Genomic DNA, 113,101 nt, shown 5'->3' with positions numbered 1-113,101 from the left:
GTGGCGTGACCAGCACCCAGGCACGATGCCCCACAGGCGCTCCGCTTATTGTGAAGCAGACTCAGGGCAGCCAGGGTGGTGCACGATCCGTGCCGATCAGCTCTTCATAGGTCTGGCGCGGCCGCGTCACCGCGAATTTGTCGCCCTTCACCAGCACTTCGGCGACCAGCGGGCGCTGGTTGTAGGTCGACGACATGCTGGCACCATAGGCGCCGGCCGTCATGAAGGCGATGAGGTCGCCCGGCTTCAGCGCCGACAGTTCGCGTCCAGTGGTGAAGGTGTCGCCTGATTCGCAGATCGGCCCGACGACGTCATAGGCGATCGTCTTGGCCCCCTCCGCCGGCTCCGCCACCGGCCAGATCTCGTGATAGGCCTCGTACATGGCGGGCCGCATCAGGTCGTTCATCGCCGCATCGACGACCAGGAATTCCTTGGTCGGGCGCGGATTGAGGTGGAGCACCTTCGTCAGAAGGATGCCGGCATTGCCGACGATCAGGCGTCCCGGCTCGAAGCCGAGCTCGGCGTCGAGCCCTTGCATCAGCTTGGCGACCATTCCGGCATAGGCTTCGATCAGCCCCGGGCCATGGTCGAAATCCTTCGGAACCTCGTAGGGGATGCCGAGCCCGCCACCGAGGTCGAGCCGGTCGACGCGGTGCCCTTCGGCCCGCAGCGCCAGCACGAGATCGCGCATCTTGGTGTAGGCCGCTTCGAAAGCATCGACCTCGCGGATCTGGCTGCCGATATGCACGGCAAGGCCCATGATCCTGACACCCGCCATGTTGGCGGCGCGGGCATAGAGCCGATGCACCTCCTCGAAGGAGACGCCGAACTTGTTGGCCGAGGAACCGGTGGTGATCTTGGCGTGGCCGCCGGCACCGATGTCTGGATTGACCCGGAACACCGCCTCCTGGCGCTTGCCCAGCCGCTGCGCCACCTTCGACAACAGGTCGAGTTCGCCTTCGGTCTCGATATTGACCTGGTAGATGCCGGCCTCGACAGCGAAGGCGAGCTCGCTCTCAGCTTTGCCGACACCGGAAAAGACGATCTTGCTGGCCGGAAAGCCGGCGGCGAGCGCCTTGCGGATTTCGCCCTCGGACACCGTATCGGCGCCGGCGCCGAGCGCAGCGAGCGTCTTCAGCACGCCGAGATTGCTGTTCGCCTTCATGGCATAGAAGACATGCGCCGATTTGCCCGGCGCGGTCGACGCCATCGCCGCCTCGTAGAGGCGGTAATGCCGCTCGATCGTCGCCGAGGAATAGACATAGACCGGCGTTCCAACCTTATCCGCGATCTCGCGCAGGTCGACATCCTCGGCGAAGAGCGCGCCGTCGCGATAGGCGAAGTGATGCATCGAAAACTCAGAGCAACGGGTCGAGCACGAAAGGCTTCTCGGGGACCTCGATCGGCCGGTTGCGCTTCGGCGGCTTGCCGAGCGGCGAAGCATCCGTCGCGTTGAAGCTGTTCTCGACCGCGCCTGTCTGCTGATCCGGCAGGTCGATCGCATTCTTGGCGTTAGGAGGCGGTTCGAGCGGGCCGCGGCGGCCGCAGGCGGTAAGCGCGAGACCGAGGAAGCCGGCCAGCAACACGGCGCGACCGATAGTCAGACGGGAATGCGGCACGAACGGGTATCCTCGGGCGAAGCGTCGGAGGGACTGTAGCGAATGGCGGGCAAGCTTGCGAGCCTTTGCGCCGGGATCATGACTGCGGCTTCGCGTCCTTGGCGAGCTGCTTCAGCCAGCGCTTGGCCTGCCGCTTCACATTGGCGGGCGCGGTGCCGCCATAGCTGGTGCGGCTCTTCACCGAACGCTCGACGCCGAGCACGGCGAAGATCTCGTCGCTGATCTTGGGCTCGACCTCCTGCATCTCGGCGAGCGAGAGCTTCTCCAGGCCGACGCCCTTGCTCGATGCGAGGCCGACGAGCCGGCCGGTGACGTGATGGGCGTCGCGGAACGGCATCTTCAGCACCCGCACCAGCCAGTCCGCGAGGTCGGTCGCGGTGGCGTAGCCGAGGCCGGCCGCCTTCTTCATCGTCTTCAGGTCGGGCTGCATGTCGCGGACCATGCCGGCGCTGGCGGCGAGGCAAAGCGACAGGGTCTGCACGGCGTCGAAGGTGCCTTCCTTGTCCTCCTGCATGTCCTTCGAATAGGTCAGCGGCAGGCCCTTCATCATTGTCAGCAGGCCCTGCAGCGCCCCGAAGACGCGCCCCGCCTTGCCGCGCACCAGTTCGGCCGCGTCGGGATTGCGCTTCTGCGGCATGATCGAAGAGCCGGTCGAGAACTTGTCGGAGAGCTTGACGAAACCGAACTGCGGCGTCGCCCACAGCACGATCTCCTCGGCCAGGCGCGAAAGGTGCATGGCGCAGATCGAGGCGGCCGAGAGCGTCTCCAGCACGAAATCGCGATCCGAGACCGAATCGAGCGAGTTTGCCGTCGGCCGGGCGAAGCCGAGTGCCTTGGCCGTCATGTGCCGGTCGATCGGGAAGGAGGTGCCGGCGAGCGCGGCGGCGCCGAGCGGGGATTCGTTCATGCGCTCGCGGGCGTCACGAAGACGGCCGCGGTCGCGCGCCAGCATCTCGACATAAGCGAGCAGATGGTGGCCGAAGGTGACCGGCTGCGCCGACTGCAGATGGGTGAAGCCCGGCATCACCGCCCCGGCATAGGTATCCGCCTTCTCGGCGAGCGCGAGCTGCAGGTCGGCGACCTGCTCGTCGAGCTGGTCGAGCGCGTCGCGCACCCACAGGCGCATGTCGGTCGCGACCTGGTCGTTACGCGAGCGGGCAGTATGCAGGCGCCCTGCGGCGAGCCCGATCCGGTCCTTGAGATTGCTCTCGATGTTCATGTGGATGTCTTCGAGCGCGCGCGAGAACGTGAAGCGCCCGGCCTCGATCTCGGCCTCGATGCCCTTGAGTCCGGCGGAGATCACGTCCACGTCCTCACGGGTCAGGATGCCGGTCTCGGCAAGCATGGCGGCATGGGCCAGCGAGCCGCGGATGTCCTGGCGCCACAGGCGCTGGTCGAAATCGATGGAGGCGTTGATCTCCTCCATGATGGCGTCGGGACCTGTGGCGAAACGCCCACCCCACATGCGGTTGCTCACGGCGGTCTTTCCTGCTCTTCAAGGACGCACGATGACGTCTCGGTCGAAAATGGCGGTGGCCTGTGGGGCCCTGGCGCTGCTGGTGCTCGGCGGCGCAGCGGCCTTCTACTCCGTGCGGGGCGTGGCCGGCAATTCCACTTGCAGCGCCGCCTCGGCGAAGGCTGAAACGCTGCGCCCCCTTGCCAAAGGCGATGTCGCGGGCGTCGAGGTCGCCAAGCAGCCGGCGCTCCTGCCCGATCTTGCGTTCAACGGCCCCGACGGCAAGCCGACGACGCTCTCGGCCTTCCGGGGCAAGACCGTCCTGGTCAACCTCTGGGCGACCTGGTGCCTGCCCTGCCTGACCGAGATGCCGGCGCTAGATGCGCTGCAGGGCGCGCTCGGCAGCTCGGATTTCGAGGTCCTGGCGATCAACATCGACACGCGCCACCCCGACAAGCCGAAGAAGTGGCTCGCCGACAAGGCCATCACCCGCCTCGGCTATTATGCCGACCCGCAGGCCAAGGTGTTCCAGGACATCCGAGCCGTGAAGAAGGTCGAGGGCATGCCGATCAGCCTGCTGGTCGACCCGGCCGGCTGCGAGCTCGCCCTGCTGCAAGGGCCGGCCGAATGGGCCGGCGCCGACGCCAAGGCCTTGATCGGGGCAGCGCTCGGCCGCTGACGCCTCAGTACGCCACGACTGTCCAGGTGATCGCGCCCTTCTTGAAGTATCCACCGACGTCGTAGGTGAGGGTTCCCGTCCCCTCACCCGCGCCTGCCTTGCTGGGTGCGCCGCCGAACTTGCCCTCGGAATTGCGCGTCACCTTGGTCAGCGTGATCAGGACCTGAAAATACTCCTCCTCGCCGGCCTTGTGCGAGGCGCGCGCCATTTTCGAGCCGACCAGCATGGTCGCCGGAGCCTCCGACGTCCACTCCCAGTACAGATGTTCCTTGGCATCGCTGGTGAACTTGATCCTGCCCTCGTCGGTGCTGTCCTCGAAATGGACCCAGCGGCCTGACGCCGACTTGCCGGAGACCTCGTTCTTGTCGGTTAGCCTGAGGATTGCGTAGACGGATTTCTCTCCGCTGCCCTGTTCGATCATGATCTTATGTGTCCGCAGCATCGCATGTTCTCCGGTGAGAAGGGGAAGGCGACGACCTAGGCAGAGCGTGACGCCGCTAAGCGTGCGGATTGCAAGGCAGGACACAGGCTTGCGGCATCCCGAGAGGATTGGACCGCTCTGATGCCGTTTCGCGGCGCGATGGGGCCCCGCATTCGGACGCGCCGCTACGATTGCGCCGCAAACTTGCGCAAGGGAACGACGGCCGCCCTGCGCGGTTCGTCCGGGCACGGCATCACGGCAATAGGCCCCCGACAGCGAATGGAGCGACAATCATGCGTTTTTCCGGACTTTCCCGCGCGGGCACGGCCCGGGCCCTTCTCCGGCTGGCGGCGGGCGCCCTTCTGCTCGCCGGGTTGGCCGGGCACGCACGGGCCCAGGATAGGACCGCGATCTCGGGTACGACGGTCTCGCTGGCGCCTCTGAAGGGCTTCGCGCCCTCGACCAAATTTGCCGGCCTGGAGAACGCCGAGGCGAAAGCCTCCGTGCTCGTCGTCGAGATGCCGCCCGAGGCGCATGCGCAACTGTCGGCACTGTTCAACAATCTCCAGACCGCCAAGACCAACTTCGCCAAGCAGAACATCGTGATCGACGAAGCCGAGGACATCGATACGGCCGGCGGCAAGGGCCGCATCCTGACCGGCCAGCAGAATGTCGCCGGTACGACCTTCGACAAATGGGTCGTGCTGCTCAAGGGCGCCAAGACCGTGATGATCACCGTGCAGGCGCCGGAAGATTCCGATCTCGATGGCGACGACGTGGTCACCATGCTGAAGAGCGTCTCGCTCGGCGCCGAGCCGACGCTCGACCAGAAGCTTGCGGCCCTGCCCTTCCGTGTTCGCGCCACCGAGCCTTTCCGCGTCGTCGACACCTTCGGCGGCCTTGGCGTGCTGATGACCTCAGGCCCGCTGAACGTCGACCCCAAGGGCAGCCAGCCCATGCTGATCGTCAGCTATCAGACCGGCGGTCAGGTCGCGGCCGGCCAACTCGCCGCTGTCGCCGAGAAGCTGCTGCAGACGACGCGCGGCTTCGAGAAGGCCGAGATTGCCAAGCGTGAGACCGTCGCCTTCGCCGGCAGCAAGGATGGCGTGCTGCTTTCGGGCAAGACCGCTGAGGGCGCCACCGGCAAGCGCTTTGCCCAGTATATCGGCCTCGGCCCGGATGGCCGCTTCGTGCGCCTGATCGTCAGCGCCGATGAGGCGACCTATCCCTCGTTGGAGCCGGCGATCAAGGCGATCGCCGACAGCATCGCCTTCGCCCAGTGATCGACCGATGCCACTGCCCGGCGTCACGGATCTGCAACATTTGCCATGGCCGTCCGGCTGCTCCATACGCTGCCGGCCATGAGCTACACCATCGGCCTCGCCACCACCTTCCACGACCCGGCTATCGCCATCATCGATCCCGGCGGCGAGGTCCTCTTCGCCGAGGCCACCGAGCGCTATCTGCAATACAAGCGCGCCCCGAACTGCGAGCCGGACACGGCTGCGCGGATGGAAAGTCTGCTCAAGCGCTACATCCCGAAGGGTGCGCAGATCAGGCTCGCGACCAGCTGGGGCGAGGAGTTCACCGGCTTCCTCGACCAGATGAGCCGCGCCGGCTCCTTCAGCCTCGACTCGCTGCTGAAGCTCTCCCCCGCCTTCAATCGTTCGCTCGTGCCCGAGCGCAGCGAACGCGCCCTGATCGCCAACCTGCACCACCAGCAGCAGCGCGCCGGCCTCGGCACCCTGCTCGGCCTCGACCGCGCCTTCGGCGAGGCGAAGGTCAGCGGGATCAAGCGCTACGGCCACCATCTCAGCCATGCGGCTTACGCCTGTTGGTCGTCGCCCTTCCGCGATGCCGCCTGCCTCGTCGTCGACGGCATGGGCGAGACGGGCGCCTCCGCGATCTTCGCGCTCAGGGATGGCCGCCTCACCGAGCTGAAGCGCCATCGCGGTCGCGAATCGATCGGCTTCTATTTCGGCTTCGTCACCGATCTCGCCGGCTTCGACCAAGCCAAGGGCGAGGAATGGAAGATCATGGGCCTCGCGCCCTATGGCAAAAGCGATCCTGAGTTGCTCGCGCTGCTGCGCAAGCTCTATCGCGTGGAGGGCACCAAGCTCAGCTTCGCCGACGCCGCGACGGTCCAGAACGTCGCCGACGAAATCCTGGCTCGCCGCCCGGCCGACGCGCTCGACAAGGGCTGGGCCGATCTCTCGCGCTGCGGCCAGGACGTCTTCGCAGAGATGATGGAGGCGCTGCTCGCCGAGACGGCGGCGCTCTGCCCGTCGGAAAATCTCGTGCTCGCCGGCGGCTGCGCGCTCAACTCCTCCTTCAACGGCAAGATCGTCGGCCGCCACGGCTTCAAGCAGGTTCATGTCCCCTCCGCCCCCGCCGATGACGGCAACGCGATCGGCGCCGCCTGGCTCGCCCATGCCGAGGCCAATCCGGACTGGCAGGCGCCCAAAGGGCCGATGAGCCCTTATCTCGGCTCAAGCCTCTCGACCGAGCCGTTCGAACGCATGGCGGCCTGGGAGCCGCGCCTGAAGAAGCTCTCGCCCGACGAAATCATCACCGCGACGGCCAAGCTCCTGGCCGAAGGCAAGCTGATCGGCTGGGCCCAGGGACGGGCCGAGTTCGGGCCGCGCGCCCTCGGCAACCGCTCTATCCTGGCTGACCCCCGCCCTGCCGACGCCAAGGACATCCTCAACGCCAAGGTGAAGTACCGCGAGGCCTTCCGGCCGTTCGCGCCCTCGATCCTGGCCGAGCACGGCCCCGACTGGTTCGAGAACTACCAGGATGCACCCTATATGGAGCGCACCCTGACCTGGAAGGAGGCGGTGCGTGACCGCGTCCCTGCGGTCGTCCACGAGGATGCGACCGGGCGCCTGCAGAGCGTCACGGCGCAGCGCAACGCCCGCTATCACGCGCTGATCTCGGCCTTCCACGCGCTCACCGGCGTGCCGGTAATCTTGAACACCTCCTTCAACATCATGGGCAAGCCAATCCTGCACACGAGCGAGGATGCGATCCTGATGTTCTATACATCAGGGCTCGATGCGCTGGTGGTCGAGGACTGGCTGCTGGTGAAGTGAGCGCCCGCTTCGGCGGCAGACGTATCCGGACATGAAAAAGGCGGCGCTCGCGCGCCGCCTTTTGATTCCACGAAGGGGAAGAGGCTCAGCTCGCCTGCTTGACGGCGATGCCCTTCTCTTCGAGCAGCGCCTGCAACTCGCCGGCCTGGAACATCTCGCGGGTGATGTCGCAGCCGCCGACGAACTCGCCCTTGACGTAGAGCTGCGGGATCGTCGGCCAGTTCGAATAGGCCTTGATGCCCTCGCGGATCTCCTGATCCTCGAGCACGTTGACGCCCTTGAACGGCACGCCGACGTAAGAGAGGATCTGCACGACCTGGCCGGAGAAGCCGCACATCGGGAATTGCGGCGTGCCCTTCATGAAGAGCACCACGTCGCTGGACTTCACTTCGGCATCGATACGGGCGTTCACGTCGCTCATGGCCTTATCTCCAAATGCGGGTTCAAGGCCCGCCGGATGAACTCGTTCTAATCTTGGGGAACCGTCGTCGTCAGCGCAAGGGCATGCAGCACGCCGCCCATGTTTCCTTGCAGGGCGGCATAGACCATCTGGTGCTGCTGCACGCGCGATTTGCCCTTGAAGGCGGCCGAAACCACTGTCGCGGCATAATGGTCGCCATCGCCGGCGAGATCCTTGATCTCGACGACGGCGTCGGGGAACGCCGCCTTGATCATGCGTTCGATCTCGCTCGCTTCCATCGCCATGACTGGTCTCCTCAGGCGGCCTTGCCGGCCATGTAGTCCGGCAGCCAGCTCTCATGGATCTTGCTGAGGGCTGCGACCGAAACGGCAACCTCACCCGGCAGGGCAAGCTCGCTGCCGCCGGTCTTGCCGATGATCTGAGCCGGCACGCCGGCAGTCTTCGCCTCCGCGACGACAGCCTCAGCGGCGTCAGCTGGCAGCGACAGCAGGTAGCGGCCCTGATCCTCGCCGAACAGCACCGCATGAGCCGGACCGGCCGGCAGAGCCTCGACCTTGGCGCCGATGCCCTTCGCCATCGCCATCTCGGCGAGCGCGACGGCAAGACCGCCATCCGAAAGATCATGGCAGGCGCTGAGACGGCCGGCGATGATCAACGAGCGCACGAACTCGCCATTGCGGCGCTCGACAGCTAGATCGACCGGTGGCGGCGCGCCCTCCTCACGACCACAGACCGTCGCGAGATAGGCGCTCTGGCCGAGCCAGCCCTTGGTTTCGCCGATCAGGACGATCGCCTCGCCCTCGGCCTTGAAACCGATGGTGGCATGCTTCGTCACATCGGCGAGCACGCCGACGCCGCCGATGGTTGGGGTCGGCAGGATCGAGACGCCGTTGGTCTCGTTGTAGAGCGAGACGTTGCCGGAGACGACCGGGAAGTCGAGCGCCCTGCAGGCCTCGCCGATGCCGCGGATGCAGCCGACGAGCTGGCCCATCACCTCGGGCCGCTCCGGATTGCCGAAATTGAGGTTGTCGGTGATGGCGAGCGGCAGGGCCCCGACCGCGGTCAGGTTGCGCCATGCTTCGGCCACCGCCTGCTTGCCGCCCTCGAACGGATCGGCCTCGCAATAGCGCGGCGTCACGTCGGCGGTCATGGCGAGGCCCTTCGGCCCGTCCTCGATCCGCACGATGCCGGCATCGCCCCCCGGCGTCACCGCCGAGTTGCCAAGGATCAGCGTATCGTACTGCTCGTAGATCCAGCGCTTCGACGAGAGGTCGGGCGAGCCGACCAGCGCCAGCAGAGCCTCGGCGTTCGACATCGGCGGCGTCACGCTCGACGCCTCGATCACCGGCCGCTTCGGCGTCTCGACCCAGGGCCGATCGTATTCGGGAGCCTCGTCGCCGAGCTCCTTGATCGGCAGGTCGGCCATGGTCTCGCCGTCATGCTTGACGACGAAGCGTAAGCTGTCTGTGGTCTTGCCGACGACGGCGAAGTCGAGGCCCCATTTGCGGAAGATCGCCTCGGCCGGCTCCTCATGGCCCGGCTTGATCACCATGAGCATGCGCTCCTGGCTTTCCGAGAGCATCATCTCATAGGCGCTCATGCCGTCCTCGCGGCAGGGCACCGCGTTGAGATCGAGCTCGACCCCGAGATCCCCCTTGGCGCCCATCTCGACCGCCGAGCAGGTCAGGCCGGCCGCGCCCATGTCCTGGATCGCATCGACATGGCCGGCGGCCATGATCTCGAGGCAGGCTTCGAGCAGCAGCTTCTCGGCAAAGGGGTCGCCGACCTGCACGGTCGGGCGCTTCTCCTCGGCGCCCTCGCCGAAGGCGGCAGAGGCCATGGTCGCGCCATGGATGCCGTCGCGGCCGGTCTTCGAGCCGAGATAGACGATCGCCTTACCGACGCCCGAGGCCTTGGCGTAGAAGATCTCGTCGGAGCGCGCGAGGCCGACGGCCATAGCGTTGACGAGGTTGTTGCCGTCATAGCGCCGGTGGAAGCCGGTGGCGCCACCGACATTGGGCACGCCGAAAGAATTGCCGTAGCCGCCAATGCCCGCAACGACGCCGGAGACGAGGTGCCGGGTCTTCGGGTGGCTCGGATCGCCGAAGCGCAGCGCGTCGAGCACCGCGATCGGGCGCGCGCCCATGGTGAAGACGTCGCGCAGGATGCCGCCGACGCCGGTGGTCGCGCCCTGATAGGGCTCGATGAAGGAAGGGTGGTTGTGGCTCTCCATCTTGAAGACGATCGCGAGCCCGTCGCCGATATCGATCACGCCGGCATTCTCGCCCGGGCCCTGGATCACCCAGGGCGCCTTGGTCGGCAGCGTCTTCAGATGGATCTTCGACGACTTGTAGGAGCAGTGCTCGTTCCACATCGCCGAGACGATGCCGAGCTCGGTGATCGACGGCTCGCGCCCGATCAGATGCAGGAAGCGCTGGTACTCGTCCGGCTTGAGGCCATGTTCGGCGACCAGCTGCGGGGTGATCTTGATGTCGTTGGGAATCACGCGGCCTGTTCCTGACGGAGGGGGCGAGCCGAAGGCTCGATCTCAAGCGGGGGCAATAGCCTGAAAACGGCGGTGGAGACAATCGCTCGGAGCGCCTACCCTACCCCGATCTCCGCCATGGCCGCACGCAGCTTGGCCGGGATCGGCACCGGCGTCTGCGGACCGCGCTCGACATAGACATGGGTGAAGAGGCCTTGCGCCGCCGTGAGCTGCCCGCCCTGCCGGAAGATGCCGATGCGATAAGTCACCGAAGAGCGGCCGAGCTTCTCGACCGCGAGGGCGCCCTCGACCACCTCCGGAAAGGCGACGCTCTCGAAATAGTCGCAGCGCGTGCCGACCACGAGGCCGACGATCCTGCTATCCTTGACGTCGAGAAAGCCCTGCCCGATCAGCCAGGCGTTCACCACCGTGTCGAACCAGTTGTAATATATCACGTTGTTGACGTGGCCGAAGACGTCGTTGTCGGCCCAGCGCGTCGGAATCGTGCGGAACAGGCGAAAATCGGCACGCCCGAGCCTGACCGGCTTCTCGCTCATCGCTCTTCCCCGCCCGCCTTGTCGCCCGTGCCGATCTCTGGAACGCCTAGCGCGTCCGCCAGCCGCGCCTTGGCCGAGCCGGGCCGAAGCGGCTTCTGCTGGCTCTCATGCGGCGCCCAGCCGGAGAGCCAGACGATCTCGAAGGTCGCGCGCAGGCGCCCGTCCGGATCGGAAAAGCGCTCGGCATAGAGCTCAGCCGCCCGTAGCAGCACCGCACGCCGCAGCGGCTTGCGGCTGCGTTCGGTCAGCGCATTGGACCAGCCCATGGCGCGCAGATCGCGCAACAGGCCGAACATGTCGCCATAGCGGACGGTGACGCTCTCGCTGTCGATCACCGGGAGCGCGAAGCCGGCGCGCTGGAGCAGCGAGCCGAGATCGCGCAGATCGGCGAAAGGGGCGACGCGCGGGCTGGCACCACCAGTCAATTCGACCTCCGCCGCGAGCAGCGACTGGCGCAGTTCGGTCAAGGTCTGGCCGGCGAGCAGGCAAGCGATGAAGAGCCCGTCCGGCCTCAGCGCCCGTTTGATCTGAATGAGGGCGCCCGGCAGGTCGTTGACCGCATGCAGCGCCAGCAGCGAGACCGCGAGATCAAGCGATTCCGCGGCGAAGGGCAGTGCTTCGAGATCGCCGACGACAGTGGCGCCAGCTTCCGCGGCCTCTGTCATGCGCAGCAAGCCGCCAGCCCGCGGCTGCAGCGCCGATCCTGCCAGCGGCAGCGGCGTGCCGAGATCGGCAGCCCGCTCGAAGCGTCGCAGCACGGCGGACAGCCGCTCGTCGAGATCGCCGACGCAGCGCGCCAGCAGGAAATCGGGATAGCCGGCGGCGAGCGCAGCCGACAGGCGGCGGCGATAGAGCGCGCGGTCGAAGACGACTGAGCTCACCGCGCGCCCCGCTTCACTCCATCCCCTCCAGCTCGATGATCAGCCCTTCGATCATCCTGAGCCCGATCTGCCAGAAAGCCGGATCACGCGCATCGAGGCCGAACGGCTTCAGCAGTTCGGAATGATGCTTGGTGCCGCCGGCCGAGAGCAGCGCGAAATAGCGTTCCTGAAAGCCAGAGGCCGAGTTCTGGTAGACGCCGTAGAGCGAGTTCACCAGGCAATCGCCGAAGGCATAGGCGTAGACGTAGAACGGCGAGTGGATGAAGTGCGGGATATAGGCCCAGAACGTCTCGTAGCCCGGCCCGAGCCGGATCGCGGGCCCGAGGCTCTCCGACTGCACGCTGAGCCAGAGATCGCAAAGATTCTCGGCCGTCAGCTCGCCCTGCCGGCGCGCCTCGTGAACCTTGCGCTCGAACGAGTAGAACGCAATCTGGCGCACGACGGTGTTGATCATGTCTTCGACCTTGGCCGCCAGCATCGCCTTGCGCTGCTTCTGGTCGCGCGTCTCGTCGAGCAGCTTGCGGAAGGTCAGCATCTCCCCGAAGACGCTCGCCGTCTCGGCCAGCGTCAGCGGCGTCGGCGCCATCAGTGCCCCGTTCGGCCCGGCCAGCACCTGGTGCACGCCATGGCCGAGCTCGTGCGCCAGCGTCATCACGTCGCGCGGCTTGCCCTGGTAGTTGAGCAGCACATAGGGGTGGGCCGAAGGGACGGTCGGGTGCGCGAAGGCGCCCGGCGCCTTGCCCGGCCGCGCCGGTGCGTCGATCCAGTGCTCGTCGAAGAAGCGCTGCGCGATCCCCGCCATATCGGCTGAGAAATTGCCGTAGGCCGAGAGCACCGTGTCGCGCGCTTCGGTCCACGGGATGGTCCGCTGCTCGACCTTGGGCAGCGGCGCGTTGCGGTCCCAATAGTCGAGCGTGTCCTGACCGAACCAGCGGGCCTTTAGCTTGTAGTAGCGGTGCGACAGGCGCGGATAGGCCTCGCGCACGGCGGCGACCAGCGCATCGACGACCTCGCGCTCGACGCGGTTGGCCAGATGGCGGGAATCGGCGACGTCCTCGAACTTGCGCCAGCGGTCGGAGATCTCCTTGTCCTTGGCGAGCGTGTTGGTGATCAGGCCGAAGGTACGCAAATGCTGGCGGAAGACGGTGCCGAGCACCTCCGCGGCTTCCTTGCGCACGGAACCGTCGGCGTCCTGCAGCCGGTTCAGCGTCAGTTCGAGCGTGAGGTCGTCGCCGCCGACCTTGAAGCGCAGCGAGGCGATGGTCTCGTCGAAGAGCCGGTTCCAGGCGCCATGGCCGGTCACCGACTTCTCGTGGAAGAGCTCCTCGATCCGATCCTCGAGCTGGTGCGGCTTGTCCTTGGCGAGATCGTCGAGCCAGGGCTTCCAGTGGCTGAGCGGCGCCTGCGCCGCCGCCTTGGCCAGCAGTGCCTCGTCGATTCGGTTGAGCTCGAGCCCGAAGAACAGCAGCTCGGTCGAGATCGCGGTGACCTTGTCCTGCGTGTCGCCATAGAACTTGGCGCGCTGCGGATCGGTGGTTTCGCCGGAATAGACCAGTCCGGCATAGGACATGATCTTGCCGACCAGATCCTCCAGCCCCTCATAGGCCCTGACCGCCTCGGCCAGCGCGGCGCTGGCGTCCTCGCGGGCAGCGAGCGCCGCGAGCTTGCCGCGATAGAGTTCCGCGAAACGCCGCGCCTCGGCAGCCGCGCGCTCGACATCGGCCGCGAAGGCGGGCGAATCCATCGCCGGGTAAAGATGCGTCAGATCCCATTCCGGCAGGGCGCCGAGCGCCTCGGCCGCGCCTCCGGCATGGGCAGCGCGTGCGATCGCGGGACGGTCGAAGGAGCGGGTCATGAGCAATCTGCCTCGGCCTGTCGGAGAGGATTTACGGCCCCCTCATATGCGCGGCCAGCGGCTCGCGATCAACGGTCGCGCTGTCACAGCAGCTCGATTTCCCGCTGGCGTCGCCGGCTTAAGCGGCGCTTAACCGTTCTCCCCGACAGTGACCCGAAACGGAACAGCCGCTTCCGGCTGATTGCCTGGCCTATCGAGGTTTCATGTCCGCAACCATCCTGGTCGTCGACGACGATCCCGTCCAGCGCCGGCTCCTCGACGCGATGCTGAAGCGCTTCGGTTACGAGGTCGCACTGGCGGAGGGCGGCGAGCAGGCTCTGGCGGTTCTCGTCGACGAATCGCGCCGTATCGACTGCCTGATCCTCGACCTCGTCATGCCCGGCCTCGACGGCATGGGCGTGCTCGCGGCGCTGCGCGAGCGCGGCAGCGAGGTTCCGGTGATCGTGCAGACCGCCAACGGCTCGATCGAGACCGTCGTCTCGGCGATGCGCGCCGGCGCCGTCGATTTCGTGGTCAAGCCGGCCGGCGCCGAGCGCCTGCAGGTCTCGCTCAAGAACGCGCTGAAGCTCGGCGCTCTCGAGCACGAAATCCGCTACATGAAGCGGCGAGCCTCCGGCCAGCTCGGCTTTCGCGATCTCGCCAGCAAGAGCCAGGACATGGGCCGCGTCGTCCAGCTCGCCGAACGCGCCGCCCGCTCCAACATCCCGATCCTGATCGAGGGCGAGTCCGGCGTCGGCAAGGAGGTGCTGGCCCGCGCCATCCAGGGCTCCAGCGACCGCCGCGGCAAGCCCTTCGTCACCGTCAATTGCGGCGCGATCCCGCACAATCTCGTCGAATCCATCCTGTTCGGCCATGAGAAGGGCGCCTTCACCGGCGCGACCGAGCGTCATATCGGCAAGTTCGTCGAGGCCAATGGCGGCACGCTCTTCCTCGACGAGGTCGGCGAACTGCCGCTCGATGCGCAGGTCAAGCTGCTGCGCGCCATCCAGGAGAGCGAGGTCGATCCGGTCGGCGGCAAGAAGTCGGTGCGCGTCGACATCCGCGTCATCTCGGCGACCAACAAGAGCCTGCTCGAGCAGGTCAAGCGCGGCGAGTTCCGCGAGGACCTGTATTACCGCCTCAATGTCTTCCCGATCACCTTGCCCCCCTTACGCCGGCGCCGGGAGGACGTCGCCGACCTCGCCCGCGGCTTCCTCGCCCGCTTCGCCGCCGAAGAGGGCCGCAAGCTGCGGGGTATCAGCGCCGAGGCGCTCTCGCTGCTCGCCGACTATGACTGGCCCGGCAATGTCCGCCAGCTCGAGAACGCGATGTTCCGAGCCGTCGTGCTCTCCGATGGCGACGAGCTGACCATCGCCGAGTTCCCGCAGATCGCCGCGCAGATGGATGGCTTCGACGTGCGCATTCCGCCGGCGCCGGCCTCCATTGCCAGCGAGCCGCGTGGCGAGGCGCCGCCGCGCGTCATTCAGGTGCCCGTCCGCGATCCCAACGCGCTCGACCTCGTCGCCGGCTCAGACATGCGCACGCTCGACGAGCTGGAGCGCGAGATCATCAAGTTCGCGCTCGCCCATTATCGCGGGCACATGTCCGAGATCTCGCGCAAGCTCGGTATCGGCCGCTCGACGCTTTACCGCAAGCTCAAGGACTATGGGCTGATCGAAGGCGAGGACGCCGCCGACGGCGCCGACGCCGCCTGATTCGCCCGAATCGAAACGCGTTCTGCAGCCCACAGGGGACGGGTTGCAGAGGGCGAATATCGGCCGCTGTTGCAGGGCGGCATCTTGTCGAAACAGGCCGAGTCACGCAGTTATCGGCGTGGATCGGCCAGGGACCGGGGAAGTTTATCGATGCGCCTTCGCCGCCTGGCGGAAACCGTCTCAGCCGCCGCTCTCGGCCTTTCGTTCGCGCTCGCTGCCGCAACAGCGCAGGAGGCAAGCGGGATCGGTCAGCCACTGCCTGAACAGCCCGCTCTGGTCATTCTCAGGACCGACGCCGAGCCGCGACAGCTCGACATCCCCACCCCGGCGGAGGTGACGCTCGACCTGCGCCCGTCCGCCGGCCTGCAGTCGGCCGAAGCGGCAGAGACCAGGGAGATCGTCACCGGCGCGCTCTCGACCAGGCCCGACCACAGCCCGGCCGAGCTTGAGCTCGATCTGCCGGAGCCGGAGATGCCGCCGGTCGATCCGGCTTTGGTGAAGCCGGCTGAACCCGCGCCGCAGCCGCAACTGGCAAAGCCCGCACAGATCGACCTGCCGCCTCTTCCCGACGTCGCGGTCACGATGCCGCCGGGTCTCGAACTCTCCGGCCGGATCGCGGCCCAGGCCGAGATCGCAGCCGCCCTGCCCCGCCTCTCCGCTCGCGAGCGGGCCGACATCGTTGCCGCTTATGCCGCCAACGAGAACCGCCCGTTCTGGATCGACGGCAAGGATTTCGGTGCCTCCGGCAAGCAGATCGTCGCGCGGCTCGGCCGCGCCGGCGATGACGGCCTGCGCGCCGGCGACTACCTGCTGCCGGTCTTCGAGGGCAGCGACAAGGATAGCCTCGCCGCGGCCGATATCCGGCTCTCGGCGCTCGCCGTGCTCTATGCCCGCGACGCCCGCGGCGGCCGTCTCGACCCGCGCCGTCTGTCGAAGCTGATCACGCCGAAGCTCGAATTGCCGTCAGCGACCGAGGTCCTGTCCGAGCTCGCCGGTGCGGCCGATGCCGGCGCGGTTCTCGCCGCCTATAATCCCCAGCATGCCGGCTATCAGCACCTGAAGGCCAAGCTCGCCGAGCTGCGCGCTCATAAGCCCGAGACGCCGGTCGCCCGCATCCCGGCCGGCCCTGCGCTCAGGGTCGGCATGCGTGACGAGCGCGTTCCGTTGGTCCGCGCCCGGCTCGGCCTCGGTAGCAGCGAGGAGCCGGTCTACGATCGCTCGACCGCGCTGGCTCTGGCCGACTTCCAGAAGCAGGCGGGGCTGCGCGCCGACGGCGTGCTCAGCGACCAGACCGTCGCCGCCCTCGCAATGCCGCGCTCGACCCGGTTGGAGAGCGACATCATCGCCCAGATGGAGCGGTGGCGCTGGCTGCCGAGCGATGTCGGCGAGAACCGCATCGTCGTGAACATCCCCGAATACCGGATGCGCGTGATGCACGGCGACAGGCTCGCCTATGAGTCGCGCGTGATCGTCGGCAAGCCGGAATCGGCGACGCCGGTGTTCTCGCACCGGATGGAGCACGTCGTCGTCAACCCGTCCTGGTACGTGCCGCCCTCGATCCTGAAGAAGGAGTTCCTGCCCGGGCTCGCCAACGATCCGAACTATGCCGCCAGGCGCGGCTATGTCGTGACGCGGGGCAAGAACGGCAGCATCTCGGTGCGCCAGCCACCGGGCGAGCGCAACGCGCTCGGCTGGATCAAGTTCATGTTCCCGAACGACCATGCCGTCTACCTGCACGACACGCCCAATCGCGGCCTGTTCAGCGCCGGCAAGCGCGCCTTCAGCCATGGCTGCGTGCGCGTCGAGAACCCGTTCGCCCTCGCCGACCAGGTGCTCGGGCCGGAATGGACGAGCGAGCGGCTGAAGCGGCTGATCGGCTCGGGCGAGCGCACCATCAAGCTGCCGCAGCCGCTGCCGATCCATCTCGTCTATGAGACGATCGTCGTGGACGCAGCCGGTGCCATCACCACCTTCGACGATATCTACGGCTTCCACAGGCTGGTCAGGAACGCCCTCGAGCAACGTTCCTGACGGTTGCAGCCTGGAAAAAGTCCCATTCGGCACGGTTTCGCCATGATCTGCCGGTAGCGAGCAATCTTGCTTGCCGGATTCCGGCGGGGAGTTGTCTCGCCGGTAACCTCCCGTTAAGCCTTCTCGGCAACTGTTCCTTCACGTTTATCGCTCCGGTTCGCCGGGTGCTTCGAGACGGGTCTGGCAGAGTGAGCAGGTCGAAAGCCGAGATCGCAGCACGGCTCCCGCAGTTTTTGCGGTTGAGCGCCCGCGCCGGCTTTCTGCTCGCTACGAGCGCAAGCTTCCTGGTGCTTGGCGTGCGCGGCACGCAGAACGCCGTCGCCAACGGCGACACCCGCACGATCACGATCAAGCACATGCACACCAAGGAGGAGACGACCGTCACCTTCAAGCGTGACGGCCGCTACGACTCAGCGGGGTTGGAGAAGCTCAACTGGGCGCTGCGCGACTGGCGCATCGACGAGCCGATCCGCATGGACCCGCGCCTGTTCGACATCGCCTGGGAGGTCCATCGCAAGGTCGGCTCCGACCAGCCCTTCCACGTCGTCTCCGCCTATCGCTCGCCCGGCACCAACTCGATGCTGCGCCGGCGCTCGCGCGGCGTCGCCAAGCACAGCCAGCATATGCTCGGCAAGGCGATGGACTTCTACCTGCCCGACACCCCGACAGCCCGCATGCGCGAGGTCGCGATGCGGATGCAGCGCGGCGGCGTCGGCTTCTATCCCGGCGCGCATACTCCTTTCGTCCATCTCGACGCCGGCTCGGTCCGCTCCTGGCCGCGCATGACCCGCGACCAGCTCGTACGCCTCTTCCCCGATGAACAGACCGTGCATCTGCCTGCCGACGGCAAGCCGCTCGCGGGCTACGAGGTCGCTAAAGCTGCGATCCTCTCCAGCGGCGGCTCGGTGATGGGCTATGGCGCCGGGGACTACGACGAGGGCGCGATCATGGCGTCCGGCGGCGGCGGCAAGAGCTTCTGGGCTGCGCTGTTCGGCGGCGACGACGAGGAGGCCGACGCCCGCCCGACCCGTGGCCGTGCGGCCGCAGCCCGTCGCGCGCCGACGCCGCAGCCGACCGTCATGGCTTATGCCGGCGACAGCAACAGCGGTGATGGCGGCCGCTTCGCCGTGTTCAATGCGCAGCCGGCCCAGCCCGAGCCGAGCGGCCGTTCCGTGCTGCGCGAGCGGTCGAATCGCGCAACGACCACCACCGCGCCGCCGCCGGAGGAGACGCAGGTCGCCGCCCTGGCTCCTGCCCAGGTTGCGCCGCCCGAGCCGCCGAAGCCGAGCCCGATCGCGACCGCACTTCCTGTGGCGCGCCCGAGTGGCCTGACGCCGCCCGTGCCGAATCCACCGGCCGGCTCGCCGCAGCTCGCCGCCCTGGCGGCGGAGGCCACGGCCCTGCCGCTGCCCGCCTCCGAGCAGAAGCTCATCCTCGCCTCGCTGCCGCCGCGTAGGCCGACCGACCTGCCCGGCCCGTCGCTGGAGACCATCCTGACCGGCAAGGCCGTCTCGGCCCCGCTGCCGCCGTCGCGCCCGGTCGCGCTGGCAAGCCTGTCGACCGAGGGGCTGCGTCTGAGCGACGACGCCGAGGACACCGTTTCCGCCATTCCCGCCGGCGCCAAGCTGGTCGCGATCAATCATCCGATGCCGCCGATCCGGCCGCGCCCGCCGGGCGCCGCGCCGGAGCAGGCCGGCACGACGCAGGTCGCTGCGCGGCCGCGCAGCACTCCGATCGCTGCGGAATACAACGCCGACCGGGCCGGCCTCGACTCGCTTTTCGCCGCTGTCTCGGCGCCGGAGGCCCCTCCGCCACGGCGCGCCACCGTCGCGACCGCCAAGGCGAAGGCTGGCGCGGAGGCTCAGGCCAAGGGCTGGGTCGCCGGCGCGAGCCCCGCCGCCTCGCTCGGCTTCTCTGCCGCCGAGCCCAGCGATGTCGGCACCAGCGGCTTCAGCGGCCCGGCGGTCAAGGCGCTGCCGACGACCTTCGTCCAGAACTGAGCGAGCCCCAAGACTATTCCTTGTCGATCGGCCAGGCCTTGAACACCGGAAGCGCCTCGCAGGCCGCTGCTTGGCGCGCCAGCGCCGGCCAGCGCTTTTCTTCGACGAATTCCGGGAAAACAAAACGGCAGAACCCCCAGGCGATCGCGGCAGCGATATCGCCCGGCCGCAGCTCAGGGCCGGCGCCGATCTCGCCACGCTCCGCCGCCTGGTCGAGCAGGTCGAGCGCGGTGTGGAGCTGCGCCAGAATGCGCTCCTGCCAGTTGTCGTAGCGCTTCTCCTCCGGCCGCTTGCGCTCGTATTCGACCGAGACCGCCTTGTCCGCCGCGACGATGCCGATGCCGGTCAGGCTCAGATCCCTGACCCGCGCAGCCTTGTCCATCGGCCGCAGGGAACGGCCAGCGACGTCCTCGAAATGCTGGATGATCAGCAGGGATTCGCTGAGCACCGTGCCGTCATCGGCGACCAGCGTCGGCGCCTTGATCAGCGGGTTGATCTTGCGGAACTCCGGCATGTGCCGGAACACCGAGACCGAGCGATGCTCGAATTCGAGGCCGAGCAAGGTCCCGGTGATGGCGGCGCGCCGCACATAGGGGCTATCGAGCATTCCAACCAGCAGCATCGCGATCTCCCGTTGTCGTGGTCGGAACACTGGCCGCTTGCGCACGCCTTGCCACGCGAATTCGGGTGAAGCGCAACTTCACGCCATTTGATGCTCGTCGGCGGGGTAGTCCTCGGGCGCCAGTTCGCCGGCCGCGATCTTCGCCTGAACGGCCGCCTGGCAGGGATCCCAGGCCGGCGTGTTGCCGAAGCGCTCGAGCATGAGATCGATCAGCACCCGCACCTTGCCGGGCACGTAAGGCCCCGGCGGACGCACGACATGCAGTGCGCTCTCCCGCATCGGATAGCGCCAGAGGATGTGCTCGACGGTCCCGGCGCGAATCGCATCGCTGGCAATGAAGGTCGGCAACACGACGATGCCGAGCCCCGCCTCGGCCCAGCGCAGCAGCGTATCGCCATTGTCCGAGCGCAACCGCCCCGATGGGCGCACGGAAACCCAGCGCCGGCCCATGCGGAAGCCCCAGTCGACCACGCTGTTGCCCGAATAGACCAGGCATTCGTGCCGGGCGAGGTCGAGCGGCGTCTCCGGCCGGCCGTAGCGGGCGAAATAGTCCGGGCTGCCCAGCACCGCCGCCTTTACCGGTGCGATGCGCCGCGCCACCAGGCTGGAATCCTTGAGCGAGCCGATCCGGATCGCGGCATCGAAGCGCTCGCCGATCAGATCGACCTGGCGATCGCTGGCTTCGACATCGAGTTCCAGCCGGGGGTGGCGCTCCGCCAGCTCCGCCAGTACCGGCGCCAGATGGCGGTAGCCGAAGGAGAGCGGCATCGACAGCCTCAGGCGTCCGGCGACACCCTCGGATTGCTGCGCCATCGCTTCGCGCGCCTCGGCGAGCTCCGACAGGATGCGCTCGCCGCGCGCCTTGAACTCCAGTCCCGCTTCGGTGGCGGCGACGCCGCGGGTCGTGCGGCTGAGCAACCGCGTGCCGAGATCGGCCTCCAGCCGGGCGATGCGGCGGCTGACGATCGATTTCGCCAGGCCGAGGCTATGCGCGGCCCGGCCGAAGCCGCCGGCGTCGACCACGGCGACGAAGCTCCTGATATCGTCGATCTCGGACATGAAGCGTTCCTGGATGAGCAACAGATTGGTGCCCAATATGGGCATTCTGGTGCGCCAGGTGAACCGCTACCTCTTCTTCATCAAATCCCGCTTTCGCAGGAAGGCCGCCTAGAGGCGCGCTCCGAGACAAACAGCCCCGTTTCATCGGCCTGCCAGCGTTACAGATGAGGAAGCCATGCTCGACAAGCTCAAGAAGCGCCGTACGCAATATGCCCTCGGCAAAAATCTGCCGATCTCCGAAACGCAGGTCGATGCCCTGATCCGGGAAGCGATCCGCCTCTCGCCCTCCAGCTTCAATTCGCAGAGCTCGCGCGCCGTCATCCTGTTCGGCCGGGAGAGCGACAAGTTCTGGAGCATCGCCAAGGAGGCGCTTCAGGCGATCGTGCCGGCTGCCGACTTCGCCGGGACAGCCAAGAAGCTCGAAGGCTTCGCCAGCGGCGCGGGTACCGTGCTGTTCTTCGAGGACCAGGAGCCGGTCAAGGCTCTCCAGGCCAATTTCCCGCTCTATGCGCACAATTTCCCGATCTGGTCGGAGCATTCGACCGGCATGGCGCAGCTGGCGGTGTGGACTGCGCTTGCCGATGCCGGCATCGGTGCCAGCCTCCAGCACTATCATCCCCTGGTCGATGCCGAGGTCGCCAAGACCTGGAACATTCCTGCGTCCTGGAAGCTCACCGCGCAGATGCCGTTCGGCTCCAACGAGGCGCCCTTCGGCGAGAAGACCTTCATCGACGACGAGGTCCGGTTCCGCACCCATCGTTGATCGGGGGCAGCTCGGACTGATTGCCTGAAGCAACACCTTGAAGAATAAAGCGCCGCTCGGGGAGCATCCTCCGGGCGGCGTTTTTGTGCGACGCACACCGAATCCGGTCCAAATTGGGCTGCTTCGCCTGGGATGAGGTCGCCGGCGCTGGTCACGAGCCCGCCGCCCCACCGGCCCGATCGGTCCGGCGCGCGCCTCGGCGCTTGCAAAGACGCCGCTCCTGTCGGATGCCATAGGGAAAGCGCTGCAGGTTTCGCAGTGGCTCGCTAGGCTGAACGGCCGGGCTCACAGCAGGAGGGGGAGCGTAGTGAAGATCGGTTCGCCTAAGGAACTCTTCGCGGGTGAGGCGCGCGTCGCCATGACGCCCGACAGCGCGCAGCAACTGCAGAAGCTTGGCTACGACTGCCTCATCGAGACCGGAGCGGGTCTCGCCGCCGGCTTCACCGATGACGCCTACCGGGCCGCCGGCGTGACGGTGGTCGAGAGCGCCGCGGCGCTCTGGGACGAGGCCGACATCATCGCCAAGGTGCGCCCGCCCGAGACCGCGGAAGCCGAGCGGCTGAAGGCCGGCAAGACGCTGATCTCGTTCTTCTACCCGGCGCAGAACAAGGAGCTGCTGGAGTTCTGCAAGGGCAAGGATGCCAACGTCATCGCCATGGACATGGTGCCGCGCATCTCGCGCGCCCAGAAGATGGACGCGCTCTCGTCCATGGCCAACATCGCCGGCTATCGCGCCGTGATCGAGGCCGGCAACAATTTCGGCCGCTTCTTCACCGGCCAGATCACGGCCGCCGGCAAGGTGCCGCCGGCCAAGGTGCTGGTGGTCGGTGCGGGCGTTGCGGGTCTTGCCGCCATCGGCACCGCGACCTCCCTCGGCGCCATCACCTATGCCTTCGACGTCCGCCCGGAAGTCGCCGAGCAGATCGAATCGATGGGCGCTGAGTTCGTCTATCTCGACTTCAAGGGGCAGCAGCAGGACGGCGCCGCGACCGGCGGCTATGCCGCGCCCTCCAGCCCCGAGTTCAGGGAGGCCCAGCTCAAGAAGTTCCGCGAGCTCGCTCCCCAGATCGACATCGTCATCACCACGGCGCTGATCCCCGGCCGCGATGCGCCGGTGCTATGGACCGCCGACATGGTCGAGGCGATGAAGCCCGGCTCGGTCATCGTCGATCTCGCCGCCGAGCGTGGCGGCAATTGCGAACTGACCAAGCCAGACGAGAAGATCGTCACGCCGAACGGCGTCACGATCGTCGGCTACACCGACTTCCCGAGCCGGATGGCGGCGCAGTCCTCGACGCTCTACGCCACGAACATCCGCCACATGATGACGGACCTGACGCCGGCCAAGGACGGCAAGCCCGTCCACAACATGGAGGACGACGTCATCCGCGGCGCGACGGTGACCTTCGAAGGCGCCATCACCTTCCCGCCGCCGCCGCCCAAGGTCGCCGCGATCGCGGCCCAGAAGCCTAAGGAGAAGGCCAAGGAGCTGACCCCGGAGGAGAAGCGGGGCAAGGAAGCCGCCGCCTTCAAGGCGCAGACCCAGTCGCAGCTGATGCTGCTCGGCGTCGGCACCGTGCTGATGCTGATCGTCGGCGCCTATGCGCCGGTGAGCTTCATGAGCCACTTCATCGTCTTCGCCCTCGCCTGCTTCGTCGGCTTCCAGGTGATCTGGAACGTGTCGCATTCGCTGCACACGCCGCTGATGGCCGTCACCAACGCGATCTCCGGCATCATCGTGCTCGGTGCCTTGCTGCAGATCGGCTCGTCCAGCTGGCTCGTCACCTTCCTGGCGATGATCTCGGTGCTGATCGCCTCCATCAACATCGTCGGCGGCTTCCTGGTCACGCGCCGGATGCTCGCCATGTTCCAGAAGTCCTGAGGGGGCCGCAGTGAGCATCGGTATCGTTTCTGCGGCCTACATCTCCGCCGCCATCCTGTTCATCCTCTCTCTCGGCGGGCTCTCGAACCAGGAAAGCGCCAAGCGCGCGGTCTGGTACGGCATCGTCGGGATGGCGCTCGCCGTCATCGCCACGGTCTTCGGGCCGGGCAGCGGCAAGCTCTGGCTCGTCATCGTCATGTTCGCCATCGCCGCGGCGATCGGCTGGCAGGTGGCGATGAAGGTGCAGATGACGGAAATGCCGCAGCTGGTCGCGGCTCTGCACTCCTTCGTCGGCCTCGCAGCCGTGCTGATCGGCTTCAACGCCCATATCGAGCTCGCCTCGGTGATGAAGCTCGATGCGGTGGCCCGCGAGGCGCTGACCGGCTTTGCCGGCGTGCTGGCGCACAAGACCGGGGTCGAGATCTCCATCCTGAAGGTCGAGGTCTTCCTCGGCGTCTTCATCGGCGCGGTCACCTTCACCGGCTCGATCATCGCCTTCGGCAAGCTCGCCGGAAAGGTCGACGGCAAGGCCAAGAAGCTGCCCGGTGGCCACATGCTCAACGCCGGCGCCGCTGCGCTCTCGCTGCTGCTGCTGATCCTCTACGTGCAGGGAGCCGGCTTCTGGGCCCTCTTCCTGATGACGCTGCTCGCCTTCTTCATCGGCTACCACCTGATCATGGGCATCGGCGGCGCCGACATGCCGGTCGTGGTCTCGATGCTGAACAGCTATTCCGGCTGGGCCGCGGCGGCGATCGGCTTCACGCTCGGCAACGATCTCCTGATCGTGGTCGGCGCGCTGGTGGGTTCGTCAGGCGCGATCCTCAGCTACATCATGTGCAAGGCGATGAACCGCTCCTTCATCTCGGTCATCCTCGGCGGCTTCGGCAACACCACCGGACCGGCGCAGGCAATCGAGGGCGAGCAGATCGCGATCGACGTCGACGGCGTCGCCACCGCGCTGAACGACGCCGACAGCGTCATCATCGTGCCGGGCTACGGCATGGCGGTGGCGCAGGCGCAGCAATCGGTGTCGGAACTGACCCGCAAGCTGCGCGCCGCCGGCAAGGAGGTGCGCTTCGCCATCCACCCGGTGGCCGGGCGTCTGCCGGGCCATATGAACGTACTGCTCGCCGAGGCGAAGGTGCCCTATGACATCGTCCTGGAGATGGACGAGATCAACGAGGACTTCCCGAACACCGACGTCGCGATCGTCATCGGCTCGAACGACATCGTCAATCCGGCGGCGCAGGAGGACCCGAACTCGCCGATCGCCGGCATGCCGGTGCTGGAGGTCTGGAAAGCGAAGCAGGTCTTCGTCTCCAAGCGCGGCCAGGGCACGGGCTATTCCGGCATCGAGAACCCGCTCTTCTACAAGGAGAACACGCGGATGTTCTACGGCGACGCCAAGAAGAGCCTCGACGAATTGCTGCCCAAGATCGCCTGATCGCACAGGCCGTTCGCCGAGTGGCAGACTCGGGAGCGCCCCGGCAGAAACAGAAAAGCCCGCCCGGCACGATCGCCGGGCGGGCTTTCTTCTTGCGCGAAGGTGCCGTTCAGGCGGCCTTTGCCAACTCCGGCGCTACGGTAAACGGCGCAGCCGTCTTGGCCTTGACCTCGTCGAGCGTGACGTCGGGCGCGAGCTCGATCAGGGTCAGCCCGCCACCCTTGGCCTTGTCGCAGGCCATGACACAGAGATCGGTGATGATCAGGTCGACCACGCCGGCGCCGGTCAGCGGCAGCGAGCAGCGCTCCAGCACCTTGGATTCGCCCGCCTTGTTGGCGTGATCCATCACCACGATGACCTTCTTGACGCCGGCGACGAGGTCCATCGCGCCGCCCATCCCCTTCACCATCTTGCCGGGAATGGTCCAGTTGGCGATGTCGCCATTGGCAGCCACTTCCATGGCGCCGAGGATGGTTAGGTCGATATGGCCGCCGCGGATCATCGCGAAGCTATCGGCCGAGGAAAAGAAGCTCGAGCTCGGCAGGATCGTGATCGTCTGCTTGCCGGCATTGATCAGGTCGGGATCGGCCTCGCCCTCATAGGGGAAGGGACCGATGCCGAGCAGGCCGTTCTCGGACTGGAGCGTGACGTCCACACCTGCAGGAATGTAGTTCGCCACCAGCGTCGGGATGCCGATGCCGAGATTGACGTAGAAGCCGTCCTGCAGCTCCTTGGCGGCGCGGGCGGCCACCTGTTCACGGGTCCAGGCCATCAGGCGGTCTCCCTCTTGCGCTCGGTGAGTTTCTCGATCTTCTTCTCGTTGATCGTGCTCTTGATCAACCGGTCGACATAGATGCCGGGGGTATGGATCGCTTCCGGATCGAGCGAACCGACCGGCACGATCTCCTCGACCTCGGCCACCGTCACCTTGCCGGCGGTCGCCATGTTCGGGTTGAAGTTGCGCGCGGTGCGCCGGTAGACGAGGTTGCCGGCCGTGTCGGCCTTCCAGGCCTTGACGATGGCAAGATCGGCCCGCAGCCAAGTCTCGCGTACATAGAGCTGGCCCTCGAATTCCTCGACCGGCTTGCCCTCGGCGACGACCGTGCCGACGCCGGTACGGGTGTAGAAGGCCGGGATGCCGGCGCCGCCGGCGCGGATGCGCTCTGCCAGCGTGCCCTGCGGGTTGAGCTCCAGTTCGAGCTCGCCGGAGAGGTATTGCTGCTCGAACAGCTTGTTCTCGCCGACATAGGACGCAATCATCTTCTTGATCTGCCGGGTCTGCAGCAGCATCCACAGGCCGAAGCCGTCGGCGCCGGCATTGTTCGAGATCACGGTGAGGTTCTTCATGCCGGAATCGCGGATCTGCGGGATCAGGCTCTCCGGGTTGCCCGACAGGCCGAAGCCGCCGGACATGATCGTCATCCCGTCGAACAGCAGCCCGTCGAGGGCCGCCGCGGGGCTGTCATAGACCTTCTGCGTCATTCAGTTTCACTCCCTTTGTCATTGGATCGCATTGGCGGGTTGCCGTCAGACGCGTTCGAGTCCGATGGCGATGCCCTGGCCGACACCGATGCACATGGTGGCGAGTGCGCGGCGCTTGCCGGTCAGAGACAGCTCCAGCGCGGCCGTGCCGGCGATGCGGGCGCCCGACATGCCAAGCGGATGGCCGAGCGCGATCGCCCCGCCATTCGGGTTCACATGGGCGCCGTCCTCGGCGATGCCGAGCTCGCGCAAGACGGCGATGCCCTGGCTGGCGAAGGCTTCGTTGAGCTCGACGATGTCGAAATCACCAGGCTTGATCCCCAGTCGCTCGCACAGCTTGCGCGTCGCCGGGATCGGGCCAAGGCCCATCACGCGCGGCGCGACGCCGCCGGTGGCACCGCCAAGAACGCGCGCCAGCGGGGTCAGGCCATACTTCGCCGCTGCCTTCTCCGAGGCGACGATCAGCGCCGCCGCGCCATCGTTGACGCCCGAGGCGTTGCCGGCGGTGACCGTGCCGCCTTCCTTCCGGAAGGGGGTCGGCAACTTGGCGAGCTTCTCCAGCGTGGTGTCGCCGCGCGGATGCTCGTCGCTCTCGACGCGGATTGGATCACCCTTGCGCTGCGGGATGACGACCGGAACGATTTCCTTGCCGAGACGACCATTCTGCTGGGCCGCGACCGCCTTGAGCTGCGAGCGCAGGGCGAAGGCATCCTGGTCGGCCCGGCTGATCTTGCAGTCGGCCGCGACGTTCTCGCCGGTCTCCGGCATGGAATCGATGCCGTACTGTGCCTTCATCAGCGGATTGACGAAGCGCCAGCCGATGGTGGTGTCGTGGATCTCGGCATGGCGCGAGAAGGCGCTGTCGGCCTTGGGCATCACGAACGGCGCCCGCGACATGCTCTCGACGCCGCCGGCGATCATCAGTTCGGCCTCGCCGGCCTTGATCGCGCGCGCTGCGGCGATGACCGCATCCATCCCTGAGCCGCAGAGCCGGTTCATCGTCGTGCCCGGCACCTCCTTGGGCAGGCCGGCGAGCAGCAGCGACATGCGCGCGACATTGCGGTTGTCCTCGCCCGCCTGGTTGGCGCAGCCGAAGATCACGTCGTCGACGGCGCCGAAATCGACACTTGGGTTGCGCTCGATCAGGGCCTTCAGCGGCACGGCGCCGAGATCGTCCGCCCGCACCGACGAGAGGGAGCCGCCGAAACGGCCGATCGGCGTGCGGACATAGGCGCAGATGAAGGCTTCGCTCATGCGGAAGGACCCTTGCTGTTTCCTCGAATTCCATGCGCCGCCGGATGCGGCGGATGCAAATTATCTTTCGCCCCGACTGCCGACGCTTGCTTGCGGCGGAATATGCAGCAGCCAAACTCTTATGTTAAATGAAATCACTGCCCACGATAATAACCGTGAGGTTATCGAACCATGGCCGAGTCGCTCCTGTCGACAATGGATCGGCGCATCAAGTTTCGCCATCTCCGTTGCTTCATCGAGGTCGCGCGGCTGAAGAGCGTCGTCAAGGCGGCATCGGTGCTCCATGTCAGCCAGCCCGCGATCTCCAAGACCGTGCAGGAGCTCGAAGAGCTCCTGGGTGCCGCCCTGTTCGAGCCCAATCGCCGGACCATGCTGCTCACCGGCGCCGGCGAAATCTTCCTGCGCTATGCCAGCGCCAGCGTCACGGCGCTGAAGCAGGGCATGCGCATGGTTGGCGGCGACGAGATGTCGCCGGAGCATGCCTTCACCGTCGGGGCCCTGCCGACGGCCTCGGCCAGGATCCTGCCGGCCGCCATCGCCCATGTGACGCGACGCTATGAACGCCTGAGACCACGGGTCGTGACCGGGGCGAACGACGTGCTCATGGCGCAGCTGCGGCTCGGCGACCTCGATCTCGTCATCGGCCGCATGGCCGCGCCGGAGACGATGACGGGCTTCACCTTCGAGCACCTCTATTCCGAGCGGATCGGGCTGGTCGTCCGGCCGGAACATCCCCTGCTTCAGGCAGAAGCGTTCGCCCTTGCCGCGATCGCGGACTATCAGCTGCTGATGCCACCGCCTGGATCGGTGATCAGCTCGACGGTCGAACGTTATATGATCGCCAATTCGATCCAGCCGCGCTCGGGCGTGATCGAGACCGTCTCGGACGCCTTCGCCCGCGGCTATCTTCGGCAGACCGATGCGATCTGGTTCATTTCCGAGGGCGTGGTCGCCGAGGACGTCGCCAGCGGCCAACTGGCCCTTTTGCCGGCCCATACGGAAGACACGCTGGGGCCGGTCGGCCTGACGACGCGCGCCGACGCCGTCCTGTCCCTGTCGGCCCAGATCTTCATCACGGCGCTGCGGGAGATCGCCGCCGGCTGGCGCGCGGGAGGCACCTGAAAAGCCAGGACCGCAACGATCTCGAGGGCAACTTCCAGCCGCAAACGCTTGTCGTACCGGGCGACCGGAGGCCGACCCGGGACCCAGTCCGGAACCTCAATCGGAAAGGCTCAGGGATCGGTCCCGGATCTACGCTTCGCTTCATCGGGGATGGCGGCGTGCCTGGCCCTGACGATAGCCTCAGGCGCTCTCGCCGACCGCCTGCAGATAAAGGTCGAGGATCGCCTCTTCCTCCTTGCGCTCGTCGAGGTCGCGCTTGCGCAGCGCGATCACCTTGCGCAGCACCTTGACGTCGTAGCCGTTGCCCTTGGCCTCGGCATAGACCTCCTTGATGTCGTCGGCGATCGTCTTCTTCTCTTCCTCGAGCCGCTCGATGCGCTGCACGATGCTCTTGAGTTGATCGCCTGCAACCGGATCGTCCATTCTCAAAACCCTTCTTCGGAAATTGGCCGCAGGGGTTCGCAAGGATGGGCGGCAAGGTCAAGCAAGAAGGACGCCGTGTTCACATCTCTCGTGCCGCAGCCAGCGCTCCCGGCAGAAGCCGCGCCAGCCTCAAACCCCACGCGCGGGCCGCATGCGGCTCGCCGATCAGGTCCTGCCTGATCTCGATCAGCGCGTCGAGGAGGCCCCGGCGCGTGGCATGGCGGTCGATCGTGTCGCCTGGCAGGCCGCCATTATAGGGCTCGTTGTCGCCGACGATCAGGTCGCCCTCCGCCTGCAGCGCCGCGATCAGCGCCTGCGCGAGGCGCCCTTCCCTGTCCCAGAGCACGCCTGCATGCCAGGGCCGCGGCACGCCCTTCCAGAACGGCGTGAAGGAATGCAGCGAGACGACCGCCGGCGGCTGGCCGACGGCAAGCGCCGTCTCGATCGCGCCATCGATGGCCGCGTCATAGGGTGCGTAGTAGCGCGCGATCCGTTCGGCGATCCCAGCGTCGTCGATCCGAGCATTGCCGGGGACGATCGCGCCGTCGGAAATCCGCATCACCAGCGTCGGATCATCGCGGCCGCGATTGGGGTCGATAAGCAGGCGCGAGAAATTGCTGAGCACGGCGGGCGCGCCGAGCGCCTGCGCCATCGCCCGCGTCATCTCGGCCGCGCCGATATCGTATGCGATATGGCGTTCGAGCTGCTGTGGCGGCAGGCCGAGCAGGTTCAGCTCAGGCGGTATCGCGTTGGTCGCATGGTCGCAGAGCAACAGCATGCCGGTCGCCGGATCGCCGGGAATGACCTCGACCTCGCCGGGTTGCCGCACCGGAGCACCGCCCTGCAAGCCCTCGTCCGCACGCATCATGACCTCGGACTACATCATCAAATCGCGGGTGACGCCCACGCCGACGCGGCATAGAAGGGGCTGAGACGAAAGTCGATTGCCAACAGCAGATTCGCAAGAGGAAGCGGCTTGGAGCAGCGGCAGGACGCAATCGCGGAGCGGCATCGGATCGCCCGCCGGATCTTCGACGCGGCCGTGGACAGAGCCCATCCGCGCAGCTGGCTCGCCGCGCATCTGCCACCCCCGCCGCCGCGCGGCCGCCTGATCCTGCTCGCCGCCGGCAAGGCCGCCGGCAGCATGACGCAACTGGCGGAGGCGCATTATCTCGACACGCTGAAGCTGCCGCCCGAACGCTTCCTCGGCCATGCCGTGGCGCGCCATGGCTACGAGGCTCAGACCCGCCACATCCCGATGCTGGCCGCCGGCCACCCCGTTCCCGACGAGGGCAGCATCGCCAGCGCGAGGCGGGCGCTCGAACTCGCTGCGTCCGCCACCGCCGATGATCTCGTCCTGGTGCTGCTCTCCGGCGGCGGCTCGGCCAACTGGGTCGCGCCCGCCGGCGAGCTCGCTCTCGCCGAGAAGCAGGCGGTCAACAAGGCACTGCTGCGCTCGGGCGCACCGATCGGCGAGATGAACATCGTCCGCAAGCGTCTCTCGCGCATCAAGGGTGGCCGGCTCGCGCTCGCCGCCGCGCCGGGCAAGCTGGTCACCCTCGCCGTCTCCGACGTGCCGCATGACGATCCTGCCGCGATCGCCTCCGGGCCGACCGTGCCTGATCCGAGCAGCATGGCCGACGCCCGCGCCATCGTCGCACGTTATGGGCTGACGCTGCCGCCGGCGGCGCAGGCGCTGCTCGCCGACGATGCCAGCGAGACGCCCAAGCCCGGCGATCCCGCCTTTACCGGCAGCGAATACCGCATCGTCGCCCGCCCGGCCGACGCCATCGCCGCAGCCGTCAAGGCCGCCGCCGAGGCCGGCTACGAGCCGATCGATCTCGGCCCCGATCTCGAAGGCGAGGCGCGCGACGTCGCCGCCGCCCAGGCCGCCCGTGCGAAGGAACTCAAGGCCGCCGGCCGCCGCGCCGCGCTGATCTCGGGCGGTGAGCTCACCGTCACCATCGCCGGCAATGGCCGTGGCGGGCCGAACCAGGAATTCGCGCTCGCCCTGGCGATCGCGCTCGCCGGCGAGCCCGGCATCGTCGCGCTCTCCGGCGACACCGACGGCACCGATGGCGGCGGCGGCGAAGCGACCGACCCGGCCGGAGCGGTCATCGACGAGACGACGCTGGCGCGCGCCCGCAGCCTCGGCCTCTTTCCCGCCCAATCGCTGGCCCAGAACGACTCGACCGGTTTCTTCTCGGCTCTCGGCGACCTGTTGCAGACCGGCCCGACCCTGACCAACGTCAACGATTGCCGCGTGATACTGATCGATCCAAGAAGCGATTCATGAGCAAAGGCGCACGTCTCCATTCGATTTTGCTGGCCGGAGGGCTGCTCCTGGCCGGCGCCAGCCCGGCGCTGGCCGATCTGCGCATGTGCAACACGACGGGCAGCCGCGTCGGCATCGCCCTCGGCTATCGCGATGCGCAAGGCTGGATCACCGAAGGCTGGTGGAATCTGGCGCCGCGCGCCTGCGAGACCCTGCTGCGCGGCACGCTGGCGGCGCGTTTCTACTATGTCCACGCCGTCGACTACGACAAAGGCGGCGAATGGACCGGCAAATCCGTCATGTGCACGCGCAACAAGGAATTCACCATCCGCGGCATCGAGGACTGCCTGGCGCGCGGCTATGAGCGCTCCGGCTTCTTCGAGGTCGACACCGGCGAGCAGAAGGGCTGGACGATCCAGCTCACCGACACGGCAGGCGCGGCGCCGCGCCCCTGATGCGGCGCAGCAAATCGCTTGCCCTAATCGGTTGAATCGGCGAGGGCTGCCGAAAGCGGCCCAGAAGGCTTTTAAAGGGGAAATGACGCGATGAGGCGGGAACGGCGGATCAAGATCATCGCCACGCTGGGGCCGGCCTCGTCCACCTCGGAGATGTGCGCTGCCCTGTTCAAGGCCGGCGTCGACGTCTTCCGCATCAATATGAGCCACACCCAGCGCGAGGACCTGCCGGCAAGGATCGCAATGCTGCGAGGGTTGGAGAAAGAATTCCGCCGCCCGGTCGGCATCCTCGCCGACCTGCAGGGGCCAAAGCTGCGCGTCGGCCAGTTCGGCGGTGATGGCGGCGTCATGCTGGAGAAGGATGCCCGCTTCATCCTCGACGCCGACACGGCACCCGGCACAGCCAAGCGCGTGCACCTGCCGCATCCCGAGATCCTCTCGGCGCTGGAGCCCGGCCATCACCTCATCCTCGACGACGGCAAGATCCGCCTCGTCGTCGAGAAGGCTTCGCCCAAGCAGGCCGTGACCAAGGTCGTCGTCGGCGGCCGCCTCTCCTCGCGCAAGGGCGTCAGCCTGCCCGACACCACGATCCCGGTCTCTGCCATGACCGACAAGGATCGCTCGGACGCCGAGGCCGCGGCCGAGGCCGGTGTCGACTGGATCGCGCTCTCCTTCGTGCAGCGGCCGGAGGACATGGCGGACCTGCGCAAGATCGTCCGGGGCCGGGCGCTGGCGCTTGCCAAGATCGAGAAGCCGCAGGCCGTGCTCCGGCTTCAGGAGATCATCGAGGCCTCCGACGCGATCATGGTGGCGCGCGGCGATCTCGGCGTCGAGATGCCGATTGAGAAGGTGCCGGGTACCCAGAAGCGCATCACCCGCATGGCGCGCCGCATGGGCAAGCCGGTCGTGGTCGCGACCCAGATGCTGGAGAGCATGATCACCGCGCCGGTCCCGACCCGCGCCGAGGTCTCCGACGTCGCGACAGCGGTATTCGAGGGCGCCGACGCCGTCATGCTCTCGGCCGAGAGCGCCGCCGGCCAGTACCCGATCGAGGCGGTCGCGATGATGAACCGCATCGCCGAGGAGGTGGAGAGCGAGTCGATCTACCGCTCGATCCTCGAATCGCAGAAGGCCGAGCCGGAGGCGACCGGCGCCGACGCCATCGCCAAGGCCGCGCACGAGATCGCCGACGCGCTGCATCTCAAGGCGATCGCCGCCTGGACCTCCTCGGGCTCGACCGCCCTCCGAATTGCCCGGGAGCGGCCGAACTCGACTGTCGTCGCGCTGACGCCGAACGCCGCCACGGCGCGCCGCCTGACGCTTGTCTGGGGCGTCCACTCCGTGGTGACCAAGGACGCCAGCGACATCGACGACATGGCCTTCCGCGCCTGCAAGTTCGCGGTACGCGAGCGTTTTGCCGCCGAGGGCGACCGGCTCATCGTCGTCGCCGGCGTTCCGTTCGGCACGCCGGGCGCGACCAACATGGTTCGCATCGCCTTCGTCGCGAAGGAGCATGTCGAGCAGGCGTGATCTGCTCGGCATTCCCCTGCGCCCGCCCCTGCTCTACTGCTTGAGCGGTCAGCCTCTGCGAGCCAGCGACGCCCATGGCCCTCACCGACATCGCCACCCGGACCTATAATCACAGCTGGCGGCTCGACCCGATCATCCGCAGCCTGCTCGACACCGACTTCTACAAGCTGCTGATGCTGCAGATGATCAGGAGCTTCCACCCGGAGGTGCAGGTCACCTTCGGCCTGATCAACCGATCCAAACAGATCCGTCTCGCCGACGTGATCGAGGAAGCCGAGCTGCGCGCTCAGCTCGACCATGCCCGCGAATTGCGCTTCACCAAGAAGGAGCTGATCTGGCTCGCCGGCAACAGCTTCTATGGCAAGACCCAGATGTTCACGCCGGACTTCATCGCCTGGCTCGCCGAGTTCCGCCTGCCGGACTACGAGCTGCGCAAGGTCGACGGCCAGTACGAGCTGACCTTCGCCGGCCCCTGGACCCACTCGATGATGTGGGAGATCCCGGCGCTCGCCATCGTCAACGAACTGCGCTCGCGCCAGGCGCTCAAGACCTGGGATCGCTTTGCGCTCGACGTGCTCTATGCCCGCGCCAAGTCGAAGCTCTGGGACAAGGTCGAGCGGCTGAAGAAGCTGCCGGACCTGCGCATCTCCGATTTCGGCACGCGCCGCCGCCACGGCCATCTCTGGCAGCGCTGGTGCGTCGAGGCGCTGAAGGAGGGCTTGGGCCCGACCTTCACCGGCACCTCCAATGTCCTGCTCGCCATGGAGAACGATCTCGAGGCGATCGGCACCAACGCCCATGAATTGCCGATGGTGCTGGCGGCGCTCGCCGACAGCGACGAGGAGCTGAAGCGCGCGCCCTATCGCGTGCTCGACGAATGGCGCCAGGTCTATGGCGGCAACCTCCTGATCGTGCTGCCCGACGCCTTCGGCACCACCGCCTTCCTCGACGATGCCCCATCCTGGCTCGCCGACTGGACGGGCTTTCGTCCCGACAGCGCCCCGCCGATCGAGGCCGGCGAGCAGATCATCGCCTGGTGGAAGTCGCAGGGGCGCGATCCCAGGAGCAAGCTGCTGATCTTCTCCGACGGCATGGACATCGACTCGATCGAGGAGGCCTACCGGCATTTCCACGGCCGGGTCCGCACCGGCTTCGGCTGGGGCACCAACCTGACCAACGACTTCGTCGGCTGCTCGCCGGTCGGCACGCCCGATCTCGACCCGATCTCGCTGGTCTGCAAGGTCGTCAGCGCCAATGGCCGCCCGGCGGTGAAGCTCTCCGACAACCCGAACAAGGCGACCGGCGACCCCGCCGAGATCGCGCGGTATCTGCGGGTGTTCGGTGGGGCGGATCGGAAGGCGAAGGCTGTGAGGGTTTAGCCGCTGGCTCTCATCGGCGGCTGGCTCGCGTCGGCGATCGTGGTCCGTCAGGGCCTCGTGGTCGGCCCTAGAAGTCGGCGTCAGCGATCGGCGTCGCGTGGAAGCTGCACAGGCAACAGGAAGCCGAACGGCGTCTTGGCGCGAAAGCGGTCGTCCTTCGTTGCCCGATTCATCTCTCCGTCGGAGGATGCCAGGCGCAGCTTTGCTGCGAAACTTTCGCTGTCCTCGGGAGGACTGAACAAATAGCCTTGGCCGATCGGACATCCCATGCCGGCCAGCAGCGCCCGCTGGGCCTCGGTTTCCACCCCCTCCGCCACGACGGCGGTACCGAGGGCGCGACCGAGATCGATGATGGCCCGGACGATGACCATCTTCGAATGACTGGCAGCCAGTTCGGCGACGAAGCTTCGGTCGATCTTGATCTCCGTGACCGGAAATACCTCGAGCAGACGCAGGTTCGAATAACCGGTCCCGAAGTCATCGACGGAGAGGCCGACGCCAAGGTCCCGCAGCTGGTGCATCGCCGCCAGCACGCCGGGCGAGTCGTTGAGAAACATGCTTTCGGTGATCTCGAGCGTCAGCCAGGCCGGCTCGACGCCGGCCTTTCGGATCACCCGGTCCACGATCTCCGCCATGTCGCGGTGCAGAAATTCCGTGGCGGACACGTTGACCGAGAAGCGCAGCGGCCTTTCCCTGTATTTGTTGATCTTGCGTGCAAAGGCGGCGACGGCGGCAAGACCGCGCTCGCCGAGATCGAGGAGGAGGCCGATCCGCTCTGCCGCCTCGATGAATCGCCCCGGCGGCAGGACGCCGAACAGGGGGTGGTTCCATCGCATCAGCGCCTCAGCGCCGACCCACTCGCCCGTCACCAAGTCGATCTGGGGCTGGAAATGATGGAAGAACTGGTCGTTTGCGAGAGCAGCCCTTAACTCGCGGGTCAGCTGGACCCGGTTGCGCGCTTCATCCTCATCTTCGCTCTGAAACTGGCGGGGGCCGCTCAGCGGAGCCGATTTCGCTGCACGCAGCGCCGCCCCGGCATTGCGGATAAGGGAGATCGCGTTGCCATTGGGCTGACCGAGCGCATAGCCAACGGCAAAGCGCAGCGAAACATTTGCTCCGGGAACGACGAAGTCCGGGGCGAGCGCGGCGCACACCTCGGCGACGATCGGCGGCCCGCTGGCTTCATGCGCCGGTTCGAAGGCCAGGGCGAACTCATTTGCTCCGATGCGGGCGACGAGAGCAGCGCCGGTCTCGCGCAGTCGGCGACCCGTTTCCATCAGCAGCGCGTCCCCGACATCGAAGCCGTACCCGGCGTTGATGTCGTGGAAGCCGATCACGTCGAGCTTTACGATCATGACCGGGCCGGCGCGTGTCGCGAAACGCCTTTCCGCAGCGACGATAAAGGCCTGTCGGTTGAGACATCCTGTTGCAACGTCGAGATTAGCGGCGCGATCGAGGGCGATCTCTGTCTGGCGCGTCGCCGACACGTCGCGAAGAATGGCAAGATAGAGCAGTTCGTCGCCGATCGTGAATGGTCGGAGGCTGAGGCTGTTCCAAAAGGCCGACCCGTCCTTCCGGTAGTTGCGCAAGGTGACGTCGACCGGTTCGGCCGCCCTGATGGCCGCTGCTATACGGGCGACTTCCGGCTGCTCCCGCTCATTGCCTTGCAGGTAGCGACAATCTTTCCCGAGCGTCTCGTGCCGCGCATAGCCCGTCAGCCGTTCAAAGGCCGTGTTCACGTAGATCAGCGGCCCGCTTCCTTCAGAAATCCGGCCGATAGCCACACCATCGGAGAATTCCTCGACCAGCGTCGGCAGGATCGAGCGGAGCAGGGAGTCCGAGCCGGAGTTCACGCAATTGCCGAGCGGCTTCAGCACGAGCTTCATGAACTTCGGGAGCTCCGCTTCCTTGAAGTCTTTCATGACCCGAGCAATGGCGCGGTTGCCTGTCGCCGGGCAATCCGGGGGCGCGGTCGTTTCGGGACAACCGTCAGCCGATTTCGGCCATAGTGGGTCTCGACCCGTTTCCGGACGTCCGGAATCGTTCGCGGTAGTCTGAGGGCATCGCTCCGATATGAGCGAGAAAGGCGCGGCGCATCGCCCGCGCGGAGCCGAAGCCGCTTTTCACCGCGACCGACTCGATCGGCAGGCGGCTGGCTTCCAGCAGAAAGCGCGCGACATCGATCCGCGTGAGATCGACATATTCGGACGGCGCGATGCCCACCTCCTGCGTGAAGACCCGCGTGAAGTTGCGCGGACTCATCGCCGCGATACTCGCCAGAGTGTTGACGGAAAGGTCGGCATCCGGATGGCTCAGGATATATTGCTGGACCTTGTTGAGGCGGCTGCGGTCGATGGCCTGGGCCGCCAGATGCATGCTGAACTGAGACTGGTCCCCCGGCCGCTTCAGGAACACGACCAGGCGACGGGCGACATAAAGCGCCACGTCGCGGCCCAGATCCTCCTCGACCAGCGAAAGGCCGAGATCGATCGCCGCGCTCGACCCGGCGGAGGTGACCATCGCGCCATCTCGGACGAAGACGCGATCACCGTCCACCTTCGCGTCCGGAAATCGCTCGGCCAGGAGCGGCGCATATTGCCAGTGCGTCGCCACGTGGCGGCCGCCGAGGAGCCCGGCGTCACCAAGCAGGAACGCCCCCGTGCAGACCGAGCCGTAGCGCCGTGTCTGCGGAGCCGTCCGGGCCAGCCAGTCGATCACGTCCCTGCCCGGGGCACTGGGAACGCCGACGCTGCCGGCCATGAGAAGCGTATCGGGATCCTTCGGGCTCCTGAGGTAATCTGAGTCCGGCAGGACCCTGAGTCCCGAGCCGCACCGGATCGGTCCGTCCTCTTCGGCGACGATGCCGACCTTGTAGAACGCCTCGGCTGCGCGCGCATTGGCTTCGGCGAATACGTCCATCAGGCCAGCGAGTTCCAGCGAGTGGACGTTGGAGGGAACGAAGATAGTGATCCGCATGTGGATATTCCTCGGGCGGCGAGTGCATACGCTGCAGGAAGGTCAGCCCGCACCAGCCTGTGAGAGCGGCCGCCATCGCCGGCCAGGCGCATCTGCCCGCGACAATCAGGCGCTCCGCTGGGGCAGCACCTTAGGCTGGAACCTGCTCGTCGTCCTGCCGCCCCGGCGCCGCCTCCCGATCACCACCTCGCACGATTCCATATGCCGCGATCCTAAGCGCTCGCCGTCAATCCTGCACATGCTCTGAAGGGTACGGCAGAGGGCCCGAACGCCTCTGCTCGACATAGCCGACCGGGGACAGCGTCAATTCGGTGCGGAGCTTGATCGCCCGGCAAGCCGGAGCCGCAGCGATGCAGAAACACTCCCGCTTCCAGCGCATGGCGGCTGTTCCTTGCCGCGCTGCGCAAGTCGGATATCGTCGAAGTGTTCTCAGGGCGGGGCGAAATTCCCCACCGGCGGTATGCGGCCCCGGCCGTGAGCCCGCGAGCGCCTTTCGCGAGGAAGGGTCAGCAGATCAGGTGCGATGCCTGAGCCGACGGTCACAGTCCGGAAGAAAGAGAACGTGCCGTCGTCCGCGCTCCACCGGCGCGGCGCGCGGCCGTGATCGCCTTGGGTGACGTGTCTGTCGCGAAAGGAGATCACTGTGACACTCGCCCGTTTTGCCTTCATCAAAGCCGCCTGGCACGCCGATGTCGTCGACCAGGCCCTCAAGGGCTTCCTCGAGGTCATACCTCCCGCTCAGGTCGATGTCTTCGACGCGCCGGGCGCATTCGAGATGCCGCTGCTCGCACGCGACCTCGCCGCGACCGGCCGCTACGCCGCAGTCGCCGCCGCGGCGCTGGTCGTGGACGGCGGCATCTATCGCCATGACTTCGTCGCGCAGGCCGTCGTCGACGGCTTGATGCGCGCCGGGCTCGATACCGGCGTGCCGGTGCTCTCGGTCTCGCTGACCCCACATCATTACCGGGAGGCGCCGCATCACGCCGAGATCTTCAGGGCGCATTTCGTGACCAAGGGCCGCGAAGCAGCGGAAGCAGCGCTCATGATCGTCCGCACCCGCGCCCGCCTGGCGGCCTGACAGTTCCAATGCACGAGGCTGCCACTCGCGCGATCGAGAGGCAGCCTCGATGGCCGCTAGACCTCGATCAACAGCGGCCTGTGGTCCGAAACCTCGGGCTGCTCGACGACCGTGAAGGCGATAACCTCGACCGCCTCGTTCACCAGCATGTAGTCGGCATAGCGACCCGGCTTCTTGTAGTGGGATGTCCGGGTATCGGAATGGCCGCGGCCGACGACGAGATCCTTCAGCCCCAGGCCGGCCAGAATCCCGAAGGTCTGGCTGTCGGGCTCGACATTGAAATCGCCGCAGACGACGAGCCGGTCCCCCGGCTCCGCCACGGCCTGGACCAGGCGGACCAGGCGCTGCGCCTGCGCGAGGCGCTCCGGCGTGTCGATCTTGCCGCGGAGATCTCTCAATCCATGCATGTGCGCGATGGTGATCGACTTGCCCAGATCGAAATCGTGGAGCCGGACGACATGGGCGCTACGCGAGCGCGGATGCTCGCCATAGCCGTCCGGGGAAAAGCCCTTGTGCACGAAGCCCTGCATCTGCCCGACGATCGGAAATCGGCGGTGCACAAAGGTCGCGAGCCCCCATTGCGATGGCACGGTCTCATCGCCATCCCACAAGATGCCCTGCGCCGCCGGGCAGAAAATCGCGACATGCTCCGGCAGTGCCGCCGATATGTCCTGGAAGAAGTTGGCGCGCTGCGGCAGCACATGATCGCCGTCGCGATAGTCCAGCCAGTCCTTGTTTGCTGCCGGCGTATGGACGACCTCCTGCAGGCAGAGGACATCAGGCGCCTCCCGCGCCAGATACGCGCGCGCCTCCTCGTGCAGTGTCCCGCCCCAGCCATTCAGGCACATGATGCGCAATGCGGTAGTCCTTGTCTGTCTAGCCGATCCGGAACACCTTGCCGGTCCCGGCTTCGCGGAAGAGATCGACCCGCTCGCCGTTCCAGTGATAGTCGAGATGCCGGCCCTGGACGGGATTGCCGGCGAGATCGGGCCAGAACAGCCCGGCGCACTCTCCGCCCGGCCGGCGCACGCTCGGATAGGCCACGCCATCCGAGCCGGCGGCGCGCAGCCTCGAACCCAGCGCCTGGCTTTCCGAATAATCGTCAGGCCGCAGCAGCGCGCTCTCCCCAGCCCGCTCGTCGCGCAGATCGTGGAGGGCGGCCTCGATCGACAGTACCAGTTCCCGGAACTGCGAGGTCCAGCCGGGCGGCTCCTTCGTCCGCGCCATGAAGTGGCCATGGTGGTGGATCGTCTCGAACAGCGCCGTCTCGAAGCTTTCGGCGACATAGAGCACGCCGAAGCTGCCATCGCTGAACCGGCTCGGGCGGTCGCGGCTGATATGGGTGAACGGCGCCATCAGCCAGCTCGCGCCCGCCCCGGAGACGCGGCGGGCCGGCGGCACCAGGTCGAGATTGCCGATCGTCTCCATCAGCCGTGGATTGGTCTTCATCTCCGCCAGGATCAGCAACGGCCAGTCGCCGGGGTCGGCGATATCCTCGAACAGGTCGATCGGCGGGAAGGCACTGCGGATGATGCGGACCGCCGCCGGCCAGGCGACCGGCGCGACCGGAACGTCGTCCGTGCTCACCAGAGTCCGCGCTCCGCGTCGAGATAGCGCCGCACCCGCATCAGGTCGGTGAGCTCGCCGCCGAGCATGACCTCCAGTGCCGACTTGCCGGCGAAGGCGGCGTTGCCCGCCTTGATCCAGGCATAGCCGCGCTGCGGCTCGCGGAAGATCAGGCGCAGCGCCTTGTGGATGCCCATCAGATTGGAGAGCCGCGCCCGCCCGTCGCGGTCGATCCGGCCGATCTCACCCGCCTTCCAGCGCCGATAGCTGCGCACGGGCTGGTCGAGCAGCACGGCGGCCTCGTCGTCGGTCAGCCCCCAGAGCCGGAACAGGTTCACCGAAGCACGGAACATCGCCGCAGCCTCGGCCTCTGTGATCGCAGCAGGCGAGAAGGCATCGGGCGACGTTGGAACCGGCGAGAGCTGGCTCATCGGGCAATCTCCATTTGGCATAAGATAGACAAAATGCTGCCAAATGGCAATATGACGCAACGATCGCGTCAATCGGCGTTCAATGCCAGCCCCGATGTCGCCCCGACAATCTGGTCGATCGCATCGACGACGATTTCCGGCGCGGCATGATGCGGCATGTGACCGACACCGGGCAACAGGACGAACCGACCTTGCGGGGCCTGTCGCGCGATCGCCGCGGAGTGGATTGTCGGCGAGACGATGGCATCGCTGTCGCCGGTGATCGCCACCACCGGAACCTTTAGCTCGCGATAGCGCGGCGCCTGCGCGCTGACGAAATCGAAGGTCGCGGCGATGTCCTGGGAATTCGCCTCGAACACGGCCGGGCGCATCAGCAGGCGGATCTCGCCGGTCTCGATGTAATCAGGCGTTTCCGGTGCCGGTTCGAACACCGAGCGCGCCCCGCCGCTAAGCAGATGGCGCGCCACCGGTACGGCGACGACGCGGCTGAACACCGGCCCGAGCAGCGGCGCTGTGGTGAGGTGATGATACCAGGCGATGCCGCCCGGCCATGGGTGGGTGACCGCACCGAGCAGGATAAGTCCACTCAGCCGCTCCGGCCGCTCGAGGGCGATCCGCGCCGAGGCTGCGCCGCCGAGCGAATGCGCCACCAGCGCAAAGCGCTCGGGAACGATCTGGTCGAGCCCCTGCATCAGCGCCTGCGCCTGCCGTCCCGGATCGGCCATCGCCCGCCCGGCCAGCCGCTCGCTCCAGCCATGGCCCGGCCGGTCGATGGCGACCACGCGATAATGCGACAGCTCAGGCCCGAGCGTCGCCAGCAGGTCGGCATGATTGGACGAAGCGCCATGCACCAGGACCACCGTGCCGCGCGATTGTCCGTCGGGCCCCCGCTCGCGATAATGCAGCCGTCCACCTTCGACAGCGACGAATGCACCCCGCGGCGGGTAGCGCTGCTCCACCTCGGCGCGCGTCATCTCGCTGAACAGGGCAAGCCCTACGGCGACGAGAACGAGAGCGATCAGGGCAAAGCGCAGCATCGACGGTTTACGCGCGGCGAACGGATTCGGTTCTGCGGAAAACGCGAGTCACGCGTCGCGGCCGTCGACCTCGAGCTTGAGCGATTCGACGGCGTCCTTCACCGCGTCGAGCTGCGGATAGATGGCGAGCGCCCGCCTATAGGCGACCATGGCGCGCTTGTCGTCGCCCTGCTGGCGCAGGATCGTGCCGAGGCCCATCATCGCGCCGTAATGGCGCGGCTCACGCTTCAACGTCTCGGCGATGTCGAGCAGCGAGCGAATCGGATCACCCGCGAGAAACAGCGCATTGGCCCGCTGATTCCAACCCTCGGCCCAGTCGGGCTCCAGGGTGACGACCCGGTCGAGCAATTCGATCGCCAGCGGCAATTCGCGCGCCTTCAGCGCATCCTGCGCTCTGGTCATCAGGAGATCGGCCGTATCCGACCCCGACCGCGCCCAGCGCCGCTGGATCAGGTTGGCGATTCCCTTCGCCTCCTCCGGCGTCTTGGCGCCGGCAAGCCGCTCGAACAACCGGTCAAGCGTGACGGGGCTGCGCGGCGGCGGCGCTTCCGGCAGGTTGGGCTTGTCGTCGCGATCGGCGTTCGGCACGGCGCCGTCACGCAACGGTTTGTCCTGCGCAAGAACCCCGGGGGCAGCTGCGAGCAGCAGCCCCGGAATCAGCGCAAGGCGGGCAAGACGAGAGAGTCTCATGCCCTCAAGGTGAGCCCGGCGAAGCCCGGCGTCAATTCACGGCCCAGCGAGATCGCTGGAGAACATGGCCATGCACACGCCAAAAAAGCGGGCCGCACACTGTGCAGCCCGCTCAATCTCGACAAGGAAGCTTCCAGCGCAGCCCGACGGCCGCACGGAACCTCAGCCCTGACGCGCCTTGAAGCGCTTCTGGACCTTGTTGATGATGTAGACGCGGCCCTTGCGGCGCACGAGCTGGTTGTCGCGGTGGCGCGCGCGCAGCGACTTCAGCGAATTGCGGATCTTCATAACCGGTACTCCCATCGGCCCGCCTCGCGGCGAAACCGGTCAAAAAACTGAAGGCGACGCGAACCGGAGGCCGGCTCTCATCGAGCAAACGACATGCGCGCCTGATGCGATGGCCGGCTGTATAAGGATTTTGCCGGGATTGGCAAGGCCCCGGCGCGTTTTTCCGCCTGGTGATCGCGTGCGTCATGCTCTCGTCGCAATCGCATGGCGGCCCTAGCGTCCCGGCCACTGCATACCTAGATTGCGGCGACGGCAGACCTATCAGGGAGCTCTCTCCATGTTCAACGCCAAGTCCCTCCTCGACGCCCTCGTCAATGCGGGCAGCCAGGCTGGCGCCCAGGGCGGCCAGGCCGGCGGGTTGGGCGGCGTGCTCGGCAACCTCGCCCAGCAGGTCCAGCAAGCCGGCGGCGCCGGCGGCCTCGCCGGCATGGCCGGCCAGATCTTCGGACAGGCCAGCCAGGGCGTGCAGGACGCCGCCCGCAATACCGGCCTGCAGCAAGGCGCGACCGACATCGTCGGTCAGTTCTCCGGCGGCAAGACACCCGAGCAGTTGATCGAGCAGGCCAAGGGCATGCTTGGCGGCAACCAGCTCGCCGCCGGCGCCGTGCTCGGCGGCCTCGGCGCGCTGATCTTCGGCACCTCGGCAGGCCGCTCGATCGCCGGCTCCGCCGCCAAGCTCGGCGGCCTCGCTCTGGTCGGGGGCCTCGCCTACAAGGCCTATCAGAACTATCAGGCCGGCAAGCCGCTGCTCGGCGCAGATCAGCAGGCCGCGCTTCCCGCACCGGCCGGTTCCGGCTTCGAGCCTGAAGCTGCCAAGAACGAGCACGCGCTGGTCTTCATCCGCGCCATGATCGCAGCCTCCGCTGCCGACGGCCATATCGACGATGTCGAGCGCAACGCCATCATCGGCGGGCTGCGCGAGGCCGGGCTCGATGCCGAAGCCAATCAGTGGCTCGCCAACGAGCTGGCGAACCCGGCGAGCGTGGATACGCTGGTCGAGGGCGCCGAGACGCCCGAGCTCGCGGCGCAGATCTATACGGCTGCCCGGATCGCCATCAATCCGGATACCCCGGCCGAGAAGGACTTCCTCGCCGGCCTCGCCGGCTCGCTCGGCCTCGATGCCGAGCTGGTCGCGAACATCGATGCAGCCGCGAGCGCCGCGAAGGCCTGACCGGTAACGCAGGTCTGCAGTGCGCCGGGCATGGATTGACCGCCCGGAGCGCCGAGCCGTCCAATGCGGCATGCAGTCACCAAATCCGCATTGGTCGGCGCGCCTGCCGTTCTACTATGGCTGGCTCGTCATCGGCATCGCCTTCGTCACCATGGCGGTGGCGGTCAACGCGCGCACGGCGTTCTCGCTGCTGCTGCCGCCGCTGATCGGCGAATTCGGCTGGGATCGCGGCCTCGCCTCGGGCGCGTTCTCCTTCGGCTTCCTGCTGTCGGCCGTGACCAGCACCTTCGTCGGCCGCATGATGGACAAGCACGGACCGCGCGTGGTCATCGAGACCGGCGTGGCGATGCTGGCAGCGGGCATGTTGATCGCGCCTGCGATCGGCGCGGCCTGGCACCTCTATTTGACGCTTGGCGTCCTCGTCGGCTGCGGCGCCAACCTGATGAGCTTCTCGGCGCAGTCGCTGTTCCTGCCCAACTGGTTCGTGCGGCGCCGGGCCTTCGCCATCAGCATCGCCTTTTCCGGCGTCGGCTTCGGGGCGCTGCTGCTCCTGCCCTGGCTGCAATCGATCATCAGCCGGGACGGCTGGCGCGCGGCCTGCTGGATCATGGGCCTGCTCGTCCTGTTCCTCCTCGGCCCGCTCAACCTGCTGGTTCGGCGCCGGCCGCAGGATCTCGGCCTGCAGCCGGACGGCGAGACTGCCCCGGCCGGCACCGTCGCCGCGCAACGCAAGGCGGCGGTTGTCGATCCGGCCTGGGTCGCGGTCGACTGGACGCTGGCGCGGGCACTGCGCACGGCCCGCCTCTGGTGGATCATGATCGGCTATTTCTGCGCGCTCGTCGCCTGGTATGCCGTCCAGGTCCACCAGACCAAGTACCTGATCGAGGTCGGTTTTTCTCCGCTCATGGCGGCTTGGGCGCTGGGGCTGGTCAGCGCCGTCGCCATCCCCGGCCAGATCGCGCTCGGCGCCCTGTCGGACCGGATCGGCCGGGAATGGATCTGGATGATCGGCTGCCTCGGCTTTGCCATCTGCTATGCCGCGCTGATCGCGCTGGAGCACACCCCCTCGCCCGTGTTGCTCTATGTGATGGTGATCACGCAGGGCTTCCTGGGTTATGCGATCACCTCGGTGCTGGGGCCGATCGTCTTCGAGATTTTCGAGGGGCCGCATTTCGGCGCGATCTTCGGGACGGTCACGGTGGCGCTGCTCGGTGGCGGCGCCGCCGGACCCTGGCTTGCCGGCACGATCCACGACGCCACCGGCAGCTACCGCCTCGCTTTCCTGCTGGTCATCGCCTGCTGCTTCATCTCGGCGGCAGCGATCTGGCTGGCAGCGCCGCGCAAGGTCCGGCTGGTGCCGGGCCGCGTCAAGTCGTCCGGCTGATCAGGGCGCGCGCTTGACGCCCTGGTCGTCCTCGAACACCGGCCGGAAGAAGCTGCGCTCATAGCTGACGATGAAGCGGTGCTTCTCGTTCTCGGCGACCACCGCGAGGCATTCGGCATCCTTGAACGAGGCCTCGCGATAGGCCTCGTACTCGGCGAAGGACGGGAAGCTGAACATTGCCAGCGCGACATTGGAGGTGCCTTCCGACGGCATGAAATAGCCGTGGTGCTTGCCGCCGAAGCGCTCGACCAGGCGGATCCAGGCCTTGCCATAGGCTTCGAAGGCCGGGAGCTGGTAGGGGTCGACGATGTAGCGCAGATGGCAGGTGATCATCTTCAGGCAGCCTTCGCGTTCTTCAGGAACTCGCCCATCCGCCCCAGCGCCCGCTCGATGTTCTCGAGCGAGTTGGCATAGGAGAGGCGGATGTAGCCTTCGCCATGCACGCCGAAATCCGGCCCGCCGATCGTGGCGACGCCAGCGTCCTCGAGCAGGGCCGAAGCCAGCTTCTTAGCCTTCCAGCCGGTCTGCGACACGTTCGGAAAGGCGTAGAAGGCACCCTTCGGCACGATGCAGGAGACGCCCGGCAGCGCGTTGAGCCCGGCGACCACAGCCTTCCGACGTCGGTCGAACTCCGCCAGCATCATCGCGACCGCGTCCTGCGGACCTGTCAGTGCGGCGAGCCCCGCCCATTGCGCCGGGGCGTTGACGCAGGAATGCGAGTTCACCGCGAGCTTGCGGGCGTTGTCGTAGAGCGGCTTCGGCCAGACCGAGAAGCCCATGCGCCAGCCGGTCATGGCATAGGTCTTCGACCAGCCGTTGAGCAGGATCAGCCGGTCGCGGATCTCGGGATAGCTCAGCAGGCAGACATGCTTCTCCCCATCATAGAGCATCTGGTCGTAGATCTCGTCCGACATCACGGCGACATCGGGGAAGCGGGCGAGGCCGGCGACGAGCTTGTCGACCTCGGCCTTGGGCGTGACGCCACCGGTCGGGTTCGCCGGCGAGTTGACGATCAGCAGCCGCGTCTTCGGCGTGATCAGCGACAGAGTCTCCTCCGCGGAGAAGGCAAAGCCGTTCTCCTCGCGGATCGGCACGGGCACCGGCGTCGCGCCGGTATACTCGATCATCGAGCGATAGATTGGGAAGCCTGGATCGGGATAGAGGATCTCGGCGCCGGGCTCGCCGAACATCAAGATCGCCATGAACATGGTGACCTTGCCGCCCGGCACGATCATCACCTCCTCAGGCGAGACATCGACCGAAAAGCGCTTGTGCAGGTCGGCGGCGACGGCCTCGCGCAACGGCAGGATGCCGTTGGCCGGCGTGTAGCCGTGATGACCGTCGCGCAGCGCCTTAACCGCCGCCTCGACGATATGCTCCGGCGTCGGGAAATCCGGCTGGCCGATGCCGAGATTGATGATGTCCTTGCCCTGGCGCTGCAATTCGGTGGCGCGGGCGAGCACGGCAAAAGCGTTCTCCTCGCCGATCCGGCCAAAGGACGGGACGACATGCAGCGTCATGGCAGTTTCCTCTTCACGTGCGGCGCCAGCGGTTGCGCCTTTCCCACTCTCTTCCGTGCAAAGCACCGAGCTGGCAAGAGGACCGCCCGGAACACGGTCATGGCGCGCGGGCCCCGCAGCGCATCTCGACATCAGAGACCCGCAATGCAATCCTGACGTTCATAAGGACGGCCGGATCCGCGGCTTCGCCAGCGCTTGCCTCGACCGCGACCGTTTAGGGGGCGAAACATGGCAAAAGCGACGACATCCGGAAAGCCGCCTGCGGAACGCGCCAGCAAAGCTCAAAAGCCGATCGAGCCGGTGACCCCGGCGGAAGCAGCGGCCAAGATCGGTGCGGAACCTGCCCCGGCCCCGATCGAGATGCCGTCCGATACGGTCGCCGACGTCGACGCCCCCGTAATCCGAATCGCCAATCGTAGTTTCAGCGCCAGTCCCAAGAAACTCTCGGGGCGCAGGCTGGATGTCCTGCCGGACCTGCCGGATACCCGCGACCGCATCTACCAGCCTCATCTGCGGGCTTTGAGACCGAGCCGGTATCCGTCGATCCCTTTCAAGATCCGCGATCAGGGCAGCAGCAACAGCTGCACGGGCTATGCGCTCGCCCATGCCGTGGACATGCTGCTGCATCGAGCCGGTCTCGACGCGCCGGCGATCAGCGTCAGCGCCCGCATGCTGTACGAAATGGCCAAACTCAACGACGAGTGGACCGGTACCCGCTACGAGGGGTCGAGCATTCGCGGCGCGATCAGCGGCTTCTACCGCAACGGCGTCTGCACCCAGGGACTGGTCGACGACGATGCGACCGATCCGTGGGTCCTGACCTATGAGATCGGCAAGGAGGCGCGCCAGAACCGGATCGGCGCCTACTACAGATTGATGCCGGATCTCGCCGACTATCACGCCGCCATCGACGAGATCGGCGTCATCGTCGCCTCCGCGCAGATTCACTCGGGCTGGGCCAAGCCGGAAAACAGTCAGATCGTGCCGAGCGGCGTATCCGCCGGTGGCCACGCCTTCGCCATCGTCGGCTATGACGCGACCGGCTTCTGGGTGCTGAACTCCTGGGGCAGTTCCTGGGGCGATGACGGCATTGCCCACTGGTCGTACGAGGACTGGGCCGCGACCGTGATGGATGCCTGGGTGCTGCAGCTCGGCGTCCACGCTCCGACCGCCTTCAGCGCCTTGCCGCGACGCACGCTCGCCAATGCCGGCCTGCTCAAGGAGGCCGCAGCGTCCCCGGTACGGACGGATATCGTCGGCCATTTCATCAATATCGAAGACGGCGCCTACGTCACCGGCGGCCGCTACTATTCGCCGACGCCGGCTGAAATGACCGAGACCGTCAAGCGCCTCGTCGATCCCACATCGAACGAGGGGCAGGGTTACCAGCATCTCGTCATCTACGCCCATGGCGGCCTGAACAGCACCGGCGACGAAGCCAACCGGATCGCCACGTGGAAGCGCAACGCGGTCTTCAGCCGCAATGGGATCTATAACTTCCATCTGATGTGGAACACCGAGGCGATCGGCGAGGTCTTCGGCAAGATGTCAGAGGCGCAGGATGGACGCGCCGCCGGCTTTCTCGGCGACCTCGCCCTCGAGACGCTGCTGCGCCCTCTCGGTCTGCGAGCCTGGCGCAACATGAAGCAGGATGCCACCATGTCCTTCGCCAAGGGTACAAGCTACGATGGCGGCTTCTACGGGCTGAAGCCGCTGCTCCAGGGTCTCGACAAGGCCGGCAAGCGGCCAGTGCTGCACCTGGTCGGCCACAGTGCCGGCTCGATCATGCTGGGCGAAATGCTGGCCGCGATGTCCCGCTTCGGCCTGTCGCAGCTCGAGCTCGGCTCGATCCACCTGATGGCGCCGGCCTGCACCACCGAGTTTTTCCAGGAGACTTATGCTCGCTATCTCGCCAAGCCCGGCGGACCAGCGCTGATGGACAAGATCTACCTCTACAATCTCGATGACGAACGCGAGCGGAACGATGTCGTCGGCTGGGGTGGGCCGTTCGGCTACGGTCGTTCGCTCCTCTATCTCGTCTCCCGCGCGTATGAGGAGAAAGCCAATATGCCATTGGCCGGCATGCAGCGCTTCCGCGACGAGTTGGGACCCTCAAACAAGATCCGGATCGACTATTCGTCGAGCGCGAACGACAAGCTCGGCCTGACCCGCTCGACCAGCCATGGCGGCTTCGACAACGATGTTGCCACGCTGACGACCATCATGACGCGGATTCTCGGCAAAGCCCCGAAGAAGCCTCCGACCAGCGACGAACTGACGGGCTATTGAAGGCCGGCCACCGGTCAGCGGATACGGCGCGACCCACATCGATGCGGCGTGGCGTGAATGCGGGTCGGCGATTTGCCCACTCTCACGGCGCGCGGCTGCGCTGCCTGGGAGGCAGGGGCGCATTTGGAACACTTGCAAACTGCGCCGCAGCGACCTTTGCTGGCGAGGGCGCCAACCAAGCGATTGGCACGGCGCTTCAAGTCGTTGTATGCAGCATACAGCAACTGCGGCAAGTGTTCTTGCCACTTCGCCTGCGATCGGCATGACCTGCCGGTCAAATCGATTTAAAGACGATGCCGAAGCGGCGCGAAGGCCGCCTGGCTGCGAGAGGGAATGACGGGATGGCCAAGACGCCGACGAGCAAGACGCCTGGGAAGAAGCCGGTCCGCAAGATCAAGCCGGAGCAGTTGCGCTCGAAAGCCTGGTTCGACAATCCTGCCAATGCCGACATGACCGCGCTCTATATCGAGCGCACCATGAATTTCGGTCTGTCGCGCGAGGAGTTGCAGTCCGGCCGGCCGATCATCGGCATCGCCCAGACTGGCTCCGACATCGCCCCCTGCAACCGCCATCATCTCGAGCTCGCCTCCCGCGTCCGCGACGGCATCCGCGAGATGGGCGGCATTCCCTTCGAGTTCCCGATCCATCCGATCCAGGAAACCTGCAAGCGGCCGACCGCCTCGCTCGACCGCAACCTGCAGTATCTCAGCCTGGTCGAGATCCTCTACGGCTACCCGCTCGACGGCGTCGTTCTGACCACCGGCTGCGACAAGACCACGCCGGCCCAGATCATGGCCGCCGCGACGGTCGACATCCCGGCGATCGCCCTGCCCGGCGGGCCGATGCTGAATGGCGACTTCCGCGGCGAGCGCACCGGCTCGGGCACGATCGTCTGGAAGGCGCGCCAGATGATGGCGGCCGGCGAGATCGATTATCGCGGCTTCGTCGATCTTGTTGCCTCGTCCGCGCCATCCGCGGGTCATTGCAACACCATGGGCACGGCCTCGACCATGAATGCGCTCGCCGAGGCGATGGGCATGACCCTGCCCGGCGCCGCCGCGATCCCGGCACCCTATCGCGACCGCTACGAGATGGCCTATCTCACCGGCCGCCGCATCGTCGAGATGGTCTGGGAGAACCTGATCCCCTCGAAGATCCTGACACGCGAAGCCTTCGAGAACACCATCGTCATCAACTCGGCGATCGGCGGCTCGACCAATGCCCCGATCCACGTCAACGCCATCGCCAAGCATATCGGCGTCAAGCTCGACAACGAGGACTGGACCAAGATCGGCTACGACACGCCGCTGTTGGTCAACATGCAGCCCGCGGGCGAGTATCTCGGCGAGGACTATTACCGGGCCGGCGGCCTGCCCGCCGTCATCGCCGAGCTGCTCGAGAAGGGCAAGCTCAAGCCGGCGATCACCGCCAACGGCCGCACTCATGAGGAGAACTGCAAGGGCTTCTTCGCGATCAATCGCAACGTCATCAAGAGCTACGACGAGCCGATGAAGAAGGAGGCCGGCTTCCTCAACCTCTCCGGCAACCTGTTCGACTCGGCGATCATGAAGACCTCGGTGATCACGCCGGAGTTCCGCAAGCGCTATCTCGAGAACCCGAAGGATCCGATGGCCTTCGAGGGTAAGGCCGTCGTCTTCGACGGGCCGGAGGATTACCATCACCGCATCGACGATCCGGCGCTGGCGATCGACGAGCATACCGTTCTCTTCATCCGCGGCGTCGGCCCGGTCGGCTATCCCGGCGCGGCCGAGGTGGTGAACATGCGGCCGCCGGATTACCTGATCAAGAAGGGTGTCACCGCCCTCGCCTGCGTCGGCGACGGCCGCCAGTCCGGCACCTCGGGCTCGCCCTCGATCCTCAACGCCTCGCCGGAAGCGGCGACCGGCGGCGGGCTGGCGCTGCTCAAGACCGGCGACAAGGTCCGCATCGACCTGAAGAAGCGCACCGCCAACATCCTGATCTCGGACGAGGAGCTGGAGAAGCGCCGCGCCGAGCTCAAGGCGGCTGGCGGCTACAAGTATCCGAAGAGCCAGACGCCCTGGCAGGAGATCCAGCGCAAGATCGTCGACGAACTCTCCGAGGGCATGGTGCTGAAGCCGGCGGTCAAGTACCAGAAGATCCACAAGAAGTTCGGCATTCCGCGCGACAACCACTGACACGGCACAGGGGCGGCGGCGGACCTCCTGCCGCCGGCCATTCCTAACGCGCATCCCCGCTCGCCGGCCGATGCGCGCAAGCGGGGCTGACAAATCGGCTCAGGGACGACAGTATGACGCCCCTGAGCTCATTTGAAACGATTTAAAATGGCTTACACCCCGCAAGTCGACGCGTTTCGCCAACTTCACGCCTCCGGCTGCTTCGTCATGCCGAACCCTTGGGACGAGGGCTCGGCTCGCTGGCTGCGCGGCCAGGGCTTCAAGGCCCTTGCTTCGACCAGCGCCGGCTTCGCCTTCACGCAAGGACGTGCCGACCAGGACGTGCCGCGCGACATGATGCTGGCCCATCTCACCGAACTGGTGAAGGCGGTGCCGGATCTGCCGGTCAATGCCGATTTCGAGAACGGCTATGCCGACACGCCCGACGGTGTCGCGGCCAACGTCAAGCTCTGCATCGCGACCGGTGTCGCCGGCCTCTCGATCGAGGACGCCACCGGCCGCGCCGATGAGCCGCTCTATCCCTTCGAGCTCGCCGTCGAGCGCATCCGGGCCGCCCGCCGCGCCGTCGATGAGACCGGCACCGGCGTCGTGCTGACCGCCCGCGCCGAATGCTTCCTCACCGGCCATCCCGACGCGCTGAACGAGTCGGTGCGGCGCATCGAGGCCTATGCCGAGGCCGGCGCCGACGTGCTCTACGCCCCCGGCCCGAAGACGATCGCCGACATCAGCGCCATCGTCGCGGCCGCCGGCGGCAAGCCCGTCAACACGCTGGTCTATGGCGATGTCGGCCTCAGCGTCTCCGACATCGCCGCCACCGGCACGCGCCGCATCTCGATCGGGGCAGCACTGGCGCGCGCCGCCTGGGCGGCCTTCATCGAGGCGACGCGCCTGATCAAGGACGAAGGCAGCTTCAAGGGCTTCGCCGGCAATGGCGCCTCGGCCCCGCTCAACCCGTTCTTCCGCGACGATCTCAAGGCGCGCTCGTGAGCGGGCAGCTTCTCCTTGCCCCGGAATGGCTCGGCAAAAGCGGGCTCTGGCAGGTCGACGCCAAGGGCAAGCGTAAGCCGGTCGACGCCGAGGATGTCGGCCTGTCCGATGCCCTCGCCGACCGGCTGGAAAGCTGGATGGATACCTTCGACGCGATCTATGACGAGGCGAACGAGGCCGCCTCCGATTTCGCCGACGAGGCCGAACGCATTGCCTGGGAGGCGGACGGCACGGAGCTCGCTGCCGCCATCGCTGCCGAGCTCGGCCCGGACTGGCAGATCACCCACGACTTCACCGCCTGGCGCAGGACGATCAAGGCATGACGACGCTGAACTGGACGCCTCGCCCCTTTCCGCCGGCCAGGGTGCTGCAGGGCCACTATAGCCGGCTGGAGCCGCTCGACCCGGCCCGCCATCTCGACGACATCTGGCAGGCCATGGACGGCCATGAATCGGTCTGGGACTGGCTGCCCGCGACGCTTCCGCCGAGCCGCGACGCCTATCGCGAACTGCTGACGTCGATGGTGGACAAGGCCGGCATCATCCCCTTCGCCGTGATCGACGAGGCCGACGGCAAGGCCAAGGGCCATCTCTGGATGATGGAGATCCGGCCCGAGCACGGCGTCTTCGAGGTCGGCTGGATCACTTATTCGCCGTCGATGCAGCGCACCCGCATGGCGACGGAAGCGGTCTATCTCGTCGGCGAATACGGCTTCTCGCTCGGCTATCGCCGCTATGAGTGGAAGTGCAACAACCGCAACGAACCCTCCAAGCGCGCCGCGCAGCGCTTCGGCTTCCAGTATGAAGGCCTTTTCCGCCAGCATCAGGTGGTCAAGGGCGAAAACCGCGACACCGCCTGGTTCTCGATCCTCGACGGCGAGTGGCCCAAGGTCGGGCAGGCCTTCAGGAACTGGCTCGCGCCGGAGAACTTCGACGCCCAGGGCCAGCAGAAGACCTCCCTGGCCGATTGCATGAAGACGGCCGGAGCCGCCTGAGATGACCCTTCGTCGCGCCACGATCGACGACATCCCCGCGATCGTCGCGCTGACGCAGGCCGCCTATCTGCCGAACGAGAGCATCATCGGCGTGCCCTCACTGCCCCGCCTTGCCGACTACCATCAGGTGCTGGCCGAGCACGAAATCTGGCTCGCCGAGAGCGGGGGGACGCTGGACGGTGTCCTCGTGCTCGAGGACGAACCGGCGAAGTTCACGCTCTGGAGCATCGCCGTCTCGCCGGCCGCCACCGGCAGGAAGATCGGCTCGCAACTGATGGACTTCACCGAGGAGCGGGCCAGGGCGCTCGGCCATGACGCCGTCCACCTCTACACCCACGAGAAGCTCACCGACCGCATCGGCTGGTACGAGCGCCTCGGCTACCAGACCACCCATTTCGAGGATCTGCCGGATCGCCGGCTGATCCATATGCGAAAAAGCCTTCGATAACCGGGAAACCAAGGGAAGAAACGACATGGCAGGACGTTTGAAGGGTAAGGTCGCGGTCGTCACCGCTGCCGGCCAGGGCATCGGGCGCGCCATCGCCGAGGCCTTCGTGGCCGAGGGTGCGACCGTCTGGGCCACCGACAAGGACGTCGCCTTGCTAGACGGCATCCCGAAGGCGAAGAAGCGCAAGCTCGACGTGCTCTCGACCAAGGCGGTCGAGGCCTTCGCCGAAAAGGTCGGCACCATCGACATCCTCGTCAACGCCGCCGGCTTCGTCCATCACGGCACCGTGCTCGACTGCGACGACAAGGCCTGGGAATTCTCCTTCGACCTCAACGTCAAGTCGATGCACCGCACGATCAAGGCCTTCGTCCCCGGCATGCTCGCCGCCGGCAAGGGTTCGATCGTCAATATCGCTTCGGGCGCCGGCTCGGTGCGCGGCATCCCGAACCGCTATGTCTACGGCGCGACCAAGGCGGCGGTGATCGGCCTGACCAAGGCGGTCGCAGCCGACTTCATCAAGAAGGGCGTTCGCGCCAACGCGATCTGCCCCGGTACGATCCAGTCGCCCTCGCTCGACCAGCGCATCGTCGACCTTGCCAAGGTAACCAAGACGACTGAAGCAGCCGCCCGCCAGGCCTTCATCGATCGCCAGCCCATGGGCCGGCTCGGCACCGCCGAGGAGATCGCCTGGCTCGCCGTGTATCTCGCCTCCGATGAGTCCAGCTACACCACCGGCCAGATCCACCTCGCCGATGGCGGCTTCGCGCTCTGATCAGCGCAGGAGAAGCGCCATGCACGTCCTGATCAGCGGCGCCGCCGGCATGATCGGCCAGAGGCTCGCCGCGCGCATCGCCCGCGAGGGCGCCTGTGCCGGCACGCCGCTGACCCGGCTGACGCTGACCGACGTGGTGACGCCACCGCGCCCGGCCGGCTTCGACGGGCCGATCGAGGCCCGCACCGAGGATTCGAGTTCGGCGGCAGTCGCGGCCGAGCTCGCGGCCTTGCGGCCCGACATCGTCTTCCACCTCGCCGCGATCATCTCCGGCGAGGCGGAGCGCGATTTCGACAAGGGCTACCGCATCAATCTCGACGGCATGCGCAATCTGCTGGAGGCGATCCGTCAGGAGAGCGCGAAGAACGGCCCGTATGTGCCCAAGCTCGTCTTCTCCTCGTCCAGCGGCATCTTCGGGGCCCCCTTTCCCCCGGCGATCTCCGACGAGTTCCATGTCACGCCGCTGACCAGCTACGGCGCGCAAAAGGCGATCGGCGAACTCCTTCTCGCCGACTATTCGCGCCGCGGCTTCGTCGACGGCGTCGGCATTCGCTTCCCCTCGATCGTGATCCGCCCGGGCAAGCCCAACGCCTCGGCCGGCGGCTTCTTCTCCGGCATCATCCGCGAGCCGCTGCAAGGCCAGGAGGCGCTGCTGCCGGTCGAGGACGACGTCATTTTCACCCATGCCTCGCCGCGCTCTGCCGTCGGCTTCCTGCTGCACGGCGCCTCGCTGACACCCGAACAACTCGGCCCGCGCATCAATCTCAGCATGCCGGGCGTCTGCGTCACCGTCGGCGAGCAGATCGAGGCGCTGCGCCGCATCGCCGGCGACAAGGCGGTGAAGCTGATCCGGCGCGCGCCTGACAAGGCGGCCGCCGACATCGTCAAGGGCTGGCCGACGCGCTTCGATGCGAAGCGCGCATTGTCGCTCGGCTTCAAGGCCGAGCAGGATTTCGACGAGATCATCCGCGTCCATATCGAGGACGATCTCGGCGGCCGCCTACCCAACTGAACGCAACAGCATAGATCGGACAAAGACATGCATATCCTCGTCATTGGCGGCGCCGGCATGGTCGGCCGCAAGTTCATCGAGCGCCTGGCGCGAGACGGCGGCCTCGGCGGCAAGGCGATCGACAAGGTGACGGCGCAGGACGTTTTCCCCGCCTCGGCGCCGGCGAACGCACCCTTCGCCTTCGAATCGCTGACCTCCGATCTCTCGCAGCCCGGCGAAGCCGAGAAGCTGATCGCCTCGCGCCCCGAATTGATCGTCCATCTCGCCGCGATCGTCTCGGGCGAGGCCGAGGCCGATTTCGACAAGGGCTACCGCATCAATCTCGACGGCACGCGCTATCTCTTCGACGCCATCCGCCTTGTCGGCGACGGCTACAAGCCGCGCGTGATCTTCACTTCCTCGATCGCCGTCTTCGGCGCGCCCTTCCATGACAAGATCGAGGACGAGTTCTTCACCACGCCGCTGACCAGCTACGGCACGCAGAAGGCGATCGGCGAGCTCCTGCTCAGCGACTATTCCCGCCGCGGCTCCTTCGACGGCGTGGGCATCCGCCTGCCGACGATCTGCGTCAGGCCCGGCGCGCCGAACAAGGCCGCCTCCGGCTTCTTCTCCAACATCATCCGCGAGCCGCTAAACGGCCAGGAGGCGGTGCTGCCGGTTTCCGAGCAGGTTCGCCACTGGCATGCCTCGCCGCGCTCGGCGGTCGGCTTCCTCGTCCACGCCGCGACGATGGACACGAACGCGATCGGCCCGCGCCGCGCGCTGACCATGCCGGGCTACTCCGCTACCGTCGCCGAGCAGATCGAGGCGCTGCGCAAGGTCGCCGGCGAGAACGTCGTCAAGCGCATCAAGCGCGTGCCCGATCCGGTGATCGACGCCATCGTCGCCGGCTGGCCGCGCAATTTCGACGCGAAGCGCGCGCCGGCGCTCGGCTTCAAGGCGGAATCGAGCTTCGAGGAGATCATCCGCGCCCATATCGACGACGAGCTCGGCGGCACCTTCGTCGCGTAACGACCGGACTCCACAGTCATGCTCGCCCTTGTGGCGAGCATCCACGTCTTGAACACCGCAATGCAGGAAGACGTGGATGGTCGGGACAAGCCCGACCATGACGGAATGAGGCGAACCTCTCTCAGGGCAGCTTCTTCAGCATCAGCGGTGCGCCGACGGCCGGGTCCTTGCGCCATTGCCCGCCTTCGAAGACCAGCTCGATCTTGTGGCCCTTGCGGGCGATCAGCTCGAGCCGGCCGGCCTCGTAGCGCCAGGCGACCGGCGAGAAGATCGTCAGCCCAGTGTCCGGACAAAGCCCGTCGAAGCTTGTCGTGTAGGCTTCCGGATTGGCGGAGGGCGAGGTCGAGAGCACGAGCTTGCAGACATCGCGGCCGACCTGCCGCATCACGGTATAGCGCCCGGGCACCGTCGTCGCAGCGGGCGCGCTGGCCGGATCGACCACGGTTGGGCGAGCCGCCGCTGTTGCCGCAAGCTCGGCCCCTGCTGGCGCCGGGCGCTGCTGCGCCCGCACATGGCCCGTCGGATCGAGCCCGTAATCCGCCCCGTCGCTGCCCTTGCCGCGCCGCCCCGGATCGGCCTTACCACTGAAGACGATCACCGGCTTGCCATGGCCGTCGAGCAGCCTTGGAGCGCCATCGACCACATCCCAGGCGACGACCCCGGTGAGGATCGGCAGGGCCCGCCGACACGTCGCCGGGAATCTGACCTGGCGCCCCTGCCCGGCCGCCTCGGTGCCGAACGTCACCGTGCACTCGCGCGCCGCACCGAGCTTGTCGAGGTCCCAGGCGCCGATGAACGGCTTCAGCGCCTCGGGCGCCTTCTCGGCGCCGCGTGGCAACGCCTGCGTCTGCGCCACCGCCGGCGAGACGGCGAGCAGTGCCAAAGCGGCGATCGCTACGCTCGGCCGCATCCAGTGCATTCCAGTCGTGATCAGGCTTTTGTCCATGGCGTCTCGGCAACCGGTGTCAAAGGACCCTTGCCATCGAACCATGAAACCAGATTGTCGACCAGAAGCTGACCCATCTGTTCGCGCGTATGCACAGATGCCGAGCCGACATGCGGCAAGAGCACGATATGATCCATTGCGATCAGCTCGGCCGGGACGCGCGGCTCGTCCTCGAACACGTCGAGGCCGGCGGAGAGGATGGTCTTGGCCTTCAGCGCCTCGATCAGCGCCTGCTCGTCGATCACCGTGCCGCGGCCGACATTGACGACGATGCCGTTCGGGCCAAGCGCCTTCAGCACCTCGGCATTGATGATGTGGTAGGTCGACTCGCCGCCCGGCGCGACCGAGACCAGCGTGTCGACATCCTGAGCCATTTCGACCAGCGAGGGGTAGTAGCGGTAAGCGACGTCGGCCTGGCGCGAGCGGCCGTGATAGGCGATCGGCACATCGAAGGCTTCGAGTCGACGCGCCACCGCCTTGCCGATCCGGCCGAGGCCGACGATGCCGATCTTGCGCTTCCGCAGCGAGGTGGTGAGCGGATAGGCGCCCTGCAGCCACTTGCCGGCGCGCAGATAGCGGTCGACCTGCGGCAGCTGGCGCACGGTGGAGAGCAGCAGGCCGATGGCAAGATCGGCGACCTCGTCGGTCAGCACATCCGGCGTGTTGGTGACGATGATCCCGCGCTTGCCGGCGGCGACGGCATCGACATTGTCGTAGCCGACGCCAAAATTCGAGACGACTTCCAGCTTCGGCAGCGCATCGAACAGCGCGTCGTCGATCCGCACATGCGCGCCGCCGCCGGCGACGCCGCGCACCCGGTCCTTGACGGCTGCCAGAGCCGCCGCGCGGTCCTGCTCCTTCCAGAGCTCGTGCACGATGAAGCGTGCCTTCAGCTGGTCGGCGGCATAGGCCATCAGCGGCCCGGTCATGATGATCTCGATCTTGCTCTGCGCGGTCATGGCCCTGCTTTCCTGGAACGCCTGCGTGACTTGATTTCAAATTCTTAAAACGATTAGATCAACCTAGCGGCCCGCATGTCGCCGGGGAATTCCCACAGCCGCAGACAGGGGCTGCTCGCAGAGCCGGTTATGCCATCCCGGCTCCGCTGTCGATACAGCCCGATATAGTATGATTTAATCACGCGGTTTTGCCTTCATTTGCATCAGCTCGACCGGCGAGCAGACGCAAGGTGCTGTTCAGGCTGTCGATCACCAGCCCACTCATCCGCGCTGCCGCCAAGTCGCCGTCGCGTTGTACGATCGCGTCTAGAACGCGTTCGTGATCGACCAGGGAAGCGGTGAAGAAGAACTGGTCGTCCGGAGCCTTGAGAAAGAGCGACCACTGGATCGTCGCGCAAACCGCAGGCGCGAGGCACTGCAGCGGTGGATTGCGGGTCGCGGCGAAGATCGCCTCGTGGAAGGCAAGATCGGCATTGACGGTCGGCTCGGCATAGGGCGGGTTTTCGGCCATGCCGCGAAAGGCCGCCTCGATCCGGCGCAGATCGGCGTCGCTGCGCCGCTGCGCCGCCAACCGGGCCGCACTGGGCTCGACGAAGAGCCGAAGCTCGAACAGGTCGCGGATGAATTTCTCGTTCGGATCGGCCTTGAAGTGCCAGGCGAGCACATCGGGGTCGAGCAGATTCCAGGTCTCGCGTGGCGCCACCCGCGTGCCGCTCTTCGGCCTGGCCTCGACCAGCCCCTTGCCGGACAGAAACTTCACGGCCTCGCGATAGGCGGTGCGCGAGACCGAGATCTCGTCCTTCAGATCGTCCTCGTTCGGCAGCAGCGCTCCCGCCGGCGAGGCGCCGGTGATGATTGCGACCGCAAGCCTGTGCGCAACCTGGCTGAACAGCCGGTCGGGATTGAGCCTCGTCGCGCGCACTTTGACATGAAGCTGCATCGAACCGCGCTTTCCTCCGTGATCGCCAGCCTGCGAGAGCTCGCTCCGCGGCCGGTCCAGCGCTTGACACGCCTGTTTCTATCGTATGACTTTATCCGGGAACGAGGTTGACGCAACAGGCGGCTTGCCTGGGTTGGGCGGCCTCGTCTCGATCGGCCGTCAGAAGCCGATGTTCTGCAACGCCGCCGGCGGGGATTGTGTCAGGCACCCCGGGGCAACCTGAAGAGCGGGAGAAACAACCAAGATGGCATCCGTCCAGATTGCCGACGTGCGCAAGGCCTATGGTTCGACGCAGGTCATTCACGGCGTCGACATCGACATCAACGATGGCGAGTTCGTCATCCTCGTCGGCCCCTCGGGCTGCGGAAAATCGACCTTGCTGCGCATGATCGCCGGCCTCGAGAACATCTCGGGCGGCGAGATCCGGATCGGACCGCGCGTCGTCAACGACGTGCCGCCGAAGGAGCGCGACATCGCCATGGTGTTCCAGAACTATGCGCTCTATCCGCATATGACGGTGGCCGACAACATGGCCTTCTCGATGAAGCTGCGGAAGGCGCCGAAGGCCGAGATCGACGAGCGCGTCAGCAAGGCCGCCGGCATTCTCGGGCTCGACAAGCTGCTCGACCGCTATCCGCGCCAGCTCTCCGGCGGCCAGCGCCAGCGCGTCGCCATGGGCCGCGCCATCGTGCGCGATCCGCAGGTCTTCCTCTTCGACGAACCGCTGTCAAACCTCGACGCCAAGCTGCGCGTGCAGATGCGCACCGAGATCAAGGAGCTGCACCAGCGCCTCAAGACCACGACGGTCTACGTCACCCACGACCAGATCGAGGCCATGACCATGGCCGACAAGATCGTCGTGATGCATGACGGCATCGTCGAGCAGATGGGCGCCCCGCTCGACCTCTATGACAACCCGGCGAACCTCTTCGTCGCCGCCTTCATCGGCTCGCCGTCGATGAACCTGCTGAAGGGCACGATCCGCGCCAACGGCTTCGAGACCCAGGGCGGCGTGATCTGGCCGGTCGGCAAGCATCCGGCGGATTCGAACGACCGCGCCGCGGTGCTCGGCATCCGGCCAGAGCATCTCATTCTCGACCCCGCCGGCCTGCCGGCCGAGGTCGTGGTCATCGAGCCGATGGGCTCGGAGACGCAGGTCGTCGTCCGCTGCGGCGGCCAGGACCTGACCTGCGTCTTCCGCGAACGCATCACCGCCAAGCCCGGCGAGACGATAAAGATCCGGCCCGATACCTCGGTGACCCATCTGTTCGACGCCGCGACCGGCAAGCGGATCTGATTTTCGTCGCCGCGCCACGGGGAATACCCCGGCGGCGGCGATGGCCCACAAAAACGCGACGAGGCTCCCATGCAGGGCCTCGCGGCAACCCGGAGGAGTGAAGCAATGAGCATTTCCAGACGTGACGTACTGATCGGCGGCGCAGGGCTCGCAGCCGGCGCTACCCTTGCCGCGCCGTCGATCGCCCAGACAGCCAATATCGAGAAGGGCGCGACGCTGCGCGTGCTGCGCCCGACCAAATTCGTCGATCCCGACCAGACGATCTTCAACGAGAACACCGAAGCATTCACCAAGGCGACCGGCGTCCAGGTCCGTGTCGACTATGCGAGCTGGGAGGATCTGCGTCCGCAGACCGCCGTCACCGCCAATACCGGCGCCGGCCCCGACGTCGTCGTCGGCTGGGCCGACGACCCGCACATCTTCGCCGACAAGCTGATCGACCTGACTGCTGTCGCCGAGGATCTCGGCAAGAAATATGGCGGCTGGTACCCGGTCGCCGAGAAGTACGGCAAGAAGGACAAGACCAATACCTGGATCTCGATCCCGATGGGCGGCTCCGGCGGTCCGGCGGTCTATCGCGAATCCTGGGTCAAGGAGGCGGGCTTCGACAAGTTCCCGACCGACCATGCCGGCTTCCTCGACCTCTGCCGCAAGCTCAAGGCCAAGGGTCATCCCGCCGGCTTTGCGCTCGGCAACGCCGTCGGTGACGGCAACTCCTTCTGCAACTGGCTGGTCTGGTCGCATGGCGGCTACATGGTCGACGAGAACAACAAGGTCGCGATCAACAGCAAGGAGACGATCGAGGCGCTGAAATACGCCAAGGCGCTCTACGAGACCTTCATCCCCGGCACGCTCTCCTGGCTCGACATCAGCAACAACAAGGCGCTGACCGCCGGCGAAATCGGCCTGACCCAGAACGGCGTCTCGCTCTACTTCTCGATCAAGAACTCGAAGGACGAGAAGACCGCGGAGATCGGCAAGGATCTCAACCATGCGCCGATGCCGATCGGCGCCGGTGTCGGCCGGCCAACCGAGACGGCGCTGGTGATCAACGCCATGGTGTTCAAGCACACCAAGTTCCCGAACGCGGCCAAGGAATATCTGCGCTTCATGATGGAGAAGGAGCAGTACGACAAGTGGCTGACCGGCTGCTTCGGCTACTGGACCCAACCGCTGAAGGGCTATGCGCAAAGCAAGGTCTGGGAGAGCGATCCCAAGATCCTGGTCTATCGCGACACCTGGGAGCGGGCTCTGTGGAGCGGCTACAAGGGCGCGATCACCGAGGCTGCCGGCACCGTCAACGCCGAATACGTCATGGTCCAGATGGTCGCGTCCGTCTGCGCCGGCCAAGCGACGCCCGAGCAGGCGGCCGCCGAAGCCGAGCGCCGCGCCAAGCGCTACTATCGCACCTGATCCGTCGACACCGCGCCGCTGGATAGCCGGCGGCGCGGCTCCATCACGGGATAAAGCGCCATGACGATTGCGGCCGAAGCCCGGCCGGCCACCCAGCCCGAGCAAAGCTGGCTGGTCAGGCTGTTCGACTACAAGCCATTCCTGATCTTCATCTGCCTGCTACCGGCGCTCGGCCTGCTATTGGTCTTCCTGAGCTATCCGCTCGGCCTCGGGGTCTGGCTCGCCTTCACCGATACGCGCATCGGCCGCAGCGGCGTCTTCATCGGCTTCGAGAACTTCGAGTCGCTCTGGCACGACCCGGTCTTCATCACCTCGGTCTGGAACACGCTGCTCTATACCGGGGTCGCCACCGTCGGGAAGTTCGGGCTCGGCCTCTGGCTGGCACTGCTGCTCAACAACAACCTGCCGTTCAAGTCGCTGCTGCGCGCGCTGATCCTGGTGCCGTGGATCGTGCCGACCGTGCTCTCGGCCATCGCCTTCTGGTGGATTTACGATCCGCAGTTCTCGATCATCTCCTATGTGCTGGTCGACGTGCTCGGCTGGCGCGACACCTATATCGACTTCCTCGGCTCGCCCTGGCCGGCCCGCTGGTCGCTGATCGCCGCCAATGTCTGGCGCGGCATCCCCTTCGTCGCGATCTCGCTGCTCGCCGGCCTGCAGACGATCTCGCCAGCCCTCTACGAGGCGGCGATGCTCGACGGCGCCAATGCCTGGCAGCGCTTCCGGCATGTCACCCTGCCGATGCTGATGCCGATCCTGGCGATCGTGCTGACCTTCTCGGTGCTGTTCACCTTCACCGACTTCCAGCTGGTCTACGCCATCACCCGCGGCGGGCCGATCAACTCGACCCATCTGATGGCCACCCTCGCCTTCCAGCGCGGCATCCCCGGCGGCCAGCTCGGCGAGGGCGCCGCGATCGCGGTGGCGATGATCCCCTTCCTCGTGATGGCGACGCTGTTCAGCTACTACGCGCTTGCCCGCCGCAAATGGCAGCAGGGAGAAGACAATGACTGACCAGGCCTCCCCTGCCCCGCGCCCGCATCTCATAGACAAGGAGCGGACGGGCGTGATCGACTGGTCCTCGGGACCGCGTCGCTTCATCACGCTCTATCTGCCGCTCTCGATCTTCGTGATCGTGCTGCTGTTCCCGTTCTACTGGATGGCGATCACGGCGATCAAACCGAACGGCGAATTGCTCGACTACAAGAACAACAACCCGTTCTGGGTGAAGTCGCCGACGCTGGACAATATCAACAAGCTGCTCTTCCAGACCGACTACCCGCAATGGCTGCTGACGACGATGACGGTGGCGACGGTCGCGACCGCGCTCTCGCTCTTCGCCAGCGTGCTCGCCGCCTATGCCATCCAGCGCCTGAAGTTCAAGGGCTCGAACTATGTCGGTCTCGCCATCTACCTGGCCTATCTGGTGCCGCCCTCGATCCTGTTCATCCCCTTGGCGACGCTGATCTTCCAGTTCGGCCTATACGACTCGCAGCTCGCGCTGATCCTGACCTATCCGACCTTCCTGATCCCGTTCTGCACCTGGCTCCTCATCGGCTACTTCAAGTCGATCCCCTACGAGCTCGAGGAATGCGCCATGATCGACGGCGCGACGAGACTGCAGACACTCTGGAAGATCACCCTGCCGCTGGCGCTTCCCGGACTGATCTCGGCCGGCATCTTCGCCTTCACCCTGTCCTGGAACGAGTTCATCTACGCGCTCGCCTTCATCCAGTCGGCCGAGAAGAAGACCGTGCCGGTCGCGGTGCTGACCCAGCTCGTCGAGGGCGACGTCTATCATTGGGGCTCGCTGATGGCCGGCGCGCTGCTCGGCTCGATCCCCGTCGCGATCCTTTATTCGTTCTTCGTCGACTACTACGTCGCCTCGATGACGGGTGCGGTGAAGGAGTAGCTTCCGGCGGGCGGCCAGGCCGCCCGCCTTCCAACCAAGGCAAATCGTCGTGACCTCAATCGCCTTCGTCGGGCTCGGCGCCATGGGCGCGCCGATGGCCGAGAATCTCGTCAAGCGCCAGTTCCGCGTCACCGGCTTCGATATGCGGGAGAGCGCCCGGACCGCGCTCGTCGCAGCTGGCGGCCAGGCCGCCGACAGTGCTGCCGCCGCGGCTGAAGGAGCCGAGGCGCTCGTCCTGATGGTGGTCAACGCTGCACAGGCCCGCTCGGTCCTGTTCGACGCCGGCGCGCTCGATGCGCTGGCTCCGGGCGCCACCGTCATCCTGATGGCGACCTGCCCGCCCGGCGAGGTCGAGACGATCGCTGACGCCGTGACCAAGACCGGCCGGCATTTCGTCGACGCGCCGGTCTCGGGCGGCGTCAAGGGTGCGCAGGGCGGCACGCTCACCATCATGGTCGGGGCCCCTGCCGACAGCTTCGCCAAGGCCAAGCCCGTGCTCGACGCCATGGGCGACAAGGTCTTCCATGTCGGCGGGAAGCCGGGCCAGGGCGCGACGGTGAAAACCGTCAACCAGTTGCTCTGCGGCGTTCATATCGCGGTCGCGGCGGAGGCGCTGTCGCTGGCGCAGAAGGCCGGCATCGACGGCGCCCTGCTGTTCGAGATCATGGGCGGCTCGGCCGCCTCGTCCTGGATGCTGAAAGACCGCGGCCTACGCATGCTCGAAGACGAGCCGCCGGTCGCCAGCGCCGTCGACATCTTCGTCAAGGACCTCGGCATCGTCCTCGACGCCGGCCGCGCCGCCAAGGCGGCCTTGCCGCTGGCAGCAGCCGCGCACCAGATGTTCCTCGCCGCCTCCGGCCTTGGCCATGGCGGGCGCGACGACTCGCATGTGGTGCGCGCCTATCGGGCGCTGAACCGCAAGCCGGACAACGATGCGTGAGCTAAGGCATTTTCATGAGCTAAGGCATTTTCAAGCGAACTGGGCACCGGTTTGCGTAACGAAAATGCGTCAAACCAAAGACCTGGCGTATGTCCGCGTTTCTGAGAAACTTGAAAATACGCCAGCTTCAGCGCGCCGCCTTCGGCGGCGCCGTGGTCCCGCGCACCACCAGCTCCGGGGTCAGCACGGCGCGCTGCGGCGGTGCCGCTGGATCGGCGATGCGGCGGAGCAGCATCTCCGCGGTCTTGCGGCCCATCTCGTCCTGGAAGTTCTTGACCGTGGTCAGGGCGGGATACCATTGCGAGGCTTCCTGAACATCGTCGCAGCCGATGATCGAGAAGTCCGCACCAGCTTCCAAGCCGCGATGGCGCAGGCCGAGCATGGCGCCGAAGGCGGTAAGATCGTTGAAGCAGATCGCGGCGGTCGGCGGGTTCGCGGCGTCGAGCACCTTCTGGACGCCCTTCAGCCCATTCTCGCGCGTGCCATAGGCCGAGTAGACGATCGTGGGGTCGAGCGGCAGCCCATGCTTGGCCAGGGTCTCGCAATAGCCGCGATAGCGGTTGCGCCCGGTCGAGATCAGCGGGCTTTCGCCGAGAAAGGCGATGCGGGTGTGGCCGAGGCCGATGAGATGCTCGACGGCCAGCACCGTGCCGTGCCGGTCGTCAGAGCCGACGAAGTCCAGGCCGATGCCGGGAATTTCGCGCGAGAGCTGGACCAGTGGCACTTGCGCCGCCATCAGATGCTGCAGCGTCTCCGCCGTGGTGCCGCCGGCCGGGCAGATGATCATGCCGTCGGGGCGATATTCCTTGAGCGTGGTGAGGACGCGGTCCTGCCGCTGGAGGTTCTCGGCATAGGTGCCGAGCAGGATCGAGCGGCCATGCGCCGCTGCCGTCTCCTCGATCGCCGCGAGCAGCTCGGCGAAATAGGGATTGGTGATGTCGTGGAAGCCGACGCCCAGGATATTGGTCCGGTCGGTCCGCAGCGAGGCCGCGCTGCGGTTGTAGCTATAGCCCATTTCGCGCGCGATCTGCTGCACCCGAAGGCGGGTGCCGTCGGCGACCAGCGGACTTTCGCGCAGAGCAAGAGAAACCGTCGCGGTCGAGACCTCCAGCCGATCGGCGATGATCTGCAAGGTAACGCGACCCCGGCCACCGGGCTTTACACCCGCCTTCCCCGCCCCCGAAGGGTCGCGCGAGTGTCCGTCATTCGCCATCGAACGCTTCTCCTGAAGCCGGTAAGCCGATGCATTCAACCAGTTCTTGGCCAAATCGTTCCGCATTGCATTGTTCCATCTCATAGAATTGGGAGAAACTGAAGATGAGCACGACTAAAGAATCGATCGGCTTCATCGGTGTCGGTTACATGGGTCAGGGCATGGCGAGTTGCATTCTCGCCAAAGGCTTTCGCCTGACCGTCATGGGCCATCGCAATCGCAAGCCCGTCGAGGAATTGAAGGCGGCCGGCGCCGCCGAGGCGGCCACGCCGAAGGAGCTCGCCGGGAAGGCGAGCATCATCTTCCTTTGCGTCACCGGCTCGCCGCAGGTGGAGCAGGTCGTCAACGGGCCTGACGGCATCGCTGCCGGCGCCCAGCCCGGAACGGTCATCGTCGACTGCTCGACCTCCGATCCCGTCTCGACGGTCGCTCTGGCTGAACGGCTCGCTGCCATCGGCCTGCACCTCTGTGACGCTCCGCTGGGCGGAACACCCGCCCAGGCGAAGCTCGGTCAACTCTCCACGATGATTGGAGCCGACAGTGCGGTTTTCGAGCGCATCCGCCCGGTCTGCGAAGCCTGGGCCCAGAAGATCGTCCATCTCGGCCCGGTCGGCGACGGCCACAAGATGAAGCTGCTCAACAACTTCCTCTCCCTCGGTTACGGCGCCATCTATGCGGAGGCTCTGACGCTGGCCCAGAAGGTCGGCATCACCCCGCAGACCTTCGACAGCGTCATCACCGGCGGCCGGATGGAGTGCGGCTTCTACCGGACCTTCATGCAATATGTGCTGGAGCGCGATCGGGATGCACACAAGTTCACGCTCTCCAACGCGCTGAAGGATGTCCGCTATCTGGAGAGCCTCGCCAACGCCGCCGGCGTTCCGAACCCGGTGGGCGGTGCCGTCAAGAACGTCTATGCGGCAGCCGTCGCCAGCGGCAAGGGCGAGGACTATGTGCCGATGCTCTCGGACTTCGTCGCTGCGCAGAGCAAGGTTTCGCTCGGCTGAGTCCGGCTGTGCCATGGCGGGACGCGCCCGGAGCACATCTGTGCCGAACGCGGTCGCCGGTAGCCAGTTGCGGTGCCAAACCGTCATCATGGCCTCCATCCACGGGTGGAGGCTTCAATATGCGTGCCGGCATCAGTCCAGGCGGGCCGAGCCTTCGGGCACGTGCCGGATGCGCTCGCGGTAGAGCAGATAGAGCCCCGACGCGATGACGATCGTCGCGCCGATGAAGGTGAAGCGGTCGGGAATCTGGCCGAAGACGAACCAGCCGAGCAGGATCATCCAGATGATCTGGGAATAGATGAACGGCGCCAGGATCGTCGCCGGCGCCCGCTGATGCGCCAGGATCAGCAGCCAATGGCCGAGTGCGCCGAAGAAGCCGGTCCCGCACATCAACAGCCAGCTTTGCCAGTCCGCTGGCCAGGACCAGTACAGCGGCAGCAGCGGCAACATGATCACCACCCCGCCGATGCCGGAGTAGAACATCGTCGTCTGCGGCGAGTCGCTCGCGGCCAGCATCCGCGTCGACAGGCTGTAGAAGGCGTAGCAGAGACAGCCGCAGACGCTGAGCAGGGCCGCCGGATGCAAGCCCCCCAGTCCCGGCCGCGTCACCACGAGGACACCGAGGAAGCCGACGCCGATCGCGATCAGCCGGCGCGGCCCGGCCCATTCCCCAAGCAGCGGCCCGGCCAGCAGCGCCACCAGCAGCGGCGTGGCGAACATGATCGAGACCGTCTCGGCCAGCTGCAGATATTGCAGGGCGACGAAGTTGAGCGCGGTCGAGCCGAGCAGCAGCAGCGAGCGGAAGCCCTGCAGCCAGGGACGCCTCGTCCGAGTGATGCCCGGATGGCTCCAGGGATTGAGCAGGAGCGAGACCAGGGCGACGCTGATCACATAGCGCGCCAGGACCACCTGCATCGGCTGCATCGTCCCGCCAAGCCATTTGGCGCATGTATCGAGCAGGGAAAAGCAGACGATCGCCCCGCTCATCAGGGCGATGGCGGTCAAGCGTGTCCGGCGCGTATCCGGAAGCGGAGCGGGAGCGGCCGACAAAGGCTGAGCGTCTCGTCATGCTCTGGAGGAATGACGAGACATCAATGAACCGATTTAGGGCTTGAAACCAGCCCGCCAGCGCATGCGAGTCATGCCGCCGACGCGCCCGGCGTCAGGCGGCGTCCTCAGCCTCGTCCTCGGCATCCTCGACATCGGCACCGGCCTTGGACAAGCCCTTCGACGCCTTGCGCAGCAATTTGCGCAACTGCTTGCGCTCCTTGGCGTCGAGCTTTTCGAGCAGCTCTTCCTCGACCTGATTCCAGACCGCATCGAGTGCCGCCGCGGTCTTCTGGCCGTTCTCGGTCAGCGCCACCTGCACCAGCCGGCCATCGCGCCCACCGCCCTCGCGCGTCACCAGCCCCTGCAGCGAAAGCCGGCCGATCGTCTTGGACACGGTCGGCGGCTTGACCCGCAACAGCGTCGCAAGCTCGCCCATCGTCATCGGTGCGCCCTGCAGGGATTTCAGCGCCTGTTCCTGGCCCGGGAAGAGCCCGAGCGCGTTGAGACGCTCGCCCATCCTTGCCCTGTGGAGCCGCGCCGTCACCAGCAAGGCACGGCCGACGCTTTTTTCGAGGGACTTGGTCATGAGCCGGCCCTTGGAAAAGGTTGCGGATACTTTTCGCCGGCTGTGCAATCGCCCGCCTTCATGACAGGCCGATGACAATTGTCAGACAGGCTTTTGAATCCGCGCGATTTCCTGCGCAACCCTGGCGAGAAAAGCCGCGCGGCTCTGCGGCGTCGACCGATTCATGTCGTAATGCGCGAGATAGGAGACCCGCGCAGCCGGGTGGCATACCGCCCGCAAGCCGCGCTTGATCTGCCGGCGCGGCGGATCGCCCATCAGGAAGGTGCGCCAGCGCGAGCCGCCATAGCTTGTCACCGTCGTCAGCCGGCGAATGTTCCAGAGATTCGGGCGGATCGAGCCATCGACCAGCTTGAACGAGACGCCCGGCAGGAAGACGCGATCGAAATAGCCCTTCAAGATCGCGGGATAGCCGTAGTTCCAGACCGGGAAGCACAGATACAGTGCGTCCGCCCGCAACAGGCGCTCGACATAGCCGGCTACATTGTTCTGGTTTGTGCCGAGATCATGATAGCCGACGCGCTCCTCGCAGCTCAGCACGGGATCGAACCCCTCGGCATAGAGGTCGCAGTCGTCGACCTCATGCCCGGCGCGGCGCAGGCCGGAGACAACAGTCTCATGCACCGCCGCCCCGAAGCTTGCGGGATCGGGGTGGGCATAGAGGACGAGCGCGCGCATCGATCGGCTCAGGCGCCGACGCCGGCTTCGCCGAGCGCCTTGAACAGGAAGGTCTTGCCCGAGCGGTAGTCGTAGTCCGGGTCCTCCCAGGCGATCATCTTGCCGGGATTGAGCAGCCCCTGCGGATCGGCCTCGCGCTTGAAGGCGAGCTGGACCTCGTCGGTCTGCTTCATCCCGCCCTCCTCCAGCGTGTAGCGGTGCGGATTGAAGATCGGCGCGCCCATCTCCTCATGGATCGCCATGATCTCTTCCAGACGCTCCTCGCTGGTGAAGCGCACCAATGGCAGGCCGAAGCAGGTGATCTTGCCGTCGAAGCGGACGAATTCGAGATGGCAGGTGACCTCGTCGCCGAAGCGGGCATGGATCTTGTCGACGAGATCGACCTGGTTCGGGAAGGGATAGAGCACCTGCAGATAGGTGATCAAGGGATCGACACGCAGCGCCCGCAAGGTGGTGTGGTTCCAGCCGAGCTCGAAGGTCGGCGGCAACCCCTTCGCCTCCTCCGCCGTCAGCGTGTCGGAGCGCATCAGCACTTGCGAGCCGCCGAAGCGGCGGGCGAAGGCCAGCATCGATTCGACGGCGAAATCGGCGACCATGACCATGACGCAATGGCTGTCGCGCGGCAGGAACTTCCTGTGGCGTAGGAAATAATCGTGCGGAGCGGGCGCGGCGACGACCGCGAGGTTCTTCAACGCCAGCCCGTCCTGCTCGCCCAGCGCATTGGCGAACTCGGCCGCAGCGCGCAATTCGCCGAAGCCGAGAATGACGTCGACCCAGGCATAGGCCGGACCGAGCGGCATCTCGACCTGTGTGATGATGCCGTTGGTGCCATAGGCATGGGCGACCTTGTGCAGGTCTTCGCCCTGGAGCTCGAGGATGCGCGGCGTGCCCTCCATCGTCGCGACGCGCAGCGAGATGATGTTGCCCCAGTCGCGCAGGCCGCCCCATTTGATCGAGCCGACGCCGCCGGAGCCGCCGGCGATGAAGCCGCCGATCGAGGCGGTGTGATAGGTCGAGGGGTGCAGCCTGATCTCCTGGCGCGAATGGGCGCGCGTCTCCTGGTCGATCTTCGCCAGCACGGCGCCAGGCTCGGCGACATAGCGCCCGGCCTCGATGCTGGTCACCTTGTTGAAGCCGGAAAGGTCGAGCACGATCCCGCCCGAGAGCGGCATCGCCTGGCCGTAATTGCCGGTGCCGGTGCCGCGCGGCGTCACGGGAATGCCGAGCGCATGCGCGGCCGAGAGCGTCTCCAGCACCTGCGCTTCGCTCACCGGCGAAACGATGATGTCGGCGACGACATGGTCGAGCTGGCGCTTCAGCGTCGGCGAATACCAGAAGAAGTCGCGGCTCTTCTGCTTGACCAGCGCCGGGTTGTCCTCGGTGCGGATGCCGGCGAGGCGGCGCTTCAGGGCGTCGATGTCGTAGCGTGCGGTCATGCGGGGCGGCTCATCAGGGAATCGAGTTCGCGATAATCGGGCAAGGCACGGTCGATGGCGCGGCCGTTGACCAGAATGGTCCGGTCGGCCTGCGGCCTGGCGAAGAATTCGGTCCAGTCGCGGGCGTGGGTCAGGATCAGGTCGGCAGGGCCACCGACAGCCAGCCGGCCGGCGCTGGCCAGTCCCATGACCTCGGCCGGCGTCGCAGCGACCGCCCTTGCCCAGTCACGGTCGGAATGGTCGAGCTGAAGGATGCGGGTGCCCTCGCGCAGCGTCTCGACGAGATCGAGGTCGCCATAGGCGTAGAACGGGTCGCGGGTGTTGTCGGAGGCGACCATCACCGGCACGCCAGCGGCCTTCAGCTCGTGCAGCGCGGTGACGCCGCGCCAGCGTGGCGTGCGTCCGCGCTGGCGATCCTGCAGATACATGTTGCACATCGGCAGCGAGACCACGGCGATCCCCGCCTCGCGCACCTTCCCGATAATGCGCGCCTCGTCGTGCGGCTGCTGCAGCGAGAGCGAGCAGCAATGCCCGGCCAGGATCTTGCCGGTGAAGCGATGGCGCAGCGCCGCATCGGCGATGTGCTCGAGCGAACGCGCCGCCGGATCGTTGGTCTCATCGACATGGAAGTCGAGATCGAAGCCGTGTTCGATCGCGGTCAGGAACAGCGTGTCGAGGGCGGCGTCGAGTTCAGGCACCATATAGGTGACGGCGCCGAGCAGCCTGTCGCCATGATCGGTCACGGCCTTCACGATCGCCCGCATATGGGCGGGATCGGCGACGGCATCGATCCCGAACAAGGGCGAGGCTTGCAGGGCGATCCGACCGGCCCATTCCGCGCGCAACTCGGCATAGACCGGCCAGGAGATACCGATCTGCTTGCCGAGCGAATCGAGATGGGTGCGGATCGCCGCCGTGCCATGGGCATAGGCGCAGCGCAGGCCGAATTCCATGCGCGCCCGCACATCGCGGGCCGACCAGTTCGCCTCGCGATCGGCCGCGACCGCGCTGAGCGCGCCCATGAAGCTGCCATCCGGATTGGGCCGGCGCGGCCAGATATGGCCCTTGTCGAGATGGGTATGGACATCGACCAGCCGCGGCAGCGCAATACCGCCGTCGAGATCGACTGCCGGCTGGGCTTCGAGCGCGGGCGCGCCGCCCGCCAGAAGGGAAGCGATGACACCGTCCTCGACGGCGATGTCGAGCAGCGCCAGGCCGCCGCGGTCACCAGCCAGGCTGCCGGCCTCGACCAGACAGGCAGCCGTCCTGACATTGCGCAGCACATAGCTGCCGGAAGCCGGGATTGCTGCAAAGCCGGTGGTCACGTCGATCGTCTCCGGCCTGCACGCCGCCTTCTGAATCACCCGCCGACCATGCTGGCTCGCCGCGTCCCGATCAAGCGGCGCACGCGGCATCCCCACACGCCGGAGATTCAACGCAAAGCGGCCCTTGTCCGTTCTGTCGCAATGCAGCAAGAGAGCGGCGCAGGGCATCAAACCGGAAACTGGAATCCGCTTTTCGATCCGATGCCTCACCAAGGAGCTGGTCATGGCGGCACGCATCATCGACGGCAAGGCAGCGGCGGCGGAACTCAGGGCCGAGATCGGTCGCGAGGTTGCGGCGCTCAAGGCAGCCGGCAAGCCCGTGCCCGGCCTGCATGTCGTGCTCGTCGGCGAAGACCCGGCCAGCAAGGTCTATGTCGCGTCCAAGGAGAAGCTCGCGGCCGAGATCGGGATGAACTCGGTCGCCCATCGCCTCTCGGCCGAGACCACGGAAGCGACGCTGCTCGCCAAGATCGCCGAGCTCAACGCCGATGACGGCGTCGACGGCATCCTCGTCCAGCTGCCGCTGCCCAAGCATATCGACACCGGCCGCATCATCGATGCGATCGACCCGGCCAAGGATGTCGATGGCCTCCACCCGATCAATGCCGGCCTGCTCGCCGGCGGCAAGAACGGCCTCATGCCCTGCACGCCGCTCGGCTGCATGCTGTTGCTGAAGCAGGCGCTGCCCGCGCTATCGGGGCTGGAAGCGGTCGTCATCGGCCGCTCCGAACTGGTCGGCCGGCCGGTGGCGCAATTGCTGCTCCAGGCCGATTGCACCGTCACCATCGCCCATTCGCGCACGCGTGACCTGCCGGCCGTTGTGAAGCGCGCCGATATCGTCGTCGCCGCAGTCGGCCGGCCGCGCATGGTCAAGGGCGACTGGATCAAGCCGGGCGCGACCGTGATCGATGTCGGCATCAACCGCATGCCCGACGGCAAGCTCGCCGGCGACGTCGATTATGCGCAGGCGGCTGAAGTCGCCGGCGCGATCACGCCGGTCCCCGGCGGCGTCGGCCCGATGACCATCGCCTGCCTGCTGCGCAACACGCTGACCGCCTATCGCGCCCGGCGCGGATAGGTCGGACGCGGGGGCCGGCGTTAACTATAGATTAACCAAGAATTTGTGCGGCGCCGCGGGCGGGAGCATGGTCGGGCTCTCGAACGACGTGGAGGCGCGCCATGCAAGGCTCGGCCATCGACATCGCCCGGCACAATGCCGATCTGTTCGACCGGGCCGAGATCGCCGAGTGGTACGGCGAACAGAGTCTCTTTGCCTCCGAAGCGGTGATCCTCGAACGCTTCCAGCACGCCTATGCCGGCAAGCGCCTGCTCGATCTCGGCGTCGGCTCCGGCCGCACGACTGGCGCGCTGCTGCCTGACGTTGCCGACTATGTCGGGATCGACAAGGCCGAGGCGATGCTGGCCGTCGCCAGGCGCCGCTTCCCGGGCGCGACCTTCCTCGACATGGATGTCCGCGCGATCAGCGAGTTCGGCCCCGGCCGCTTCGATTTCGTGCTCGGCGCCCTCGCCATTCTCAGCGCCTTCGATCATGCTGAGCGGCTGGCTGTCATCGCGTCGGTCCGTGAGGTGCTGGCGCCGGGTGGCGTCTTCGCCTTCTCCTTCCACAATCGCGCCTGGAGCCGCGCCGGCGGCATGCCGCTGCATGCGCGCTCCTGGCACCCGCGCGAGATCGTGAATTCGGTCCATCCGCAGAGTTGGATCAACTATCTGCGCCTGCGGCCCTTCGCGCGTGAGGAGGCAGACTACGCCATCCATGTCGACCCTGCCCATCGCTGGAGCGGGCTGTTCTATTTCATCGACCTGGCGACGCAGGAACGCCAGCTCGAGGCGGCCGGATTCGAGATCCTGGCCCGCTTCGGCGAGGATGGCCGCCCGCTCGCAGCGGGCGACGACACCAGCCGCGACGGGCTCCTGAACCTCGTCTGCAAAAAAGCCGGCACGTCTCACTGACGCGCCGGCCCCGCAATTGAAAGCGTCGTCGCGCGGGCGGCGACCTCGCCTCACATATGGATCGGGCGCTTGTCGACAGCGAGCGCCGCTTCCTTGACCGCCTCGGCCAATGTCGGATGGGCGTGGCAGGTGCGGGCGAGATCCTCGGCCGAGCCGCCGAACTCCATCAGCACCGTCACCTCGGCGATAAGGTCGCCGGCATGCGGGCCGATGATGTGGCAGCCGAGCACGCGATCGGTCGTGGCATCGGCGAGGAACTTGACGAAACCGTCGGTGTGCCGCATCGCGCGGGCCCGGCCATTGGCGGTGAACGGGAACTTGCCGACCTTGTAGGCGACACCCGCAGCCTTGAGCTCTTCCTCGGTCTTGCCGATCGCGGCGACCTCGGGGGCGGTGTAGACGATGCCCGGAATCGCGTCGTAGTTCACATGGCCATGCTTGCCGGCAAGGATCTCGGCGACGGCGACGCCTTCATCCTCGGCCTTGTGCGCCAGCATCGGCCCGCGCACCACATCGCCGATAGCGTAGATGCCGTCGACATTGGTCTTGAAGTGGTCGTCGATGACGACGCGGCCGCGCTCGGTTGCGACGCCGGCCTTGTCGAGGGTCAGACCATCCGTGTTCGGGCGCCGGCCGATCGCGACCAGCACGATGTCGGCATTCAGCGTCTTGGCCTCGCCGCCGGCGGCCGGTTCGACCGTGACGGTGGCGCCACCCTTCTTGGCCACGTCGACCTTGGTGACCTTCGAGCCGAGATGGAAGGTGAAGCCCTGCTTCTGCAGGATGCGCTGGAACTGCTTGGCGATCTCGTCATCCATGCCGGGCAGGATGCGGTCGAGATATTCGACCACCGTGACCTTGGCGCCGAGCCGGGCCCAGACCGAGCCGATCTCCAGGCCGATTACGCCGGCACCGACAACCAGCAGCTCCTTCGGCACGGACGCAAGCTCCAGCGCGCCCGTGGAGGTCACCACCGTCTTCTCGTCGGTGGTGACGCCCGGCAGCGCAGCCGATTCCGAGCCGGTGGCGATGACGATGTTCCTGGTCTCGAGCTCCTGCGTCTTGCCGTCCTCGGCGGTGACGACGACCTTGCCGGCTGCCGGGATCGAGGCCGTGCCGTGGAACGGATCGATCTTGTTCTTCTTCAGCAGGAAAGCGACGCCGTTGACGTTGGCGTCGATGGTCTCCTGCTTGTGGACCAGCATCTGCTTGAGGTCGAGCTTGGGCTTGCCGACGGTGATGCCGAGGCTCGGAAACGTATGGCTGGCCTCCTCAAACATCTCGGACGCATGCAGCAGCGCCTTGGAGGGGATGCAGCCGACGTTGAGGCAGGTGCCGCCGTGGGTCTTGCGCTTCTCGACCACCGCGACCTTGAGGCCGAGCTGGGCAGCGCGGATGGCGCAGACATAGCCGCCGGGGCCGGTTCCGATGACGACGAGATCGTAGGACATGGTCTCTCTTCCGTTCAGACTTTACGATTGCTGTTGCGCCAATGGCGCGTTGGGTCCGAAGCGATGCTCCGCCTTCCTCAGGCCAACAGCCGGATTGCCATCATCGCCAAGCCGACTGCGCCGGCCAACCAGACCAGGGTACGCCAATAGGGGATGCCGGCGAGGTAGAGCGGGATGTAGACGATGCGGGCGATGAGCCAGACCGCGCCGCCGATGAAGCCGATGCCATCAATACGACCGCTCGCGACCAACGCCACGGCCAGCACTGCAAAAGCCGGGTAGGTCTCCAGATAGTTGCGCAGCGCCCGCTCGGCCCGCCCGGCGAAGACGCCTTGCGGCCTCACATCGTCATCGCGCGGCCCGGCATTCCAGGCCGAGCCCAGCTCGCTGGTCGCCGCGATCGCCTGCGCTCCGATATGGACGAAGAGCAGGGCGACGCTCGCGACGATCAGCGAGAGCATGGGTTCGCCTCAGAGGTCGAGGACGAGGCGCGCCGGGTCTTCCAGGCCTTCCTTGATCCGGACGAGGAAGGTCACCGCTTCCTTGCCGTCGATGATGCGGTGGTCGTAGCTGACCGCGAGATACATCATCGGGCGGATCTCGATCTTGCCGCCGACCACCATCGGGCGCTCCTGGATCTTGTGCATGCCCAGGATCGCCGACTGCGGCGCGTTCAGGATCGGCGTCGACATCAGCGAGCCGTAGACGCCGCCATTCGAGATCGTGAAGGTGCCGCCCTGCATTTCCTCTATCTTGAGGGCGCCGTCACGGGCCTTCTTGCCGAACTCGCCGATCTTCTTCTCGACGCCGGCGATGGAGAGCTCGTCCGCATCGCGCACCACCGGCACGACCAGGCCCTTGTCGGTGCCGACGGCGACGCCGATGTGGTAATAGTTCTTGTAGACGATGTCGGTGCCGTCGATCTCGGCGTTGACGGCCGGGATCTCCTTCAGTGCCTGCACGGCGGCCTTCACGAAGAAGCCCATGAAGCCGAGCTTCACGCCGTGCTTCTTCTCGAACACATCCTTGTACTGGTTGCGCAGCGCCATGACGTTGGTCATGTCCACCTCGTTGAAGGTGGTCAGCATCGCGGCGTTGGTCTGGGCTTCCTTGAGGCGGCGCGCGATGGTCTGGCGCAGCTTGGTCATCTTCACGCGCTCTTCGCGCGAAGCGTCGTCGGGAGCCGACGGCGCCCGGACCTGAACCGGAGCGGCAGGCGCGGCAGCGACGACGGCCGGGCCGGTCGCGATCGCAGCGAGCATATCACCCTTGGTGACGCGGCCATCCTTGCCGGACGCTGCGACCTTGGAGGGATCGACGCCGCTCTCGGCCGCAAGGCGCGAGACGGCCGGGCCGGAATCGGCGGCCTTGGTCGCCGGCTTGATCTGCGTGTCGCCGGCGACTTCGCCGGCCTTCTTCTGCGCATCGGCGGAGGTCTCGGCTCCGGCCTTGCCGGCGGCCTGCGCCACGGCAGTGTCCGCCTTCTTCTCGTCCTTGGTCGGTGCAGCGGCCTTGCCGTCGCCTGCCGCAATGGTGCCGAGCAACGCGCTGACGCCGACCGTCTCGCCTTCCTTGGCGACGATCTCGCCGAGCACGCCAGCGGCCGGAGCGTTGACCTCCAGCGTCACCTTGTCGGTCTCGAGCTCGACCAAAGGCTCGTCCGCCTTCACCGCGTCGCCGGGCTTCTTGAACCACTTGCCGATGGTGGCCTCGGAGACGGATTCGCCGAGGGTCGGAACGCGGATTTCGGTCGCCATGTCAGGCCTCTTCTTATTCGGATCTCGTGGATGTCATCCCGGGCGGAGCGAAGCGCAGAGCCGGGATCCATTCCGGAACGGTTCAGGCATGGATCCCGGATCGGAGCTGCTGACGCGGCTTGTCCGGAATGACGCAGTGTTTAAGCGGCAAAAGCCTCGTCCAGGAAGGCGTTGAGCTGGGCGACGTGCTTCGACATCAGGCCGGTCGCAGTCGCGGCCGAGGCCGGGCGGCCGACATAGCGCGGCCGCTTCGACTTCGAGCCGGCATGGCCCAGCACCCATTCCAGATAGGGCTCGACGAAGGTCCAGGCGCCCTGGTTCTTCGGCTCCTCCTGGCACCAGACGACGTCGGCGCCCTTGAAGCGCCCCAGCTCGTGGGCCAGCGACTTCAGCGGGAACGGATAGAGCTGCTCGACGCGCATCAGGTAGACATCGTCGATCCCGCGCTTCTCGCGTTCCTCCAGCAGGTCGAAATAGACCTTGCCCGAGCAGAGCACGACGCGGCGGATCTTCGAATCCTTGACCAGCTTGGTGGTCGACTTGCCGCGCTCGGCATCGTCGTGCAGCACGCGATGGAAGGTCGAGCCCTCGGCCAGCTCGCTGAGGTCCGAGACGCAGCGCTTGTGGCGCAGCAGCGACTTCGGCGTCATCAGGATCAGCGGCTTGCGGAAGTCGCGCTTCAGCTGGCGGCGCAGGATGTGGAAATAGCTCGCCGGGGTCGAGCAGTTCGCCACCTGCATGTTGTCCTCGGCGCACATCTGCAGGAAGCGCTCGAGGCGGGCCGAGGAGTGTTCCGGACCCTGGCCCTCATAGCCGTGCGGCAGCAGGCAGACGAGGCCGGACATGCGCAGCCACTTGCGCTCACCCGAGGAGATGAACTGGTCGAACACGACCTGCGCGCCATTGGCGAAGTCGCCGAACTGCGCCTCCCACATCGTCAGCGCGTTCGGCTCAGACAGGGTGTAGCCGTATTCGAAGCCGAGCACAGCCTCTTCCGAGAGCATCGAGTTGATGACCTCGTAGCGCGATTGGCCCTCGCGGATATGGTTCAGCGAGGTGTGGCGGGCTTCTGTCTCCTGGTCGATCAGCACCGAATGGCGCTGCGAGAAGGTGCCGCGCTCGCAATCCTGGCCGGAGAGGCGCACCGGGTTGCCGTCGAGCAGCAGCGAGCCGAAGGCCAGCGCTTCCGCCGTCGCCCAGTCGATGCCCTGCCCGCTCTCGACCGCCTTGCGGCGGTTGTCGAGGAAGCGCTGGATCGTCTTGTGGACGTTGAAGCCTTCCGGGACCTCGGTGATCTTCTGCGTGATCTCCTTGAGCGTCGCTTCCGGCACGCCGGTGGCGCCGCGGCGCGGATCGTCCTCGTCGGCGCGGATCGCCTTCATGCCGGCCCAGCGGCCGTCGAGCCAGTCGGCCTTGTTCGGCTTGAAGGCCTGGCCGGCGTCGAACTCGACCTCGAGCTTCTCCTTCCAGGCTGCGCGCATCTGGTCGAGCTCGCCCGGCTGGATCACGCCCTCGGCTTCGAGCTTGGTGCTGTAGAGCTCCAGCGTCGACTTGTGGCCGCGGATCTTGCGGTACATCAGCGGCTGGGTGAAGCCCGGCTCGTCGCCCTCGTTATGGCCGAAGCGGCGATAGCAGAACATGTCGATCACGACCGGCTTGTGGAACTTCTGCCGGAACTCGATCGCGATCTTGGCGGCGAAGACGACCGCTTCCGGATCGTCGCCGTTCACATGGAAGACCGGAGCCTCGACCATCTTCGCCACGTCGGACGGATAGGGCGAGGAGCGCGAATAGCGCGGATAGGTGGTGAAGCCGATCTGGTTGTTGATGATGAAGTGCAGCGAGCCGCCGGTGCGGTGGCCCTTCAGCCCGGATAGGCCCAGGCACTCCGCCACGACGCCCTGGCCGGCGAAGGCGGCATCGCCGTGGATCAGCAGCGGCAGCACCTTGGAGCGCTCGACGATATCGCCGAACTGGTCCTGCTTGGCGCGGACCTTGCCGAGCACCACGGGGTCGACGATCTCGAGATGCGAGGGGTTGGCCGTCAGCGAGACGTGGACATTGTTGCCGTCGAACTCGCGATCGCTGGAGGCGCCGAGATGGTACTTGACGTCGCCCGAGCCCTCGACGTCGTCGGGCGCGAAGGAGCCGCCCTTGAATTCGTGGAACAGGGCGCGATGCGGCTTGCCCAGGACCTGGGTCAGCACGTTGAGGCGGCCGCGATGGGCCATGCCGAAGACGATGTCGCGCACGCCGAGCGAGCCGCCGCGCTTGATGATCTGCTCCAGCGCCGGGATCAGCGACTCGCCGCCATCGAGGCCGAAACGCTTGGTACCGGTGAACTTGAGGTCGAGGAACTTCTCGAAGCCTTCGGCCTCGACGAGCTTGTTCAGAATCGCCTTCTTGCCCTCGCGGGTGAAGGCGATCTCCTTGTCCGGCCCCTCGATCCGCTCCTGCAGCCAAGCCTTCTGCTCGGGATCGGAGATGTGCATGAACTCGATGCCGATGGTCTGGCAATAGGTTCGCTGCAGGATCGCCGTCATCTCGCGGATGGTGGCGAACTCCAGGCCGAGCACGTTGTCGATGAAGATCTTGCGGTCGAGATCGGCCTCGGTGAAGCCGAACGCGGCCGGCGACAGCTCCTCCGGATCCTTCTGGCTCTCGATCCCCAGCGGATCGAGCTGGGCGTGGAGGTGGCCGCGCATGCGATAGGCGCGGATCAGCATGATCGCGCGGACCGAGTCGCGCGTCGCCTGCTGGACGTCGGCGGCGGAGATGGTCGCGCCGGCGGCCTTGGCCTTGGCTCCGAGCTTGTCGCCGACTGCCTTCTCGACCGCGGCCCAGTTGCCGTCGAGCGCCGAGACCAGCTCGCCGCCGGCCGGGATCGGCCAGTTCGGCTTCTTCCAGGACGCGCCCTTGGCGTTGTCGACGATCGCCTGCTTGTCGTCGTTCAGCGCGGAGAAGAAGCCCTGCCACTCCGGATCGACCGACTTGGGGTCGGCCTGATAGCGGGCGTAGAGGTCCTCGATATAGGCCGCGTTGCCGCCATAGAGGAAACCCGTCTGCGCGAGAGCCTCGTTGATGTCCTGGCGAGCCATGATCGTCCTGCCTTCCTCTCCGTCATCCCGGGGCCGGCGCGGCCAACCCGGGATCCATAACCGCGACAGCACCCTTGCTGTCGCGACCTGTGTTCATGGGGTCCGGGCCCGCGCCTGCGGCGCGTCCCGGAATGACCCGTTCCTCAGCCCTTCAATACTTCGACCAAGGTCTTTCCAAGGCGCGCCGGCGACGGCGAGACGCGGATACCGGCCGCTTCCATCGCCGCGATCTTGTCTTCCGCGCCGCCCTTGCCGCCCGAGATGATCGCGCCGGCATGGCCCATGCGGCGGCCGGGAGGAGCCGTGCGGCCGGCGATGAAGCCGACCATCGGCTTCTTGCGCCCGCGCTTGGCCTCGTCCTTGATGAACTGCGCCGCCTCTTCCTCGGCCGAGCCGCCGATCTCGCCGATCATCACGATCGACGTCGTCTTCTCGTCGGCGAGGAACATCTCGAGCATGTCGATGAACTCGGTGCCCTTGACCGGGTCGCCGCCGATGCCGACCGCCGTGGTCTGACCGAGGCCTTCGTTGGTGGTCTGGAACACCGCCTCATATGTCAGCGTGCCGGAGCGCGAGACGATGCCGACCGAGCCGGGCTTGAAGATGTTGGCCGGCATGATGCCGATCTTGCTCTCGCCGGCGGTGACGACGCCCGGGCAGTTCGGCCCGATCAGGCGGGTCTTGGAGCCCGAGAGCGAGCGCTTCACGCGCACCATGTCGAGCACCGGGATGCCCTCGGTGATGCAGATCACCAGCGGGATCTCGGCGTCGATCGCCTCGCAGATCGCGTCAGCGGCGCCCGGCGGCGGCACGTAGACCACTGAAGCCGTCGCGCCGGTCTTGTCGCGCGCCTCGGCGACGGTATCGAAGACGGGCAGGCCGAGATGGAGCGAGCCGCCCTTACCCGGGGAGGTGCCGCCGACCATCTGCGTGCCATAGGCGATCGCCTGCTCGGAATGGAAGGTACCGTTCTTGCCGGTGAAGCCCTGGCAGATGACCTTGGTGTTCTTGTCGATCAGGATGGACATCGGTTTACCTCAAGCCTTCTTGATCGCAGCGACGATCTTCTGCGCGGCGTCGTCGAGGTCATCGGCCGGGATGACGTTGAGGCCGGAATCGCGGATGATCGCCTTGCCTTCTTCGACATTGGTGCCTTCGAGGCGCACCACCAGCGGCACTTCGAGCCCGACCGTCTTCACCGCCGCGATGACGCCGCGGGCGATGACGTCGCACTTCATGATGCCGCCGAAGATGTTGACGAGGATGCCCTTCACCTTCGGGTCGGCGGTGATGATCTTGAAGGCCGCGGTGACCTTTTCCTCCGAGGCGCCGCCGCCGACATCGAGGAAGTTCGCCGGGCTTTCGCCGTAGAGCTGGATGATGTCGAGCGTCGCCATGGCGAGGCCCGCGCCGTTGACCATGCAGCCGATCGTGCCGTCGAGGGCGATATAGGCGAGGTCGTACTTGGACGCTTCGATCTCCTTGGCGTCCTCTTCGGTCTCGTCACGCAGTTCCATCAGCTCGGGATGGCGGTAGAGCGAGTTGGAGTCGAACGAGACCTTGGCGTCGAGGCACTTGACCTGGCCCTGCGTCGTTACGATCAGCGGGTTGATCTCGAGCATCGCCATGTCCTTGCCGACGAAGGCGGCATAGATCTGTCCGAGCACGCTCGCCGCCTGCTTGGCCTGGTCGCCGCTGAGGCCCAGAGCCTTGGCGACGGTGCGGCCGTGATGCGGCATGATCCCGGTCGCCGGATCAACCGAGAAGGTCAGGATCTTCTCGGGCGTGTCATGGGCCACCTTCTCGATGTCCATGCCGCCCTCGGTCGAGACCACGAAGGCAACGCGAGAGGTCTCGCGATCGACCAGCGCCGAGAGGTAGAATTCCTTCGAGATGTCCGAGCCGTCCTCGATATAGAGGCGGTTGACCTGCTTGCCGGCCGGGCCGGTCTGCGCCGTCACCAGCGTGTTGCCGAGCATTTCCTTGGCGTGGCTCTCGACCTCTTCGATCGACTTGGCGAGCCGCACGCCGCCCTTGGCATCGGCCGGCAGCTCCTTGAACTTGCCCTTGCCGCGCCCGCCGGCATGGATCTGGCTCTTCACCACATAGAGCGGTCCGGGCAGCTTCTTCGCCGCCTCGACGGCCTCCGCCACCGATAGCGCCGGGAAGCCGGCGGAGACGGGCGCGCCGTACTCCTTGAGAACCGCCTTGCCCTGATATTCGTGGATGTTCATGCCTGATGTCCTGTGCCGGTAAAGGGAGAGGCGACGGCGTGATGGCGCAAGACGTTGCCGCCGGCCATCACGCCATCCGTCTGTCTCACGCCAATGACGCGTCGATGCTCTTGCAGGCGTCGATCAGACCCTGGACCGAGGCGACCGACTTGGCCAGCATCTCCTTCTCTGCGCCGTTGAGGCGGATCTTGACGACCCGCTCGACACCCTTGGCGCCGATCACCACCGGCACGCCGACGAACATGTCTTTGACGCCGTACTGGCCCTTGAGCGCGGCCGCCGCGGGCAGCACGCGCTTCTGGTCCTTGAGATAGCTCTCGGCCATGGCGATCGCCGAAGCGGCCGGGGCGTAGAAGGCCGAGCCGGTCTTGAGCAGGTTGACGATCTCGCCGCCGCCCTTGCGGGTGCGCTCGACGATGGCGTCGAGGCGCTCCTGCGTCGTCCACTTCATCTTGACGAGGTCGGGCAGCGGGATGCCGGCGACGCCGGAGTAACGGACCAGCGGCACCATGTCGTCGCCATGGCCGCCGAGCACGAAGGCCGAGACGTCCTTGACCGAGACCTTGAACTCGTCGGCGAGGAAGTGGCGGAAGCGGGCCGAGTCGAGCACGCCGGCCATGCCGCAGATCATGTTGGGCTTCAGGCCCGAGAACTTCTGCAGCGCCCAGACCATCGCGTCGAGCGGGTTGGTGATGCAGATCACGAAGGCCTTGGGAGCATACTGCTTGATGCCCTCGCCCACCGACTTCATCACCTTGAGGTTGATGCCGATCAGGTCGTCGCGGCTCATGCCGGGCTTGCGCGGCACGCCGGCGGTGACGATGATCACGTCGGCGCCCTTGATGTCCTCATAGGACTGCGTGCCCTTGTAGCCGGCGTCGAAGCCGTCGACCGGAGCGGACTCGGCGATATCGAGGCCTTTGCCCTGGGGAATGCCTTCCGCGATATCGAAGAGGACGACGTCGCCCAGCTCCTTGAGGCCCGCGAGGTGCGCGAGCGTGCCGCCGATCTGTCCGGCGCCGATGAGGGCGATCTTCTTGCGGGCCATTGCCGAATCCTTGTTGTTGGATGCGAGAGCAGTTGAAGCCGAAAAGCCGACGGTTCTTTGACGCAAGCCGCTTCCGGGCTCAACCCCGCGCACGAACGCACATTGGAATAGCCCGAATTGGTCGTTGAGACATAGCTGGCGGCGAATATCGTGGAATAACAAACCGTTAGGCGCTAACTAACCGCGACGACCCGTCAGGCTGCCTCGCAATGGGGCAGTTACAATTTACAAAAACTGTCATTTTTTTTCAGATGACACCGGTCGCAAGCGTGCGCAGCGCCACCCGGATCAGCGTGGCGAGCCTGGCATCGACCGAGGCCTGCGGCACATCCGCCTCCAGTTCCAGCGAGGCAGGATGGATGAAGCGGTGGGTGGCATCGATCACGAAGGCGATAGCGCGGTCGCGGTCGCGCGGCTCGAAGGCGCCCGTGGCGATGCCGTCGTCGATGACGCGCTCGAACAGGGCGCGCACGCGCGTTCTGTTGCGCCGGCTGATCGCATGGCGCTTTGCCACGGCCTGCGACAGCGCCGCGAACAGATGCGGCTCCTCGTGCAGCAGGGTGCGGTTCGCCTTGGCGAGCGCCAGGATCAGGCGCTCGAGCTTGTCCTCGGCAGGGTCAGGCCCGTCGGCGATGTCGGCGAGCGAACGCTCGGCCGCCTTCAGCCAGACATCGACGACAGCATCGATCAGCGCCGTGCGCGAGGGGAAGTAGCGATAGACATTGGCATGGGTCATGCCCGCCTCTTCCGCCACCGCGACCACGGTGAAGCGACGCAGGCCGTGCCGGCGCAGATGCTCGCCGGCGACCGAGAGAATGCGCATCTCGCTCGGTTCGCGCGGCGCAGCCACGCTCAGGTCTCCACCAGCCCGGTCGCGTCGCCGCTAGCCGCCGAGTCGGCCCGGCCGTGCGGCAAGGCGAGGTATACCTCCGAACGCATCTCGATCAGGCGCGACACCGTCCGGTCGAACTCGAAGGCCTCGCGGCCGTTCTGCGCCACATAGAGCCCGGTCGGCTCTGCCGCTGCCGAGGCGACGAGCTTCACATGGCTCTCATAGAGCGTGTCGATCAGGATGATGAAGCGCTTGGCCTCGTTGCGCCGCTCGATGTCCATGATCGGGATGTCGTCGAGGATCAGCGTGTGGAAGTGCTGCGCGAGCGCGAGATAGTCGGACGCGCCATAGGCCTGCGCGCAGAGATCTGAAAAGCTCGCCCGCGCCACGCCGCCCGCCGCCTGCGGCAGCTTGAGCTCATGGCCCTTGATCGCGATCGTCGTGGGCGCGCCCTGCGCCATGCCGGTGAGCTGGCTGAAAGCCTTGTCGAGCGCGGCCTTGGCCTTGTCGTCGGCAGGGACGTGATAGGTCGGCGCGCCGCCGAGCTTTTCCAGCCGGAAATCGGTGCGCGCCTCCAGCTTGATCACCTCGACCTTGCTGGCGAGCAAGTCGATGAACGGTAGGAAGAGCGCCCGGTTGAGACCACCCTCATACAGCCGCGACGGCTCGACATTCGAGGTCGCGACCACGGTGACGCCGTCGGCGAAGAGCTTGGTGAACAATCGCCCGAGGATCATCGCATCGGCGATATCGGTGACGGTGAACTCGTCGAAGCAGAGCAGGCTCGCCTCCTCAGCCAGCTCCGCCGCCACCGGCCCGATCGGGTCCGGCTCCTTGACCGTGCCGGCCTTGAGCGCCTGGCGGTAGGCATGGATGCGCTCATGCACATCGGCCATGAAGGCGTGGAAGTGCACGCGCCGGCGCGCCGCAACCGGGACCGTCTCGTAGAACAGGTCCATCAGCATGGTCTTGCCGCGGCCGACCGAGCCCCAGATGTAGAGGCCCCTGACTGCATCCGCAGCCGGCTGCTTGCGCCCGAACAGCCAGCCGAGCGCGCTGCTCTTCTTCGCCAGCTTGCGGCTCGCGAGGGTTTCGGACAGCGCCTGCAGCCGCCTGACGACGGCGATCTGTGCCGGATCGCGCTCGATCGCGCCCGAGGCGACCAGGGTGTCATAGCGTTCGGGGAGCGTGGCGGACATGGCCTGGAGGCGGGACAGCAGGGAGAGACGTCGCCTTCCGGGTTACGGCAGGGCGGCCCGCCCCGCAACCCTCGGCGAGGCCGGCGCGCTATGCGGCCTGGCGCGGGCGCACCCAGCCGGCGCGCAGATGGCGGGCGAGCTCGCGCGCCGACTCCGAGGGCTGCGAGCGCGGCAGATGCAGCGTGATCGCGAAGGGCGGCAGCTCGGGCAACCCTTCTGCCGACCCGAGAATGTCGAGATCGGACGGCACGGTGCAGGCGAGCCAGGCGGTTACGGCAAGGTCGGTCCGAACCGTCGCCGTGGTCGCATCGATGTTGCCGTTCTCGAACACGCTGCGCCACGCCCGCCCCTGCCCGTCGAGCGCTTCGGTCACGGCCGGCCGGAAGGCGCAACTATCGGCCACCAGCGACAAGGGCAGTGGCTGTTTCAGATGAGCGGTGCCGGCCCTGGCGCCGACCCAGACCAGCCTTTCGATGCCGAGGCATTCGCCGCCGGCGGCCGAAAGAGGCTCCTCGACCAAAGCAAGATCGACCTCGCCCTTGCCGAGCGCCTCCAGCAATTGCGGCGAGGACGCGCAGACCAGCGAGATCTCGACCAGCGGGCTCGCCTCAGCAAAACCCTTCAGGATCGGCGCAAGCGCGGTGCCGACGAGGTCATAGGGCACGCCAAGCCGCACCGTACCGGCGCAGCTTGTCGTCATCTCAGCCCAGATCTCGTCATTGAGACCGATCAGCCGGCGCGCCTTGGCGAGCAGGCGATCGCCCGAGGCCGTCAGCTTCAATCCGCGCCGCTCGCGCAGGAACAGGGCCTGCCCGAGCCGCCGCTCAAGCCGCATGATCTGCTGGCTGACGGCGCTCTGCGTCAGATGCAGCACATTGCCAGCCACGGTCATGCTGCCATGGTCGGCCACGGCGACGAAAGCCCGGATCAGTTCGAGGTCGAGATTGCGCATGCGGGCATTATGGAGCGTAATGCCGAATCCCTTCAACATTCGTTTTCATGATACCGCGAAGAGACCTATGTCCTCGGCTCCATCTGGAGCCGCCTCATGTCCCCGGAATCGGTCCTGCCGCTGATCGCCTTCGCCGCCATCTCGACGGTGACTCCAGGCGCCACCACGACCCTCGCCACCGCCTCCGGCGCCCATTTCGGCTTCCGTCGCTCCCTGCCCTTCATGATCGGCGTCGCTATCGGATTGGCCGGAATGGCAGTCGCGGCTGCGGCCGGGCTCGCCGGTCTGCTCCTGGCTATGCCCTCGCTCGAATTCGCGATGAAGCTCGCCGGCTCGGCCTATCTGCTCTGGCTCGCAATCAGGATCGGCCGCAGCGGCCCGCCGCATCTCGACAGGAGCATCGCCAAGCCAACGAGCTTTGCCGGCGCGCTCTGGATCCAGCTCCAGAATCCCAAGGGCTGGGCGATGACGCTCGGCGCCGCCGCCTCCTTCGGAGAGCTCGCCCGCGGTGCGGGAGAACTCGCCGCCCTGCTCGGCACAGTCTTCGGAGTGCTCGCGCTGCTGTCGCTGATGCTCTGGTGCGTCGCCGGACTGCTCCTTGCGAAACTGCTGACGCAGGCCTGGCAATGGCGCGCCCTCAACATCGCGCTTGCGCTGGCATTGGCCGCCTCGATCGCAACCATGTGGCGATAGCGCACAATCTTGACCATTCCGGCCAGTCTTACAGGCATCTAGCCGTAAATTGCCGCAATTGCGCCTCTTGCATTTCCAGATCACAAGCTCATCTTGGCATCCAAGTTAGGGAAGACACGCCTCCTCTGGGCAGCGCCATCCGCGCTTTCACAGGAGTTGCAATTGAACCGTTCGATCAAGTCTGGCGCCAAGGCCAGACACGGCGAGGTCAGGCGTCTCTGGCCTGCCGAGCGCGACCTCTTCACCGCCCATCTGCTTCGTCTCGACACCGCCACGCGGCGCGAGCGGTTCGGGACGGCGGTCAACGATGATTTTCTCCGCGCTTACGCCGAAACCACCTTCGGCGTCGGTGGGCTCGTCTACGCCTATGTCGAGGCCGGCGAGATTCGCGGCGCCGCCGAATTGCGCGGGCTGGAGGAGATTATCGTCCAGACGGGCGAAGCCGCCTTCAGCGTCGAACGCGACTGGCGCCGGCGCGGCATCGGCGGGGAGCTGTTCAGCCGTCTGATCACGGCCGCACGCAACCGCAATATCCGCACGCTCTACATGACCTGCCTGCCGGAGAACGCGGCGATGCGGAATCTCGCGCGCAAGTTCGAGGCCGAGATGGTCGGCGGCTACGCCGATGTCGAGGGTCGGATCGCCACCGGCGCGCCGACGCCGTTCACCCTGCTCGACGAAGCCCTCGACAACGCCCGCAGCTTCGCGACCTTGTCGCTCTCGCTGCAGCGCAAGTTCTGGCCGCAGGGCTTGTTCAGCCGGAGCGCCTCGCGGCACTGACACGGCCTCGCAAGAACGACGGGCGCCGTGCTTATCGATTCATCGAGAGCCCGGCGCCCGATTTGGTGATCGCGCCGTTCATGGCACCGCCGCTGCCGACGCGCAGGCGCGCCACCACCGCTCCCCCCCGTTGATAGAGATAGACCTCGCCGTCGCGGTAGTCCCAGGCGTTGACCTGCTGCAGGTCGCGATTGCTGCAGCCCGTGGCGTTGGCGCGGTAGAGGTCGAGCGAAGGCGAGCTCGAGAGCTGCACCCGGCAGGAGCCGCCGGTCGCCTCCTGTGCCGTCCAGTTGCCAATGACGCCGTCGCGGCTCGAAACCGCGCCGCCGCGGGTCGAGCCGCCGCCCGGCGTTGCGCCTGGATTGGCGTTGGCGACCTGGTTGCTCGGCGGCGCCGGCTCGACCGGGCGCTGCTGCTGCACCGGCGGCTGTTGCCCCGGCTGCGCCGCCTGCGGATCGAAGAACGGATCGTTCTGGGGCGGCATGCCGCCCGCGCCCGGCGCGGAACCGCCAGGGGGATAACCACCGGCCTGCGGCGACGGCCCACTCGGATAGCCGCCCGGTGGCGGCAAGGGCTCGGAGGTGATCGGAGCCGACTGGATCGGCGGCGCCGACTGGACCGGCTCGCTATAGACCGGTGCGCGCGCGACGGCCTGGCCGGAACCCGAACCATAGCCACCGAAACGCTGCGATCCTGCGCAGGCGGTCAGCAGCACGAGAGGCAGCAGGCTCGCGGCCCGCAGCAGCACAGAAGTCCTGAAGCTCATTCCCACCATCTCGACCAGTCGCCCGTCCGCAGCATTGTGCCCATGCTGCCTGAATGCGGCATGAAATATTTGGCGTGCGCGTGGTTCAAGGCTGCAAAACGCGCATCGGTCAAGTCTCAACATGGTTTTGCAGCACGCTTATGGCATGGCAGAACGGTGCTCCCGCCATCCGGACCATCAGATGAAGCCGCTTAGCCCCTCTTCGATCCGCGCGCCCTTCGCCCGCTACAGCCACGGCGTCGAACTGCCTCCCGGCCACCGGCTCGCCCTCTGCTCCGGCCAGCTCGGCATCGCCGCTGACGGCACGATCCCCGAAGGAGCCAGGGAGCAGGCGGATCTCTGCTTTGCCAACATCGCCGCGATCCTGGGCGAGGCCGGGATGACGCTGAAGGACATCGTCCGGATCAACGCCTACGTCACCGACCGGGCCCATATGAAAGGCTATATGGAGTCGCGCGACGCCCATGTCGGCACCCCGCCGCCGGCCTCGACCCTGATGATCGTCTCCGGCTTCACCCTGCCGGAATTCAAGGTCGAGATCGAGGTCGTCGCGGCCGCGCCCGAAAGGCGGCGCAAGCCGGCGCGCACGGTCACAGCGCCGAAATTCTGATCCGACGCCCTGCAAGGTCATCCCGGACAAGCCGCGAAGCGGCGCCGATCCGGGATCCGTTCCTGAGCCTTGCCGAAAGACGTTCCGGAATGGGTCCCGGGTTTCCCTCCGGTCGCCCGGGACGACCCGAGTGATCGGGCGGAGGCCCCTCGCGACGATCAGCTCGCGTCGGGCGCGCGCCAGGGGAAGCTCCAGGTCTCGGTCAGGGTCTTGCTGCCGCTCTTCAGGAAGGCGCGCATCTCGGCGAGTTGGCCCGGCTCCACTACGATGTCGATGAAGGCGCGGAAGCCCTCCGTCTTCGGGTTCGGCACCAGGAAGGCCCGGTTGATCCGGCCATAGGCGATCGAGGGCACGATCTCGACCTTCTCCGGCTGCTTCAGATAATAGCCGAGATCGCCGCCGGCGAAATCGACGATGAAGCGGCGGGTGTTCTCGGTCACGGCCTCGCCCGAGCCGAGCGCCTTCGGCTTGGCCTGGTAGGTGTTGATCGCCCGCCCGCCCGGATGCAGATCGCTGGAATCCAGCATCGCCGTCAGCTTGTAGCCGAAGCGGAACTCCCGGCCTGGCTCCAGTGCCTGCTTCGGTGCCCAAAGCGCGACGATGTTGTCGTTGGTTTCATCCGTGGTCGGCAGTTCGATCAGCTCGACCACGCCCTCGCCCCAGTCGCCTTGCGGCTCGATCCAGTAGGACGGCCTGAGCTCATAATTGAGGTCGAGGTCCTGATAATGCTCGAACACCCGGTCGCGCTGCATCAGACCGAAGCCGCGGACATTGCGCTCGACGAAGGAGGAGGTGGCCGGAACGCGGGCGTTGCGCAGGGGGCGCCAAATCCACTCGCCAGTGCTGGAATGGATCAGCAGTCCATCCGAATCGTGCAGCTCGCTGCGGAAATCGTCGTGGAAGCGCCGGTCGTTCTCGCCGGTGAAGAACATCGAGGTCAGCGGCGCCAGCCCGAGCTTCTCGATCGGCTTGCGCGGGAACAGCGCCGCGCCGACATCGACCACGCTGTCGCCGTCCGGATAGATATGGAAGCGATAGGCTCCGGAGACGGACGGCGAATCGAGCAGCGCATAGACCGTGATGCGCTCGGCATCGGCTGCCGGCGTCTCCACCCAGAACTCGCGGAAGATCGGAAACTCCTCGCCGCCCGGCACGCCTGCGCCGATCGAAAGGCCACGCGCCGAGAGGCCATAGCGCTGCCCGCGCCCGAGCACGCGAAAATAGCTCGCGCCGATGAAGGAGATCAGCTCGTCGAAGACGCGCGGATCATTGAGCGGGTAATGCAGCCGGAAGCCGGCGAAGCCGAGATTGACCGGCAGCGGCTTGTCGAACTTGGTTCGCCCGTAATCAAAGAGATTGGTGGCATAGGGCACCGGCGTCGGTACGCCGTCGCGGATCACGTTCACCGTTACCGGCCGGGTGAACAGGAAGCCGGGATGGAACATCTGCATGCGGAAGCCGGAATTCGATTGGGCGAGCAGCGCCCGCTCCGGCCGGAAGCGGATCTCGCGCCAGGCGTCGAAATCGAGCCGCGTCAGCGCCTCCGGCAAGGCCGGCCCTGCTTCATAGGGTACGGCCGCGATCTCGCGGGCCCGGCGCACCACCTCGTCGAAGCCGAATCGCGGCTGCGGCGGCGCCTGTTCCGGCTGCTGCGCCAGCAAAGCCTGCGGCGCAGCGGTGGCGCACAATGCGGCGCTCAGCCCGGCCAGAACCCGGCGGCGATCGGTAACCGTCATGATCGAAGCTTGCCCCTTGGATATAAACGCGCGAAGGCGCGCTGCGCCAACGACTTAGGCGATGAAATGGGGCTGGTCTAGGGCACAGCAATCGCCTGCGCAGGCCAGTGTTGAAAGGAAACGCGAGCGCCGCCCTTCTCCTCCCGCCCCGTCCTGTAAAAAATCCGGTCTCGGCCGTCAGAAAAAACTTGAAGCGCGGAGTCCGCGCCCGTATATGCAGCTCACCCAATTCGCACGTGCCTGTGGCCGCGTGCTGGTCGGTGGGCATCCGGACAAGAGGCCGGACAGCCGCCAGGGATGGGAAACGGATGGAGGGGGATGGATATCCCCTCAAATCACGCTCCCGGCTTTCGCAAGAAGGCCGCTCCCGAACAGCGACCAGCAGCCGGAGGCGAAACCGGCGAACCCCGAATCTCCACGGGGGACGTAGCTTAAAGCAACGACGGAGCGGGCTTTTTTGGTCTCGTTGGTCCTCCAAAGGCCAACACCGAAGAGGCTTGTCCTTCATTGCCGGGCGTGCGGGGTTAATCTCCCAATCGACGGTGTTTCGGGTCCGGACGTCTCGTCCGCAGTCCTAAGGCGTCTCCACAGCGCCTCGGGTCGCGGTCGTTTCAACCGGCTACACGTCGTATCGGCGCCGCTTGCGCCGAAGAGGAGCAGCGTCTCATGACCGAGCGCATCCGTGAGTTTCTGCGTGACCGCCGCGAGGACGGCCCCTGCGTCGTGATCGACCTCGAGGTCGTGCGCGAGAATTATGTCGCCTTCTCCCGGGCGCTGCCGGACACCCGCGTCTTCTACGCGGTCAAGGCGAATCCGGCTCCGGAAGTGCTGCGCCTGCTGGCCAAGCTCGGCTCCTGCTTCGATTGCGCCTCGGTCGTCGAGATCGAACTGGCGCTGTCGGCCGGCGCCACGGCCGACCGCATCTCCTTCGGCAACACCATAAAGAAGGAGCGCGACGTCGCCCGCGCCATGGAGCTCGGCGTGCGCCTGTTCGCCGTCGATTGCGAGGCCGAGGTCGAGAAGGTCGCCCGCGCCGCCCAGGCCACCAAGTCCGAAGGCGCGCGCATCTTCTGCCGCATCCTCTGCGACGGCGCCGGTGCCGACTGGCCGCTCTCGCGCAAGTTCGGCTGCGTGCCTGAAATGGCCGCAGACGTGCTCGAGCACGGCCATCGCCTCGGCCTGCAGGCCTATGGCATCTCGTTTCACGTCGGCTCGCAGCAGGCCAATGTGAACGCCTGGGATTCGGCCCTGGCCTCGGCCTCGGCCGTGTTCAAGGAGTGCGCCACGCGTGGCCTGTCGCTGTCGATGGTCAATCTCGGCGGCGGTTTCCCGGCGCGCTACCTGAAGCCGATCCCGGGCGTCCCGGCCTATGGCGATGCGATCTTCCAGGCGCTGTCGAAGCATTTCGGCAACCGCCTGCCGGAGACCATCATCGAGCCGGGCCGCGGCATGGTCGGCGAAGCCGGTCTGATCGAGGCCGAGGTCGTTCTGATCTCGAAGAAGAGCGAGGACGACCAGGTCCGCTGGGTCTATCTCGACATCGGCAAGTTCAACGGTCTTGCCGAGACGATGGACGAGGCGATCCGCTACCCGATCCGAACGATCCGGGACGGCGACGCCACGGTTCCCTGCGTGCTCGCCGGCCCGACCTGCGATTCGGTCGACGTCATGTACGAGAAGACCCCGTACATGCTGCCGTTCAGCCTGGAGATCGGCGACAAGGTCCTGATCGAGGGTACCGGGGCCTATACGACGACCTATGCGGCCGTCGCCTTCAACGGCTTCCCGCCGCTGAAGCAGTACGTCATCTGACGAAACGGGAGGGCTCGCTGCCCTCCCTCACTCATCGGGTCCGGCGAAGCGCCCTGCCACGTATCGGCAGGCTGCCCGGGAAACCGGGCGGAGCGTTCGTGCCTCCAAGAATGGAGCGCGGGCGTGGCTCCCGCCGGACCCTCTTCCACACAATCCCTTGTTTGTGGCCGCGTCCGCGCGGCGCCGGGAAGGTCCGCGAGACGGCGGGCGCTCCGGCAGGAGGTGCGTCATGATCACGATCCGCGACGAGATCGAGACCGATATTCCAGCCCGCGAGGTCCTGCTCGACCGCTGCCTCGGCGAGCGCCGCACGACGAAGTCGAGCGAGCGCCTGCGCGAAGGCCGCATGCCGGCGGAAGGCCTGGCCCTGACGGCCGAGCGCGATGGCGCGATCGTCGCGACCGTGCGGCTCTGGCATGTCGAGGCCAACGGCAAGCCGGCGCTGCTGCTCGGCCCGCTCGCGGTCTCGCCGGACCTGCAGGGCGAGGGTCTCGGCAAGGCGATGATGCGCGAGGCGATCTGGCGCGCCGCCTGCCGCGGCCATGGCGCGATCCTGCTCGTCGGCGATGCGCCCTATTACGAGCGCTTCGGCTTCACGCCTGAGCCGATGGCCGAACTTGCCATGCCAGGCCCGTTCGAGCGCGAGCGCTTCCTCGGCCTCGAGCTGCGCGATGGTGCGCTCCAGGGCGCGAGCGGCGTTCTCAAGGCCACGGGGGCGCTCGTGCCGGCCGCCGGAACGGACGGACTCCGACGTCGCGCAGCCTGAGCGCCCGGACACCGCACCATCCTTGACGGGCAGGCCTTAGGGTCTGCCCGTTCTGCGTTTGGGCGATCGTTAATTCACCGGCTTCGTCGCCGAAACGTCATCTTGCCTTCACCGGACTGTCGTCCGGCACCGCCATCACCCGCCGCGAAGGCGGGAACAATGGCAGACACGGTTCTGACGAACAGATTGGCAAAGCCGCGGGTGCTGCAGCTCGCTTCCTGGCGACCTCGCCGGTCGACGCTGCTCGCCTTCGGCTTGCTGGCCCCCTCGCTGATCCTGCTGACGCTGTTTACCTACTGGCCGGTCGCTCAGGTCTTCTGGCAATCATTGCACAACCAGCAGAAGGTCGGCGGCCCGCAGGGCTTTGTCGGGCTCGCGAACTTCGCGGCCCTCTTCGCCGACGCCGCCTTCCGCAAGGCTCTCGCCAACAACCTGCTCTACGCCGTCGGCACCGTGATCCCGAGCCTCGTGCTCGCGCTCGGCTTCGCCATGGCGCTGGTCCGGTCGAGCCGCGTCAACGCGCTGTTCCGCTCGCTCTTCTTCCTGCCGGTGCTGATCCCGCTCGTCGCGGCCGCCTCGGTCTTCTTGTTCATCTTCCTGCCCAATGCCGGACTGCTCGACTACCACCTCGCCAAGCTCGCGATCTCCGGGCCGAACTGGCTGGGTGATCCCGACATCGCCCTGTACTCGATCATGGGCCTGACGATCTGGAAGAACGCCGGCTACTACATGCTGTTCTTCCTCGCCGGCCTTCAGGCGGTTCCGGCCGACGCCTATGAGGCGGCGATCCTCGATGGCGCCAATCCCTGGCAGCGCCTGCGCTACGTCACCCTGCCTTATATCAAGCCGACGATCGGCTTCGTGCTGGTGATCGGGCTGATCAACGTCGTCACCCAGGTCGACCACGTCTTCGTGCTGACCAAGGGCGGCCCGTCCGACTCCACCAACCTGCTGCTGTTCTACGTCTACCAGCAGGCGGTCGAGAGCTATGATGCCGGTCGCGCTGCCGCCGGCACGCTCGTCATGCTGGCGCTGCTCCTCGTCATCTCCGCAAGCTCGCTCCGCACGATCGAGCGCTCCTTCGGGGAGCGCGACCGATGATCGAGGCCTCGACCGGCGTCGCCAACCGCGAGATCACGCCAAAGCTCGGCTATGCCGCGACCCTGCTGCTGGCGGCGCTCTGGATGGTGCCGTTTCTCTGGATGCTGGTCGCCGCCTTCAACCCGCACACCTATGGCGGCTCGGGCATGGCCTCGCTGGTGCCGTCCTATCTGCCGACGCTCGGCAACTTCGCCGAAGCCTGGGCCTCGGCCGATTTCCCGCGCTACGGCCTCAACACCGCGATCATCAGCTTCGGCATCCTGGCCGTGCAGATCGTCACCATCACGCTGGCGGGCTATGCCTTCGCCCGCATCGACTTCCCCGGCCGGACGCTCTGCTTCTATCTTTTCCTGCTGCAGCTGATGCTGGCGCCCGTCGTGCTGATCGTACCGAACCTCGCGACGATCGCCCGGCTCGGCCTCTATGACAGCCTGCTCGGCGTGATGGCGCCCTATTTCGCCTCCGCCTTCGGCACATTCCTGATGCGCCAGGCCTTTCTGGCGATCCCGCGCGAGCTCGAGGACGCGGCGCTGATCGACGGCGCCAGCGTCTGGCAGCGCATCGGCTTCATCTATCTGCCGCTGGCGAAGCCCTCGCTGATCGCCTTCTCGATCGTCTCCGTCACCAGCCACTGGAACGAGTTCCTCTGGCCGCTGATGGTGATCAATTCGCCGGATTTGCGCCCCCTCACCGTCGGCCTCGCCTCGTTCACGCGCGGCGCCGAGGGTGCGCAGGCCTGGGGCGTCATCGCCGCCGGCACTCTGATGGTCAGTGCTCCGCTGCTGATCGCCTTCGCGCTGTTCCAGCGCGCCTTCGTCAATTCCTTCGTCTCGTCAGGCATCAAGTAAGGGGTCCAGACAATGACCAGCACCACCCGCAGATCGGTCCTCGCCGGCGCGGCACTTGCCGCTTCCTTCGCGGTCGCACCCGCTTTCGCGCAGGCGCCGACCGAGATCGAGCTGTTCTTCCCCGTCCCGGTCGACGGGCAGCTCGCCCGTGACATGACCGCGCTGATCAAAGAGTTCAACGAGAAGAACCCTGCGATCAAGGCGACGCCGGTCTACACCGGCTCCTATGACGAGACGCTGATCAAGACCCGCGCCGCGATGAAGGCCGGCAAGCCGCCGGCCGCCGTGATCATGTCGGCCAATTTCCTGCTCGATCTCAAGATCGAGGGCGAGATCCAGAAGCTGGATGACCTCATCAAGGCCGACGGCAAGAGCAACGACGCCTATATGGGCCAGTTCTTCCGCGCCCTGCACGGCAACGCCGTGCTCGACCGCTCGGTCTACGGCGTCCCCTTCCACAATTCGACGCCACTGTTCTACGTCAACGCCGACCACTTCAAGGAAGTTGGCCTAGATCCGGAGAAGCTGCCGACGAACTGGGAAGAGCTTGCCGCCGCCGCCAAGAAGCTGACCAGGCGCGAGGGCGACCGCGTCACCCGCTGGGGCATCATGGCGCCCTCGAACTACGATTACGGCGGCTGGATCCTGCAGGCTCTGACCCAGTCGAACGGCGGCCAGTGGTTCAATGTCGATTACGGCGGCGAGGTCTACTATGACAGCCCGTCCATGCTCGGCGCCCTGACCTTCTGGTCGGACCTCGTCGCCAAGCACAAGGTCCACCCGGCCGGGGTCCAGGCGGGGGGCGCGGTCTCGACCGCTTTCCTCTCCGGCCAGGCCTCGATGATACTGCTCTCGACCGGCTCGCTGACCCATATCCGCACCAACGCGAAGTTCCCCTACAAGGTCGCCTTCGTGCCGAAGAACGTGAAGAACGAGGTGCCGATCGGCGGCGCCTCGCTCGTCATCCCGACCGGCGTCGAAGGCGAGCGCCGCAAGGCCGCCTGGACCCTGATCAACTGGATGACCTCGCCGGAGAAGTCCGGCTGGTGGAGCCGCGCCACCGGCTATTTCGCTCCGAACATGGCTGCCTACGAGCTGCCGGAGATGAAGGAGTTCATCGCCAAGAACCCGGATGCCGGCATCGCCGTCAGCCAGCTCGCCTATGCCAAGCCCTGGTTCGCGACCTACAAGACGGTTCCGGTCCGCAAGGCGATCGAGGACGAGCTCCAGGCCGTCCTCTCCGGCAAGAAGCAGCCGAAGGAAGCACTCGTCTCGGCCCAGAAGACCGCCGACGAGATCATGAAGCCCTATGTCGAGCAGACCGCCCTCAAGCTGCCAACGCAGTAAAGAGCGATCGCCATCGTCATGGTCGGGCTTGTCCCGACCATCCACGTCCTCGCTTCATCCACGTCGCAAGACGTGGATGCTCGGCACAAGGCCGAGCATGACGGGGAACCAAGACCCGGATCGTAGCACCATGCTGATCGCCCACATCACCGACCTTCACATCCGCCCGCTCGGCAAGCCGGCCTATCGCGTCTCCGAGACCAATGCCCTGACCGAGCGCGCGCTCGACGTCGTCGCGGCCCTGCGCCCGCAGCCGGATGCGCTGGTGATCACCGGCGACCTCACCGATTGCGGCCTCGCCGAGGAATACGGGCTGCTGGCCAACCTGCTGAAGCGGGTCGAGGTGCCGGTGCTGCTGCTGCCGGGCAATCACGATCGCCGCGAGACCTTGACGGCCGGCCTGACGCTCGGACCGCACGCCGTGCTCGACGACGGCTTCGTCCAGTTCAGCGCCGACCTCGGCGATGTCAGGCTGATCGGCCTCGACACCCTGCTGCCCGGCCAGAGCGCCGGCGCGCTCTGCGACAAGCGCCTCGGCCTCCTGGAAAAGGCGCTCGCCGGTGCGAACGGCAAGCCGGTCGTCATCTTCATGCACCACCCGCCCTTCGACTGCGGCATCATCCACATGGACCGAATTCGCCTGCTCGAAGGCGCTGATGGCTTCCGCGAGATCGTCGCCCGTTACCCGAATGTCGAGCGCATTCTCTGCGGCCACCATCACCGGCCGATCACGACGCGCTTCGCCGGCACGATCGCCCAGATCGCGCCGAGCGTGACGCATCAGGTCACGCTCGATCTCGCGCCCGAAGGTCCCGCGACCTTCCATATGGAGCCGCCGGCTTACTACTTGCACAGCTATCGGCCCGGCACAGGGCTCGTCAGCCACATGGCTTATGTCGAGCGCTATCCGGGTCCCTACCCCTTCGTGCTCGACGCCGATTATCCCGGCGCGCACGCCTGATACCGCCTGCCTGTCGCCCCTTCCGGTTGACCCTGGGGACGCCAGGCCATACCAGCGTCCGCTGATCCACCAAGGCACGACCCAGGAGTTGAAAAGAATGACGGATTGGCCCGTATACGGCGAGATCAGCGGCCCGATCGTGATGATCGGCTTCGGTTCGATCGGCCGCGGGACGCTGCCGCTGATCGAGCGGCATCTCAAATTCGACAAGAGCCGGTTCGTGGTGATCGCACCCGACGACGACAACCGCGCTTTGCTGGACGAGCGCGGCATCCGCTTCATCCAGGAAGCCGTGACGCTCGAGAACTACAAGACCATGCTCACCCCTCTGCTGACGGCGGGCGGTGGCCAGGGCTTTTGTGTCAACCTGTCTTGCGACACCGGCTCGCGCGACATCATGGAGCTCTGCTCCAGCCTCGGTGCGCTCTATATCGACACGGTCAACGAGCCCTGGCTCGGCTTCTATTTCGACGAGACGAAGGGTCCGGGCGAGCGCTCGAATTATGCGCTGCGCGAGATGACGCTCGCCGCCAAGCGCGCCCGCGCGCCGGGCTCGACCACGGCCGTCTCCTGCTGCGGCGCCAATCCCGGCATGGCCTCCTGGCTGGCCAAGAAGGCTCTGCTGAACATCGCCTCCGACATGCGCTTCAACGTGCCGCAGCCGACCACCCGCGAGGAATGGGCCGGGCTGATGAAGCAGGTCGGCGTCAAGGGCATCCATATCGCCGAGCGCGACACGCAGCGCTCGAAGAACCCCAAGCCGCCGGGCGTCTTCGTCAACACCTGGTCGGTCGAAGGCTTCATTTCCGAGGGCGTGCAGCCGGCCGAGCTCGGCTGGGGCACCCATGAGAAGTGGATGCCGGACAATGCCCGCACCCACGAGACCGGTTCGCAGGCGGCGATCTACCTGATGCAGCCCGGCGCCGAGACGAAGGTGCGCAGCTGGTGCCCCACCCCGGGCCCGCAATACGGCTTCCTGGTGACGCACAACGAGTCGATCTCGATCGCCGACTACTTCACCGTGCGTGACGAGGCCGGCAAGGCGATCTACCGGCCGACCTGCCACTACGCCTATCACCCGGCCAACGACGCCGTCCTCTCGCTGCACGAGATGTTCGGCAATGCCGGCCGGCCGCAGGAAGAGCACCACATCCTCGAGGAAAACGAGGTCATCGACGGCATCGACGAGCTCGGCGTGCTGCTCTATGGCCACGACAAGGGCGCCTACTGGTTCGGCTCGCAGCTCTCGACGGAGGAGGCGCGCAAGCTCGCTCCCTACCAAACCGCGACGGGCCTGCAGGTCACCTCGGCCGTGCTCGCCGGCATGGTCTGGGCGCTGGAGAACCCCAAGGCCGGCATCGTCGAGGTCGAGGAGATGGATCTCGACCGCTGCCTTTCGATCCAGATGCCCTATCTCGGGCCGGTGCAGGGCTATTACACCGACTGGACACCGCTCGACGGCCGCCCGGGCCTGTTCCCGGAGGATATCGACACCTCCGACCCCTGGCAGTTCAAGAACATCCTGGTGCGCTGATCGTCACAGCAAAAGGCCCGCCTCACGGCGGGCCTTTTTTCATTTCGAACGCTGCGCTCAGAAACGCGGCGTCGACAAGCTGTTGGCGAAGGGGTTGGCGCCCGAGCCGATGCGCGAGGGCAGCGTGCCCTCGCCATAGAGCTCGCCCGCAGCCGAATAGACCGGGCTCGCCACGAAATGCTGCGAAGCATAGCGGTTCATGCTGCCGACCGGTACGACATTGCCGGCGTCGAAATAGCTGCGCTTCTGGACGGTGACACGCAAAGGCTTGCGCTGTTGCTGCGCCTCGGCCACCGAGGCGGCAAAGGTGACCGCTGCGACCGACAGGGCGAGACCAGCGGCGAGACGGGAAAGCGAACGCATGACGATCTCCTGAGGCGGTTGCCCCCGCCGAAGTTGCCGGCGGATCGGCTATCGCAGACGATACAATTCCCGAGTTAATGCTTTTGTTGCGCCTTGCCAGTGCAGGGCGGCCACACGAGGCCGTTACCGCGCCTGCGCCTGCTTGCTGCTGGTCGGCCGCAGCGCCGGGGCCTTGCCGTCGGCGTCGAGCCAGGAGCCCTTTCGGCCGGTCGCCGCAAGCCGCGGCACCGAGCAGCCCTGCCGGCGGTTGAGCTCGGTGCGGGCGAAATTGCTGCGCAGCTCGGGATCGTCGCCGGCGCTCAGGAGATCGATCCGGTCGATCAGGCAGATCAATTGCGCCCTGTCGGCCGGTCGCGCCTCGCTCCCGCACCACCAGCCGGAGAAGGACAGATGCGCCGCCCCGTCGAGATGGCGGAAGGCGATGCAGGCTCGCCCGGCTTTGCCGTCGCTCAGGCCGATATCGGCGGTCTCGACGGTGCCGAACTTGGTCTCGATCGTGGTCGCCGCACCGCTGCGCCCGACCGAGAGGCCACGCGCCGCACTCTCGCGCACCAGCGTGATCACGAAGGGTTGCGCCTGCCCGGCGAGTGCCTTCTGCACCTGTGCATCACGGTTGACCTGGAACTTGAGCGCCAGGAAGGATTTGCTGTCGCCGAATTCGCCGAAGCTCAGCATGTCCTCGCGGCGCTGGCCGTCCTGGCTGCGCCGCGCCTCATAGGCGCTGCGCTTGTCGAGCTCGGACGACTCCAGGCCGAACAGCGCGATCGGACGACCGATCATCACCCAGCCGTCCTGTCCGGCGGCCAGCGGTAGCGCCTGGAGGCGAACATCGCGTACCAGCGGAGCGGCTACGGCCTCCGTCGAGGCCAGATTGGCGAGCGCAGGTTCCGACGAACCGGAAGAAAGACCGGCAACGAGCATCGCAGTCAGGCTCACTCCGGTCAGCGCGGCGAGGCCGCGCCAGACGAGGCCGCCCGTCAAGCCGATCGCGCCGGAGCGCAGCAAGCGCAGCACGGGCCGCATGATCCGCGCAAAGCCGGCTTCGGTCGCGTCGGCGAGATCGACCAGCCGGGCCGCGAGATCGAAGCGGCCCGGTGCGGCGTCGGCCAGGCCCTGCAGGCGCGGCTGAAGGCGTTGCCCGCTGTCCTGCAGGCGCAGCTTGAGGCGCTGCCAGATGGCGCTGATCTCGTCCCCGTACACGACAATACCCAACCCGTTGGACGGCCCGCACTGCTGCAAGCCGCTTCGTCCCACTCGCAGGCGAGCTTTCGCCGGCCGTGATGAGCAGGCCGTTACCGGACGTGCTTCATCGCGAAACAGGGTCAATGGCAGGTAAGGAGGCAGGGTTAATGCCGGCGCTGCAGCAGGACGATTGACTTTTCACGGCAGCTTGTGTTTGGGATTGCGCGCCGGGCACTTATCTCCCGGCTTCGCGATGATGTTCAGGTTGGCTCTGTGACGTTCCGTCTGACGACGAAAACCACGACCAAAACGACGGCCGGGAAAACCCGGACGTCGCACTGACACGTCGCCTCGATTCCGGGATCTCCCCCCCGGCCGGGGTCAACCGGCCGAACCCGCGATCGAGATGAGCGGCGACGGCCTCCCCGGGGAGGCACAACCGGTTTCGCCAGAAGGAATTCTTAGAGATGAGCTTCAAGGTCGCGGTCGTCGGCGCCACGGGCAATGTGGGCCATGAAATGCTCGACATCCTCGCCGAGCGCGCCTTCCCCGTCAGCGAGGTGGTGGCGCTCGCCTCTTCCCGCTCGGTCGGCACCGAGGTCTCCTTCGGTGACAAGACGCTGAAGGTGAAGGCGCTCGAGCATTACGATTTCTCCGACACCGATATCTGCCTGATGTCGGCGGGCGGCGCGGTCTCGAAGGAATGGTCGCCGAAGATCGGTGCGCAGGGCGCCGTCGTGATCGACAACTCCTCGACCTGGCGCATGCATCCCGACGTGCCGCTGGTCGTGCCGGAGGTGAACGCCGCGGCCGCCGCCGGCTTCAGCAAGATGAACATCATCGCCAACCCGAACTGCTCGACCGCGCAGCTCGTCGTGGCGCTGAAGCCGCTGCATGAGCGCTTCGGCGTCAAGCGCGTCGTCGTCTCGACCTATCAGTCGGTCTCCGGCGCCGGCAAGGAGGCGATGGACGAGCTCTTCAACCAGACCCGCTCGGTCTTTGCCGCCGGCGAGGTCCAGGCCAAGAAGTTTTCCAAGCGCATCGCCTTCAACGTCATCCCGCACATCGACGTCTTCATGGAAGACGGCTTCACCAAGGAAGAGTGGAAGATGATGGCGGAAACCAAGAAGATCCTCGATCCGAAGATCAAGCTGACCGCCACCTGTGTACGCGTGCCGGTCTTCATCGGCCATTCCGAGAGCGTCAACATCGAATGCGAGAAGCCGATCACCGCCGACGAGGCGCGCGAGGTGCTACGCACCGCTCCCGGCATCCTTGTCATCGACAAGCACGAGCCCGGTGGCTACATCACCCCGCACGAGGCAGCCGGCGAGGATGCGACCTATATCTCGCGCATCCGCGAGGACGCCACGGTCGAGAACGGCCTCGCCTTCTGGTGCGTCTCGGACAATCTGCGCAAGGGCGCCGCGCTCAACGCGGTCCAGATCGCCGAGGTGCTGGTCAACCGCAAGCTGATCCAGCCGCGCAAGCAAGCCGCCTGAGTTCAGCGCGCTTCCTTTAAAGAAAATTTCAAGGCGGGCGTCATGCCCGCCTTTTTCTTGCGCGCACGCATAGCGGCCGTGCCGGATTTGCGCGAGGGATCGCCCCGATCATCGGCTAGGGTCGGCTTCTCCTAGAGATTCACCGAAGACCTTGCCCGACACCCTGACCAGAGTGCCTCTGCCGGTCGAACCAGCCCCGGCCGAGCCGCCGCAACGTCCCGCGCCGCGACGTGACAACAGCCTGCGCGGCATCGGCCTGATGCTGCTCGGTAGCGTCTTTCTGTCGGCCGCCGACGTCGCCTCGAAATACCTCACTGCCACGACGCCGGCGATCCAGGTCGTCTGGCTGCGCTATGCCGCCTTCGCCCTGATCATGCTGGCTGTCGCCGCTCCCGGCGGCTTCAAACAGCTGAAGCCGCGGCGCGCGGGCATGCAGATCCTGCGCGGCGTCGCCGTCACCGTCTCCTCGATCCTGTTCGTCTCGTCGCTGAGATACCTGCCGATCGCCGACGCGACCGCGACGAGCTTCGTCTCGCCGCTCTTCGTCACTGCCTTGTCGATCCCGATCCTCGGCGAGAAGATCGGCTGGCGGCGCTGGACCGCGACCGCCGTCGGCCTGATCGGCGTGCTGATCGTTGTGCGTCCCGGCGGCAGTGATTTCCAGGCAGCCTCGATACTGCCGGTTCTCTCGGCCGTGACCTGGGCCTTTGCGCTGATCGTCACCCGGATGATGAGCGCGACCGAGAACCCCGTGACGACGCTCGCCTGGTCGGCAGTCGTCGGCTGGATCGTGCTCTCGGCGCTCCAGCCTCTGACCTGGCAGCCACTCTCGACTGAAGCGCTGCTGGTCGGCCTGTTCATCGGCGTCTCCTCGACCGTCGGCCACTGGTTCGTGATCCAGGCCTTCCGGCATGCCGACGCCTCGCTGCTGGCGCCCTTCTCCTATGTGCAGTTGCTCTGGGCCTCGGCCTTCGGCTTTATCCTGTTTTCGGTGCTGCCCGACGCCGTGACCTGGTTCGGCTCGGCGATCATCATCGCATCAGGCCTCTATACCGCCCATCGCGAACGCATCAGGGCCCGCAGGGTGATCGGGCGCTGATCCCGGAGAGATCGGCGAAGCCGCCTCAGGCTTTCTTGGCCCCATAGCGCGCCATGAAGGTCGCTACCGCCTCGCCGACGACATAGGCGATCTCGTCCTCGGTCGGCGGCACGCGCTCGGCATTGAACAGGCGTGGGCGCATCAGGGTCGACTGCGAGAGATCGACGAACTGAGCCGCCGCCAGGGCCGCATTTGCTATGGCCAACTCGCCCTGCTCGACGCGGCGGGCGAGGAAGGCGGCAAGCTGCTGTGCCCCCTGCATCGGGCCGCGCTCATAGAACTCGCGGCCGAGGTCGGGCATGCGCTCGGCGACCCCGAGCACGATGCGATGGGCGCTCAGCGCGAAGGGATTGGTCAGCAGGCGCACCAGCCCGCTGCCGAAATTCGTCAGCGCGAGCGTGAGATCGGGCTCTTCGGCCAGGGCCGCATACATGCCCTGCTTCTGCTTCTCGCGCTCGCGCTCGATCAGCGCGACGAAGAGATGCTCCTTGTCCTCGAAATAGACATAGAGCGTGCCCTTGGAGACGTTCGCGGCCGAAGCGATGTCGTTCATGCTGGCGGCGTCGAAGCCGCGGGCTGTGAACACGGCGTGCGCCCCTTCCAAGATCTGGTGACGCTTCTCGGGATCGGCACCCGCGACCCGGCGGTTGCGGGAGATCGCCTTGACATGTCGCGGCTCGAGCGTCGCGCTCATTATGTTCCATCCGTCCCGCGCATGTTCGCGCTTGCAAAAATAATCGAACCGAGCGGTTCGATTTCCTCTTGATATGCACCTCGTACGGCGCTATTTCAAGCACAATCGAACCGAGCGGTTCGAAACCAGATTGTCAGGGCATTGTCACCATGACTGCCGAAACCACCGTTGAAAAGCGCCTTGAGCCACGCCGCGACCGTCTGAAGCTGGTCGATCCGGCGCTGGAACAGACTCCTGCGCCCGTCGAAGGCCGCAAGGCGAGCGAGGACGTTGCCGCCCCGCCCCAGGCTGCCGAGAAGCCGGCGCGCAAGCGCAGCGGCGTCAAGCGCGTCGCGCTGATCCTCGTCGCCGGCACGGCGCTTGCCGCCGGCCTCTGGTACGGCATCGACTGGTGGCGCAATGGCCGCTTCATCGTCTCGACCGATGACGCCTATGTCGGCGCCGAGATGGCGACGATCTCTGCCAAGCTGCCCGCCAACATCGCCGCGATCGCGGTGACGCAGAACCAGGAGATCAAGGCCGGTCAGCCTCTCGTCAAGCTCGACGATGGCGACCAGCGCATCGCGCTGGAGAGTGCCCAGGCCAAGAGCGCCACCGCCAAGGCCACCCTCTCGCGCATCGACGCGCAGATCGAGGCCGCCCGCGCCAGTCTGCAGCAGGCGCAGGCACAGCAGACCTCGGCCGAGGCCGCCGTCACCCGCACCACCGCCGATTTCGAGCGCGCCAGCAACCTCGCCGCCAAGTCCTATGGTTCGCAGGCGACGCTCGACGCCGCCACCGCCGCGCGCGACCAGGCCGTCGCCTCGCTCGCCAGCGCCAAGGCCGGCGTGGTGCAGGCGCAGGCCAATATCGAGGTGCTCAAAGCCCAGCGCGTCGAGGCCGCCCGCCAGATCGACGAGCTCAAGGTCGCCGAGGACAAGGCTGCGCGCGACCTCTCCTTCATGTCGATCTCGGCTCCGATCGACGGCCTCGTCGCCAATACCAACATGCAGCTCGGGGACCTCGTCAGCGCCGGCAAGCGCCTGATGTCGATCGTGCCGCTCGACCAGGTCTATGTCGACGCCAACTTCAAGGAGACGCAGGTCGGCCCGCTGAAGATCGGCGACAAGGCGAAGATCACCGTCGACGCCCTGCCCGGCCAGGTCTTCGACGGCACGGTCAGCGGCATCGCCGGCGGCACCGGCTCGGTCTTCACCCTGCTGCCGCCCGACAACGCGACCGGTAACTTCACCAAGATTGTTCAGCGCGTGCCCGTCCGCATCGCCCTGTCGCCGGAATCGGCCGGCAAGCACATTCTGCGCCCGGGCATGTCGGTCGTGGTCTCGATCGACCCGCGCCCGAGCGCGCAGAAATAACCAGACGTCCGGGCCCTCGACCCGAGGAGCCATTTCCGACCGGGAAATGGCGATGTGCCAAGGTTCAATCGCCCCTTCTGGGCCAAAGCGCACCGCGCCTCACGGCGCTCCTCGGGCCGGGGGCCCGGTTCCGCAGACCAGATTGAAATCCCCAGTCGAGGAGGCCGGCATGGCCACCGCCACGACGACCATTCCGGCCGGCGCCGCGCCGGCGCCAGACGCCATTCCGCTGCGCCGGATCTTCGCCTTCATGGCGATGGTCTTCGGCATGTTCATGGCGATCCTCGACATCCAGATCGTCTCGGCCTCGCTGGCGGAGATCCAGGCCGGCCTGTCCGCGTCCAGCGACGAGATCGCCTGGGTCCAGACCGCCTATCTGATCGCCGAAGTCATCATGATCCCCTTGTCCGGCTATCTCAGCCGGGCGCTCTCGACCCGCGTCTTCTTCTCGATCGCCGCCGCCGGCTTCACCATTGCGAGCGTGCTCTGCGCCATGTCGAGCTCGATCAATGAGATGATCCTGTGGCGGGCGATCCAGGGCTTCATCGGCGGCGGCATGATCCCCGGCGTGTTCGCCGCGGCTTTCACCATCTTCCCGGCCTCGAAGCGGCCGATCGTCTCGCCGCTGATCGGCTTGATCGCGACGCTCGCCCCCACCATCGGCCCGACCGTCGGCGGCTATCTCAGCCACGCCTTCTCCTGGCACTGGCTCTTCCTGGTCAATCTCGTGCCCGGCATCGCCGTCACCATCGCGGCCTGGAACCTGATCGACTTCGACAAGCCGGACCACAGCCTGCTCAAGCGCTTCGACTGGGTCGGGCTCGGCGCCATGGCCGCCTTCCTCGGCAGCATGGAATACGTGCTCGAGGAAGGGACGCGGCTCGACTGGTTCGAGAGCCACGAGATCGTGCTCTTCACCTTCGTGATGATCATCGGTGCCGTGCTGTTCTTCTGGCGGGCGCTGACGCGGAACGACCCGCTGGTCGATCTCTATGCCTTCAGGAACCGCAACTTCGCCTTCGGCTCGCTGTTCTCCTTCACCATGGGCATCGGCCTCTACGGACTGACCTATCTCTACCCGGTCTATCTCGGGCGGATCCGCGGCTATGACGCGCTGATGATCGGAGAGACCATGTTCGTCACCGGCCTCGCCATGTTCCTGACGGCGCCGATCGCCGGGCGCCTGTCGACCAAGCTCGACCCGCGCATCATGATGATGATCGGCTTTGGTGGCTTCGCACTCGGCACCTACCTCGCCTCGGCCATCACCGCCGATTGGGATTTCCACGAGCTGCTGGTGCCGCAGATCCTGCGCGGCTGCTCGCTGATGCTGTGTATGGTGCCGATCAACAACCTGGCGCTCGGGACCCTGCCGCCGCAGCAGCTCAAGAACGCCTCCGGCCTTTACAATCTCACCCGCAATCTCGGCGGTGCGGTTGGGCTCGCCGTCATCAACACCCTGCTCAACAACCGCACCGACCTGCACATCGCCCGGTTGCATGAGGCCGTCGCCGCCGGCCGCCAGATCGCCGAGGAGAACCTCGCCTCGATGACGCAGCGCTTCATCGAGTATGGCGACGCCGCCCAGTCGATGGCGCTGAAGCTGCTGACGCAGCGGGCCCACAAGCAGGCGCTGGTCATGGCCTTCGGCGACGTCTTCCTCGGCCTGACCGTGATCTTCGGCGCCCTGGTGCTGCTGTCCCTCTTCATGACCAAGCCGCCGGCTGCCAAGCCCGGAGCCGCAGGCGGTGGGCACTAAAGACACCCCAAATTGCGGCCCCCTGCACCGTGGACAACCCCCTGATGCGTCTTGCCGCAGGTGCGAGGAGATTGACAGCTGGTTTCGGAGAAGGCAAAAATATCAATAATATCAGTAGTTTAGATAAATTCTAAACTACAATGACACCGATCTTCGAGTTGGAAGGCGTTCATGAGCATTCTGTCCCTCAAGGATGGCATCCCGGCGCGGACCCAGGCGGAACAGATCCCCTGGCCCCAGAAGGCCCCGGCTGCTTGCCCCATCAGCGCGGTCAAGGCACGCCTGCGCAGCGTCGGCCTGCGCCCGACCCGCCAGCGCATGGCGCTGGGCTGGCTGCTCTTCGCCAAGGGCGACCGCCATGTCAGCGCCGAGATGCTCTACGAGGAGGCGCTGCGCGCCCGCGAGCCGCTCTCGCTCGCCACCGTCTACAACACGCTGCGTCAGTTCTCCGAGGCCGGCCTGCTGCGCCAGGTCTCGGTCTCCGGGCCGAAGACCTTCTTCGACACCAATGTCTCGGAGCATCACCACTTCTACAACGAGGACGACGAGACCGTCGTCGACATCCCCGGTTCCGAGATTCACGTCTCGGGCCTGCCGGTCGCGCCGGAAGGCATGATGATCTCCTCGGTCGAGGTGATCGTGCGCCTGCGTCGCGCCGATGGCGAGGAGACGGTGAGGAAGGTCGCCGGGGGTCACCGGGCGTGATCGTCTGCTCCTGCAACGTCCTGTCCTGCCGGCAGATCAAGGGCACGATCGCCCCTGACGGCAGCGGTCCGCGCACGGCGGGCGAGGCCTATGACTGCCTCGGCTGCAGCCCGGATTGCGGACGTTGTGCCCGCGAGGTTCGCTCGCTGCTCGTCGAGGCGCGCGCCGCTTGCGCCAGCCAGTGCCATAGCTGCGCCAGCCACGATGTCGAATGCGCCGTGCATGTCTCGGTCGGCCTGATGATGGCCGGCATCGAGGAGAACGACGACCGCGTCGCCGCCTGATCCGGCACGGCGCGTTTTCTCGCGCCTGGCGCGCAATCTCTCCTTCCCTTTCCGAGCGAGGCGCTCTACATTAGGATCATTCTAATGTAGTCGATTGCGAGGAGCGCGGCATGAAGGGCGACAAGAAGGTCATCGAATACCTCAACAAGGGCCTGCGCTCCGAGCTCACGGCCATCAACCAGTATTGGCTGCACTACCGGATGCTCGATAATTGGGGGCTGAAGGACATGGCCAAGACCTGGAAGAAGGAATCGATCGAGGAGATGGTCCATGCCGACCGTTTCGTCGACCGCATCCTCTTCCTCGAAGGCTTCCCGAATCTCCAGACCCTCGACGCACTGCGCATCGGCGAGAACGTCAAGGAAGTGATCGAATGCGACCTCAAGGCCGAGGTCGAGGCACGCTCCCTCTATCAGGAAGCGGCGAAGTACTGCCGCGACGTCGGCGACTACCCGTCCGAGGACCTGTTCAAGGCCCTGATGAAGGACGAGGAAGGCCATATCGACTTCCTCGAGACCCAGCTCGACCTGATCGGCCGCATCGGCCTCGAACTCTACACCCAGAAGCATGTCGGCGGGCTCGAGGGCGACGAGCACTGACCTGCGGCAGCTGTTTCCAAGGGGCGATCGACCGGGCCTGGTGACAGGCCCGGTTTTTTGTTGCGCAGCTGCCTCCCCAAATACGGCAGCGCGTGTCAGAGAGCGGCCACCAGTAGGGAGGAACGAATGGCTGAGATCGTCGCCGTAGCTCGGGATGAAGGCCACCGCTTCAGCAAGCCGCTCCTGCCGGCGATTCGCCTGCTCGCCGGCCTCGGTGTCGAAGGCGACGCCCATTGCGGCGAGACGGTGAAGCATCGCTCGCGTGTCGCCGTCGATCCGACGCAGCCGAATCTGCGCCAGGTCCATCTGATCCAGGCAGAGCTTTTCGAGGAACTCGCGGCCCGCGGTTTCTCGCTGCGGCCTGGCGATATGGGCGAGAATGTCACCACGCGCGGGCTCGACCTGCTCGCTTTGCCCACCGGTGCCCAGCTGCGGCTCGGCCCCAACGCACTCGTCGAGATCACGGGCCTGCGCAATCCTTGCGTCCAGATCGAAGCCTTCCAGCCCGGCTTGCTAAAGGCCGTGCTCGGTCGCGATGCGAATGGCGGGCTGATCCGCAAAGCCGGAATCATGGCAATCGTGTTGGAGGGGGGAGAGGTCCGTCCCGGCGATTCAATCGAGATCAGCTTGCCCGCTTTGCCGCACCGGGCCCTCGAACGCGTTTGAGGCGGCGGAGCCTTTCGGCCCGCCGCCTCATCGAAGCGTGAAGATCACTGACTGGTCAGGCTGATGCAGCCTGACCAGCGAGATGCGCTCGCGACAGCTTCTCAGAGGAAGCTGATATTCGCCGCTTCGGGGCCCTTCTTGCCGGCGCGGATCGAGAAGCGCACGCGCTGCCCGTCCATCGGCGGCTGCAGGCCGCTGCGGCTCAACGACGAGACGTGCAGGAACACGTCCGGCCCTCCCTTGTCGGGGGCGATGAAGCCGAAGCCGCGATCGGTATTGAAGAACTTAACAGCGCCGTCGAACGGACCTTCCATCGGGGCGCTGGCGCCACGATCGAAGCCGCCGCGATCGCCGCGGTCGAAGCCGCCACGGTCGCCGCGGTCATAGCCGCCACCACCCCCATAGCCGCCACCGAAATCGTCGCGCGGCGGGCGCGGCGAGAACGGACGGCCACCGCCTCCCGGACCGCCGGCGCCACGCGGCGCGGCGGGGGCTGCGGTCGAGGCATCGATCTCGTGGACGGAGACGACCTGCAGGCCGCGCCGGCCTTCGCCGAGATCGCAGATGATGGTCGCACCGGGCTGCAGGTCCTGCGGATCCTGCGGGCCGATGGCCGAGATGTGGAGAAAAACGTCGCCGGAGCCGTCCGCCGGAGAGGCAAAGCCGAAGCCTTTCTCCGGATCGAACCACTTGACCTTGGCTTCGATATTCTCGTGGGTGACGAAGGGCGCCGGGGCGGCGGGCTTACGACGATCGAACATGCAGCTTCAACGATAGTGACCGGGAGCGCGCAATCTAGCGCAAGCTTCTGGGTTCGTCATCGGTGCGGCGCAGCAAAAATGCTTGTCCGGCGAAATCATGCCAGATTGCAAATTTTTTCCCCAGCGACCGCCGTTTCAAGCGGCGGATCGACTAAAACTCACCCGTTCCGGAGCAGACGTCAACCGTCCTGTCCAGGCTCCGCTTCCGAGCAGCGGATCATCTGCACTTTCTTGGGCATCTCGCCGACCGCCGGGACGAACTGTCCGGTCTGCGGATCGAGGAGCATCAGCGTGCCGGTCGCGACAGCGAAATAGGCGCCATGTAGGTGCAGCCTGCCCTTGCTCTCGAGGATGTTGATGCAGGGGAAGGTGCGCAGGTTCGCGAGCGATTGCTGGACCGAGAGCAAAGCGAGGCGCTCGACATAGTCGTCCAGGGTCTCGTTTCGGCCGCGCCCGCCCGAGCGCCTGGCCGCGGGTTCGACCAGCGTGATCCAGCGGCCGATGAAGTCGCCGGACGACAGCGGCCCCTGCGTATCGTCGGCGAAGGCTCTGATACCTCCGCAGCGACCATGGCCGAGCACGACGATATGTTCGACCTTGAGCGCCTGTACGCCGTATTCGAGCGCCGCTGAGGTGCCGTGCAACTGGTCGTCAGGCGAGAAGGGCGGGATCAGATTGGCGATGTTGCGGACCACGAACATCTCGCCGGGGCTCGCATCGAAGATGACCTCGGGCGAGACCCGCGAATCGCAGCAGCCGATCAGCATGATCTTCGGCGTCTGCCCACTCTCTGCGAGTTTTTGGTAACGATTCTGTTCGCGCACGAAGCGATCGTCGAGGAAGGCGCGATAGCCCTCCGTCAGGCGCTGCGGGAACGGCTCGGGAGCTTGCTGGTCCATGCTTCAGTTGGGCCAGAAGCCGACGGCCTTCGTCAAGAGCCCGTCCAGCTGATTCTGCTGCAACGCAGCATCAAATCTCGCAAAACTGCTTCTGCAGCTGCGCCGCCAGCGCCTGCGCGTCGCCGCGAATCAGAATGCGCTTCAATCGCGCACTCGCGCCTGCCGTCAGCGAAACCCGGGAGCGGGAGACCGACAACTCCTTGGCCAGCAATGCGATCAGCGCGGCATTGGCCTCGCCCTCGCTCGGAGCTGACCGGACCCTGGCCTTCAGCACGTCGCGCCCGTCGGCCAGCGTCTCGACGCCGTCGAGGCCATCGCGCCCGCCGCGCGGAGTCAGGCGGACGGAAAGCGCGAGCCCGTCCGGCGTGATCGACCAGGCGGCCATCCAGCCTAGAAAACGTTAGGGTAGATGTAGCGGGTGATCACGCTCTGGATGAAGAAGATCAGCAGCAACAGGATGATCGGCGAGATGTCGATGCCGCCGAGATTGGGCAGCATGTTGCGGATCGGCCGCAGCGCCGGCTCGGTGATGCGGTAGAGGAAATCCCAGACCGTCGAGACGAACTGGTTGCGCGTGTTGACGACGTTGAAGGCGATCAGCCAGCTCAGCACGGCCGAGGCGATCAGGATCCAGACATAGAGGTTCAGCGCCAGCATCACGACGTCGAGAACGGCACGCATCGAGCAGCATCTCCGAGAAGGCCAGGCGCTCCGCGACGAGCACCCACAAAACTCCTGCCGCAAGCGATTGACAGGAGCGCAACGCAGGGCCTAGAAGGCCAGCGCCTTGGGGGCTGTAGCTCAGATGGGAGAGCGCTGCAATCGCACTGCAGAGGTCAGGGGTTCGAATCCCCTCAGCTCCACCAAAACTTTTTTCCCATCATGGAGGCCTGCTAAGGCCTTGAACGGTAAAGATAAATCGGCGGTTCGAATACCGTCGATATGGTGATATGAAATGCGGCCTGCGAAGGCCAGCCGTAGCACCATTCTCTTGTCCTCCAATCGGTCAGAACTCCAAAGTTTATAAGGGCTTGCGAGGAACTCGAATCCGGTTCGGAATGTGTCCTCGAACGAGGCCACCGGTCGACCGCATCTGCTCACCTTCTCGCTCAACCCGGCCTTTTGCTCTTCGAGCTTTCGGACCTGATTCTCCTAAGCCGTGATCAACGTTCCGCTGTCGGATGCGAGAATGCTCGTGACGTTGCCCCTCGGTCCTAATCCAGTTTGAAGTTCGTTCTGGCCCCGCAAGAGGACCAGGACATGAAACGCAGCCGCTTCTCGGAAGAACAGATCATCGCGATCCTGAAGGAGCAGGAATCGGGTGTT

The 113,101-nt window shown here is 66.4% G+C and carries 107 protein-coding genes, 1 tRNA gene and 1 riboswitch; of the genes, 53 read left to right on the top strand and 55 right to left on the bottom strand.

Translation table 11 applies throughout. From position 1 onward, the window contains the following. Window positions 1–61 precede the first annotated feature (61 nt). The 3 genes from lysA to argH form a co-directional block, all read right to left on the bottom strand. On the bottom strand, window positions 62–1,351 hold the full coding sequence (gene lysA, locus V7S63_RS07305; RefSeq protein ID WP_336529731.1) for a diaminopimelate decarboxylase: 1,290 nt from the start codon (window positions 1,349–1,351) through the stop codon (window positions 62–64). A gap of 7 nt (window positions 1,352–1,358) precedes the next feature. After that, complete coding sequence (gene lptM, locus V7S63_RS07300) at window positions 1,359–1,619, bottom strand: LPS translocon maturation chaperone LptM (protein WP_100963497.1); 261 nt, start codon at window positions 1,617–1,619, stop codon at window positions 1,359–1,361. A gap of 76 nt (window positions 1,620–1,695) precedes the next feature. After that, on the bottom strand, window positions 1,696–3,096 hold the full coding sequence (gene argH, locus V7S63_RS07295; RefSeq protein ID WP_091836379.1) for an argininosuccinate lyase: 1,401 nt from the start codon (window positions 3,094–3,096) through the stop codon (window positions 1,696–1,698). 31 nt (window positions 3,097–3,127) lie between these two features. Between argH and tlpA the strand changes: the two genes are divergently transcribed. Beyond that, window positions 3,128–3,754, top strand: coding sequence for a thiol:disulfide interchange protein TlpA (tlpA, locus tag V7S63_RS07290; RefSeq protein WP_336529730.1), 627 nt, complete (start codon window positions 3,128–3,130; stop codon window positions 3,752–3,754). A 4-nt stretch (window positions 3,755–3,758) separates the two neighbouring features. Here the strand turns inward: tlpA and V7S63_RS07285 are convergent, their stop codons facing one another. Next, entirely contained in the window at window positions 3,759–4,196 is a 438-nt protein-coding gene (locus V7S63_RS07285; RefSeq protein ID WP_336529729.1) for a hypothetical protein, read from the bottom strand. A 272-nt stretch (window positions 4,197–4,468) separates the two neighbouring features. Between V7S63_RS07285 and V7S63_RS07280 the strand changes: the two genes are divergently transcribed. Both V7S63_RS07280 and V7S63_RS07275 read left to right on the top strand, forming a co-directional pair. Beyond that, complete coding sequence (locus tag V7S63_RS07280) at window positions 4,469–5,458, top strand: hypothetical protein (RefSeq protein ID WP_336529728.1); 990 nt, start codon at window positions 4,469–4,471, stop codon at window positions 5,456–5,458. Window positions 5,459–5,536: 78 nt separating this feature from the next. After that, window positions 5,537–7,267, top strand: coding sequence for a carbamoyltransferase family protein (locus tag V7S63_RS07275; RefSeq protein ID WP_336530229.1), 1,731 nt, complete (start codon window positions 5,537–5,539; stop codon window positions 7,265–7,267). An 85-nt stretch (window positions 7,268–7,352) separates the two neighbouring features. On the opposite strand, the gene grxD is transcribed toward V7S63_RS07275, so the two are convergent. The 6 genes from grxD to V7S63_RS07245 form a co-directional block, all read right to left on the bottom strand. Continuing rightward, window positions 7,353–7,688: a Grx4 family monothiol glutaredoxin gene (gene grxD, locus V7S63_RS07270; RefSeq protein WP_091836387.1), complete on the bottom strand. Its 336-nt coding sequence runs from the start codon at window positions 7,686–7,688 to the stop codon at window positions 7,353–7,355. A 47-nt stretch (window positions 7,689–7,735) separates the two neighbouring features. Then, on the bottom strand, window positions 7,736–7,972 hold the full coding sequence (locus V7S63_RS07265) for a BolA family protein (RefSeq protein WP_092156864.1): 237 nt from the start codon (window positions 7,970–7,972) through the stop codon (window positions 7,736–7,738). 11 nt (window positions 7,973–7,983) lie between these two features. Then, entirely contained in the window at window positions 7,984–10,194 is a 2,211-nt protein-coding gene (gene purL, locus V7S63_RS07260) for a phosphoribosylformylglycinamidine synthase subunit PurL (protein ID WP_336529727.1), read from the bottom strand. A 95-nt stretch (window positions 10,195–10,289) separates the two neighbouring features. Beyond that, window positions 10,290–10,730, bottom strand: a complete 441-nt coding sequence (locus V7S63_RS07255) for an acyl-CoA thioesterase (RefSeq protein ID WP_336529726.1) — start codon at window positions 10,728–10,730, stop codon at window positions 10,290–10,292. Continuing rightward, window positions 10,727–11,611, bottom strand: coding sequence for a methyltransferase domain-containing protein (locus V7S63_RS07250; protein ID WP_336529725.1), 885 nt, complete (start codon window positions 11,609–11,611; stop codon window positions 10,727–10,729). The genes V7S63_RS07255 and V7S63_RS07250 overlap by 4 nt, the downstream gene beginning before the upstream one ends. Before the next feature lie 13 nt (window positions 11,612–11,624). Then, window positions 11,625–13,466, bottom strand: coding sequence for a M3 family oligoendopeptidase (locus V7S63_RS07245; RefSeq protein WP_336529724.1), 1,842 nt, complete (start codon window positions 13,464–13,466; stop codon window positions 11,625–11,627). A 203-nt stretch (window positions 13,467–13,669) separates the two neighbouring features. Between V7S63_RS07245 and V7S63_RS07240 the strand changes: the two genes are divergently transcribed. From V7S63_RS07240 to V7S63_RS07230, 3 genes are all read left to right on the top strand, one after another. Beyond that, a complete protein-coding gene (locus tag V7S63_RS07240) occupies window positions 13,670–15,160 on the top strand; it encodes a sigma-54-dependent transcriptional regulator (protein WP_091836402.1) in 1,491 nt (496 codons plus the stop codon). A gap of 150 nt (window positions 15,161–15,310) precedes the next feature. After that, complete coding sequence (locus tag V7S63_RS07235) at window positions 15,311–17,191, top strand: L,D-transpeptidase family protein (protein WP_336529723.1); 1,881 nt, start codon at window positions 15,311–15,313, stop codon at window positions 17,189–17,191. Window positions 17,192–17,430: 239 nt separating this feature from the next. Next, window positions 17,431–19,191: a peptidoglycan L,D-endopeptidase MepK gene (locus V7S63_RS07230; protein WP_336529722.1), complete on the top strand. Its 1,761-nt coding sequence runs from the start codon at window positions 17,431–17,433 to the stop codon at window positions 19,189–19,191. A 13-nt stretch (window positions 19,192–19,204) separates the two neighbouring features. Here V7S63_RS07230 and V7S63_RS07225 read toward each other — a convergent pair whose 3' ends face one another. After that, window positions 19,205–19,813 (bottom strand): glutathione S-transferase family protein, encoded by a 609-nt coding sequence (locus tag V7S63_RS07225; RefSeq protein WP_336529721.1) that lies wholly within the window; start codon window positions 19,811–19,813, stop codon window positions 19,205–19,207. 78 nt (window positions 19,814–19,891) lie between these two features. Continuing rightward, entirely contained in the window at window positions 19,892–20,872 is a 981-nt protein-coding gene (locus V7S63_RS07220) for a LysR family transcriptional regulator (protein WP_336529720.1), read from the bottom strand. Window positions 20,873–21,047: 175 nt separating this feature from the next. Here V7S63_RS07220 and V7S63_RS07215 point away from each other — a divergent pair, with 175 nt between their 5' ends. From V7S63_RS07215 to V7S63_RS07205, 3 genes are all read left to right on the top strand, one after another. Beyond that, window positions 21,048–21,635 (top strand): nitroreductase family protein, encoded by a 588-nt coding sequence (locus V7S63_RS07215; RefSeq protein ID WP_100963517.1) that lies wholly within the window; start codon window positions 21,048–21,050, stop codon window positions 21,633–21,635. A gap of 307 nt (window positions 21,636–21,942) precedes the next feature. Beyond that, window positions 21,943–23,517 (top strand): Re/Si-specific NAD(P)(+) transhydrogenase subunit alpha, encoded by a 1,575-nt coding sequence (locus tag V7S63_RS07210; RefSeq protein WP_336529719.1) that lies wholly within the window; start codon window positions 21,943–21,945, stop codon window positions 23,515–23,517. Window positions 23,518–23,527: 10 nt separating this feature from the next. Continuing rightward, on the top strand, window positions 23,528–24,961 hold the full coding sequence (locus tag V7S63_RS07205) for an NAD(P)(+) transhydrogenase (Re/Si-specific) subunit beta (RefSeq protein ID WP_091836415.1): 1,434 nt from the start codon (window positions 23,528–23,530) through the stop codon (window positions 24,959–24,961). Between the two features lie 109 nt (window positions 24,962–25,070). Here V7S63_RS07205 and V7S63_RS07200 read toward each other — a convergent pair whose 3' ends face one another. From V7S63_RS07200 to pcaF, 3 genes are read right to left on the bottom strand one after another with little or no spacing between them, the layout of a single operon-like run. Continuing rightward, window positions 25,071–25,733, bottom strand: coding sequence for a 3-oxoacid CoA-transferase subunit B (locus V7S63_RS07200; protein WP_336529718.1), 663 nt, complete (start codon window positions 25,731–25,733; stop codon window positions 25,071–25,073). After that, window positions 25,733–26,443 carry a CoA transferase subunit A gene (locus V7S63_RS07195; RefSeq protein ID WP_336529717.1) on the bottom strand — a complete coding sequence of 237 codons (711 nt, stop codon included), beginning with the start codon at window positions 26,441–26,443 and terminating at the stop codon, window positions 25,733–25,735. The genes V7S63_RS07200 and V7S63_RS07195 overlap by 1 nt, the downstream gene beginning before the upstream one ends. Before the next feature lie 45 nt (window positions 26,444–26,488). Beyond that, window positions 26,489–27,697, bottom strand: coding sequence for a 3-oxoadipyl-CoA thiolase (gene pcaF, locus V7S63_RS07190; protein WP_336529716.1), 1,209 nt, complete (start codon window positions 27,695–27,697; stop codon window positions 26,489–26,491). A 171-nt stretch (window positions 27,698–27,868) separates the two neighbouring features. Here pcaF and pcaQ point away from each other — a divergent pair, with 171 nt between their 5' ends. Beyond that, window positions 27,869–28,819 carry a pca operon transcription factor PcaQ gene (pcaQ, locus tag V7S63_RS07185; protein ID WP_244543871.1) on the top strand — a complete coding sequence of 317 codons (951 nt, stop codon included), beginning with the start codon at window positions 27,869–27,871 and terminating at the stop codon, window positions 28,817–28,819. A 180-nt stretch (window positions 28,820–28,999) separates the two neighbouring features. Here pcaQ and V7S63_RS07180 read toward each other — a convergent pair whose 3' ends face one another. Further along, on the bottom strand, window positions 29,000–29,242 hold the full coding sequence (locus tag V7S63_RS07180) for a DUF2312 domain-containing protein (RefSeq protein WP_091836424.1): 243 nt from the start codon (window positions 29,240–29,242) through the stop codon (window positions 29,000–29,002). A 79-nt stretch (window positions 29,243–29,321) separates the two neighbouring features. Further along, window positions 29,322–30,107 carry an N-formylglutamate amidohydrolase gene (locus V7S63_RS07175; RefSeq protein WP_336529715.1) on the bottom strand — a complete coding sequence of 262 codons (786 nt, stop codon included), beginning with the start codon at window positions 30,105–30,107 and terminating at the stop codon, window positions 29,322–29,324. Between the two features lie 111 nt (window positions 30,108–30,218). On the opposite strand from V7S63_RS07175, the gene V7S63_RS07170 reads away from it, so the two are divergent. From V7S63_RS07170 to pncB, 4 genes are all read left to right on the top strand, one after another. Then, window positions 30,219–31,538: a glycerate kinase type-2 family protein gene (locus tag V7S63_RS07170; protein WP_442896430.1), complete on the top strand. Its 1,320-nt coding sequence runs from the start codon at window positions 30,219–30,221 to the stop codon at window positions 31,536–31,538. Beyond that, window positions 31,535–31,972, top strand: a complete 438-nt coding sequence (locus V7S63_RS07165) for a DUF1036 domain-containing protein (protein WP_208862298.1) — start codon at window positions 31,535–31,537, stop codon at window positions 31,970–31,972. Before V7S63_RS07170 ends, V7S63_RS07165 begins: the two co-directional genes overlap by 4 nt. A gap of 90 nt (window positions 31,973–32,062) precedes the next feature. After that, a complete protein-coding gene (gene pyk / locus V7S63_RS07160) occupies window positions 32,063–33,502 on the top strand; it encodes a pyruvate kinase (protein ID WP_091836428.1) in 1,440 nt (479 codons plus the stop codon). A gap of 74 nt (window positions 33,503–33,576) precedes the next feature. Further along, window positions 33,577–34,881 (top strand): nicotinate phosphoribosyltransferase, encoded by a 1,305-nt coding sequence (gene pncB, locus V7S63_RS07155; RefSeq protein WP_091836430.1) that lies wholly within the window; start codon window positions 33,577–33,579, stop codon window positions 34,879–34,881. 80 nt (window positions 34,882–34,961) lie between these two features. On the opposite strand, the gene V7S63_RS07150 is transcribed toward pncB, so the two are convergent. Together V7S63_RS07150 and V7S63_RS07145 are read right to left on the bottom strand one after the other, a co-directional pair. After that, entirely contained in the window at window positions 34,962–36,803 is a 1,842-nt protein-coding gene (locus V7S63_RS07150; RefSeq protein ID WP_336529714.1) for a putative bifunctional diguanylate cyclase/phosphodiesterase, read from the bottom strand. 67 nt (window positions 36,804–36,870) lie between these two features. Continuing rightward, window positions 36,871–37,857, bottom strand: a complete 987-nt coding sequence (locus tag V7S63_RS07145) for a GlxA family transcriptional regulator (RefSeq protein WP_336529713.1) — start codon at window positions 37,855–37,857, stop codon at window positions 36,871–36,873. Window positions 37,858–38,278: 421 nt separating this feature from the next. Further along, window positions 38,279–38,423, top strand: a riboswitch (FMN riboswitch). Window positions 38,424–38,500: 77 nt separating this feature from the next. Here V7S63_RS07145 and V7S63_RS07140 point away from each other — a divergent pair. After that, a complete protein-coding gene (locus V7S63_RS07140; protein WP_336529712.1) occupies window positions 38,501–38,935 on the top strand; it encodes a 6,7-dimethyl-8-ribityllumazine synthase in 435 nt (144 codons plus the stop codon). A 56-nt stretch (window positions 38,936–38,991) separates the two neighbouring features. On the opposite strand, the gene V7S63_RS07135 is transcribed toward V7S63_RS07140, so the two are convergent. The 6 genes from V7S63_RS07135 to ykgO form a co-directional block, all read right to left on the bottom strand. Continuing rightward, window positions 38,992–39,792, bottom strand: a complete 801-nt coding sequence (locus V7S63_RS07135; protein ID WP_336529711.1) for an endonuclease/exonuclease/phosphatase family protein — start codon at window positions 39,790–39,792, stop codon at window positions 38,992–38,994. Window positions 39,793–39,811: 19 nt separating this feature from the next. Then, on the bottom strand, window positions 39,812–40,522 hold the full coding sequence (locus V7S63_RS07130; protein WP_336529710.1) for an RES family NAD+ phosphorylase: 711 nt from the start codon (window positions 40,520–40,522) through the stop codon (window positions 39,812–39,814). Further along, window positions 40,519–40,932, bottom strand: coding sequence for an MbcA/ParS/Xre antitoxin family protein (locus V7S63_RS07125; protein ID WP_100963539.1), 414 nt, complete (start codon window positions 40,930–40,932; stop codon window positions 40,519–40,521). The genes V7S63_RS07130 and V7S63_RS07125 overlap by 4 nt, the downstream gene beginning before the upstream one ends. Before the next feature lie 68 nt (window positions 40,933–41,000). Continuing rightward, window positions 41,001–41,969: an alpha/beta fold hydrolase gene (locus V7S63_RS07120; RefSeq protein WP_336529709.1), complete on the bottom strand. Its 969-nt coding sequence runs from the start codon at window positions 41,967–41,969 to the stop codon at window positions 41,001–41,003. A gap of 48 nt (window positions 41,970–42,017) precedes the next feature. After that, window positions 42,018–42,572: a tetratricopeptide repeat protein gene (locus V7S63_RS07115; protein WP_336529708.1), complete on the bottom strand. Its 555-nt coding sequence runs from the start codon at window positions 42,570–42,572 to the stop codon at window positions 42,018–42,020. Between the two features lie 249 nt (window positions 42,573–42,821). Then, window positions 42,822–42,947, bottom strand: a complete 126-nt coding sequence (ykgO, locus tag V7S63_RS07110; protein ID WP_038363015.1) for a type B 50S ribosomal protein L36 — start codon at window positions 42,945–42,947, stop codon at window positions 42,822–42,824. Between the two features lie 277 nt (window positions 42,948–43,224). On the opposite strand from ykgO, the gene V7S63_RS07105 reads away from it, so the two are divergent. Further along, window positions 43,225–44,118, top strand: coding sequence for a tellurite resistance TerB family protein (locus V7S63_RS07105; RefSeq protein WP_091836447.1), 894 nt, complete (start codon window positions 43,225–43,227; stop codon window positions 44,116–44,118). 70 nt (window positions 44,119–44,188) lie between these two features. Next, a complete protein-coding gene (locus V7S63_RS07100; protein ID WP_100963545.1) occupies window positions 44,189–45,502 on the top strand; it encodes an MFS transporter in 1,314 nt (437 codons plus the stop codon). Here the strand turns inward: V7S63_RS07100 and V7S63_RS07095 are convergent, their stop codons facing one another. Both V7S63_RS07095 and V7S63_RS07090 read right to left on the bottom strand, forming a co-directional pair. Then, entirely contained in the window at window positions 45,503–45,835 is a 333-nt protein-coding gene (locus V7S63_RS07095) for an NIPSNAP family protein (RefSeq protein WP_100963547.1), read from the bottom strand. A gap of 2 nt (window positions 45,836–45,837) precedes the next feature. Further along, window positions 45,838–47,022: a pyridoxal phosphate-dependent aminotransferase gene (locus V7S63_RS07090; RefSeq protein ID WP_100963549.1), complete on the bottom strand. Its 1,185-nt coding sequence runs from the start codon at window positions 47,020–47,022 to the stop codon at window positions 45,838–45,840. Between the two features lie 228 nt (window positions 47,023–47,250). Between V7S63_RS07090 and V7S63_RS07085 the strand changes: the two genes are divergently transcribed. The 9 genes from V7S63_RS07085 (at window position 47,251) to denD (V7S63_RS07045) (ending at window position 56,712) form a co-directional block, all read left to right on the top strand. After that, a complete protein-coding gene (locus tag V7S63_RS07085) occupies window positions 47,251–49,311 on the top strand; it encodes a C1 family peptidase (RefSeq protein WP_336529707.1) in 2,061 nt (686 codons plus the stop codon). Window positions 49,312–49,652: 341 nt separating this feature from the next. Then, a complete protein-coding gene (locus tag V7S63_RS07080) occupies window positions 49,653–51,488 on the top strand; it encodes an IlvD/Edd family dehydratase (RefSeq protein WP_100963552.1) in 1,836 nt (611 codons plus the stop codon). A gap of 147 nt (window positions 51,489–51,635) precedes the next feature. Then, a complete protein-coding gene (locus tag V7S63_RS07075; protein WP_336529706.1) occupies window positions 51,636–52,475 on the top strand; it encodes an isocitrate lyase/PEP mutase family protein in 840 nt (279 codons plus the stop codon). After that, on the top strand, window positions 52,472–52,798 hold the full coding sequence (locus V7S63_RS07070) for a hypothetical protein (protein WP_336529705.1): 327 nt from the start codon (window positions 52,472–52,474) through the stop codon (window positions 52,796–52,798). Before V7S63_RS07075 ends, V7S63_RS07070 begins: the two co-directional genes overlap by 4 nt. After that, window positions 52,795–53,469 carry a GNAT family N-acetyltransferase gene (locus V7S63_RS07065; RefSeq protein WP_336529704.1) on the top strand — a complete coding sequence of 225 codons (675 nt, stop codon included), beginning with the start codon at window positions 52,795–52,797 and terminating at the stop codon, window positions 53,467–53,469. Before V7S63_RS07070 ends, V7S63_RS07065 begins: the two co-directional genes overlap by 4 nt. 1 nt (window position 53,470) lies before the next feature. Beyond that, on the top strand, window positions 53,471–53,917 hold the full coding sequence (locus V7S63_RS07060) for a GNAT family N-acetyltransferase (RefSeq protein ID WP_336529703.1): 447 nt from the start codon (window positions 53,471–53,473) through the stop codon (window positions 53,915–53,917). Between the two features lie 25 nt (window positions 53,918–53,942). Next, on the top strand, window positions 53,943–54,689 hold the full coding sequence (locus V7S63_RS07055; protein ID WP_091836469.1) for an SDR family oxidoreductase: 747 nt from the start codon (window positions 53,943–53,945) through the stop codon (window positions 54,687–54,689). Between the two features lie 19 nt (window positions 54,690–54,708). Then, window positions 54,709–55,701: a D-erythronate dehydrogenase gene (gene denD, locus V7S63_RS07050; protein ID WP_336529702.1), complete on the top strand. Its 993-nt coding sequence runs from the start codon at window positions 54,709–54,711 to the stop codon at window positions 55,699–55,701. 27 nt (window positions 55,702–55,728) lie between these two features. Continuing rightward, window positions 55,729–56,712 carry a D-erythronate dehydrogenase gene (gene denD / locus V7S63_RS07045; RefSeq protein WP_336529701.1) on the top strand — a complete coding sequence of 328 codons (984 nt, stop codon included), beginning with the start codon at window positions 55,729–55,731 and terminating at the stop codon, window positions 56,710–56,712. 121 nt (window positions 56,713–56,833) lie between these two features. Here the strand turns inward: denD (V7S63_RS07045) and V7S63_RS07040 are convergent, their stop codons facing one another. The 3 genes from V7S63_RS07040 to V7S63_RS07030 form a co-directional block, all read right to left on the bottom strand. Further along, window positions 56,834–57,658 carry an AprI/Inh family metalloprotease inhibitor gene (locus V7S63_RS07040; RefSeq protein WP_336529700.1) on the bottom strand — a complete coding sequence of 275 codons (825 nt, stop codon included), beginning with the start codon at window positions 57,656–57,658 and terminating at the stop codon, window positions 56,834–56,836. Further along, complete coding sequence (locus V7S63_RS07035) at window positions 57,643–58,617, bottom strand: 2-hydroxyacid dehydrogenase (protein ID WP_167561657.1); 975 nt, start codon at window positions 58,615–58,617, stop codon at window positions 57,643–57,645. Before V7S63_RS07035 ends, V7S63_RS07040 begins: the two co-directional genes overlap by 16 nt. Window positions 58,618–58,795: 178 nt before the next feature. Beyond that, window positions 58,796–59,557, bottom strand: a complete 762-nt coding sequence (locus tag V7S63_RS07030) for a FadR/GntR family transcriptional regulator (protein ID WP_336529699.1) — start codon at window positions 59,555–59,557, stop codon at window positions 58,796–58,798. A 244-nt stretch (window positions 59,558–59,801) separates the two neighbouring features. Between V7S63_RS07030 and V7S63_RS07025 the strand changes: the two genes are divergently transcribed. The 5 genes from V7S63_RS07025 (at window position 59,802) to V7S63_RS07005 (ending at window position 65,119) form a co-directional block, all read left to right on the top strand. Next, window positions 59,802–60,854, top strand: coding sequence for an ABC transporter ATP-binding protein (locus V7S63_RS07025; protein WP_091836482.1), 1,053 nt, complete (start codon window positions 59,802–59,804; stop codon window positions 60,852–60,854). Window positions 60,855–60,959: 105 nt separating this feature from the next. Next, window positions 60,960–62,267, top strand: coding sequence for an ABC transporter substrate-binding protein (locus V7S63_RS07020; RefSeq protein ID WP_091836484.1), 1,308 nt, complete (start codon window positions 60,960–60,962; stop codon window positions 62,265–62,267). Window positions 62,268–62,327: 60 nt separating this feature from the next. Continuing rightward, the gene (locus V7S63_RS07015; RefSeq protein WP_100963574.1) at window positions 62,328–63,281 is read left to right on the top strand and encodes a carbohydrate ABC transporter permease; all 954 of its coding nucleotides are present in this window, start codon (window positions 62,328–62,330) and stop codon (window positions 63,279–63,281) included. After that, entirely contained in the window at window positions 63,274–64,179 is a 906-nt protein-coding gene (locus V7S63_RS07010) for a carbohydrate ABC transporter permease (RefSeq protein ID WP_336529698.1), read from the top strand. Before V7S63_RS07015 ends, V7S63_RS07010 begins: the two co-directional genes overlap by 8 nt. A gap of 43 nt (window positions 64,180–64,222) precedes the next feature. Beyond that, a complete protein-coding gene (locus V7S63_RS07005) occupies window positions 64,223–65,119 on the top strand; it encodes an NAD(P)-dependent oxidoreductase (protein ID WP_336530227.1) in 897 nt (298 codons plus the stop codon). A gap of 127 nt (window positions 65,120–65,246) precedes the next feature. On the opposite strand, the gene V7S63_RS07000 is transcribed toward V7S63_RS07005, so the two are convergent. Further along, complete coding sequence (locus V7S63_RS07000; RefSeq protein ID WP_100963805.1) at window positions 65,247–66,332, bottom strand: LacI family DNA-binding transcriptional regulator; 1,086 nt, start codon at window positions 66,330–66,332, stop codon at window positions 65,247–65,249. 104 nt (window positions 66,333–66,436) lie between these two features. On the opposite strand from V7S63_RS07000, the gene V7S63_RS06995 reads away from it, so the two are divergent. Further along, a complete protein-coding gene (locus V7S63_RS06995; protein WP_091836492.1) occupies window positions 66,437–67,339 on the top strand; it encodes an NAD(P)-dependent oxidoreductase in 903 nt (300 codons plus the stop codon). 132 nt (window positions 67,340–67,471) lie between these two features. Here V7S63_RS06995 and V7S63_RS06990 read toward each other — a convergent pair whose 3' ends face one another. The 5 genes from V7S63_RS06990 to V7S63_RS06970 form a co-directional block, all read right to left on the bottom strand. Further along, window positions 67,472–68,344, bottom strand: a complete 873-nt coding sequence (locus V7S63_RS06990; RefSeq protein WP_244543874.1) for a DMT family transporter — start codon at window positions 68,342–68,344, stop codon at window positions 67,472–67,474. A gap of 157 nt (window positions 68,345–68,501) precedes the next feature. After that, a complete protein-coding gene (locus V7S63_RS06985; RefSeq protein WP_091836494.1) occupies window positions 68,502–68,975 on the bottom strand; it encodes a MarR family winged helix-turn-helix transcriptional regulator in 474 nt (157 codons plus the stop codon). 81 nt (window positions 68,976–69,056) lie between these two features. Further along, on the bottom strand, window positions 69,057–69,650 hold the full coding sequence (locus V7S63_RS06980; RefSeq protein ID WP_091836497.1) for an NAD(P)H-dependent oxidoreductase: 594 nt from the start codon (window positions 69,648–69,650) through the stop codon (window positions 69,057–69,059). Window positions 69,651–69,658: 8 nt separating this feature from the next. Continuing rightward, window positions 69,659–71,086, bottom strand: a complete 1,428-nt coding sequence (locus V7S63_RS06975) for an FAD-binding oxidoreductase (RefSeq protein WP_336529697.1) — start codon at window positions 71,084–71,086, stop codon at window positions 69,659–69,661. Next, window positions 71,083–72,411: a cytosine deaminase gene (locus tag V7S63_RS06970; protein ID WP_336529696.1), complete on the bottom strand. Its 1,329-nt coding sequence runs from the start codon at window positions 72,409–72,411 to the stop codon at window positions 71,083–71,085. The genes V7S63_RS06975 and V7S63_RS06970 overlap by 4 nt, the downstream gene beginning before the upstream one ends. A 223-nt stretch (window positions 72,412–72,634) precedes the next feature. Between V7S63_RS06970 and folD the strand changes: the two genes are divergently transcribed. Then, a complete protein-coding gene (gene folD / locus V7S63_RS06965) occupies window positions 72,635–73,489 on the top strand; it encodes a bifunctional methylenetetrahydrofolate dehydrogenase/methenyltetrahydrofolate cyclohydrolase FolD (protein WP_336529695.1) in 855 nt (284 codons plus the stop codon). A gap of 101 nt (window positions 73,490–73,590) precedes the next feature. After that, a complete protein-coding gene (locus V7S63_RS06960; protein ID WP_336529694.1) occupies window positions 73,591–74,382 on the top strand; it encodes a class I SAM-dependent methyltransferase in 792 nt (263 codons plus the stop codon). 50 nt (window positions 74,383–74,432) lie between these two features. Here V7S63_RS06960 and lpdA read toward each other — a convergent pair whose 3' ends face one another. The 10 genes from lpdA to V7S63_RS06910 all read right to left on the bottom strand — a co-directional run bounded on the left by lpdA (window position 74,433) and on the right by V7S63_RS06910 (window position 86,953). After that, on the bottom strand, window positions 74,433–75,833 hold the full coding sequence (gene lpdA / locus V7S63_RS06955) for a dihydrolipoyl dehydrogenase (protein ID WP_336529693.1): 1,401 nt from the start codon (window positions 75,831–75,833) through the stop codon (window positions 74,433–74,435). A 77-nt stretch (window positions 75,834–75,910) separates the two neighbouring features. Then, the gene (locus V7S63_RS06950) at window positions 75,911–76,294 is read right to left on the bottom strand and encodes an MAPEG family protein (RefSeq protein ID WP_336529692.1); all 384 of its coding nucleotides are present in this window, start codon (window positions 76,292–76,294) and stop codon (window positions 75,911–75,913) included. A gap of 9 nt (window positions 76,295–76,303) precedes the next feature. After that, the gene (gene odhB, locus V7S63_RS06945) at window positions 76,304–77,590 is read right to left on the bottom strand and encodes a 2-oxoglutarate dehydrogenase complex dihydrolipoyllysine-residue succinyltransferase (protein WP_336529691.1); all 1,287 of its coding nucleotides are present in this window, start codon (window positions 77,588–77,590) and stop codon (window positions 76,304–76,306) included. Window positions 77,591–77,730: 140 nt separating this feature from the next. Next, window positions 77,731–80,688, bottom strand: coding sequence for a 2-oxoglutarate dehydrogenase E1 component (locus V7S63_RS06940; RefSeq protein ID WP_336529690.1), 2,958 nt, complete (start codon window positions 80,686–80,688; stop codon window positions 77,731–77,733). Window positions 80,689–80,831: 143 nt separating this feature from the next. Next, the gene (gene sucD / locus V7S63_RS06935) at window positions 80,832–81,716 is read right to left on the bottom strand and encodes a succinate--CoA ligase subunit alpha (RefSeq protein WP_091836516.1); all 885 of its coding nucleotides are present in this window, start codon (window positions 81,714–81,716) and stop codon (window positions 80,832–80,834) included. 9 nt (window positions 81,717–81,725) lie between these two features. Beyond that, on the bottom strand, window positions 81,726–82,922 hold the full coding sequence (gene sucC, locus V7S63_RS06930) for an ADP-forming succinate--CoA ligase subunit beta (protein WP_091836519.1): 1,197 nt from the start codon (window positions 82,920–82,922) through the stop codon (window positions 81,726–81,728). Window positions 82,923–83,007: 85 nt separating this feature from the next. Further along, complete coding sequence (gene mdh, locus V7S63_RS06925) at window positions 83,008–83,970, bottom strand: malate dehydrogenase (RefSeq protein ID WP_091836521.1); 963 nt, start codon at window positions 83,968–83,970, stop codon at window positions 83,008–83,010. A gap of 247 nt (window positions 83,971–84,217) precedes the next feature. After that, on the bottom strand, window positions 84,218–84,820 hold the full coding sequence (locus V7S63_RS06920) for a TetR/AcrR family transcriptional regulator (protein WP_244543875.1): 603 nt from the start codon (window positions 84,818–84,820) through the stop codon (window positions 84,218–84,220). Window positions 84,821–84,822: 2 nt separating this feature from the next. Continuing rightward, a complete protein-coding gene (gene zapE, locus V7S63_RS06915) occupies window positions 84,823–86,001 on the bottom strand; it encodes a cell division protein ZapE (RefSeq protein ID WP_336529689.1) in 1,179 nt (392 codons plus the stop codon). Window positions 86,002–86,089: 88 nt separating this feature from the next. Beyond that, window positions 86,090–86,953, bottom strand: coding sequence for a LysR family transcriptional regulator (locus tag V7S63_RS06910; protein WP_336529688.1), 864 nt, complete (start codon window positions 86,951–86,953; stop codon window positions 86,090–86,092). Between the two features lie 96 nt (window positions 86,954–87,049). On the opposite strand from V7S63_RS06910, the gene V7S63_RS06905 reads away from it, so the two are divergent. Both V7S63_RS06905 and V7S63_RS06900 read left to right on the top strand, forming a co-directional pair. Further along, the gene (locus V7S63_RS06905; protein ID WP_336529687.1) at window positions 87,050–87,646 is read left to right on the top strand and encodes a LysE family translocator; all 597 of its coding nucleotides are present in this window, start codon (window positions 87,050–87,052) and stop codon (window positions 87,644–87,646) included. 162 nt (window positions 87,647–87,808) lie between these two features. Further along, on the top strand, window positions 87,809–88,426 hold the full coding sequence (locus tag V7S63_RS06900) for a GNAT family N-acetyltransferase (RefSeq protein ID WP_167561659.1): 618 nt from the start codon (window positions 87,809–87,811) through the stop codon (window positions 88,424–88,426). Window positions 88,427–88,457: 31 nt separating this feature from the next. Here V7S63_RS06900 and V7S63_RS06895 read toward each other — a convergent pair whose 3' ends face one another. Further along, the gene (locus tag V7S63_RS06895) at window positions 88,458–89,192 is read right to left on the bottom strand and encodes an AprI/Inh family metalloprotease inhibitor (protein ID WP_248307607.1); all 735 of its coding nucleotides are present in this window, start codon (window positions 89,190–89,192) and stop codon (window positions 88,458–88,460) included. A 181-nt stretch (window positions 89,193–89,373) separates the two neighbouring features. On the opposite strand from V7S63_RS06895, the gene V7S63_RS06890 reads away from it, so the two are divergent. Further along, the gene (locus V7S63_RS06890) at window positions 89,374–89,802 is read left to right on the top strand and encodes a RidA family protein (protein WP_336529686.1); all 429 of its coding nucleotides are present in this window, start codon (window positions 89,374–89,376) and stop codon (window positions 89,800–89,802) included. Between the two features lie 158 nt (window positions 89,803–89,960). On the opposite strand, the gene V7S63_RS06885 is transcribed toward V7S63_RS06890, so the two are convergent. Then, complete coding sequence (locus tag V7S63_RS06885; protein ID WP_336529685.1) at window positions 89,961–91,538, bottom strand: OpgD/OpgG family glucan biosynthesis protein; 1,578 nt, start codon at window positions 91,536–91,538, stop codon at window positions 89,961–89,963. A 666-nt stretch (window positions 91,539–92,204) separates the two neighbouring features. Between V7S63_RS06885 and V7S63_RS06880 the strand changes: the two genes are divergently transcribed. From V7S63_RS06880 to V7S63_RS06850, 7 genes are all read left to right on the top strand, one after another. Then, window positions 92,205–93,350 carry a type III PLP-dependent enzyme gene (locus V7S63_RS06880; RefSeq protein WP_091836537.1) on the top strand — a complete coding sequence of 382 codons (1,146 nt, stop codon included), beginning with the start codon at window positions 92,205–92,207 and terminating at the stop codon, window positions 93,348–93,350. A 229-nt stretch (window positions 93,351–93,579) separates the two neighbouring features. Beyond that, the gene (locus tag V7S63_RS06875) at window positions 93,580–94,116 is read left to right on the top strand and encodes a GNAT family N-acetyltransferase (protein ID WP_091836539.1); all 537 of its coding nucleotides are present in this window, start codon (window positions 93,580–93,582) and stop codon (window positions 94,114–94,116) included. Between the two features lie 159 nt (window positions 94,117–94,275). After that, the gene (locus tag V7S63_RS06870) at window positions 94,276–95,217 is read left to right on the top strand and encodes a carbohydrate ABC transporter permease (protein ID WP_091836541.1); all 942 of its coding nucleotides are present in this window, start codon (window positions 94,276–94,278) and stop codon (window positions 95,215–95,217) included. After that, entirely contained in the window at window positions 95,214–96,065 is an 852-nt protein-coding gene (locus V7S63_RS06865) for a carbohydrate ABC transporter permease (protein ID WP_336529684.1), read from the top strand. The genes V7S63_RS06870 and V7S63_RS06865 overlap by 4 nt, the downstream gene beginning before the upstream one ends. A 12-nt stretch (window positions 96,066–96,077) precedes the next feature. Further along, window positions 96,078–97,412 (top strand): ABC transporter substrate-binding protein, encoded by a 1,335-nt coding sequence (locus V7S63_RS06860; protein WP_336529683.1) that lies wholly within the window; start codon window positions 96,078–96,080, stop codon window positions 97,410–97,412. Between the two features lie 130 nt (window positions 97,413–97,542). Beyond that, complete coding sequence (locus tag V7S63_RS06855; RefSeq protein ID WP_336529682.1) at window positions 97,543–98,373, top strand: phosphodiesterase; 831 nt, start codon at window positions 97,543–97,545, stop codon at window positions 98,371–98,373. A 97-nt stretch (window positions 98,374–98,470) separates the two neighbouring features. Next, window positions 98,471–99,907 (top strand): homospermidine synthase, encoded by a 1,437-nt coding sequence (locus tag V7S63_RS06850; protein ID WP_336529681.1) that lies wholly within the window; start codon window positions 98,471–98,473, stop codon window positions 99,905–99,907. A gap of 57 nt (window positions 99,908–99,964) precedes the next feature. Here V7S63_RS06850 and V7S63_RS06845 read toward each other — a convergent pair whose 3' ends face one another. Together V7S63_RS06845 and V7S63_RS06840 are read right to left on the bottom strand one after the other, a co-directional pair. Further along, window positions 99,965–100,270: a hypothetical protein gene (locus tag V7S63_RS06845; RefSeq protein WP_336529680.1), complete on the bottom strand. Its 306-nt coding sequence runs from the start codon at window positions 100,268–100,270 to the stop codon at window positions 99,965–99,967. Window positions 100,271–100,393: 123 nt separating this feature from the next. After that, the gene (locus V7S63_RS06840; RefSeq protein WP_336529679.1) at window positions 100,394–101,470 is read right to left on the bottom strand and encodes a hypothetical protein; all 1,077 of its coding nucleotides are present in this window, start codon (window positions 101,468–101,470) and stop codon (window positions 100,394–100,396) included. Between the two features lie 449 nt (window positions 101,471–101,919). Here V7S63_RS06840 and V7S63_RS06835 point away from each other — a divergent pair, with 449 nt between their 5' ends. Then, entirely contained in the window at window positions 101,920–102,954 is a 1,035-nt protein-coding gene (locus V7S63_RS06835) for an aspartate-semialdehyde dehydrogenase (protein ID WP_100963623.1), read from the top strand. Between the two features lie 151 nt (window positions 102,955–103,105). Continuing rightward, entirely contained in the window at window positions 103,106–104,053 is a 948-nt protein-coding gene (locus V7S63_RS06830; RefSeq protein ID WP_244543877.1) for a DMT family transporter, read from the top strand. Between the two features lie 25 nt (window positions 104,054–104,078). Here V7S63_RS06830 and V7S63_RS06825 read toward each other — a convergent pair whose 3' ends face one another. Then, on the bottom strand, window positions 104,079–104,747 hold the full coding sequence (locus tag V7S63_RS06825; protein WP_336529678.1) for a TetR/AcrR family transcriptional regulator: 669 nt from the start codon (window positions 104,745–104,747) through the stop codon (window positions 104,079–104,081). Window positions 104,748–104,896: 149 nt separating this feature from the next. Here V7S63_RS06825 and V7S63_RS06820 point away from each other — a divergent pair, with 149 nt between their 5' ends. From V7S63_RS06820 to V7S63_RS06795, 6 genes are all read left to right on the top strand, one after another. Continuing rightward, window positions 104,897–106,102, top strand: coding sequence for an HlyD family secretion protein (locus tag V7S63_RS06820; RefSeq protein WP_336529677.1), 1,206 nt, complete (start codon window positions 104,897–104,899; stop codon window positions 106,100–106,102). 169 nt (window positions 106,103–106,271) lie between these two features. Beyond that, the gene (locus V7S63_RS06815; RefSeq protein WP_100963629.1) at window positions 106,272–107,861 is read left to right on the top strand and encodes a DHA2 family efflux MFS transporter permease subunit; all 1,590 of its coding nucleotides are present in this window, start codon (window positions 106,272–106,274) and stop codon (window positions 107,859–107,861) included. A 171-nt stretch (window positions 107,862–108,032) separates the two neighbouring features. After that, entirely contained in the window at window positions 108,033–108,566 is a 534-nt protein-coding gene (gene irrA, locus V7S63_RS06810; protein ID WP_336529676.1) for an iron response transcriptional regulator IrrA, read from the top strand. Then, window positions 108,563–108,850: a (2Fe-2S)-binding protein gene (locus V7S63_RS06805; protein WP_091836568.1), complete on the top strand. Its 288-nt coding sequence runs from the start codon at window positions 108,563–108,565 to the stop codon at window positions 108,848–108,850. Before irrA ends, V7S63_RS06805 begins: the two co-directional genes overlap by 4 nt. Window positions 108,851–108,960: 110 nt before the next feature. Further along, complete coding sequence (gene bfr / locus V7S63_RS06800) at window positions 108,961–109,449, top strand: bacterioferritin (protein ID WP_057191938.1); 489 nt, start codon at window positions 108,961–108,963, stop codon at window positions 109,447–109,449. Between the two features lie 126 nt (window positions 109,450–109,575). Next, on the top strand, window positions 109,576–110,115 hold the full coding sequence (locus V7S63_RS06795; RefSeq protein ID WP_100963633.1) for an MOSC domain-containing protein: 540 nt from the start codon (window positions 109,576–109,578) through the stop codon (window positions 110,113–110,115). A gap of 101 nt (window positions 110,116–110,216) precedes the next feature. On the opposite strand, the gene V7S63_RS06790 is transcribed toward V7S63_RS06795, so the two are convergent. The 4 genes from V7S63_RS06790 to V7S63_RS06775 form a co-directional block, all read right to left on the bottom strand. Next, window positions 110,217–110,876, bottom strand: a complete 660-nt coding sequence (locus tag V7S63_RS06790; RefSeq protein WP_091836574.1) for a cold-shock protein — start codon at window positions 110,874–110,876, stop codon at window positions 110,217–110,219. A gap of 179 nt (window positions 110,877–111,055) precedes the next feature. Next, window positions 111,056–111,775 (bottom strand): carbonic anhydrase, encoded by a 720-nt coding sequence (locus V7S63_RS06785; RefSeq protein ID WP_336529675.1) that lies wholly within the window; start codon window positions 111,773–111,775, stop codon window positions 111,056–111,058. A 70-nt stretch (window positions 111,776–111,845) separates the two neighbouring features. Beyond that, complete coding sequence (locus V7S63_RS06780) at window positions 111,846–112,160, bottom strand: DUF167 family protein (RefSeq protein ID WP_336529674.1); 315 nt, start codon at window positions 112,158–112,160, stop codon at window positions 111,846–111,848. Between the two features lie 5 nt (window positions 112,161–112,165). Then, window positions 112,166–112,456, bottom strand: coding sequence for a YggT family protein (locus V7S63_RS06775; RefSeq protein WP_091836582.1), 291 nt, complete (start codon window positions 112,454–112,456; stop codon window positions 112,166–112,168). 109 nt (window positions 112,457–112,565) lie between these two features. Here V7S63_RS06775 and V7S63_RS06770 point away from each other — a divergent pair. Next, window positions 112,566–112,641, top strand: a tRNA-Ala gene (locus tag V7S63_RS06770). Window positions 112,642–113,101: the final 460 nt, after the last annotated feature.

Source organism: Allobosea sp. CCNWLY174 (assembly GCF_037120455.1).
Lineage (GTDB): Bacteria > Pseudomonadota > Alphaproteobacteria > Rhizobiales > Beijerinckiaceae > Allobosea > Allobosea lupini.
This window is presented reverse-complemented; position numbering and strand designations above follow the sequence as displayed.

Bases quoted from the DNA above. Each gene is read 5' to 3' on its own strand.
- V7S63_RS07235 (WP_336529723.1), top strand. From the start codon at position 15,311: ATGCGCCTTCGCCGCCTGGCGGAAACCGTCTCAGCCGCCGCTCTCGGC.
- V7S63_RS07165 (WP_208862298.1), top strand. From the start codon at position 31,535: ATGAGCAAAGGCGCACGTCTCCATTCGATTTTGCTGGCCGGAGGGCTG.
- V7S63_RS06905 (WP_336529687.1), top strand. From the start codon at position 87,050: ATGTCCCCGGAATCGGTCCTGCCGCTGATCGCCTTCGCCGCCATCTCG.
- grxD (WP_091836387.1), bottom strand. From the start codon at position 7,688: ATGAGCGACGTGAACGCCCGTATCGATGCCGAAGTGAAGTCCAGCGAC.
- V7S63_RS06980 (WP_091836497.1), bottom strand. From the start codon at position 69,650: ATGCGCGCGCTCGTCCTCTATGCCCACCCCGATCCCGCAAGCTTCGGG.
- V7S63_RS06775 (WP_091836582.1), bottom strand. From the start codon at position 112,456: ATGCGTGCCGTTCTCGACGTCGTGATGCTGGCGCTGAACCTCTATGTC.
- V7S63_RS07105 (WP_091836447.1), top strand. From the start codon at position 43,225: ATGTTCAACGCCAAGTCCCTCCTCGACGCCCTCGTCAATGCGGGCAGC.
- V7S63_RS07035 (WP_167561657.1), bottom strand. From the start codon at position 58,617: ATGACCGCGCAGAGCAAGATCGAGATCATCATGACCGGGCCGCTGATG.
- V7S63_RS06940 (WP_336529690.1), bottom strand. From the start codon at position 80,688: ATGGCTCGCCAGGACATCAACGAGGCTCTCGCGCAGACGGGTTTCCTC.
- bfr (WP_057191938.1), top strand. From the start codon at position 108,961: ATGAAGGGCGACAAGAAGGTCATCGAATACCTCAACAAGGGCCTGCGC.
- pcaF (WP_336529716.1), bottom strand. From the start codon at position 27,697: ATGAGCGAAGCCTTCATCTGCGCCTATGTCCGCACGCCGATCGGCCGT.
- V7S63_RS07080 (WP_100963552.1), top strand. From the start codon at position 49,653: ATGGCCAAGACGCCGACGAGCAAGACGCCTGGGAAGAAGCCGGTCCGC.
- V7S63_RS06880 (WP_091836537.1), top strand. From the start codon at position 92,205: ATGACCGAGCGCATCCGTGAGTTTCTGCGTGACCGCCGCGAGGACGGC.
- V7S63_RS07015 (WP_100963574.1), top strand. From the start codon at position 62,328: ATGACGATTGCGGCCGAAGCCCGGCCGGCCACCCAGCCCGAGCAAAGC.
- folD (WP_336529695.1), top strand. From the start codon at position 72,635: ATGGCGGCACGCATCATCGACGGCAAGGCAGCGGCGGCGGAACTCAGG.
- V7S63_RS07145 (WP_336529713.1), bottom strand. From the start codon at position 37,857: ATGCGGATCACTATCTTCGTTCCCTCCAACGTCCACTCGCTGGAACTC.
- V7S63_RS06835 (WP_100963623.1), top strand. From the start codon at position 101,920: ATGAGCTTCAAGGTCGCGGTCGTCGGCGCCACGGGCAATGTGGGCCAT.
- V7S63_RS07000 (WP_100963805.1), bottom strand. From the start codon at position 66,332: ATGGCGAATGACGGACACTCGCGCGACCCTTCGGGGGCGGGGAAGGCG.
- V7S63_RS07275 (WP_336530229.1), top strand. From the start codon at position 5,537: ATGAGCTACACCATCGGCCTCGCCACCACCTTCCACGACCCGGCTATC.
- V7S63_RS07245 (WP_336529724.1), bottom strand. From the start codon at position 13,466: ATGACCCGCTCCTTCGACCGTCCCGCGATCGCACGCGCTGCCCATGCC.
- V7S63_RS07040 (WP_336529700.1), bottom strand. From the start codon at position 57,658: ATGGACAAAAGCCTGATCACGACTGGAATGCACTGGATGCGGCCGAGC.
- V7S63_RS06875 (WP_091836539.1), top strand. From the start codon at position 93,580: ATGATCACGATCCGCGACGAGATCGAGACCGATATTCCAGCCCGCGAG.
- V7S63_RS07100 (WP_100963545.1), top strand. From the start codon at position 44,189: ATGCAGTCACCAAATCCGCATTGGTCGGCGCGCCTGCCGTTCTACTAT.
- V7S63_RS06855 (WP_336529682.1), top strand. From the start codon at position 97,543: ATGCTGATCGCCCACATCACCGACCTTCACATCCGCCCGCTCGGCAAG.
- tlpA (WP_336529730.1), top strand. From the start codon at position 3,128: ATGACGTCTCGGTCGAAAATGGCGGTGGCCTGTGGGGCCCTGGCGCTG.
- V7S63_RS06870 (WP_091836541.1), top strand. From the start codon at position 94,276: ATGGCAGACACGGTTCTGACGAACAGATTGGCAAAGCCGCGGGTGCTG.
- V7S63_RS07150 (WP_336529714.1), bottom strand. From the start codon at position 36,803: ATGAAAGACTTCAAGGAAGCGGAGCTCCCGAAGTTCATGAAGCTCGTG.
- V7S63_RS07055 (WP_091836469.1), top strand. From the start codon at position 53,943: ATGGCAGGACGTTTGAAGGGTAAGGTCGCGGTCGTCACCGCTGCCGGC.
- V7S63_RS07225 (WP_336529721.1), bottom strand. From the start codon at position 19,813: ATGCTGCTGGTTGGAATGCTCGATAGCCCCTATGTGCGGCGCGCCGCC.
- mdh (WP_091836521.1), bottom strand. From the start codon at position 83,970: ATGGCCCGCAAGAAGATCGCCCTCATCGGCGCCGGACAGATCGGCGGC.
- lpdA (WP_336529693.1), bottom strand. From the start codon at position 75,833: ATGTCCTACGATCTCGTCGTCATCGGAACCGGCCCCGGCGGCTATGTC.
- V7S63_RS06780 (WP_336529674.1), bottom strand. From the start codon at position 112,160: ATGGCCGCCTGGTCGATCACGCCGGACGGGCTCGCGCTTTCCGTCCGC.
- V7S63_RS06825 (WP_336529678.1), bottom strand. From the start codon at position 104,747: ATGAGCGCGACGCTCGAGCCGCGACATGTCAAGGCGATCTCCCGCAAC.
- V7S63_RS07280 (WP_336529728.1), top strand. From the start codon at position 4,469: ATGCGTTTTTCCGGACTTTCCCGCGCGGGCACGGCCCGGGCCCTTCTC.
- V7S63_RS06960 (WP_336529694.1), top strand. From the start codon at position 73,591: ATGCAAGGCTCGGCCATCGACATCGCCCGGCACAATGCCGATCTGTTC.
- ykgO (WP_038363015.1), bottom strand. From the start codon at position 42,947: ATGAAGATCCGCAATTCGCTGAAGTCGCTGCGCGCGCGCCACCGCGAC.
- V7S63_RS07085 (WP_336529707.1), top strand. From the start codon at position 47,251: ATGGCAAAAGCGACGACATCCGGAAAGCCGCCTGCGGAACGCGCCAGC.
- V7S63_RS06795 (WP_100963633.1), top strand. From the start codon at position 109,576: ATGGCTGAGATCGTCGCCGTAGCTCGGGATGAAGGCCACCGCTTCAGC.
- denD (WP_336529701.1), top strand. From the start codon at position 55,729: ATGCATATCCTCGTCATTGGCGGCGCCGGCATGGTCGGCCGCAAGTTC.
- pncB (WP_091836430.1), top strand. From the start codon at position 33,577: ATGGCCCTCACCGACATCGCCACCCGGACCTATAATCACAGCTGGCGG.
- V7S63_RS06820 (WP_336529677.1), top strand. From the start codon at position 104,897: ATGACTGCCGAAACCACCGTTGAAAAGCGCCTTGAGCCACGCCGCGAC.
- V7S63_RS06860 (WP_336529683.1), top strand. From the start codon at position 96,078: ATGACCAGCACCACCCGCAGATCGGTCCTCGCCGGCGCGGCACTTGCC.
- V7S63_RS07095 (WP_100963547.1), bottom strand. From the start codon at position 45,835: ATGATCACCTGCCATCTGCGCTACATCGTCGACCCCTACCAGCTCCCG.
- V7S63_RS07120 (WP_336529709.1), bottom strand. From the start codon at position 41,969: ATGCTGCGCTTTGCCCTGATCGCTCTCGTTCTCGTCGCCGTAGGGCTT.
- V7S63_RS06985 (WP_091836494.1), bottom strand. From the start codon at position 68,975: ATGACCAAGTCCCTCGAAAAAAGCGTCGGCCGTGCCTTGCTGGTGACG.
- V7S63_RS07265 (WP_092156864.1), bottom strand. From the start codon at position 7,972: ATGGCGATGGAAGCGAGCGAGATCGAACGCATGATCAAGGCGGCGTTC.
- lysA (WP_336529731.1), bottom strand. From the start codon at position 1,351: ATGCATCACTTCGCCTATCGCGACGGCGCGCTCTTCGCCGAGGATGTC.
- V7S63_RS07025 (WP_091836482.1), top strand. From the start codon at position 59,802: ATGGCATCCGTCCAGATTGCCGACGTGCGCAAGGCCTATGGTTCGACG.
- V7S63_RS06845 (WP_336529680.1), bottom strand. From the start codon at position 100,270: ATGCGTTCGCTTTCCCGTCTCGCCGCTGGTCTCGCCCTGTCGGTCGCA.
- V7S63_RS06785 (WP_336529675.1), bottom strand. From the start codon at position 111,775: ATGGACCAGCAAGCTCCCGAGCCGTTCCCGCAGCGCCTGACGGAGGGC.
- zapE (WP_336529689.1), bottom strand. From the start codon at position 86,001: ATGTCCGCCACGCTCCCCGAACGCTATGACACCCTGGTCGCCTCGGGC.
- irrA (WP_336529676.1), top strand. From the start codon at position 108,033: ATGAGCATTCTGTCCCTCAAGGATGGCATCCCGGCGCGGACCCAGGCG.
- V7S63_RS07180 (WP_091836424.1), bottom strand. From the start codon at position 29,242: ATGGACGATCCGGTTGCAGGCGATCAACTCAAGAGCATCGTGCAGCGC.
- V7S63_RS07195 (WP_336529717.1), bottom strand. From the start codon at position 26,443: ATGACGCAGAAGGTCTATGACAGCCCCGCGGCGGCCCTCGACGGGCTG.
- V7S63_RS07175 (WP_336529715.1), bottom strand. From the start codon at position 30,107: ATGCGTGCGGACGAGGGCTTGCAGGGCGGTGCTCCGGTGCGGCAACCC.
- V7S63_RS07030 (WP_336529699.1), bottom strand. From the start codon at position 59,557: ATGCAGCTTCATGTCAAAGTGCGCGCGACGAGGCTCAATCCCGACCGG.
- V7S63_RS06995 (WP_091836492.1), top strand. From the start codon at position 66,437: ATGAGCACGACTAAAGAATCGATCGGCTTCATCGGTGTCGGTTACATG.
- V7S63_RS07020 (WP_091836484.1), top strand. From the start codon at position 60,960: ATGAGCATTTCCAGACGTGACGTACTGATCGGCGGCGCAGGGCTCGCA.
- V7S63_RS06790 (WP_091836574.1), bottom strand. From the start codon at position 110,876: ATGTTCGATCGTCGTAAGCCCGCCGCCCCGGCGCCCTTCGTCACCCAC.
- V7S63_RS07090 (WP_100963549.1), bottom strand. From the start codon at position 47,022: ATGACGCTGCATGTCGTCCCGTCCTTTGGCCGGATCGGCGAGGAGAAC.
- pyk (WP_091836428.1), top strand. From the start codon at position 32,063: ATGAGGCGGGAACGGCGGATCAAGATCATCGCCACGCTGGGGCCGGCC.
- odhB (WP_336529691.1), bottom strand. From the start codon at position 77,590: ATGGCGACCGAAATCCGCGTTCCGACCCTCGGCGAATCCGTCTCCGAG.
- V7S63_RS06865 (WP_336529684.1), top strand. From the start codon at position 95,214: ATGATCGAGGCCTCGACCGGCGTCGCCAACCGCGAGATCACGCCAAAG.
- V7S63_RS07060 (WP_336529703.1), top strand. From the start codon at position 53,471: ATGACCCTTCGTCGCGCCACGATCGACGACATCCCCGCGATCGTCGCG.
- V7S63_RS07075 (WP_336529706.1), top strand. From the start codon at position 51,636: ATGGCTTACACCCCGCAAGTCGACGCGTTTCGCCAACTTCACGCCTCC.
- V7S63_RS06950 (WP_336529692.1), bottom strand. From the start codon at position 76,294: ATGCTCTCGCTGATCGTCGCGAGCGTCGCCCTGCTCTTCGTCCATATC.
- V7S63_RS07065 (WP_336529704.1), top strand. From the start codon at position 52,795: ATGACGACGCTGAACTGGACGCCTCGCCCCTTTCCGCCGGCCAGGGTG.
- sucD (WP_091836516.1), bottom strand. From the start codon at position 81,716: ATGTCCATCCTGATCGACAAGAACACCAAGGTCATCTGCCAGGGCTTC.
- V7S63_RS07220 (WP_336529720.1), bottom strand. From the start codon at position 20,872: ATGTCCGAGATCGACGATATCAGGAGCTTCGTCGCCGTGGTCGACGCC.
- V7S63_RS06895 (WP_248307607.1), bottom strand. From the start codon at position 89,192: ATGAGCTTCAGGACTTCTGTGCTGCTGCGGGCCGCGAGCCTGCTGCCT.
- V7S63_RS06890 (WP_336529686.1), top strand. From the start codon at position 89,374: ATGAAGCCGCTTAGCCCCTCTTCGATCCGCGCGCCCTTCGCCCGCTAC.
- V7S63_RS07010 (WP_336529698.1), top strand. From the start codon at position 63,274: ATGACTGACCAGGCCTCCCCTGCCCCGCGCCCGCATCTCATAGACAAG.
- V7S63_RS06910 (WP_336529688.1), bottom strand. From the start codon at position 86,953: ATGCGCAATCTCGACCTCGAACTGATCCGGGCTTTCGTCGCCGTGGCC.
- V7S63_RS07200 (WP_336529718.1), bottom strand. From the start codon at position 25,733: ATGGCCTGGACCCGTGAACAGGTGGCCGCCCGCGCCGCCAAGGAGCTG.
- V7S63_RS07255 (WP_336529726.1), bottom strand. From the start codon at position 10,730: ATGAGCGAGAAGCCGGTCAGGCTCGGGCGTGCCGATTTTCGCCTGTTC.
- V7S63_RS06975 (WP_336529697.1), bottom strand. From the start codon at position 71,086: ATGACCGCACGCTACGACATCGACGCCCTGAAGCGCCGCCTCGCCGGC.
- V7S63_RS07125 (WP_100963539.1), bottom strand. From the start codon at position 40,932: ATGAGCCAGCTCTCGCCGGTTCCAACGTCGCCCGATGCCTTCTCGCCT.
- sucC (WP_091836519.1), bottom strand. From the start codon at position 82,922: ATGAACATCCACGAATATCAGGGCAAGGCGGTTCTCAAGGAGTACGGC.
- V7S63_RS06850 (WP_336529681.1), top strand. From the start codon at position 98,471: ATGACGGATTGGCCCGTATACGGCGAGATCAGCGGCCCGATCGTGATG.
- V7S63_RS07285 (WP_336529729.1), bottom strand. From the start codon at position 4,196: ATGCTGCGGACACATAAGATCATGATCGAACAGGGCAGCGGAGAGAAA.
- V7S63_RS07240 (WP_091836402.1), top strand. From the start codon at position 13,670: ATGTCCGCAACCATCCTGGTCGTCGACGACGATCCCGTCCAGCGCCGG.
- V7S63_RS06885 (WP_336529685.1), bottom strand. From the start codon at position 91,538: ATGACGGTTACCGATCGCCGCCGGGTTCTGGCCGGGCTGAGCGCCGCA.
- denD (WP_336529702.1), top strand. From the start codon at position 54,709: ATGCACGTCCTGATCAGCGGCGCCGCCGGCATGATCGGCCAGAGGCTC.
- V7S63_RS06815 (WP_100963629.1), top strand. From the start codon at position 106,272: ATGGCCACCGCCACGACGACCATTCCGGCCGGCGCCGCGCCGGCGCCA.
- pcaQ (WP_244543871.1), top strand. From the start codon at position 27,869: ATGGCCGAGTCGCTCCTGTCGACAATGGATCGGCGCATCAAGTTTCGC.
- V7S63_RS07215 (WP_100963517.1), top strand. From the start codon at position 21,048: ATGCTCGACAAGCTCAAGAAGCGCCGTACGCAATATGCCCTCGGCAAA.